Raw genomic sequence first — 99,142 nt, 5'->3', positions numbered from 1 at the left:
TTTGCGAGGCCCTGGAGGATGGGGCCGATGGCGTTCAGGCCGCCGAGGCGTTGGGCGATCTTGTAGCCGATATTGCCCGAGGCGAGATCGGGGAAGACAAAGACGTTGGGGCGGCCGGTCAGGCGGCTGCCGGGGGCCTTTTTCGCGCGGATGGCATCGTCGAGGGCGGCGTCGAACTGCATCTCTCCGTCGATTTCCAGATCCGGCTCCTGATCGCGCACGATCTGCAGCGCCTGATGGATCTTGTCGAGGCTGGGATGTTTCGCCGAGCCCGCGGTCGAGAAGGACAGCAGCGCCACGCGCGGGGTTTCATGCAGGACCTGCCGGCAGGACTGCGCCGCCGAACGGGCGATGGCGGCCAGTTCGGCCGCGTCGGGATCGATGACCAGACCGCAATCGGCAAAGATCATGCCGCCCTTGATCGGGGCATCCGCGCCGCAGGACAGCATCAGGAAAAAGCTGGAGACGATGGCCGCATCGGGCGCGCGGCCGATGATCTGCAGCGCGGCGCGCACGGTCTCGGCAGTGGTGGCGACCGCGCCGCCAAGCGTGCCGTCGGCCTGGCCCTGCCGCACCCGCATCGCCGCCTGGCGGATCGGGTCGCGCATGTCCGACAGCGCCTGTTCGGCGGTCATGCCCTTGGCGGCGCGCATCCGGTGCCATTCCTCTGCCAGCTGCGGCAGGTCGGGGGCACTGTCGGCGCGGATCGCGGTCACGCCGGGCAGGTCGGGACCGTTCATCAGCGTGACCCGGGCCAGGCCCTGGGCGGTCAGCTCGGCGGCGGCTTCGGCCACGCGGGGATCATCGCCCTCGGGCAGGATGATGTGGCGCGGATTGGCGCGTGCGGCCTGGTAAAGACGTTCCAGCGGTTTCATCGCGGCACCTTTCGGCAGGGCCCCGGCACGGGGCATGACGGTTGCGGACAAGGCGCGCGGTCCCGGTTGCGGGACGCGCGCGGCAGGGCGGTTTCGGGATCAGCCCAGGAAGTGCAGCCCGGTGACCACGAAGACGCCCAGGAAGACGGTCTCAGCGACCAGCAGGCCGACGGCGGCGGGACCGACCTCCAGCATCCTGGCCAGCGAGGTCTTGATGCCCACCGCAGCGATCGCGATCAGCAGCGCCCACCGGCTGAGCGCCCCGGCCCAGTCGGCCAGAAACTGCGGGATCACCCCCAGAGAGTTCAGCGCCGCCAGCACCAGAAAGCCCAGCACGAAGCCCGGCAGCAGCGGCGGACGCTTGCCCGTGCCCGGCCCCGACAGGCCCATCTGCCGGATCGTCAGCGAGAAGCACAGCACCACCGGCGCCAGCATCGACACGCGGATCAGCTTGACCAGCGTCGCCGTCTCGCCGGTTTCCGGGCCGATGGAAAAGCCTGCGCCGACCACCTGGGCCACGTCATGGATGGTGCCGCCCAGGAACACCCCGGAATCGCGGGCATCGAAGGCAAAGAGATTGGCCAGCATCGGATAGACCACCATGGCCACCGTCGACAGCACCGTCACCGACAGCACCGTGAACACCAGATCGCGTTCGGATTTTTCATGTTTCGGCAGCACTGCCGCGATCGCCATCGCCGCCGAGGCGCCACAGATCGCGACCGACCCGCCGGTCAGCAGCGCAAAGCGCCAGCCCCGGCCCACAAAGCGCGTCGCCAGCAGCGCGAAACCGATGGTCAGCACCACCCCCGCCACCACCAGCGCGATGGCAGGACCGCCCAGTTCGGCCAGCATGTCCACGCTGATCCGCGCCCCCAGCAGCGCCACGCCCAGCCGCAGCACGCTGCGCGCGGTCACGGAAATGCCCGCCGCGGTGCGGGTGCCGTCCTCGGCCAGAAAGTTCAACGCCAGACCCAGAAGCAACGCCAGCAGCATCGCCGGGGCGCCGTAATGGTCGGACAGGAATTGCGCCGTCGCCGCCACCAGGGCCGAAACGGCAAAGCCCGGAAACAACGCGCGCAGGCGGTCGGGCGCGGGCAGGCGCGCGACAAGCCCGGTCACGGGGCTGGACATGGGCAGGCTCCTTTCGGGAAGGCAAGGGCGGCCCGGCGGAGGAGGTCGCCGGGCCGAAGGTGGTCACGGCCCGGCGGGGAAGGCGGCCGGGCCATGACCGGGATCAGGCAGCGCCTTTCTGCGGGCGCATGTCGGCGGCGTCGACACCGGCGACGACCACCGGTTTCTTCATCGCGTCGCGGCGGAAGGGCTCGCCCAGTTCCTGGTTCAGCAGCACCTCGATGAAGGTGGTCTGCTTGTCCTTCATCTGCCGTTCCACCGCGTCATGCAGCGCCGAGGTCAGTTCCTCCTGGCTGCGGACCTGCACGCCATGGGCGCCACAGGCCTTCGCGATCCCGGCATAAGAGGTGTCGCGATCCAGTTCGGTGCCCACGAAGTTGTTGTCATACCACAGCGTCGTGTTGCGCTTTTCCGCGCCCCACTGATAGTTGCGGAAGATCACCATCGTGATCGCCGGCCAGTCGTCGCGACCGCAGGCCGTCATCTCGTTCATGGAAATCCCGAAGGCGCCGTCGCCGGCAAAGCCGATCACCGGCGTGTCGGGGTTGCCGACCTTCGCGCCAAGGATCGCCGGGAAGCCATAGCCGCAGGGACCGAACAGGCCCGGCGCCAGGTATTTGCGGCCCGCCTCGAAGCTGGGATAGGCGTTGCCGATGGCGCAGTTGTTGCCGATATCGCTGCTGACGATGGCTTCGGCCGGAACCGCCTGCATGATCGCGCGCCAGGCCTGACGCGGGCTCATCAGATCGGCGTCGCGGGTCCGCGCGCCCGAGTTCCATTCGGTGCCGGGATCGTCATCCTCGTGATCCAGGCTCGACAGTTCCTGCGCCCAACGCGACTTGGTCTGCGCGACCAGATCGCGACGTTCGGACCGGCCGGCATCGCCCGCGCTGGCCGACAGCTGACCCAGGATGCCGCGCGCGACCTTGGCCGCATCGCCCTGGATGCCCACGCTGACCTTCTTGGTCAGACCGATCCGGTCGGCATTGATGTCGACCTGGATGATCTTGGCATCCTTCGGCCAGTAATCGATGCCATAGCCCGGCAGGGTCGAGAACGGGTTCAGACGCGTCCCCAGCGCCAGCACGACATCGGCCTTGGCGATGATTTCCATCCCCGCCTTGCTGCCGTTATAGCCCAGGGGGCCCATGGCCAGCGGGTGGCTGCCCGGGAAGCTGTCATTGTGCTGATAATTGCTGCAGACCGGCGCATCCAGACGCTCGGCCAGCTGGACCAGATCGGGGATCGCCCCCGACAGGACCACGCCCGCGCCCGACAGGATCACCGGGAACTTGGCCTCGCTCAGCAGCTTGGCAGCCTCGGACACGGCCTGCTCGCCGCCCGCGGGGCGTTCGAAGGCCACGACCTGCGGCAGATCGACATCGATCACCTGGGTCCACATGTCGCGCGGGATGTTCATCTGCGCCGGCGCGCTGTTGCGCCAGGCCTGCATGATCACCCGGTTCAGAACCTCGGGAATGCGCGAGGCGTCGCGGACCTCTTCCTGGTAACAGACGCTGTCGGCAAACAGGCGCATCTGCTCCATCTCCTGGAAACCGCCCTGCCCGATCGTCTTGTTGGCCGCCTGCGGCGTCACCAGAAGCAGCGGCGTGTGGTTCCAATAGGCCGTCTTGACCGGCGTCACGAAACCCGTCACGCCGGGACCGTTCTGCGCAATCGCCATCGACATCTTGCCCGTCGAGCGCGTGAAACCATCCGCCATGAGACCCGCATTCGTCTCATGCGCACAGTCCCAGAACTTGATCCCGGCCTTCGGAAACAAGTCGCTCACAGGCATCATCGCTGAACCAATGATCCCAAATGCATGCTCAATACCATGCATCTGCAAAACCTTAACAAAGGCTTCCTCTGTCGTCATCTTCATCGGTTTGTCCTCTCTCCCAAAGATATGGACACGGGGCGTTACGCGCCGCGTTTGCGATCCTCGCGCAGCAGATCGGCACATTTTTCACCGATCATGATGGCGGGGGCGTTGGTGTTGCCCGAGACGATCTCGGGCATGATCGAGCAGTCGGCGACCCGCAGGCCGCGAATGCCCTTGACGCGCAGGCGTTCATCCAGAACCGGGCCCATCGCGGCGGTCCCGGTCGGATGGAAGATCGTACCCGCGGAATTGCGCACCCACTCCAGCAGCGCGGCGTCGTCCTGCGCGTCGGGTCCGGGGCGCATTTCGGCGGTGATCTTGCCGGCCAGCGGCCGTTCCTTGGCGATGTTGCGGGCGATCCTGACCCCGGCAACCATGGTCTGCTGATCGGTTTCCGTCGCCAGATAGTTCGGATGAATGGCCGGATAGACCGTGGGGTCCGCCGATTTCAGCCGGATACTGCCGCGGCTTTCGGGCCGCAACTGGCAGACCGACATGGTGAAGGCCGAGAAGGGATGCACCCCCTGCGTCGGGCTGTCGGCGGACCAGGGCTGGACGTGGAACTGGATATCCGGCGTAGCGACACGGTCATTCGTGCGCATGAAGCCGGTCGCCAGACTTGCCGCCATGCTCATCGGGCCTGCACGGAACATCGCGTATTTCAGCGCGATCCGGGCCTGTTGCCACAGCTTGCGCACCTCGTCATTCAGCGTCGGCTCGTTGCAGGTAAAGACCAGCCGCGCCTGAAGGTGATCCTGAAGCCCCTGCCCCACGCCGGGCAGATCGGAATTCACCTGAATGCCGTGTTCGGCCAGATGCGCGGCCTCGCCGATACCCGACAGCATCAGGATCTGCGGGCTGCCGATGGCCCCGGCGGACAGAATCACCTCGCCCTTGACGTCGATGCGCTTCACCGCACCCGAGCGGTCGGTATATTCCACCCCGACGGCGCGACCGTCCTCGATGATGACACGGCGGGTCTGGGCGCGGGTGATGATTCGCAGATTCGGGCGCTTGCGAACCGGGTGGATATAGGCCACCGCCGCCGAACAGCGCCGCCCCTTGCGGGTGGTCAGCTGGAAATAGCCAACGCCTTCCTGCGTCGCACCGTTATAATCGTGGTTGAACGGATAGCCCGCCGCCTGCGCCGCAGCGACCCAGGCATCGCAGATCGGCCGCGACAGGCGCATGTCCGACACGTTCAGCGGGCCACCCGCGCCGTGGAATTCATCGGCGCCGCGCTCCTGATTCTCGGCCCGCTTGAACAGCGGCAGCACATCGTCCCAAGACCAGCCGGAAAAGCCCATCTGCGACCAGCGGTCATAGTCTTCGGGCTGTCCACGTACATAAAGAAGCCCGTTCAGCGAGGACGATCCCCCCATGACCTTGCCACGCGGCCAATCCAGCTGACGCCCGTTCAGGCCGGGATCGGGCTCGGTCCGGTAACACCAGTCGACCGACGGATTGTTCATCGTCTTGAAATAGCCGACCGGGATGTGGATCCACGGGTTCCAGTCCCATGACCCCGCCTCCAACAGGGTGACGGTCACATCTGCGTCCGCAGACAGGCGATTCGCTATGGCGCAGCCCGCAGAGCCCCCGCCTACCACCAGATAATCCGTTTCCAATATCCCCTCCCAAGGCCGTTCTGCAGTGCCGCGACAATTTCGCTTGCATTTGGAACCTAACTGATGCGAAATGATACCACAAGTCTCAAAAATCGCACCTTAGGGAGGAGGAATGTGATGACAAGGGAACCAGACAGCATTCGTGGCGTGTCCCGCCGGGATATTCTGCGTGTCGCAGGCAGATTCGGCATGACGTCGACGGCGATGGCGCTGACGGGGGCCGCGGGCTTTCTTGGCACCGCCGATCTGGCGCGGGCTGCGGAAAGCACCTATGGCAAGCGCTTCTCGAAAACCGCGAAATACACGTTCAAGATGGGCGCATCGGGCTTCAACGCCCGCAACCTGCTGATCGAACGCGCAGGTTTTCTGGAATTCGCCCGCGATCTGGAAGAACGCACCGACGGCGAGATCCGGGTCGAGTTCATCGGCGACAACCAGATCTGCGGTCAGTTGGACTGCGTTGAAAAGACCCAGCTTGGCGTGGTCGATTTCTTTGCCGCCTCGACCCAGAACTCGGCCGGCGTGGCGCCCTATTACAACGTGTTGGACTTTGCCTACATGTTCCCGACGCGGGCGTCGCAGTATCACTTCATGTACAGCCCCGAAAGCCAGCGCATCCTGCGCGATCCGCTGGAAAAACGGCATGGGATCAAGTTCCTGTTCTCGCATTGCGAACTGCGCGGCCTGCAACTTGGACTGAAGTGGAAAGACCGCGAAACCGTCACCAGCATCGACCAGCTGGCCGGCACCAAGAACCGCGTCACCGGCACGCAGCTGGGCCGAATCGCGATGCAGCTGATGAACCTGAACCCCGTGCCCGTGGCATGGGAGGAAACCATCGACGGCCTGAAGCAGGGCCTGATCGACGGGGCCGAAACCTGGGCGTCGGCCGTGGCCTATGCCAACATGACGCCTGTGGTCAGCCAGTCGGTCGACCTGCGCTTCTTCTGCGGCACCGAACATTGCGCGATGTCGTCCAAGGTCTTTGACAGCCTGGAAGCGCCCTTGCAGGATGCGGTGATGGAATCGGCCTATCTGGCCCAGATCCACGCCCAGGCCGCGAACGAGGCCGCGCTGATCAAGACGGTCGGCTTCTCGGATCCGCAGCTGCCCGATACGCTGTTTGCGCAGCATGGCGTGCGCTGTGCCTTCCTGTCGGATGAAGAGCGTCGCAAGGCCGAGGAAATGTGTTCGCCCGAGTTCAATCCCGATCCGTGGAGCGACTGGCGCGAACGCCTGATGAAATGGTCGGGCGGGATCGACACCTATGACGAGATCTATCGCATTGCCCGCGAGATCCCGGCTGACATGAAACCAGAAAACGTCGAGCCGCGCCGCTGGTGGCGTTCGGCCTGACCTGACTGGGCGGCGTCCGGCCTTCGGGCGCCGCAACCCGGGGGGAAATCTAGAATGCAAAACTTATTCGCCGAATTCGGCGCGATCCTGTCTGCCTTGGCGTCACAGGATAGCTGGGAAATCAACGCCGCGCTTGGAACGCCCGCCGGTTGGGTCTTCGGGCTTCTGGTGATGACCGTCGGCGCGGCGCTGATCCTTGCCATTTTCAAGATGGTGCCGCTGCTGGACCAGCACCTGGAACGCACGCTGATGGTCGTGGTCTATCTGGCCATTGCCGGGATCATCTTCGTCGAGGTGATCCGCCGCTTTACCCTGAACCTGCAGGAACCGTGGTCCACGACCCTGCCGCCCTACCTGTTCCTGCTGCTGACCTGGTTTGGCTGCGCCTTCAACGTCAAGCTGCGCGCCCACCTGTCCTTCGCGGAATTTCGCGGGCGTCTGCCTCGTTCAGGGCAGCTGGCCTGCCTGATTCTGGACAATGTGCTGTGGCTGGGTATGGCCTGGATCGCGGTCACCACGACGCTGAAGCTTGCGGCGAACTCGGCCTCGAACTTTCAGATCCTTCTGGGCACCGACCACGTGATGGTCTGGTGGTTCGTGATCCTTGTCCCGGTGTCCTTCACCATCCTCGCCGCCCGCGCGGTCGAGAACATGATCGAGGATCTGCGCCGCTTCCGCGAAGATGCGCCGCTGATCGAGATGACAACATTGGGCGACACCTGAGAGGCCGTCATGACCGACCCCATCTGGATCACTTTGGTTTCACTGGCCGTCACCGGCCTCTTCATGCTGGGCGTGCCGGTATTCCTGGTCATCGCCTACTGGGTTATCGGCTGTTCGATCGTCCTGGGCATGACCTTCGACAATATCGGCGCCGCATTGACCTATGCGTTTTCCAACGGCTTCGCGCTGTTGGCGATGCCGCTGTTCATCCTGACCGGCGACCTGATCAACAAGGCGGGCATCGCGCGCCGCCTGTCCGATTTCGCCTATGCGTGTCTGGGTTGGCTGCGTGGCGGCCTGGCCATGGCCGCCATCGGGGCCTGCGGGCTGTTCGCCGCCATTTCGGGGTCGAACTCGGCCACCACGGCGACGATCGGCTCGATGATGCATCCGGAAATGGTGAAAGGTGGCTATGACACGCGCTTTGCCGCCGCCACCGCCGCCGCCGGCGGAACCGTGGGGATCATCATTCCGCCCTCGATCATCTTCATCGTCTATGGCTTCCTGATGAACCTGCCGATTTCCGACCTGTTCGTGGCGGGGATCATTCCGGGCGTCATGATGGTCGCGGCAATGCAGTTCGTCTGCTGGATCCTGTCGCGCATCAACGGCTGGGGTCACATCATCGCCTTCGACATCAACCGCGTGCTGCGGACCGCCTTTGGCGCCTGGCTGGGATTTTTCGCCATCGGTCTGGTGCTGTGGGGCATCTATACGGGCAAGTTTTCCCCGACCGAGGCCGCCGCCGTCACCGTGGGCTTCTGCGTGATCGTGGGCGTGGTCAGCCGCTGGCTGTATCCGCTGGTGGCGTCCGGCATGGACGATGAAGGCCGCCCGCGCACCTACGGGGCCAGCATTCTGGTCGAGGGTTTTCGCATCCGTGACCTGCCTTCGGTCACGATGCGTTCGGCCCAGATCACCGGCATTCTTGCGCCGCTGATCGGGATCTCGGTGGTGATGCAGCAGATCCTGTCGCTGCTGGGTGCGCAGGAAGCCATCGGCACCTGGGTTTCCGGCCTGGGCGGTTACTGGATCGTTCTGGCGGCGTCGATGGTCATCATCTTCATCGCGGGCATGGTTCTGGAAAGCCTGCCGGTCACGATCATCCTTGCGCCGATCCTGGCGCCTCTGGCCGCGGCCAATGGCATGGACCCGGTGCATTTCGCGGTGATCTTCCTTGTGGGTGCCTCGATCGGCTTCGTGACGCCCCCTTATGGCCTGAACCTGTATGTGGCCTCCAGCGTCACGGGGGTTCCCTATATGCGGCTGCTGCGATATGCGCTTTACTATCTGGCGGCGCTGCTGGCGGTCTGGATCATCGTGGCCCTTGCGCCGCCGCTGACCACGATCCTGCTGCCTGGCAGCTAGGCCACTGACCAATGAGACGGGCGCGGACGGGCGACATGGACGTTGACGAACAAGGTGACGGACAAGGCAAGGCCCCTCAGAACAATCTGCGCCCGCTTTATATCCTGAAGACGGTGGCCGAAGCAGCGGCCCCCGTCACCGCCGCCGAACTGGGCGAGACGCTGGATCTGCCAAAGCCCACGATCCACCGGCTGTTGCAAACCCTGGAAGAGGACGGCTGGGTCATGCGTGATCTGGCCGGTCGCGGTTTCGTGGCGGGTCAGATGATGCGCCGGATGGCGGCGAATACCTTCAGCGGTCCGGGCCTTCGTCGCGAACGCATGGCGATCCTGGGCCGTCTGGCCGAAGCCGTGGGCGAAACCTGCAATATCTCGATGCCGGATGGCGACGCGATGATCTATGTCGACCGCGTCGAAACCCATTGGCCCCTTCGCATCCGCATGCCCATCGGCAGCCGGGTGCCTTTGCATTGCACGGCGGCCGGCAAGGCCTATCTTGCCACGCTGTCGATGCCGCAATTCAACCGCCTTCTGCGGCGGCTGCCGATGACCGCGACAACACCGCATTCGATCACCTCGCCCGATGCGCTGGCCGATGAGGTCGCACTGATCCGCGCGCGCGGTCACAGCGAGGACAATCAGGAAATGGTCGAGGGGATGGTCGCGCTGGCGGTCCCGATCGCGGACGATCTGGGGCGGGTGTTCGGCACGCTGTCCTTCCATGCGCCGGTTCAGCGGCTGACCCTGGAAGATGCGCGCACATATCTGCCATTGCTGAAACAGACGGCGGCCGAGCTTACGGAAACCCTGTAACCCCGCGATGCCTGCGCCGCTCAGGCGTTGCGCAGATACCCTTCCAGAACACGCACGGTGCTTTGCCAGGCGTCGGTGATCTGGCCGGCCGTGACCTGATCATAGCGTTCGCCGGTCTTCAGCCCCTCTTCAACCCGCGCCAATTCGCCACGCAGCAGTTCCGCCCCAAGCAATGCGGCCGAGCCCGCTGCGTGATGCACGTCCTTGCGAATGGTTTCGTCCGTCTCGCCCGCCGCCAGACGTTGCGTGATGGTATCGATCGCAGCGCCGGTTTCACCCAGAAAATCCTCGACCAGTTTCGCGGCCCTTTCGCGGCCCAATGAATTCGACAGCTCATCGAACTGGGCGTGATCAACGATCTTCGGGCCTTCCGGCCGGGGCGTGGTCGCGGCTTTTGCTGCGGGTTTCTGGCCCAGATAGGCCTGCAGAACCTGGCGCAGGCTTTTGCGGGATATCGGCTTGACCAGAATATCGTCCATTCCGGCGGCGCGAAAACGCTCTTTCTCGGCGGGAAGGGCATGGGCGGTCAGCGCGATGATCGGCAGACGCAGCCCGCTGCCCTCGGCCCGACGGATGGCGCGCGTCGCCTCGACCCCGTCAAGGACGGGCATCGAGATGTCCATGAACACCAGATCATAGACGCTGCGCCCGGTCGCTTCGACCCCCAACTGGCCATTGGTGGCTTCGTCGACCTGATGCCCGTCCTGTTCCAGAAGATCGCGCAGGACGATCCGGTTGATGCGGTTGTCTTCCACGATCAGGATCTTGCGCGGTGCGACCGGCTCGGCCTCGGCTGCCGGGCCTGCATGCGTGCTGAAGGGATCGGCGTCATCGGCAATCTGCGGCAAGGGCAGGCGGACCCAGAACAGGCTGCCTTCGCCCGGCGCGCTTTCCAATCCGACCGTTCCTCCCATCGCCTTTGCCAGATGCTTGACGATGGACAGGCCCAGCCCGGTCCCCCCTTCGGCGCGGGTATAGGACACATCCAGCGTGACGAATTCGTCAAAGACCCGTTGCAGATCCTGTGGCTGGATGCCGATGCCGGTATCCTTGACGCGAAATTCGGTCATGTTGCCGTCGTCCAGTCGCACGGCCTCGACCTCGACGGTGCCGTTGCGGGTGAACTTGATCGCGTTGCCCACAAGGTTCAGCAGCACCTGCCGGATCCGCACCGGATCGCCGATGGCATAGTCCTGACCGCGCGTCCGAACGCTGTAGGACAGGTGATTGCCCCGCGTTTCGGCAACGCGTTGCTGACCATCCACCACCTCGCGCACCAGCGACCTGATCGAGAAAGGCTCGTGGGCCAGAACCATCTTCCCGGCCTCGGCACGTGAGACTTCCAGCACATTGTCGACATGATACAAAAGCTGATTGCCCGAAGCACGGATGATATCCAGATAGGCCGCATCCTTGGGGCCCCGCTTTTCCGGGTCGATCAGGTCCAACGTGCCCAGCATCCCGTTCAGGGGTGTGCGCATCTCGTGGCTCATGACGGCGATCAGTTCGGCCTTGGCGCGTTCGCCGGCAACGGCATCGTCACGCGCCTTGATCAGTTCCTGCTTGGCGGCCTCGCGGCGCGAGATGTCGCGCAGGAACGCCACGAAAATCTCGCCATCCTCGGATTCGGCGGTCGAGACCGAGACCTCCAGCGGGAACACCTCGCCATTCTTCCGACGGCCTTCAAGCTGCACCCGTCCCTTGCCGATGACGCCCTTTTCACCGGTTTTCAGATAGGTCTGAAGCGTATCGCGATGGGCGGCCTTCAGATGGTCGGGGACGATCAGATCTTCGACCAGTTCGCCCATCGCCTCGTCGCGGCGATAGCCGAAAATGCCCTCTGCGGCGCCGTTGAAGTCCTTGATCCGCCCGTCGCGGCCAACCACCAGAATGGCATCAAGCGAGGTGGCGATGACCGATGCAAGCCGGGCACGGACCAGGCTTTCTTCCTGTGCCTGCTGCTTGGCCAGCCGCGCCATGTAGAACAACGCCGCCAGCATCAGGATCAGAATGACCAGAAGCGCGGTCGCGACGATGGACACGCGCGACAGCGTATCCGCGATTCCGACCCGCTGTGCATCGGAACTGCGCGACAGCACACCGACGCCTTCCAGCGTCAATTGCCTGGTCCAGGAGCGAACCGATGCCGTGCGCTGCGCAAGCTCGGGCAGTGCGCTGCGCAGATCCTCGTTGCTGCTGTCGATGATGGGCACGGTATCCGACAGGAAGATATCGATCCGCGCCAGCGATTGCGACGCCGCGTCGCTTTCGCGCAAGGCCCGGAACAGCGGGCTGTTCGATACCGTGTTGATACGGCTGTAAAGAATGTCGAAACGCTGGCGGACATCGCGCAGGTTCGATCCGGGATCGGCCTGTGCCTGAAGGATCGCGGCCTGAAGGGCCAGCAATTCGACATCCACCTGCGCCAGCGCCCATTGCGTATTGTCCGAATTCGCAGTCGCCAGGGAATCGATCTGCTGCCGCACGTTTCCGGCCATCTGGACCAGGAACGCGATTCCCGTGATCAGGATCAGAACGGCAAGCGCACCGACGACCCCGCCGCGCCCGAAGGCACCAAGGCCGCCTTTTCGGCGTGACGAACTGCGATTTTCGTTTCTCAGGGCTGAACCTCGATGCGATCAAGCTGCCAGATGCTGCGCGAATAGACCTGTTCGGTCTGGTATTCAGGGGCGGAATCGAACGGATAGACAATCCATAGCGGACCCTTATCACGCACGCTCATGGGTTCGCCATTCAGAAGATAGGCCACGATCGGACCGCCTTCGACGGCATCCTCGACCGGGATCTCGACGGCGTAGTCGTTGATCGCCGATGCCCGCAGCATCGCACCATCGGCGCCCACGGCCTTCAGAAGGGTCGCCAGCGGCACGCCTTCGAAGCTTTGGACCCCATCGGTCCAGATCGTCGACGTCTCGACGGTCACGGGGTCCAGACCTTCCAGCATGGACAGGTCGAATTGCGCCGCACCATCAGCATTGGCTTCGCTGATCTCGCCACTCACGGTCAGCACCACCTCATCGGTTGCGGGTTCCAGCGCATGCGCAATCCCGGCGGATGCGATGAAGGCTGCGGTAAACAGGGTACGTGTGAAAAAGGTCGTCATTGCCTGACTCCAACGGCGGTCCAAGATGTATCGCAGATTTCATCGCATGAATCCTGACTCTCGTCACCGTTGCAGAAGTAGTGCAGACTATACTTTCGGATAGTCATGGCGCGTGGCAACGTCCAGAGGTGATTCACAACAGAGTTGCCGGTTTCGACCGTCGCGTTATAACTATTTGAAGATATTGGGCGGACAACGATGTTCGCAAGCCTGAGAAGAGGACGAGGCAAGTTGATGCGGATCCTGATCGCCGATGACCATGGCCTTGTCCGGGAAGCCATTGCAGCACTGCTGAAGGTTGAAAGCGAAGCCGAGGTTGACACCGTAGGGTCGCTGCCCGAGGCAATCGACCAGGTGAAGGGCACGGGCACCTATGATCTGGTCCTGCTGGATTACAACATGCCCGGCATGAATGGTCTGGACGGCCTGACCGAGATGCGCGACGTCAACGAGGAACGTCCGGTGGCGATCTTGTCGGGCACCACCACCCGCGTGCTGGCCGAAGAGGCGATCGCGGCAGGCGCCTCGGGTTTCGTGCCCAAGACGCTGGCCTCGAAATCCATGGTGGCTGCGGTCCGCTTCATGGTCGAGGGCGAGGTCTATGCCCCCTTCGACTTCATGCAGCAGAAGACCGATCCGGGGTCCTCGCTGCTGACCAATCGCGAACTGGATGTGCTGAACGGCATTTGCCGCGGCCAGTCAAACAAGGAAATCGCCCGCGATTACGGATTGCACGAGGCGACCGTCAAACTGCATGCCAAGACCCTGTGCCGCAAGCTGAACGCCCGCAACCGCACCCATGCCGCGATGATCGCGCGCGACCGCAACCTGGTCTGACGCATGCGATCGGGCAATTCGTGCCCTATCCGTCAGCATAGGTCGTACTCTTCGTTCGGGATGCGCCCTGCCTTGTTGCGCAGGTGACAGGGGCGATTCCACCTGTCTATTCTGATGCAATGTCAGAAAAGAACACCTGCCATGAAACTGAATAAAATTCGGCGTATTTGCCTTCACCTGCGTGAAAACCACCGGCCAACAGGTGGGACCACGCATTGCGATATGCGTCCCGGCATTGAACGCGCGATCTATTGGCCACGACCCTTGACCCAGCAAGACAGAAGTCTTGCGTTTCAACACACTCCATTTAGGGTTGAGTTATTGACCGCTGTATTTCGTGATACTTGATGACCGCACTGGAACCAGGATTAAAGGCGACGCGCAGGCCCTTGGCCCGCAAGGTCATTGTTGCCGATGACGATGCGTTTCAGCGGGCCTATATCTCGGCGCTGGTGCGGCAGTTGGGCTATGAACCGATCGAAGCCGAGGACGGGTTGCGGGCCTATGAGCTTGTCGGTGCCACCGATGCGCAGCTTTTGATCTGCGATCTGGACATGCCGGGCCTTGATGGCAGCCAGCTTGCCCGCAAGCTGCGCGATACCGTCAGCGATCGCTATGTCCATATCCTGATGGTGACCGGTCGCGATCAGCGGGGCGAACGTGAAACCGCGCTGGAATCCGGCGTCGACGATTTCATGGCGAAGCCCTTGGACATGGCCAGCCTGACCGCACGGGTTCGCAGTGTCAGCCGTCTGCTGGAACATGAACAATTGCTGGCAGAACGCAATGCCGCAATTTCCCGCGCCAAGGAACGGATCGAAGATGACATCCGCGCCGCCGCCAGCGCGCAGCGCCGCCTGTTGCCGCAACCTCATGTCACGATGCGCGACTGCGCCTTTCATTCGACCTTCGCGCCCTCGAACATCCTGTCAGGCGACATGTTCGCCTTTTACGAATTGACGGCGGATCTGACGGCCTTCTACGCCATTGATGTGGCCGGGCACGGTGTCCACGCCGCGCTGCTGTCGGTCGCGCTGGGGCATCTTCTGACAGCGGAACATATGCGCAAGCATGTCGTCGGTCTGGATGGCAGCCTGAACCCGGCGCGGCTTGTACAGGCCCTGAACCGTCGTTTCTTCGACCCCGATGGGGATGAATATTTCACCATGTTCTGCGGCGTGCTGGATCGGTCAGATAACCAGCTGCACTATTGCCAGGCGGGATATCCGTCGCCCACGCTGCTGGACGCGGATGGCAATTGCCGCGCCATCGGCGGCGGTGGCTTTCCCGTCGCGCTGGTCGAAGAGATGGAGTTTGCCAACAGCCGGATCGACTTTGGCCCCGGCCAGTCGCTGGTTCTGGTGTCGGACGGCGCGCATGAGGCCGAAAACCCGGCCGGCGAACCCTTCGACGAAGATCGGGTCATCGCCACGATCCGCGATCAGGCCGGTCGTCCGGCGCAGATCCCCGAAAATCTGGCCGCCGCCCTGAAGATCTGGTGCCGCGGCAAGGCCCTTGACGACGACCTCAGCGTTCTCGTCTGCGAAAGGAGAAATCATAAATGATCAAGGCGCTATCGGGACAAGAGGGCGGCATCTGCGTGGTCGAGCCGAACACCGAAAGGCTGACCGCCGCGAATGCGACCGCCTTCCGCGACGAGGTGATCGGGCTGATCACCAAGGGCGAGGATCGGCTGCTGATTGATCTGGAACAGGTCAGCTTTGTCGATTCGTCGGGAATCGGCGCGATGGTCGGGGTGCTGAAGCGGGTCGGCAACCGCGGCGAGGTTGCGATCTGCGGCCTGTCCGGCGGGGTCGAGAAGATGTTCAACATCACGCATATGAGCCGAGTCTTCGCGATCCACAAGAACCGCGCGACGGCACTTGCCGCCATGCAGGACCGCGATTGATGTCGCTGCAACAGGATATGCGCCCCGACCTTGCCGAGGTGGACCGGATCGTCCCGGCAATGCTGGCCACGCTGTCGGATGCCCTGTCCGAGGATCGGCTGAGCACGGTCGAGATCTGTCTGGCCGAGGCGCTGACAAACGCGGTCAATCATGCCCGCGCCTCGCAGACGCAAAGCGCGATCCACATCACGGCGCAGATCCTTGCCGACAGCGTCCGGATAGAAATCATCGACGCGGGCCGCCAAAGCCCTTCGGATCTTTACACCGATGTGACCGATCTGGGTGACATTGACCCGATGGATGAAAATGGCCGTGGGATCCCCTTGATCAGCCAGCTTGCAGATGAGGTGCAGTTCACCCCCGCCGAGGGGCGCAACCGCCTGTGCCTGTCCTTCAATCGCGGGAACGGCGCATGAGCGGCACCGCCTGGTTCCTTGTGCTAGTCGCGGCGGGTCTGGCCGGTGCGATCGCATATTTAGGCCTGCGTCGCAGGGCCGCGCCACCGCCAGCTCAGGCCGATGCGTCGCCCATCGAACCCGCGCGGCTGCACTACCCCGAGGAATTGCACCAACGCATCGCGGAAATGCGCAACGAACTTGGGCCGGACACCCTGCCCGCCCTGTTGCATGCCGCGATTTCGGATCTGGACCGGCATCTGGCGGTATTTGACACCGTCGACGATCCGCAGGACGAAACGCGCCGCCGCGCCTTGCATTCCTTCATCGGCATTCTGGACACGGTCGGCTGCAGCAGCCTGGCCGAGCGGTGCCGCCAGTTGCAGGACCGGCATCACAACGGCGACCCGGCCCCGCAACAGCAGGCCGAGATCCTTGAACAGGTACGGCTGTTAAGGGACGAGATCCTGGATTTGCTTTCCCGTGATTTTCAGGGCGCCGCAGCGCCGCAAAGCGGAGGGACGTGATGACACGCATTGGCACCGCTATTCGGGCAGGCCTGCTTGCAGGGGGGGCGCTGCTGGGCGCGCTTGGCCCGGCCATCGCGCAGGACACTGCAGCGCAGACCCTTGATCCGGCGGAACTGTTTCCCGGCGACACCCCCATCGCGGAACTTCTGCCGCCTGCCCCGGACCCTGCCGCCTTGCAGGCGCGGCGCGAATTTCTGCTGTCCCGCGCAGCGACGCCCGGCAAGTATTTCGGTCGCCACGGCGCACTGACCGACCGCGAAATGGACATGGCCCGCACCGCCTGGAGCTATTTCGAGAAAAGCTATCAGGAAGAAACCGGCCTTGCGAATGCCGTCGGATCCTATCCCTCGACGACGCTGTGGGACACGGCATCATATATCAGCGGCCTGGTCGCAGCCTATGAACTGGGCATCATCGACAAGCGCGAATTCGACCGCCGCGCGACGAAGCTGATCGGCACGCTGCGCAATCTGGATCTGTACCGGGGCGAGGCGCCGAACAAGGTTTACAACACCCAGACCGGGGAAAAGGTGAACTATGCCAACCAACCGGGCGAGGTCGGATTTTCCGTGCTGGACATGGGCCGGATGCTTGTCTGGCTGCGGATCCTGAAGGAGCGCTATCCCTATCTGGCCAATGGCGTCGACAATATCCCGATGCGCTGGAACTATTGCAATATCGTCGCCGAGGATGGGCGGCTGTTCGGCTCGATCGTCAGCGGCAATGGCGAGACGCGCTATGTGCAGGAAGGCCGTCTGGGATACGAGGAATACGCCGCCAAGGGCTTTTCCCTCTGGGGCTTCGACGTCACCGGGGCGCTGGACCCGCATCCGTTGAAATACACCAATATCTATGACGTGGACGTGCCCTATGACGGCCGCGACCCGCGCGTCTTTCACAACCAGAACTACGTGCTGACCGAGAGCTATCTGCTGGACGGGCTGGAAATGGGCTGGGATTTTCCCACCCCCGACCCCGACGGTCCCGATGTCGCCTCGCAGGGCTGGCGGGCGGAATTCGCGCATCGCATCTTTCTGGTGCAGCAACGCCGTTTCGAACAGACCGGCATCATCACCGCGCGGTCGGAACATCAGGTCGAGGGCAAGCCTTACTTCGTCTATGACTCGATCTTCGCGGATGGCTATCCGTGGAACACGCTGGACCCCAGCGATGTCTATCAGCCCGACCGGGCCGCAGTAGCCGCCAAGGCGGCGCTCGGCATGTGGGCCCTGTGGGATGTGCCCTATACCGATCTGCTGTTTGAAACCGTCGCCGATCTGTCCGACCCCGAAGGCGGTTTCTACGAAGGGCTTTATGAAAACGGCAACGGATATATTCCGCTGCAGACCGCGAACAACAACGGCATCATTCTGGCGTCGCTGCTGTACAAAGTGCAGGGGCCGATCATGCGGTTCCAGAATGACAATACCAGTTTCTGGGACATGGCCTATTCCGGCACCGATATCCGGGCCAACAAATGCCTGCCCGAAAAAATGGTGGTCGAGGCGACCTGCTGCGCCTGTGCGGAAACGGTCGAGATCAAACCCACCGTCCCGTGGGAAGAATTCAGGTATTGCCGCCCGCTGGACCGCGATGCGGGCATTGCCGCCACCGATTGCCGCCCCGAAGAACAAAGCTTTGCCAAGCCCGAACCCCGCGTCGTCCTGCCCGCCGCCTGCCGCGCAAGCTGGGCCACGGAATGAGCGCCAAATCATCGCGCATGGTCTGGTTCGATGCCAACCGCGTCTGGGCGGCGGTGGGCGTCGTTCTGATCCACAGCACCACCGATTTTTCAGGCCGCCCCTTCCCTGACGCCACGGTGGGGGAACGCGTCGTTCCGGTCTTTCTGCGCTCGCTTGGCGAGTTCTCGGGATCCGAGATGTTCTTCTTCTTCTCGCTGTTCCTGATGGCGCTGCGGATCGACCGCCGCCGCCCTACCTATCGCGAGGCGATCACCACGCAGGCGGAACGGCTGCTGGTGCCCTTTGCGTTCTGGACGGTGTTCTACGCGCTGTTCCGCCTGATCAAGGCGCAGGCATTCGGCTATGCCCCGCAATATGCCGAGACGCTGACACAGACGGACACATGGGTCGCCTTCTTCCTGCTGGGCAAGTCGCAATATCACATGCATTTCCTGCCCACGCTGTTCGCGATCTTCCTGTTCTATCCCGTGATGCGGCTGGCCATGCGCTATCCTTTGCTGGGGGTCAGCCTGTTTGCCACGCTTGGCGCGATGGATCATGCGCAGGCGTTCCTGTGGTCGCTGGATATCTCGCCCCTGATGCGGGACTATCTGGTGCGCATCACCAAGGTCTGGGGCTATGTCGGATATGGTCTGGCGGCGTTCGCGTTGTATTCGCTGTGGCGCGACGGGCTGCCGCGCGGCGAAAGCAAGCTGATCGGCCGGGGCGCGTTCTATTTCGCCTCGATGGCCTATCTGGCGACGATGCCGTTTTTCGGCAGCGCGTTGCTGACCGGGGAATGGGGCGTGCGCACGGGCTGGGACTATTTCGGGCATTTCCTGATGCCGCTGTTCATGTTCAGCCTGTTCATGGGGCGCCAATATGCCGACTGGTCGCCGCACTGGTCGAAGATGGCGCGCTATACCTTTGGCATCTATCTGGTGCATCCGCTGCTGATCGACCTGTTCGACATCTTTGCCTTCAAGACCGGGCTGTCGGGCGTGATCTCGCCCGCGCTGTTGGTGCTGATGCGCTTTAGCGTGGTGCTACCCGCCGCACTTGGCCTGTCGAAACTGATCGAACGCAGCGATCTGCTGGCATGGACGATCGGCCTTGGCGTCGCGCCCTGGAAGATGCGCGGCGCGACAGCGGCGAAAGGGTGATTGCCGAATGATGGACGACTATTTCCGCGCCTTCGAGGATCGCCGCCCGCCCGAACCCCTGCCCTATTCGCCGATCCGCGAAATGATCTGGCAGTTTCTGGCGGTTCTGACGCTGGTCGTGGGGGCTTGGTATATCAGCTGGCGCTGGACCAGTTCGCTGAACCCCGACGCGATGTGGTTCGCCGTCGCCCTGGTCCTGGCCGAAACCTGCGCCTATCTGGGGCTGGTCCTGTTCGTCTACAACCTGTGGCAGGATCAGCCGGTCACGATCCCCGACCCGCCTGCCACCGTCGACCAGATCGACCCCGACACCCCCGATCCGGGCCGGCCGATCAGTGTCGATGTGCTGTTCGCGACCTATAACGAGGAACCCGAACTGGTCCGTCTGGGCCTCATTGATGCCAAGGCGCTGGACTACCCGTATCCGATCGACATCCGCATCCATGTGCTGGATGACGGCAAGCGCCCCGAGATGCGCGCCGTCGCCGAGGATGAGGGCGTGGGCTATATCACCCGCGACGGCAATGAGGGCTTCAAGGCCGGCAATCTGCGCAACGCGATGGAACATACATCGGGCGATCTGATCGTCATCTGCGATGCCGACACCCGGCCCTTCCCGACGATGCTGGCGCGCACGCTGGGATATTTTCGCGATCCCAAGATGGCCTGGGTCCAGACCCCGCAATGGTTCTATGACCTGCCCGAGGGGCAGCCCCTGCCACAGGTTCTGGCCGCCCGCTTTGGCCGGGTCGGGGCACGGATCGGGCGCGGGCTGCAACGCATCTTCGGCGAACATAGCAGCGGCACCGACCCGTTCGTGAACGACCCGCAGATGTTTTATGACGTGATCCAGCGGCGCCGGAACCGCGTGAATGCCGCCTTTTGTTGCGGCGCGGGCTCGATCCACCGCCGCGAGGCGGTGATGGAAGCCGCGCTGCGCAGCTTTGGCGACGCGGTCGAACGGCGCGTGATCGCCGCCGAAGAGGAAATCACCCTTGAAAGCCGCGAGCGGCGCGTCTCGCCCGAACTGATGGAGGCGATCCGCACCCAGGCGGTCGAGGCCGAGGTGCTGACCCCCTATCGGTTCCACGTCTCCGAGGACATCTTCACCTCGATCGTGCTGCATTCCGACCGCGAGCGTGGCTGGAAAAGCTGGCAGCACCCCTATGTGGAATCAAAGATGCTGTCGCCGCAGGATCTGCTGACCTGGACTATCCAGCGCTACAAATATGCAGGCGGCAGTCTGGACATCATGTTCAACGACAATTCGCTGTTTCGGCCCGGCCTGACCATTCAGCAGCGGATGATGTATGGCGCGACCTTCTATTCCTATCTGGGCGCGATCTGGAACGTGGTGTTCCTGTTTGCGCCCGCGATCTATCTGTTCACCGGGATCGCGCCCGTGTCGGCCTATTCGAACGAATTCTTCGCCCATGTGATCCCCTTCATGATCCTTCTGGAACTCAGCATGATGGTCGGGACATGGGGCATCGCGGGCTATGCCGCCAAAGCCAGCTATCTGGCCTTTTTCCCGGTCGGGCTGCGGGCGATCTGGGCGGTGATGAAGGGGCAGAAAATCTCGTTTCCCGTGACGCCCAAGGACCGGCAATCGGGGAATTTCCTGACCCTTGTGCGACCGCAGATCGCGGTTCTGGGCCTGACCGGGCTTGGCCTTCTATGGGGCCTTGGCGCGCTTGTTGTCGGCGGCACGCCGCACACTCTGACCGGGGTCGTCACCAATGCGCTGTGGGGGCTGAACAACTGCGTCGCCATGGCGGGCATGATCGCCGCCGCGCTGTGGCAACCCCCGACATCTACCGAAGAGGTCCCGGCATGAGCTTTCGTCAGAACCTGTTGCGCGCCCGCAGTCATATCGTGATGATCTGCGCATTGATCGCGGGGCTGTTGCTGGTCCTGTGGCTTGAAACGCTGGGTGAACCGCCCGAGGAACCGGACCGGCAGGCCAGACAGGACCTGATGCAGCCATTCGACGACCTGACGCCGCTGCCACTGGCGATAAGGGGCGAAAGCTCGGATCGCGATCTTGACCATGCGCGGATCGCGTGGACCTATTTCCAGAACAATGTCGATCCGGACACCGGGCTGGCGAATTCGGTGCACGACTATCCTTCGACCACGATGTGGGAAACGGGGTCCTATATCGTCGCGATCCTGTCGGCCGAACGGCTGGGGCTGATCCCGCGCGAACAGGCGGAACAGCGGCTGACGAAGCTGCTGACCAGCCTGCGCAATCTGCGTCTGTTTCAGGATGTTCTGCCCAACAAGGCCTATCACACGCGGACGCTGGAACTGGTCGATTATTCCAACAAGCCGACCGAACTGGGGCTGGGCTGGTCGGCGCTGGATGTCGCACGGATCGTGGCGACATTCGGCCTGATCGAGCGCAACCACCCCGAACTGGCCCCCACGGTCGAGGCGTTGCTGGATCATTGGCAGATGGACCGGATGGTCCAGGGGGGTGAGCTGATCGGCACCAATGTCAGCGCGGGCGAGGTGCGTGAAAATCAGGAAGGCCGCGTCGGGTATGAACAATATGCCGCCAAGGCGATGATGCTGTTCGGCTATGACGTCTATCGCGCCTATGAGGTTCAGGATAACCTGATGGTCAAGCAGGTTCAGGGCCAGCCGATCCCGGTCGACAACCGCCTGCATCGCGGCACAACCCCGGCCTTTGTCGTCAGCGAGCCCTACCTGTTCGACGGGCTGGAATTCGGCTTTGATGATCGCTCGCACCGTTTCGCCACGGCCATCTATCGCGCGCAAGAGGCACGGCATGCGGAAACCGGCATCCTGACCGCCGTGACCGAAAGCCATCTCAGCGAGGATCCCTATTTCTCGTATTCAACGGTCTGGGGCGGCGGTGCCGATTGGGCGGTGATGACCTTCCGCGGCGACCGCATCGACAGCCGCCGCACCATCGCCACCAAAGCGGCCTTCGGCTGGCACGCGTTGTTCGGCACCGATTACACCGCCGAACTGGTCGAGGCCCTGTCCGAATTCGCCGACCCGGTCAAGGGCTGGCCCGAAGGCATCTATGAAGCCAGCGGCGAGCCGAACAGCTCGACCACGGCGAACACCAATGCCGTCGTGCTGGCCGCGCTGGCCTTCAAGGCCACGGGGCCGCTGATGCGGGTGCCGGAATGAAGATGATCGCCGCCCTTGCCGCCGCGCTGCCCGCGATGGCGGGGGCCGAACCCTGTGTCGGCCCGAATTTCGACCGCGACCTGCCCGGCGCGGTCAGCGTCGAACGGCGCAGTTCCGACGTGCCGACCGCGCGCTATCCGGGCATCTGGCAGGAAGGGCGCATCGCCGGTTTCGCCTATCAGATCGCCAGCGATTATTCGGCCGTCCTGTCCGACAGCCATGACGCGCCAAGCTGGCAGATCGCCGTTCTCTGCAGCCCGGACGAAGGCGCCAGTTGCGACCGCACGACCGAGGGGGCGCCCGACCCCGCCGCAGGTGCGATTGCCGACGCCCTGACCCGCTGTCTGATGGGCGAGGCCGTCACCCCCGCCGATTTCACCCGTCCCGACCCCGCCACGATCAGCGGCCTGCCTGCGGAAACGGGTGTGCCCGACCCCGAACGCAATCTGGATTCCGTCGCCGCCATCGCCACTGCCGCCGGTGCCCAACGCGCGGCGGAAATGGCGGCATCGCAGCCAGCGGCGCCGACGTCCTCGGGCGCGGATCAGGACCCGGATCGCCCTGCCGCGATCACCGCCACCCCCGATCAGGCACCGCCTGCCGAGACCGCTGGTCAGAACGACCTTGGCCCCTCGATCCTGCCTGACGCGCCCTGCGGCCTGCAACTGATCGAACCCGGAAATTCGACCGTTCAGACATTGCAGCGCCTGTTGGCCAGGGCCGGACAACAGCCCGGCCCCGATGACGGGGTCATGGGCAACCGCACCCGCAACGCCCTGATCGCCGAACTGGGCCCTCAGGCGGCGGCCCTGTCCACCGAAGATGCGATCCGCGCCCTGAACGAAAGCATGTGTCAGGAGTGATGGCATGGCAGGGCGGGCACATTTCTTGCAAGCCAGCCTTTTGGCGCTGTCGGCCCTGACCCTGCCCGCCCATGCGCAATCGACAGCGCCGCAGGTTTCGACCGTCCCGACGGCCCTGCGCTGGCCCGAAGAACTGCGTCCCGCGATCCGGCCGGCATGGCGACAGCCCGCCCCCGGCCCCGCGATCATCGACACCGCCGATCCGCTGATCCCCGGCGCGCGCGAAGTTCTGACCGATACCCCGAATGTCTTTGCCTGGTCGCGGTATCAGACCGGGCGGATCGACGGTTGGTCCTATCGGCTGTTTCCGGACGGATCGGCGCTGATCGTGGCCGAGGATGGGCGCGTGGCGTCAGAGTACATGCTGCGATGCCAGATCGGAGAAGCCTGTCAGATCTCGAACGATGCCGGGGTGATCCTGAACGTCCCCGCGATTGCCGCGCCGAAACCCAGCCTGCCTGCCGATATCGCGGGATTGTCGCTGGCACGTTATCTGGCCGAATGGGTGTTGGCAGGAACCGGGACACCGCCCCCGCCGCCGCCCGAACCTGCCCCGGTGCCGCAGGTCGAAACGCCCGATCCCGTGGCGGAACAACCGCCAGAACCGCCAGCGCCGATAGATGAAACCCCGCCGCAGAACCTGTTCGTGGCCGACCAAGTCGAATGCGGCGACCCCGATCCGTTCTATCCCGACAGCTGCGTCTATAATGACCCGCCGCCCAGCCCCGTCAGGGCGGAAACGCCGTCCGGTCCGGCCACACCGCCGCAGACCGCTGCGCAGACGGCGCCCCTGCCGGTCCCGGCACCTGATGCGCCCGAACCCGAACAGCCGCTGACCCTGGCCCAGAAATACAAGCTGGCCTGTTCGGTCAGCACCGGTGCAGGGCTGCAGTACACGGACCACATCGACCAAAGCAAAAGCTTTGGCAAATTCCGCGTCAGCCTTGGGTGCAATGTTCAGTTTTCCGACCGCGTGAAGCTGGCTGTATCATTCATCGAATACCCGATTTCGGATCAGCAGGCACCCTGGGACCCGGATTTCACCTATGCGCTGGATATCCGGGTCACTGAAAAACTGAGCCTCAGCTATTCGAATTACTCGGCGCGTTTTTCCGGCGATGATATCGACCTGGTGTCCTCGCTGCTTAAGGGCAGCCTGCGGGCGTCCTACAAGCTGCCCTCTATCCCGTATTTCGGCGATCGGCAGATGAACTGTTCTTTCGGGGTCGGCCTCAGCAATCCCAGCACGGATGCGGTTTCGCTGTTCTGTCACAGCTCGATCACCAGGAAGCTGTGGGCGGGTTTCACGCTTTATGCCTATCCTGCGGATGCGCAGGAACCGTGGAACCCCGATTACTCCTATCTGGCCAGCTATCGGATCAATGACCGGATGTCGCTGAACTATTCGAATTACAGCAGCAATCGTTGGCCCTGGAACCGCGGGTCCGCCCCCGGACCGGGCATTCTGGGCGGGTCGCTAAGCCTGTCCTACAAGATCATTTTCTGAGGGCGGAGACGCGGATGCGACATCTGATTTCAAGGGTTCTCGGTCTGGCGCTTTGCCTTGTCGCACTGACCCAGACCGCCCACGCCGAGGTTCGCTTTGACAATGTGGTCGGCAGTCAGATCATGGGTCGCCCGGTGCATTTCGCGGTCTATCTGCCGCCGGGCTATCGACAGGATACACGCGATTACCCGGTCCTGTATCTGCTGCATGGCGGCGGGACGGGTCAGCCCTCGGACTGGTTCACGCTGGCCGGGCTGGACCAGATATTGGATCGCCTGATCCGCAGCGGGCAGATACGCCCCCTTATCGCGGTGGCCCCCGATGGGCGACGCGACGCGGACAATCGGATCGCGACCTACTTTCTGGACGATGCCGATGGCGCAATGCGGTGGCAGTCGATGTTCTTTCAGGACTTCATGCCCGCGATCGAACAGCGCTATCCTGTGTTGCCGGGGGGTGACAATCGGGCGCTTCTGGGCATCTCGATGGGCGCGGTCGCGGCGATCACCTATCATCTGGATCGCCCCGATGGCTTTGCCGGGGCCAGTGCGATCAGCCCCGCCTTTCGCCGCGATGCGCAATTGCTGGCGCTGTCGCCCCCGGCCTACGAGGCACGCTATGGCGGCGTTCTGGGTATGGGTCTGGACGGACAGGATCGCATCACCGCCGATTGGGACCGCCTGCGCCCCGAAAATCTGGCTGCCGGGGCCGATCAGACGCGCTTTGCCCACATCCCGCGGCTGTTCATCGACCTTGGGGCCGATGATCCCTTCTTCGCCGGCGCGTCCGATCTGCATCTGGCCTTGAAGGATGCCGGCATCCGGCATCGTTTCCGGGTGCAAGAAGGGGGGCATGACTGGCCCTATTGGCGCGCGGCGCTGACCGATGCTTTGCGGCATATCGATGCGGTACTGGGCCGGGGTTATGGCGAATAGGCTGGCCCGTTGTCATTTGGCAGCTTCGACAAATCGGTGACCATGGGTGGTAAAATTTACGCTATGGCGCTAATTTTCGATATTTACGTTGCAGCGTAATGTCGGGTGATTTACGCTAAGCCGCAAAGGAGTCGCGTGATGGAGCTTTCTGCCAGAACCGCCGATCAGATCGGTCAGGCGATCCGCCGCACCCGCAAGGCGCGTGGCTGGACGCAGGGGGATGTCAGTGCGCGGACCAATCTGCGCGTGGCCACGATCTCATCACTGGAAAACGGTGATACCGGGGTCAAGCTGGCAACGCTTTTGTCTGTAATGGCGGCGCTTGGGCTGGAATTTCGGCTGGTTCAGCGCGGCGGGAATGTCGATATCGAGGATATCTTCTGATGGCCCGGCGGGCCCGCAGCGGCGGCACGATGCAGGTTCTGCTGAACGGACGCCTTGTGGGGCATCTGCGCCTTGCGGCCTCTGGCGCGATCAGTTTCGCCTATGATCGCGACTGGCTGGACTGGGATCACGCGATGCCGGTTTCCCTGTCCCTGCCCCTGCGCGACGAACCGCATCGCGGGGCCCCCGTGATCGCCTATCTGGAAAACCTGCTGCCCGACAATCAGACCATCCGCGACCGTGTTGCGGCCCGCGTCCGCGCGGGGGGCACCGATGCCTGGCACATGCTGGAAAAGATCGGGCGCGATTGCGTCGGCGCACTGCAATTCGTGTCGGGCGAGGCGCCAAAAGCCGACGCATTGCAGGGCGAGCCGGTCTCCGAGGCGCAGATCGCCGACATGCTGCGCAACCTTGCCACGGCGCCTTTGGGTCTGGCCGAGGATGATGATTTTCGCATCTCGATCGCGGGGGCGCAGGAAAAGACGGCACTGCTGCGCGACGGTCAGACCTGGATCAGGCCGACCGGCCTGACGCCGACGACCCATATCCTGAAAACGCAGCTTGGCGTACTGCCGAACGGCATCAACCTGTCGGACAGCGTCGAGAACGAATTTCTTTGCATGACCCTGTGCCGCGCCGTGGGCCTTGACACGGCCGAGGTGCAGATCGTCGATTTCCAGAATGTGCGCAGCCTTGTCGTCACCCGGTTCGACCGCGCCTGGACAAGTGACGGCCGCCTGATCCGGCTGCCACAGGAAGATTTCTGTCAGGCACTGTCGGTTCCGCCCAGTCAGAAATACCAGATGGATGGCGGGCCGGGCATCACCGAAGGCATCGCCCTGCTATCGGGCAGCGACGATCCCGCCGCCGATCAGGATGCGTTCTTCCACGCGCAGGTGATGTTCTGGCTTTTGGGCGCAACCGACGGACATGCAAAGAATTTCAGCATCGCTCTGCGCCCCGGCGGGTTTCGGATGACGCCGCTGTATGACGTCCTCAGCGCGGAAAAGGCGGTGCGTGACGGTCAGATTCGGCAGAACCGCATGCGCTTGGCCATGGCGGTTGATGGCCATTACCGGATCAACGAAATCGTCGCGCGCCATTTTGTGACTGCCGCCCGATCCGCCGGATTCGGCGTCATGCTGGCAAGGGATATTCTGGCACGAGCCGCCCTGGTGCCCGCCGCGCTGGACCGGGTTCTGGCCGGCCTGCCCATGGACTTTCCTGCCGCGCTGGCCGACACCGTGGCCGAGGGTGTGCGCGGGCGCCTGTCCGCGCTTCAGATGGCGTTGGAATAATCGGCGCCGCGACCCAAGGGGTCGGCAGAAAGGACAAGCGGCATGAGCGACAGCAACGAGGTCATTCAGGGCGATGCGATCCGGGGCCGACCGGGCGAGGTGTTTGCCGCCTTCCTGAAGCTGGGCCTGACATCCTTTGGCGGTCCGATCGCGCATCTGGGCTATTTCCGGGATGAACTGGTCACCCGGCGCGGCTGGCTAACCGATCGCGCCTATGCCGATCTGGTCGCGCTGTGTCAGTTCCTGCCCGGCCCGGCCTCCAGTCAGGTCGGGTTCGCACTGGGCCTGATGCGGGCCGGGTGGCTGGGTGCATTGGCGGCCTTTACCGCCTTTACGCTGCCCTCGGCGCTGATCCTGTTCGCCTTTGCGATGACCGCCGCGACGGTCGAGGGGCCCCTCGGCACCGGGGCGCTGCATGGGTTGAAGATCGTCGCGGTGGCGATTGTCGCGCAGGCGGTCTGGGGGATGGCCAGAAACCTGTGCCCGGATCGCGAAAGGGCGGCCATCGCGGTCGCCGCCGTCGCCATGCTGGCCTTTGTGCCCGGCGCGTTCGGCATGATCGGTGCAATCGTCGTCGGGGCCGTGGCAGGCCTGCTGCTGGGCCGCGGATCACCGGCACAGACCGGCGGCCATGTCACGATGCCTGTCGGACGGGGGCAGGCCGGGATCTGTCTTGCGGCGTTTCTGGGTTTGCTGACGCTGCTGCCGGTTCTGGCGGGCTGGTCGCAGGCATGGGCCATCGCCGACGGGTTCTATCGCGCGGGCGCACTTGTCTTTGGCGGGGGGCATGTGGTGCTGCCGCTGTTGCAGGCGGAAACGGTCGCTTCGGGCTGGGTGTCGCCGGACAGCTTTCTGGCGGGGTATGGCGCAGCACAGGCCGTGCCCGGTCCGCTGTTCACCTTCGCCGCCTATCTTGGCGCCGCGCTGGGGCCTGAACCCCACGGCATCGCCGGGGCGGTGATCGCCCTGCTGGCCGTTTTCCTGCCGGGTTTTCTGATCCTGTGCGGGGTTCTGCCCTTCTGGGACAGGTTCCGGACGATCACCGCGGCACAATCGCTGATGCAGGGTGCGAATGCCGCCGTGGTCGGCATTCTGGGTGCGGCGCTGTATGCACCGGTATTCACCAGCGCCATCGCGGATATGCGCGACTTCACGCTGGCGCTGCTGTGCTTCGTGCTGCTGATCGCGTGGAAGCTGCCGCCCTGGGCGGTGGTCGTCATTGCCGCGCTTGGCGGGATCGGCCTGTCGCTATCCGCATGAGGGTCAGGGCATCAACGCCTCGGACGCGGTGAATCCCGTCAGCTGAAAGCTGAGCGAGATCTGGCGGCCCTCGCGATCCGTCACGCTGGCCGACATGGCGGTGCCGTCGCGCATGCGTTGCAGCCATTCCGCATCGACATCGCCCATGGCATAGCAGCCCTGCCCGTCGCAGCTGTCATAGGTCAGCGTGCCGACCGTCGCGTCATCGACCGCGATCGTGACCCCTTGCGCCAATGACACCCCGAACGGCACCGTCAGCACCGCCTGCGTCCTGTCCTGCCCTGCCACCCGCTGAAACGAGGCCGTCGCAAGGCGCTGACTGCCCTGCGCCACGATCAGGCTTTGCGAACTTTCGCACAGCAGTTGCGCCGGATCGGCCTGGTTCGAGCAGGAAATCAGCCAAAGCGGCCCCTGATCCGGGGATGCATCCTTGGCCGTGTCGGCCTGCTGAGCGTTGATCTCTGCCCCGCCGATCACGGTCAGGGCCACCGCCAGACCGATTGCACTGTTCCAGATCATCTTGTCCTTTCCATCGCTGCCGTGTCAGAACCGCATGCCAAAGCTAAGCCCGGCTGTATGACCCACCGTCCCATTGCGGCCCCATTCCCCCTGATAGCCCACGCTCATGTAGCTGCTGTCATCTTCGTCGTAGAAGGTCATGCCCGCCAGCAGCCTGCGCGTCCGGTCACTGATTTCGCTGTAATTGCGGAACGTGCCGTCCGCGGCGCTGGCACCATTGAAGGTTGCGTTCACAAAGACCTCATCCGTGTTCGCGAAAGTCATTTCGCCGCGCAGATAGGCCCGCATCCGGGTGCGGTCATCAGTGCCAATATCGGCTCCGATCTCGACCGAGGGGGTGGCCGAAAGCACCCATTGGCTGGTTTTCTTCAGATCCAGCCCATAGCGGTCGCCCCGTTCGCCGGTCGCGGCCGAATGCAGCCATGTCGCATCCAGATCCATCCCCGGACGCAGGTAAAAGCTGCTGTCCGCAGGCTGATAACGATAGCCCGCGCCAAGGCGGATATTGGCCTGGCTGATCGTCTGGCTTGCGGTGGTCGCGCCCGCTGACACCCGCTCTCCATTCGGCAGCACGCCTGAAATGCCGATCCGGCGTGTGGCATCCGCATCCCCCTTGCTGCCCGATATCTGGCCATACAGTTCCCACGGACCGCGCCGACCCGACAGCGAGACGCCCAGATGCGTGCGCTTGCCCTCGGCCGCGAAACGGTCGCCATTGGACAGGCTGTAGTTTTCGAACCCGGCCGCCAGACCCAGATACAGATCATCACCGACCGGCATCCGCATCCCACCCGAAAAGTTCGAGCTTTCCAGCGCATAGGCCTTGGATTCGAAACTGGCGTCGCGGCCAAGATTGCTGGCCTCTGCGGCAATCCAATAGCAGGACCCCTCATCATCTGCGCGCGCGGCCATGTTCGCGTTGCTGCAATTGGCCATCACGCCCGCGAAACGCTGCCCGGCATACATCGCGCCGACCTGCGTGGCGGCATAACCCTCGGATGTCAGGCGATCCAGCGCGTCGATCACCTCGGCGCGGGTCTGCATATTCGCGATCAGCGCGAAAAGCGGCCCGTATTCGGTCGATCCCGCCCCCGCCAGCACGCGGTCGATATGATCGCCCACCGCCCTTTGATTCCGGTTCACCCCGGCAACCGCGAAATTGGCATCGGCCAGCAGGTTCAGGCTGCTGATGCCACCCGCACGCGTGATGCCGATGGAATAGTCGATGACTGCCGTGTCGATAACCTGAGTGCCATTGTCGAAGGCCGCGCCATTGGCCTGTATCAGCGCAAGCGGGCCCGTGCTTTCCAGCAGTTGCAGCACCGGCTGGATCGTGCCCGACAGCGTCGCGTCGCCCGATACGCGGATCAGATCACCCGTGTCGCCCGCTGCCACGTCCGCCCGGAAATAGACATCGGCCGTATAGACCGCGCTGCGCCCGAAACGAAGCGATCCGGTCACTGCCGTCGTCTGGCTGACATTCTGCGTCAGGCGGAACTGCCCCGCACGGGTCGCCGCGCCAAGGCGGGCGGACCCGGCCAGATAGGGTGACCCACCCAGGGCCAGCGCGCCGTCGATGCGCCACAGGCCGTTCGCGCCCAGATCGACCCGATCCAGCGCGGTAAAGCTTGCGCCCTCGGCCACGGTCAGACGGTTCGCGCCGCCGCCCAGATCCACATTGCCGACGGCCCCGCCCGCCAGCGTCACCCGGTCCGCGCCGCTGCCGCCCGACAGGATCTGGTCGTTCAGCGACAGAAGGAAACTGTCGGCAGACAGAGCGATGCTGTTGACGGTGCCGCCATCGACGACGATCGCCGCCGATGAACCCGATCCCCGCGCCGCCAGCCGTCCCGGTGCGGCCAGACCGGTATCTTCGCCCCCCAGGATCACGCCATCAACCGACATCTGGATATCGCCCGCACCGTCGCGGCCAAGCGATTGCGCCAGAACCGCGATGCCGCCATCGCCAAGCGACATGACATTGCCCTGAAGGTCCAGCGTCACATCGCCGCCACTGCCCGCGCCGCCCGCAGTGCCGCGGAACTGTGCATCGACCGCGCCGCCACCGCCGCCAAGGCTTTGGGCCAGAATACCCACTGACTCGCGCCCGCTGGTCAGGACATGGCCGCGATTGCGGAACGCGATGTCACCGCCATCGCCGCCATTATCGGCAGACAGCCGATAGGCCAGATCCGCCGCGCCCAGATCGGTGGTGACCAGACCGCCGCCGCCGCCGATGCTTTGCAGGACATAGCCGTTTGATCCCGCGCCCGCGGTCTGCATGTCTCCGCGATTGATCAGGGTGATCGCGCCGCCATCCCCGGTCGAGCCGTCGCTGGCGCCCAAGGTCGCCGTGGCGCGGTCCAGCCCCGCCAGCATGACCAGACCGCCGCCCGCGCCGATCGATTGCACGATCTGGCCGTGGGATTGATCACCGCGGGTCGCGACCGCCCCGTCAAGGGTCAGCGCGACATCGCCGCCATCGTTGCGGAAAGACGGGTCCGCCCCCAGCGTCGCATCGACCTGACGCAGGCCGGACCCTGCGCGGCCCGCCCCCATGTTCAGCGTCAGACGACCGCCGCCGCCACCGATGCTTTGGGTCAGCCCGCCTGCGGACATGTCCGCGCGGGTTTCGACCGCACCATCGCGGCGGGCCGTGATCGCACCGCCGGACGCATCGTCGGTATCAATCGCCCCCAGCATCGCGGTCAGGTCCAGATCGCCTGACTGTGCTGCCCTGACATTCATCAAGGCATTGCCGCCGCCGCCGCCGATGCTTTGCAGCAGGCTGCCCGTCGACCGGGCCGAAGTCATCAGCATGTCGCCCTGATGCGACTGGCTGATATCGGCACCCGTGCTGCCGCTGACATCGCTGCCGCCAAGGGACAGCGTGCTGGTCACGCTGTTGCCCCGCGCCGGTGCCGCCGCCGCGCGCAGACCCTGGATCGAGACCTGAGGCTCTGGCGCGAAGTCGAGGAATGTCTCGACATTGCCGCCGCCGCCATTGATCGACTGGCTCAGGATCGCCTGACTGTCGGCACCCAGAACAAGAATGTCGCCGCTGCTGTTCACGGTCACCTGACCGGCGGTGCCATCGGTTCCGGTACGCGCGCCCAGCAGGGTCGAAATCACGTAATCCGCCGCCATCACCGCCGGGGTCGAAAGCGACATGGCGGCATTGCCGCCCGATCCGCCGATCGATTGCGCAAGAATGCCATAGGCGTTGTCGCCGCGCACCGTCAGCGACCCGCTGTGATCCACGCGCACATCGCCGCCATCCGCGCCGTCGCCGCCCGCCCCGCCGATGGCCAGCTTGCTATAGCTTTGGCCACGGGCCTGCGCGGCAAGATCGTTCACCGACAGCGCAACGGCCACCCCGCCATTGCCACCACCGCCGCCGACCGACTGGGCCAGCACGCCATAGGCCCGGTCGCCGGCGACGTCGATCTGTCCGCTGTTGGTCACGGTCACATCGCCCGCCGCATTGCCGCTGCCGCCCGCGCCACCGATATTCAGCGCAAGCGTGGGGTCGGATTCGGTGCCTTTCTGCAATGTCGCCGTGCCGGTGATCGAATAGCCGCCATTGCCGCCACCGCCGCCGACCGATTGCGCCAGAATGCCATGTGCCTTGGCGCCGCTTGTGACGATCACACCGTCATTGCGCACAGCGACCGCGCCACCCGCGCCGCCTTTGCCGCCGCTGCCGCCGATGCCCAGTTGCAGCCCCTGCTTGACCGAGGCGCTGCTGCCGGGACGGCTGATCGAAACGGACAGGACGTCGCTGCCATTGCCGCCGCCGCCGCCGACCGATTGCGCGAAGATGCCGTAACTTTCGTCCCCGATGGTGCGAATCCGCGCGCTGGTGTCGTTCAGCACGCTGACCGCGCCGCCTGCCGCACCGGTTCCGCCCTTGCCGCCGATCAGCAGCGCATTGCGCGAACTGTTGTCGGCATCGGGTCCGGCGATGATGTTGCGCACATATTGCGCATCGCCGCCGCCGCCGCCCACCGACATCGCAAAAATGCCCGCCGATTTCGCGCCCAAGGTCGCGATGCTGCCGCGATTGGTGACATCGACGGCGCCCGACACCGCGCCGGTCCCCCCGTCGCCGCCAATCGACAGCGCAGTCGAGGTCGCGATGGTCGAACGCAGGTTGACGATGGTGTTGTCGACCAGACCGCCCAGGCCGCCGCCACCCCCGACCGATTGCGCATAGACACCATGCGCCGAGACGCCGGATGTCGTCAGCACCCCGGCGGTATCGACCGTCACTACGCCCGAGGTCATGCCCTGTCCGCCGCGCCCACCGATATTGACCGAGGCCGAGGTTCCGACCTCGGATCCCTTGATCAGATTCTTGGCGATACTGGTGGCCGAGGTGCCGCTTTTGACATAGCCGCCCGTGCCGCCTGCGCCACCCACGGATTGCGCCAGGATGGCATAGGCGCGCGCGCCTTCGGTCGCAATCCGCGCGGTGCTGGTCACATCGACCGCGCCGGATGTGCCGCCCTGACCGCCATTGCCACCGATATTCAGCGAATAGGACGTGCCCGACCCGGCCGATCCGCCAGCCCCGCCACCCGTGCCGCCGCCGCCGCCGACCGACTGGGCAAAGACCCCGTGGGAATCGTCGCCAAGCGTATACAGCAGACCCGTGGCATCGGCGACCACATCGCCCGCGGAACCGCCCTCGCCGCCTTCCAGACCCACGCTGAGGCTGAAGGTGGTGCCGGATTTGTCGTCCTGCTTGGGCGTCGTCAAAGACACCGAGCTGGAACTTGAATTGCCGCCGCCATTGCCGATGGATTGCGCGAACAGCCCATGCGAACGGACCCCGCGCGTGACCACCTCGCCATCGCTGCTGGCGGTGACATTGCCCGCGCTGCCGCCCAGCCCCCCGGTGCGACCGATCTGGATGGCGACATTGCCGCCATCGCCGCCATTGGTCAGCGAGGTATATCCGGCATTGCCGCCACCGCCGCCGACCGATTGCGCGAAGATGCCATGCGCGTCATCGCCCTCGGTCTCGACATCGCCGGTATTGTCCACGTTGACGTCGCCGCCCTGACCGCCATTGCCGGTCCCCCCGCCCAGGGCCAGGCCAAAGCCCTTGTTCTTGTCGGTATTGCCGGTTTCGAAGATCAGGCCCAGGTTGAAGGCTGCATTGCCGCCCCCGCCACCCAGCGACTGCGCAAAGACCCCGTGGCTGCCATTCTGGCGCGTGGCGATATCGCCGTAATGCAGAACATCGACCTGACCGCCATTTCCGGCATTCCCGGCCGAGCCGCCGATGGCGACCACGGCGGAATTCACCTGTTTGCCGCCGCTGGGGGTGGTGGTGCTGGTCTTGCCCTCAAGCTCGTCCAGAACGGCGTTGAAATTGGTGATCACCGATGCATCGACGCCGGTATTCGTGGGCGTCTTGCGGTCGCCTGCCGTGCCGCCGTTGCTGCCCGATCCGGTGGTCTTGCTGAAACCCAGAACCGCGTTGATCCCGGCATCGCCGCCGCCGCCGCCGATGCTGCTTGCTTCGATGCCATGGGCGCCGATGCCGTCGGTGTCGATCCAGCCCGCCGCGGCAAGGGCGGTGCCACGGGTCACGCTGACATCACCCGCGTGGCCTCCGCTGGCGCCAAAGCCGCCGATCCCGATGGCCACGGGCGAACTGTCCTTGGTGCCGACCGCCGTGATGTTCATCCCGCCGGTGCCCCCGCCGCCGCCAAGCGATTGGGCAAAGATGCCGCGGGCGTGATAGCCCCGCGTCGCGATGGCCCCTTCCGAAATCACCGTGACATCGCCCGCATCGGCCCCAACGCCGCCGTGACCGCCCAACCCGGCCACGACGCTGAGATCGGTCGCACCGCCCGTCCCGTCCGAGCTGCCCCAGTTCAGTTGGCCGCTGACATTCATGCCGCCATTGCCGCCCCCGCCGGCGACGGATTGCGCGAATATCCCGTGCTTCCAGTTGCCCTCGACCCCGATCGACCCGGCATGATCCGCCAGTACATCGCCCGAGATATTCGCCGCACCGCCAAATCCGCCGATCCCGAAGGTGACCGAGGGGATCTTCCCATCCTTGCTAAGCGCCAGCCCGCCCGAGACGTTCAGCCCGCCATTGCCGCCGCCGCCGCCGATGGATTGCGCCAGCAGCCCGGCCGAGCCCTCGGTTTCGGGCAGTTCGTCGCCCTTGAACAGACCAAGATCGACAAACAGGTTCTTCAGCGATTTCGACTCGACCAAGGTTTCGGCCTCATCGACGATGCTGTCGCCCAGAACGTCGCGCAGCTTGGCCTCGAAACTGGTGTCATCGGGTTCGCCGAAATCGTCGGGATCGGTGGTCACCGCAATATCGGCGCGGGCGGTGACGCGCACATCCTCGGCGCGGCCCGCGTTTCCGCCCATGCCGCCGACACCCACGATCAGCGAACTGTCCGAAACGATGCCGCCCGAGACGTTCAGCCCGCCATTGCCGCCGCCGCCACCGACGGATTGCGCCAGAATGCCGGACCGGCCGGTGCCATGCGCCGTGATGCGGCTGCCTGCGGCCACATCGACATCGACGCGGCCCGCATTGCCCCCGGTGCCGCCAAACCCGCCGACACCGACCAGAACGCCATAGGATTTGCTGCCGTCGCTCTGCCCCGCACCGGGCTTGCTGCTGATGGCGATACCTGCGCTCACATTGACGCCGCCGTCACCACCCCCGCCGCCGATCGACTGCGCGACCAGACCGTTCGCACCCTGCGTCTGGTTCAGCGTGACCGAACCGTCGGGGTTCACTGTCCGGGGCAGCGCCGTCAGCGCACCCGAATAGCGCAGGCCGACCGCGCCGGCATCGCCGCCGCCACCGCCGAAACCACCGACGCCCGCGGCGATCGAGAAGACCGTGTCCGAACCCGAAGGTTTCGTCAGCGCAAGGCTGCCCGCGATATTGGTGCCGCCGGTGCCGCCGCCCCCGCCAAGCGATTGTGCCATCACCCCATGCGCGCGATCGCCCATCGTCGCGACGGTGCCGGTGACATCCAGGCTGACATTGCCGCTGTCGCCACCCGCGCCTCCGAAACCGCCCACGCCCAGGGCAACCCCGGCGCCCGATTGTCCCGTCAGGCTGACCGCGCCGCTGACATTCAGCCCGCCTGCGCCGCCACCGCCGCCGACGGATTGCGCCAGAACCGCGATGCTGTCATCTCCTCGCGTCTGAAAGCTGTCATCGGCTGCGCCTGCGGCAACCGTACTGGTCACCGCGCCGCCATTGCCGCCGCCGCCGCCGAAGCCGCCAAGACCGAACGATCCCGCCCCGCCGTTCTGTTGCGTCAGATTGATGCTGCCGGTGACGTTCATGCCGCCATTGCCGCCGCCGCCCCCAAGCGATTGGGTCACGATCCCCGAACTGCGATCACCGAAGGTCAGAACGCCGCCCGTCACCCGCGAGGCCGTCAACGCACCGGCATCCGCGCCGCCGCCGCCGAAGCCGCCGACACCAAGCCCGACCGCCGCGCTGGTCTGGCGCGAGACCGACACCGCCCCGGTCACGTTCAGACCGCCATTGCCACCACCGCCACCAAGACTTTGGCTGAGGATGCCGATGGAATCGTCCCCCGAGGTCTGGACCTGACCCGCAACGCCGTGATCGACCGAACCCGCCGCACCGCCAGCACCGCCAAAGCCGCCCACGCCCAGGCCAAGCGCGCCGGAAAAGCTTGATCCGACCGAAATGCCCGCCGCGACATTCACGCCGCCATTGCCGCCACCGCCGCCAAGCGACTGCGCCACCACACCTGCCGAACGGTCGCCGAAGGTCAGCGCCGTGCCCGCATAATCGCCGGTGACGTCGCCCGCGCTTCCGCCGCCGCCGCCCATGCCGCCGATGCCGATGGCGGCAACGCCACTGCCGTTCCCGGCGATGCTGACCGCGCCGCTGACATTCAGCCCGCCATTGCCGCCCCCGCCGCCAACGGATTGCACCATGACCCCGGCCGAGCTTTCGCCCCGCGTGACGACGTCGCCCGCAACCTCGCCCTCGGCCGTATCGCCAGACCCGCCCGATCCGCCGCCGCCGCCGATGCCAAGCCCCACGGCGCCGCTGGATTGGCTGGAAAGGCTAAGTGCGGCTGCGACATTGATGCCGCCATCACCACCGCCGCCGCCAAGCGACTGCACCAGGACGCCGCCCGCGCGGTCGCCAGCGGTTTCGACATCGCCCGTCAGCTTGCCGGATGCCGCCGCGCCATCGCCCCCGTCCCCGCCAAAGCCGCCGATACCAACGGCGGCGGCACCGCTGCCACTGCTGGCGGCGCTGACAGCGGCCGTCACATTGATTCCGCCATTGCCACCACCGCCGCCGATCGACTGAACGCGATAGCCTGCGGAATCCGCACCGGCTGTCGCGATATCGCCGGTCATCTCACCCGAAGCCGTGCCAGCATCGCCGCCGCCGCCGCCCATGCCGCCGACGCCGACACCGACCGCGCCACCGCCGCTGCCCGACAGGCTGACCGTCCCCGAGACGTTCAGACCGCCATTGCCGCCGCCACCGCCAAGCGACTGAACCGTCATTCCTGCGGCATTCGCGCCCAATGTGGTGATATTGCCGGCCAGACGCCCGGTCGCGGTATCGGCATCACCGCCGCCACCGCCACTGCCCCCCAGTCCCAGTGACGCAGCGCCGCCACCGGATCCGCTGAGATTGACGGCGGCCGACACGCTCAGCCCGCCATTACCGCCACCGCCGCCGGCCGATTGCACCAGCATCCCGGAAGAATTGTCGCCAAAGGTTGTCACGTCGCCGGTGACGCTGCTGTCGGCGGTGCCCGCATTGCCGCCATCGCCACCGCTGCCGCCGATCCCGACCGAGACGCCGCCCGATCCGGTGCCCGATCCGCTGACATTGGCGGAAATCGTCATGCCGCCATTGCCACCGCCACCACCCAGCGATTGCACGGTAATCCCGGTGGAATCGCCGCCAAGTGTCACGACGTCGCCAGTCAGCGTGGATTGCACCGCGCCGGCATCGCCGCCCGCGCCCGCCGCGCCGCCCAGACCGACCGAGGCGCCCCCCGCGCCGGTTCCGGCCACGGCGACGGCTGCGGCGACGCTGAAGCCGCCATTGCCGCCACCACCGCCAAGCGATTGCACGACCAGTCCGCCCGATTGATCGCCAAGCGTGGTCAGGTTCCCGGTCACGGTGCTTGTAACCTGTCCCCCGGTCCCGCCGCCCGCGCCGCGCCCGCCAAGACCCATACCGACGGCACCCGCGCCGGTCCCGGCCCCGGTTCCCGCCGCCGATACGGTAAAGCCGCCATTGCCGCCGCCACCGCCGACCGACTGTGCCACGACGGCCGAGGACTGATCGCCGCGCGTCAGCACATCATTGGCGACGCTCAACCCGACGGTGCCGCCGTTGCCGCCGCCTGCGCCATTGCCGCCCAGCCCGACGGAAATCGCCCCGCTGCCGACGCCCGCGCCCGTCAGTGTCGGCGTGATGCTGAACCCACCATTGCCGCCGCCACCGCCGACCGATTGCGCAAGGATCCCGACCGATGCCTTGCCGCGCGTCTCGACAGAATCGGCGGTCGCGGCGGTGACGCTGCCGCCATTGCCGCCGCCCGCGCCCTGCCCCCCAAGGCCGACGCCGATGCTGCCTGCCCCGGTGCCCGCGAAGGACAGGGCCGCGCTGACGGAAAAGCCGCCATTGCCGCCGCCGCCTCCAATCGACTGGGCGACAAAGCCAGACGAGGCAAAGCCATAGGTCAGAATCGTGCCATTCGCGGTGGCCTGCACGGCACCGGCCTCGCCTCCCCCGGCGCCCGAACCGCCCAGGCCCACGCTGACAGTTCCGGCCCCGACACCCGCGCCTGCCACCGATCCGGCAACGCTGAACCCGCCATTGCCGCCGCCGCCCCCGATCGACTGCGCAACCACGCCCGAGGATCGGTCGCCCTGCGTCCAGACCGCGCCATCGCTTTGCAAGGTCACGGCACCGGCATCCGCCCCCGCGCCGCCCGCACCGCCAAGTCCGACGCTGACCGCGCCACTGCCCGTTCCGCTGCCGGTGATCGTTCCGCTGATGCTGAACCCGCCATTGCCGCCACCGCCCCCGACCGATTGCGCAAGGATCGCTGTCGAATCCGCACCGGTCGTGCTGACATCGCCGGTCACATCCGCATCGACGATACCGCCCGCGCCGCCTGCGCCCGCGCCGCCGCCAAGGCCGACGGTCACCGCGCCGCTGCCGGCCCCGGCGCCGGAGATCGCCCCGGCGACGCTGAACCCGCCATTGCCGCCACCGCCCCCGATCGACTGCGCAACCACCCCGGCTGCACGGTCTTTCAGGGTGGTGACATCACCGCTCACCTGCGCCTCGACGCGGCCGCCCGCACCGCCGGTTCCCCCGGACCCGCCAAGCCCGACCGAAACCGTGCCGGCCCCCGCGCCACCGCCCGATGCGCCGGCTGCGACACTGAATCCGCCATTGCCGCCGCCGCCGCCGACCGATTGCACGACGACTGCACCCGCATCCTCGCCCTCGGTTTCGGCATCGGCCTCGATCCTGGCCGAAACGGCGCCCCCCGCGCCGCCGCCGCCTGCCTTGGCGCCGAAGGACAGGTTCACATTTCCTGCACCGGCCCCGGCGCCATCGCCGCCTGCCGCGACCGCATAGCCCCCATTGCCGCCACCACCGCCGACCGATTGCACCAGAACGCCGGTGGAAAAGCGGCCGCGCGTGCGGATCAGATCGCCGCCCGCGATCAGATCGACCGCGCCCCCGGCCGCGCCGGTCGATCCGCTGCCTGCGATGCCCAGATTGAACCCGGCCGCACCACCCCCGCTGCCATTGACACCCGCGGCGATGCTGCCGCCTCCGTTGCCACCGCCGCCACCGATGGATTGCGCCGTCAGGGCGCTCGAACTGTCGCCGACCGTGCTGATATCGGAATCGGTATAGACGCGGACGCGCCCGCCCGCGCCGCCACCGGACGCCGATCCGCCGACCCCTACCGATACGTTCCCCGAAAAGATCAGCGACCCGCCGCCGGATGCGCTGACCGCAAGGCCGCCATTGCCGCCGCCGCCGCCCACCGACTGGAACAGCATCCCCGCGGATCTGTCGCCGGTGGTGACCACGCTGCCCGAAAAGCCCGGCGCGGTCAGGTTGCCGCCGCCGTCCACGGTGCCCACGCGCACCTCGCCCCCGGCACCGCCGGAACTGCCGTCGCCGCCGACGCCGACCGACAAGGAACCCGATACCGGCCCGGCCGAGGCCGCCGCCGCGACCGAATAGCCGCCATTGCCGCCGCCGCCACCCACGGATTGCAGCAGGATACCTGCGGCGTCATCGCCGCCTGTCTGAACGCTGGCATCACCTTGGCCCGTCAGGACCGCGCTGCCGCCATCCCCGCCCGCGCCGCCCTTGCCGCCGACCGAGATCGAGGCCGCGCCGAACGCGCCCACCGCGACCGAAACCGCGCCACCGCCATTGCCGCCGCCACCGCCGACCGACTGCACGAAAACGCCGGTCGCGCGATCGCCATCGGTGCGGATCCGCGAAGGCTGGCTGGCGTCGGTGTCGGACAAGGTGACATTGGCCGTGCCGCCCGTCCCGCCGCTGCTGCCGCTGCCGCCGACGGCCACGCCCACAAAGGCGCCGACCGCCCCGGCCGAGCCGCCATTGCCGCCGCCGCCGCCGATGGACTGGGCCAGAATGCCCATCGCATCGTCGCCCTGCGTGGTGATCACGCCGTCATTCACGACGCTGACGGTGTTGCCATTACCGCCGCCGGACCCCGATCCGCCAACCGCGACCATGCCCCCGGTCGAGCCGCCATCGCCACCGCCACCGCCGATGGATTGCGCGACGATGCCGCGCGCACCGGTGCCCGAGGTCTCGATCCGGCCCTGATTGGTCACGCTGACGCTGTTGCCGCTGCCGCCATTCGATCCGGTGCCGCCCACTGCGACAAGGCCGAAGGCACTGGCGCCCGTGCCCCCGCTGCCACCGATGGATTGCGCCATGATCCCGTCCGACAGCGCGCCCAGGGTCGTGATCGTGCCGCTGCCCGCATTGGTCACGGCCACGGTGCCGCCCGATCCCCCGTTCGAGCCGACACCGCCAAGCGCAAGGGACACCAATCCGCCCGCGGTGCCGCCCGCGCCACCACCCCCGCCGATGGATTGCGCCATGATGCCCCGTGACAGCGCGCCCTGGGTCTGGATCTGCCCGGCATTGGTGACCGTCACGGCCGAGGCGTTGCCGCCATTATCCGCGCTGCCCACCAGCGACACCAGCAGGTTGCCGCTGATCCCCGCGGACCCGCCCGACCCGCCGATGGATTGCGCCAGGATGCCATGCGCGAAATCGCCGCTGGTCAGGATCGTGCCGCTGGCGGTGGTGGTCACGTCCACGCGCCCGCCATCGCCGCCAAAGCCGCCGCTGCCGGACTGACCGACCAGTCCCCATTGATCGCCGCCATCGCCGCCATTGTTGCTGACGCTTAACGCGTAGATACCGTGGGCGTTGGTGCCGCTTGTCGAAATCTCGCCCGATTGGGTGACGGTCACATGCCCGCCATCCGAACTGTGCCCCCCGGTGCCGCCGCCGGGCGCCGCAAAGCCGCTGCCGCCATTGCCGGCGCGTCCACTGCGGCTGTAGGCGAAGATGCCGTAATTGGTAGATCCGCTGGTCTGAATGGTGCTGGAGGCCGATTGGGTGGCAATCACCCGCCCCCCGGCGCCGCCGTCGCCGCCGTCGCGCCCGCTCCAGAAGCTCAGGTAGGAATCGCCGCCCTGACCGCCACGGCCCCCGACACTGCCGATTTCCCATCCGATATTGGATGTGGCGTTCACGTCGCTGGACAGCGTCTGTTGTTGCAAGGGGCCGTCATCGCCCCGCCCGCCCGAGCTGGGCGGCACGACCAGCGCCCCGTCGCGGCCATTGCTGCCATTGCGCCCATAGACCACCTGACGCACGCCGTTCGGCCCGCTGACATCGACCGGCGGCTGCAGGGTGCCTGCGGACCCGGTGCTGTTGAAACTGCTGTCGAAATCTCTGGTCGTCTGGCGCAACGGGAAATCGGCAAGCCCCGTGGCGTCGGCGCTGGCAATCACCGCATTTGTCCCCGAAATACTGTCGATGGTGAAGGCGACTGGCGGGGTGTCGCTGTTGTAGAAGGTTTCTCCGGCGGCTTTGACCAGAAACGTATATCCGTCCTCGGTCTGAACAAAGGCCGTATCGCCCGCAGTCGGGGTTCCCGCAGGATCGACCAGAAGCGCACTGACCCTGGTTTCCAGCCCGGTTACGGGATTGGTGACCGTATCGCCCACGGCCGACCCGTCCGACGGGTCGGGCGCCGGTGTGGATTGTGCAATCGCCGCATTCGGCGCGGTCCCCACGGACAGGATCAGCGCCCCCGTTGGCAGGACCAGACCAGATATCAGACCGATCCTGACCAGCGATGAGAACATCAACAAGGCGCCCCGCGCCGTCCTGCAGACATGGCTTTCCATGGCACCGTTCCCCACCGCTTAACCTGACCCATTCCTCGACCCGCCTTTATGAGACGGCCGTCAAGCATGTGTTGTCAAACAATTTACTTGCAAATTGTACAAAATCATAAGTTGAAAAATTGGCGATTCTCTGGCAAACTGAACCGCTTAGATCAATTGCATCTTATGCATGTATTGCAGAAGATTGGCCGAACATACGCCGGGTACTGAAACGAACATTGGGCCTACTGTCGATTGAAACCCGGTGGCGACTTTGGCTTATGTCCGGATGAACCGTGCCGGGCTGTTTCCGGTAATTCGGCGAAACATGGCGATGAAGGATGAGGCCGTCGAATAGCCCAGGTCCAGCGCGACGGACTCGACCGTGTACCCGTCCTGCAACAGCGAAATCGCCTGCATCACGCGCAGACGCTGTCGCCACTCGCCAAGCGACATGCCCAGTTCGTCGCTGCAACGTCGCATCAGGGTGCGCTGGCTCAACCCGAAAGCGCGGGCCAGCTCTGCGTTGTTGCGGCCGTCCGCGGGATTGTCGCGCAGCGCCTGCAAAAGGCGTGCCAGCTGCCGATCGTCGCTTTCGGGCACAAAGCTGTCGGCGATTTCGCAAACCGCGACCTGATCGACCATCACCCGCAACAGGCGCGACTGCTGTTCCGATCCGGTAAACACCGCGCCTTCCAGATTGTCCAGGATGGCCCGCAACAGCGGGGACACCAGCAGCGAACAGATCCGGTCAGGCATTCCGGAACACAGTTCCCTGCTGATATAGGCTGAGAAATGCACCGCCGCGCGTCGGTTGAAGCCGACATGCTGCACGCCGGGCGGGATCCAGAAGCCCATATGCGGCGCAGCCAGCAAATGCTGGCCCTCGCTGCGCAATTCGGTGACGCCGCTGAAGGAATAGACAAACTCGCCCCACGGGTGGCGCATGATCGGATAGGTGGCGTTTTCAGGCATGTGTTCCAGCCGGAAGAACACCGGGCCGGGCAGATGATCGTGATAGGGCGGCTGGCGCAGATGCAGAAACGACATGCTTGGCGATCCATCGGTATCGACTGGCGCGTTCGCGCTATATCCAGCTTATCGGCCAGATTAGACAGATGGCAAGTCAACCCGAAAGCCGAAGCCATGAAACGACCGATAGATATGACCGCCATCGCCCTGATGGTCATGCTGTGCATGATCTGGGGGCTGCAACAAACCTCGATGAAATTCGTTGCCGATCAGGTTGATCCGATCCTTCAGATCGGGGTGCGATCCTGCATCGCCGCGCTTCTTGTGTTGATCTTCAGCCGCGTGATCCGGCGCGACCGCTGGCTGTCGGGTCTGTTCCCCGGACCGGCCCTGTTGGCGGGATCGCTGTTCGCGCTGGAATTCCTGCTGGTGGCCGAGGGGCTGCGCTGGACCACCGCGTCGCATATGGCGGTATTCCTGTATACCGCGCCGATCTTTGCCGCGATCGGGCTGCATCTGGCGCAGCCCGATGAACGGATGTCGCCGGTCCAGTGGGTCGGCGTTGCGGTGACCTTTACGGGCGTCGCCTCGGTGTTTCTGCTGCCCGAACTGCGCAGCACCGGGATGACACTGACACCGGGCATGATTATCGGCGATCTGCTGGGGCTGGCGGCAGGGTTCAGCTGGGGCATGACCACGGTTGTGATCCGCACCACCCGCATGGCCGATGCACCGCCCGCGCAGACGCTGTTCTATCAGCTGACGATTGCGGGGGCGGCGGCAACGGCCTTTTGCATCCTGGCTGGCAGAATGACCATCCAGAGCAGCCCGCAGGTCTGGCTAAGCCTGTCCTTCCAGACGGTGATCATCTGTTCGCTAAGCTTCCTGATCTGGTTCCGGATGCTACAGGTCTATCGGTCGTCCCGCCTGGGCGTCCTAAGCTTCATGACACCCTTGTTCGGCGTGGCCGCCGGCGCAGTGCTGCTGGGTGAGACGCTGACCCCAGAGTTCCTGTTCGGCGGCTTTCTGGTGCTGCTGGGCATGGTGATCACCCAGACCCATGAATGGATCAGCGCCCGGCGCACCGCGCGGGCCGGGGCGCAGGTCGCATCCTGACCCATAACAGGGGGCTGGCCCGCCCCGGCGACGGGCCAGCCGTGACTACAGGGTAAAGGCCCGGACAAACGCCGCGACGGCCTGATCGCTGTCGCCTTCGGCAAAAGCCTCCATCGCGACCGGGCCGCGATAGCCCATCCGGTCCAGCGCCCGCGCGATGGCGGGATAGTTGATTTCACCGGTGCCGGGCTCAAAGCGGCCGGGATTGTCCGCCACCTGAACCTCGCCGATCCAGGGCAGGCATTTTTCGCACCAGCGGATCAGATCACCCTCGCCGATCTGGGTGTGATAGAGGTCAAGATTGATCCGCAGTTGCGGCCGATCGATGGCCGACACCAGCGCCAGAACATCCGCAGTCGCCCCGAACGGGCACCCCGGATGATCCAGCAGGTTCAGGTTCTCCAAGGTGAAAACCACGCCCTCGGCCTCGGCCAGATCGCAGATGCGGTGCAGGGTATCGCGCGCCTTCAGCCACATCGCGCCGCTGATCTGTTCATGCTGCCGGATGGGAATGCCGCCATCGCCCAGACCTGTGCCATGCAGGTTCAGCCGCGACACGCCCAGCCGCTTGCCGATCTGCACGGTTTCGCGGGCCGAGGTCAGCAACATATCGGCCCCCTCATCATCGGCCAGCCGCCCCTGAAGATAGCCGTTCATGATGGTATAGGTCGCGCCCACGGCTTCCAGCCTTGCCAGATCGTGGTCGGGCCAGTTCCACAGGCCGACGCCCAGACCCATCTCGGTCAGGCGCGCGGCACGCCATTCGATCGGGCGATCGCGCCACAGCATTTCGGCGCAGGCGGCAAGTTGAAAAGGTTGGGTCATGGGGCAGGCTCCGGGAAACCGCGCGGGGCGGTATTACATCAGGTGTTCGACTTCGGGTGCGGGGACAAAGCGCCAGTTCCGGCGGGGGCCGGCCATGACGTTCAGGTAATACATCTCGAACCCGTAGGGCGCGCCGCAGGGGTGGTGGCCGCGCGGCACGCAGACGACATCGCCGTCATGGACCGCCATGGTTTCGTTCAGCGACAGATCGTCGGTATAGACGCGCTGAATGCCAAAGCCATTGGCCGGGTTCAGACGGTGGTAATAGGTTTCCTCCAGATAGGTGATCCGGGGAAAGTCGTCCTCGTCATGGCGGTGGCTGGGATAGGACGACCAGTTGCCGGCCGGGGTAAAGACCTCGGTCACCAGCAGGCTGTCGCAGTAATCTTCGGCCTCCATGGCGATGTTGTTGATATGGCGTGTGTTGCTGCCCTCGCCGCGCGGGGTCAGGGTGATGCCGTCGGGACCGATGCGGCGGGCCGGGTGGCCGCCCCTGCCCGGCGCCTTGCAGATGGCGATGGTCGCCTCGGTCGTGGTTTCCAGCGACCAGTCCTGGCCGTTAGGCACATAGAGGCAATGCGGCGGGGTCTTTTCAAAGACATTCATCCGCTGGCCCAACTCGCCCCAATCCTGACCGGCGGCGTGGATCCGGGCCTTGCCCTCGACCATGACCAGAATGACTTCGGCCTCGCCCGTGGACTCGGCCCAGCTTTCGCCCGCGCGCAGTCGGATCAGATCGAACCCGACATAGCGCCAGCCCGCGCTTTCGGGCGTGATCTGGTGAACCTTGCCGTGTGTGCCGAAGGGGCGTTTCAGAAGATCGGGCATCGGCGTTCCTTTCAGATCAATCCGGTTTCGCGGGCGATACGCTTCAACGTGTGCAGGCCAAGCGTCTGATACAGCAGTGGATTGCGCTGATCGGGGTCCTGTTCCGCCTCGATCACGATCCAGCCGTCATAGCCATAACCCTTCAGGATCCGCAGCAGCGGTTCGAAATCGACGCCGCCCTCCTGATCGCCCGGCACGGTAAACACGCCCGCGCGCACGCCATCCATGAAGGACAGGCCGTTCGCCTCGACCTGCGCGCGGATTGCGGGCCGGACATTCTTGGCATGGAAATGGCCGACGCGGCTGACATGGCGTGCCAGAATCCCGGCCGGATCGCCGCCGCCGAAATAGCAATGCCCCGCATCGAACAGCAGTTTGGTCGCGGGGCCGGTCGCAGCCATGAAGGCATCGATATCCTCGGGCGACTGCACGACGGTGCCCATGTGGTGATGATAGACCAGCGCGATCCCCTGATCGGCGCAATATTGCGCGATTTCTTCGACCTTTGCGCCGAATTCCTTCATGCTCTGCGCATCCAGGACCGGGCGCGCGCTCAGCGGCAGGTCCCGCCCCTGAATGCTGTTCGAGGTTTCGCAGGCGATGCAGACCTTGCAGCCATTATGCTTCAGCTTGTCCAGATGCGGCTGGATCGCCTGTTTTTCCTGTTCGACCGAATGGGCCAGAACATTCATCGAATGCCAGCCCGACACGAAGGTCAGCCCATAGCCGCCCAGCAGTTCCATCAGCGCCTGCGGATCGTCCTGCGGCCAGCGATGGCCGTTCTCGATCCCGTCAAAGCCGATCAGGCGGCCTGCTTCCTCGAGGATACGCTCGGTCGGGATATCCGCGCCAAGGCTCTGGTCGTCATCATTGGCCCAGGCAATCGGGTTGGTACCAAACTGGATCATCGTCGTCTCTCCGGGGAAGGGATCGGGCGGGGCCGGTCCGCGAAATCAGTTCACAAGGCGCTGATGCGCCAGATTGTTCAGATAGGCGGCATGCGCCTGTTGCAGCTTGTCGCTGCGGCCCACCGCAGGGACGGCCACGTCCCACCAATGGCCGGCATCGCCAAAGCCGGGACCCGGCACCGGCGTCGTGTCGATGACGATCACGGTCGGGATGTCGCGGCCACGCGCGGCGGCGATCTGCGCCTCCAGATCGGCGATGCTGGCCGCCTTGACCGCATGCGCCCCCATGCTGCCGGCATGGGCGACATAGTCGATCTGCGGCTGCGCCTCGACATTGCAATCCTTGTAGAGATTGTTGAATTCCTCGCCGCCACAGCCCTGTTGCAACCGGTTGATACAGCCGTAGCCGCGATTGTCGGTCAGCACGACGGTGAAGGGCACGCGCCGCATCACCGCGGTGGCCAGCTCGCTGTTGGCCATCATGTAACTGCCATCACCGACAAAGCAGATCACCTCGCGATCGGGCCGGGCCAGTTTCAGCCCCATCGCGCCCGCGATTTCATATCCCATGCAGCTGAAACCATATTCCATGTGATAGCCACCCTGGCTGGGCTGCCACAACAGTTTCAGCGCGCCGGGCATCGTACCTGCCGCGCACATGGCGATGGCGTCCCGCCCCGTCGCCCGCTGCACGGCGCCGATGACCTGCGCATCGGTCGGCAGATCATTGACCGCCCCCGGCGCCGCGCAATGGGCATCGACGGCCCGCAGCCATGCGGCCCGCGCCTCGGCATCCGCCGACATTGCCCGATAGCCGCCCAACCGCCCGGTCAGCCACTCCAACGCGACACGCGCATCCGCGACAAGGCTGGTCGCGCCATGCTTGGCCGCGTCATAGGCCTGCACATTGATCGCCACGATCCCTGCGTCCCCGAACAGCGTGCGCGACCCGGTGGTGAAATCCTGCAATCGCGTCCCCACCGCAATGACCAGATCCGCGGCCTCGGCCGCGGCATTGGCCGCCGCCGATCCATCGACACCCGCCGCGCCGAAATTCATCGGATGGGCCTGCGCCAGTGCCGATTTCCCGGCCTGGGTTTCGATGACCGGAATATTGTGACAGGTCGCAAAATCCGCCAGCGCCTGCTCGGCACCGGAATGGATGACCCCGCCCCCCGCGACGATCACGGGCGCCTTGGCCGCGCGGATCAGTTCCGCCACCTCGACCAGTTCCTGCGCATCGGGCTCGGGCCGCCGGATACGCCAGACACGCGGCGCAAAAAAGCTTTCGGGCCAGTCAAAGGCCTCGGCCTGCACATCCTGGCAAAAGGCCAGCGTGACAGGTCCGCAATTCGCCGGATCGGTCATCACCCGCATCGCGCGCGGCAGGGCGCTCAGCAGATGTTCGGGCCGGGTGATGCGGTCGAAATAGCGGCTGACCGGGCGGAAACAGTCATTCGCACTGACCGTGCCATCATCGAAATCCTCGATCTGCTGCAAGACCGGATCCGGGCGGCGATTGGCAAAGACATCGCCGGCAATGATCAACAGGGGCAAACGGTTCACATGCGCCAAGGCCGCCGCCGTCACGACGTTCGTCGCCCCCGGCCCGATCGAGGTGGTGACCGCCTGCGCCCGCCGTCGCGCATGCCCCTTGGCAAAAGCGATGGCGGCATGGGCCATGGTCTGTTCATTCTGCCCGCGCCAGGTCGGCAGCGCATCGCCCATGCCTTGCAACGCCTCGCCAAGACCCGCGACATTGCCGTGCCCGAAGATCGCCCAGACACCATCGATGAAACGGGTGTTCTCCTCGGTCATCTGCACCGACAGCCAGCGCGTCATCGCCTGCGCGGCGGTCAATCGAACTGTCTTATCCATGAACTCTCACTCCCAACCCATCTTCTGTGGGCAAATATCCCGGGGGGAATCGCCGTCAGGCGATGGGGGCTGGCCCCCTTCCGCGTCGCCTAGGCCGCAATCCCTGCTGCGGCACGCGCCGCGTCCCAGATCCGGCACAGCTTTGCATAGCGGCGCGCCATGTCCGATACCGCCTCGTCATCCGAGATGTTTCCCTGCAACCAGCTGCGGGCAACTGCACCAAAGATCGTGCGCCCGACAGCGAAGCCGCGCACAAGGTCGAAACCGGCGGCGACCTCGAAGCTGGCCTGCAATTCGGCCTCCGGCGCATCCAGACCCAGCACCACGATGCCGCGCGTGTGGCGGTCGTGATCCTCGATGGCGGCGATGGCGTTCTGCCAGCCCGCGCGGGTCTTCATCGGCTCCAGCTTCCACCAGTCGGGATAGACGCCCGCGGCATAGAACTGGCGGATCAGCGTGGCGGTGGTGGTGTCGTCCACCGGACCGACCTTCGAGGGGATCACCTCCAGCAGGAATTCCAGCTGGTTGCGGCGACCGGCCTCGAACAGGCGCCTGACCGTGGCCTCTTGCGCGGCGCGGGTCTCGGCATCGTCGTCGGGATGGCAGAAGCACAGGACCTTGATGACGTTCTCGCGCGCCCATTCGACCAGCGTGCCGCAATCGCTGCCCAGTTCGGGTTCCAGCTGCAAGGGACGCGATCCCGGCCATTCGCAGGGGCGCCCGATCCACAGCCCACTGCCGCTGGCACGGTGCAGGGCGCTGCGGCCGATACGGTAGTCGCACAGGATGCCATAGCCCGAACCGCCATCCGCGACGCGCAGCGCCGCATCAAGGCACAGTTCCTTGAACTGCGCACCCTTGGCAAGGTCGTAACCGGGCATCTCTTCCAGCTGCAGGCGGTGGTCGAAGGCAAAGACGCGCATCTCGGACCAGTCGCCGGCGTTGCGGCTGGCGCGGGTCGTGGACCAGTGGATCTGTTCCAGGTCGGGATCGTTGCGCAGATCGGGGCGGACGACACCGCGGTCCAGGAAGAAGTCCAGCTCCGCAAGGCTGGGATAGGCCGGGGTGCAGCCGTGGCGGCTGACGGCGAAGGCCCCGCAGGCATTGGCGTATTTCAGCGCGGTCGGCCAGTCGGCATCCTCCAGCCAGCCCTTCATCAGCCCCGAGAAGAACCCGTCGCCCGCGCCCAGCACGTTGAACACCTCGATCGGGAAGCCGGGACCGGCCTCGCCATCGTCCAGGCTGTCGGGGATGTCGCCGGTAAAGGCCACGGCCCCCTTCGCGCCGCGCTTGCAGACCAGCGTCGCCCTGGACACCGCGCGGACCGCGCGCAGTGCGGCGACCGTGTCGGTGGTGCCGCCCGCGATGTGGAATTCCTCTTCGGTGCCGACGATCAGGTCGAACAGATGCAGCGTGCCCTGCAGCTTGGCGGTGACGGCGGCGCTTTCGACAAAGCGGCTCTCGCCGTCGCCATGACCCGCGACGCCCCACAGGTTCGGGCGATAGTCGATGTCCAGCGCGGTGCGCGCGCCATGCCTGCGCGCCAGTTCCAGCGCCTTCAGCACAGCGGCCTCGGTCTGCGGATGGCTCAGATGGGTGCCGGTCGCCAGAACGCTGCGGGCCCCCGCGATGAAGCCCTCGTCGATATCGTCTGGCGACAGCGCCATGTCGGCGCAGTTCTCGCGGTAGAAGATCAGCGGGAACTGGTCCTCGTCGCGGATGCCCAGCAGGACCAGCGCGGTCAGGCGTTCGGGATCGGTCGCGACGCCCGCGGTCTCGACCCCCTCGCGGGCCAGCTGCTCGCGGATGAAGCGGCCCATATGTTCGTCGCCGACCCGCGTGATCACGGCCGACCGCAGCCCCAGCCGCGCCGTCCCGCAGGCGATGTTCGTCGGGCTGCCGCCGATATATTTCGCGAACGAACCCATATCCTCCAGCCGGCCGCCGACCTGCTGACCGTACAGATCAACCGATGAGCGGCCGATCGTGATCACATCCAGTTTCTTCATATCCTGCGTTCCGCTTGCTGACTGCCGCGCCCATCACCCGGCAAGATTGATGGTCCCGCCCCGCAGGGCCGACCGAAAGGCAGGACGCGCGGCCCTGCCCGTCATTCAGATCGTACCGCCAAGCGAGCCTTCAAGCTGGGCCAGTTCCTGGCCACCGGCCATCAGGTCCTGCAACTCGGCCGAGGTGATTTCCCCCTTCACGGCGGTGCCAAGGGTCTGCCCGCGGTTCAGCACCGTGAAACGGTCGCCCACCGCCATGGCGTGACGGACATTGTGGCTGATGAAGACGACGCCGACACCCTGTTCGCGCACCCGCGCAATGGTCGACAGCACATTCGAGGTCTGGCGCACGCCAAGCGCGCTGGTCGGTTCGTCAAGGATCAGCACCTTCGCGCCGAAATAGACCGCGCGGGCGATGGCGACGGTCTGACGCTCGCCCCCCGACAGCGTGCCCACCGCCTGATCGGGCGCACGCAGATTGATGCCCATCTTGCGCATCTCTTCCATCGTGATCTCGTTGGCGCGGTCGATATCCAGCCGCTTGGTCAGGCCGCGCCCCTTTGTCGGCTCACGCCCCATGAAGAAATTGCGCGTCACCGACATCAGCGGGATCATCGCCAGATCCTGGAACACCGTGGCGATCCCGGCCTCCATCGCCTCGCGCGGGCTGTCGAAGGACAGGGGTTTGCCCTCGAAGAAGATCTCGCCCGCGGTCGGCTTGTGAACGCCCGACATTGTCTTGATGAAGGTGGATTTCCCCGCGCCATTGTCGCCCAGAAGGCAATGGCATTCGCCGGGGGTCACGTCGAAGGTCACACCGTTCAGCGCGATGACATTGCCGAAATGCTTCTTGATGCTTTCCATATGGATGATCGGTCGGGTCATCTTAACGCTCTCCCGTCACGCGCTTGCGGATCACATTGTTGAAGACGACGGCCAGCAGCAGCATCCCGCCCAGGAAGATCTGGAACCAGTCCTGATCGAAATCGGTATAGGTCAGGCCGATGGTGACCATGCCGAAGATGATCGCGCCGAAGAACGCCCCGATGGCCGACCCATAGCCCCCCGTCAGCAGGCATCCCCCGATCACGGCGGTGATGATCGCCTCGAATTCCTTCATGAAGCCACGGCGGGCGTCGGTCGACCCGGCGTCGATGACGGTGATGATCGCCACCAGCGAGGCCGCGCAGGCCGTCAGCATGAACAGCGAGATCTTGACGCCGCGCACCGGCACGCCCGAATTCTTGGCCGCATTGGTATCGCCGCCCGTGGCAAAGACCCAGTTGCCGACCGGCGTGCGGACCAGGATATAGGTCGCCACCAGCGCGATGACCACGAACCACAGGATTTCGACCGGAATGCCGGGCACTTTCGGGGCGCCGGACTTGAAGCTGTCGATCACGCCGATGCTGGCAAGCCAGCCGAACAGCCCGGTGAAGGCATCGCCGGAAAACAGCGGGGCCAGAAAATCCCCCTCGACCGCGTCGCGCACGCCGCGCAGCTGGGTCGATCCGCCGGTGAACAGCTTCAGCCCGACCAGCGAGGCACCGCGCAGGATGAACAGGCCCGCCAGCGTCACGATGAAGGATGGCAACCCGGTGCGCAGCACGATCGCCCCGTTCAGCGCCCCGATCAGGGCCGCAAAGGCCATGGTCAGCGGAATCGCGAAGATCAGCGGCAGGCCCAGATTGACGGTAAAGACACCGAACACCATGCCCGCAAAGGCAACCATCGACCCGATGGACAGATCGAATTCGCCGCCGATCATCAGCATTGCCGCCGCGATGCCAAGGATGCCCAGCTGCGCGGCAGGCGTCATGAAATTCATGATGCCGGACAGGGTGAACATGGCACTGTCGGCGGTGGCCAGAAAGAACAGCGTCACCAACACCACGCCGCCGATCGCCCCCAGTTCCGGCTTCTTCATCAGTTTGGTCGCAAGGGATTCCGCGCGAATACGCTCATCCTGCTGCGAGAGATTCTCTGCAGACATGGTTTCCTCCGGTTTGGGATGGGGCCGCGCAGTGGCGCACGACCCCGCTATGCAGGGATCAGCGGATGCCCTGTGCCGACAGATCGATCACCTGGGCGGCTGCTTCCTGGGTCACCAGATTCGGACCCGAGGGAACATCGCCACCCGGCACCAGGCCGTATTCGGCATTCAGCGCCAGAAAGACGACCGGCAGATAGCCCTGCAGGAACTGCTGCTGGTCGATGGCAAAGGCCGCATCGCCATCCGCGACCGATTGCAGAAAGCCCGCCGACAGATCGAAACTGGCGACCAGCACATCCTCGCGCCCGACCGCCTTCACGGCCTCGACGGCGGGTTCCCCGACAAGCGAGGCGCCCAGACCCAGGACCGTGTCCACATCGGGATCGGATTCCAGCGCGGCGCGCACCTTGGACTGCACTTCGGTCGGATCGTTCATGGTGGGGATGACGGTGACTTCCTGACCGAACCCTTCGGCAAAGCCGTCACAGCGCAGGTCGAGCGAGACGTTGCCGACCTCCTGGTTGACGCAGATGCCCTTGGTGCCGCCCATTTCGGCCAGCTTTTCACCCGCAGCCTTGCCCGCGTCGAATTCCGACTGGCCGACATGCAGCAGCGCGCCCAGTTCCTTGGCAACATCGGACCCCGAATTCATCGAGATGACGGGAATGCCCGCCTCGACCGCGCGCTGGATCGACGGCCCAAGCGCGTCTGCATCCGGGATCGACACGACCAGCCCATCGGGTTCCTGGTTCACGGCGGCGTCGATCAGCTGGCTCATCTGGACCATGTCGAATGTCTCGGGCGAGCGGAACTCGACATTGGCGCCGGTGTCCTCGCCGGCCTTGGTCACGCCGTTCTTCACGACCGACCAGAACGGGTCATTCGCCTGACCGTGGGCCACGACGATGATGTCTGCGGCGGCGACGGGCAGCGCCGTCAGCGTGGCGACGGTCGCAACCGATGCAAGAAGCTTCTTCATTCCAAGTCCTCCCTTTGGGGTGATTGGCAGCGGGCCTGACGAACCCGTCTGCTGTCCGGCCATTCACCGTGCCGGATATCGTCGGACCCGCCCCGCCCTCTCCTCTGGCCGGGCGGGTCCCTGTGCCTTATCCTTTCAGATCCACGGCCTGCCCGGTCCTTGCGGATTCGGTCGCGGCCTCGGCCATGGCCAGCGCGGCGATGCCGTCCTTCAGCGTTACGGGCATCTTCGCCCCGTCCAGCACGGCATCCACGAAGGCCTGCCATTCCGCCGCATAGGCGGGCATGTAGCGTTCAAGGAAGAAATAGGTGGGCTTGCCCGAAACAACGCCATCGACGGTGGACCGCACGACCGTGTTTTCCAGCATGTTGCCCGCCTGCAGCAACCCGTCCGAGCCCAGCAATTCGACCCGCTGGTCATAGCCGTAAACCGCGCGGCGGCTGTTCTTGATGACGGCGATACGACCATCGGCATAGGTCAGCGTCACGACGGCGGTATCGACATCGCCCGCGGCACCGATTTCGGGATCGACGATGCTGCTGCCGACGGCGCGAACCGTCACCGGCGCCTCGCCCATCAGGAAATTCGCCATGTCGAAATCATGGATCATCATGTCGCGGAACAGCCCGCCCGACACCTTGATATAGGACACCGGCGGCGGCGCCGGATCGAACGAGGTCACGGCCAGCAATTCGGCCTTGCCGATCTGCCCCTTCTGCAACGAGACCTTCAGCGCGGCGAAATTCGGATCGAAGCGGCGGTTGAAACCGATCATCACTGGCTTGCCGGTGCCTTCGACGGCTTTCAGACATTGCTGCGCACGTTCCAGCGACAGATCGACCGGCTTTTCGCACAGAACCGCCTTGCCCGCCTTGGCGGCGGCTTCGATCAGGTCGGAATGGGTATCGGTCGAGGTGGCGATCAGCACCGCGTCGATCGCCGGATCCGACAGGATCGCGTCCGAGCTGCGCGCCTCGGCGCCATATTCGGCTGCCAGTTTTTCGGCCGCGGGCTGATGCATGTCCGACACTGCCACCAGCGAGGATCGCGCATTGCCCGCGATGTTCACGGCATGCACCTGACCGATCCTTCCGGCCCCCAGCAACCCAACCTTCAGCATTCATTCCTCCCGAATCTGCGGCGCGTTTCTTGCCGCTGCGTCATTTGAATGACATCGTTTGCACGCGCGTGCAACATTTTTCTGCACGCGCGTGCAAAGAGGGTGCAAAGCCGACGCCCAGCAGTTATGTTGGGGATATGCCGCATCCCGGCAGACCAAGAAGAAACTGGAACAGAACGTGCCGAAAGCCGAAAGCCTGCCCAACATCACCGCCGACGACGTCGCCGCGCAGGCGGGCGTGTCCCGGTGGACGGTCAACCGCGCGTTCAAGAAAGACGCTTCGATTTCACCCAAGACCCGCGAAAAGGTCATGACCGCCGCGCAATCGCTTGGCTATGTGCCCGATCTCAGTGCGGCGGCGCTGGCCTCGACCCGGTCGAACCTCGTGGCACTGCTGATCGACGATTTCGCCAACCCGCACAAACTGGTCATGCTGGAAAAGCTGACCCGCGCATTGCGCAGCCGCGGCTGGGATACGTTGCTGGTCAACACGCTGGATTCCGATGACGCCGCGCCCGCGCTGTTGAATGCCAGCCAACGCCGGGTCGATGCCACGATCCTGATCGGGATCCAGTTCGATGACGAGGTTCTGAACGCCGCCCATGATGCGCGCCGCTTCAAGAAGCTGATCATCTTTGCCCGGACCTCGGAAAATCCGAACACCATCTCGATCGCGGTGGATGACGAGGCGGCGACGCGCGAGATCGCGCAATACGTGATCCGGAAGGGGTATCAGCGCCCGCTTTACATGGCGGGGCCGCGCACCGTGTCGGCGCATCTTCTGCGCAAGGAAACCTTTGCGCGGGAATGGAAGGATCGCTTTGATCGCGAACCGGAATGCATCGCCGCGGACCGCTATGACCCCGACCTGGCCGCCAGCATCGCCCATGACGCGCTGAAGGATCGCACGGCCGCCGAGCTGCCCGATATCATCGTGTGTGAAAATGACGCGCTGGCCCTTGGGGTCATCGACACGATCCGGCATCGTCTGGGCCTACGCGTGCCCCAGGATATCGCCGTGCTGGGATTTGACGATGTGCCGCAGGCGGCGGGCCATAATTACCGCCTGACGACCTATCGCCAGCCGCTGACCGAGATGTCGAACTATCTGGTCGATGTGCTGGAAAGTCAGGACGATACCGTCCATGACCGCAAGTTTCTGGGTCGGCTGGTCCCCCGCGACAGCGCCTGAGCCGTCCGCCCCCCTGCACCCGACCCTGTCTATATCAGGGAAACCATCTCTTGCGCAGGCCGGCCCCGACATGCTTTGTTGTCGCGAATGTGCACCGTCCTTGGAAGATGTCCGGGCCATCCTCATGCGAAGGCCCACGAGTGGTGGCCGCCCCCCGGCGCGCGGCCCTGACCGCCATATCTGACATTCCATCACCGGAGAGACACATGACCACCACCCTTGCCACCGGGGCCGAGGGCCTCGATATCCGTTGGGCCGACGGCACCACCGGAAGCCTTCCCTATATCTGGCTGCGCGACACCGATCCGTCCGGCTTTCACCCCCAGACGGGCGAGCGGACATTCGATCTGACCGCCGTGCCGCTGGATATCGCGCCCGCCCATGCCGAGATCGCGGGCAATGATCTGCTGCTGACATGGCAGGATGCCGACGCGCCCAGCCGCTTTGATCTGGACTGGATCAAGGCGAACCGTCCGGGCATCGCGCGCCACGATCCCGCCGACATTCCGCTGCATCCGTGGCGGGCCGAACTGGGCGCGGGCGGCGTGCCGCGCCACGATGCGGCGGCCATCGCCGGGACCGATCGCGGGTTGGCGGACTGGCTGGCCGACACCAAGCGCTTTGGCCTGTCCATCGTCACCGGGCTGGCCGACACGACCGAGGCCGGGGTCGCGATCGCCCGCCGCGTCGGCCACCTGCGAGAGACGAATTTCGGCCTGACCTTCGAGGTGATGTCGAAGCCAGATCCGAACAATCTGGCCTATACCGCGGATGCGCTGCCACTGCATACCGACCTGACCAATCAGGATCTGCCGCCCGGATACCAGTTCCTGCATTGCCTTGCGAACGAGGCGCAGGGCGGCGGGTCCACATTCTGCGACGGGTTGGCCGTGGCCCGCGACCTGCGCGACCGCGACCCCGAGGCGTTCCGCATCCTGTCGACCGTCACGGTGCCGTTCCGCTTTCACGACCGCGACACCGATATCCGGTCGCGCAAGGCGGTGATCACGCTGGACGACGCGGGCGAGATCTCCGAGGTCTGCTTCAACGCGCATCTCGCGGATATCCTCGACCTCGATCCGGCGGTGATGGGCAGCTTCTATCGCGCCTATCAGCTGTTCATGCGGATGACGCGCGATCCGGCCTATGGCATCGCCCTGCGCCTGTCGGGGGGCGAGATGGTCGTCTTTGACAACCGCCGCGTGATGCATGGCCGCGAGGCGTTCGACCCCTCGACCGGGTTCCGGCACCTGCACGGCTGCTATGTCGATCGCGGGGAATGGGACAGCCGCATCCGCGTTCTGGCGCGCTGATCCGCGCGGGTCGGGGGCGTTCGGTCCCCGACCTCTTCAGACGGAACTGAGCAGGATCGAGGTTTCGCTGTTCGTGATGCCGGGGATGTTGCGGACCTCGCGCAGGACGCGGTCGAAATCGGCAAGGCTCTCGGCGCTGAGCTGGGCTACCAGATCCCAGTTGCCATTGGTCGAATGCAACTGATGCAGCGCCGCGATGCCGCGCAGGCTGCGGATGACCTGCGTGGTGGACTGGCCCGACACCTCGATCATCATGATCGCGCGCACGCCCTGCGGGCCGCTGTCCTCGCGGGCGCGGATGGTAAAGCCAAGCACCGCACCGCTGTCCAGCAGCCGATCCATCCGCGCCTGCACCGTGGCCCGCGACACCCCCAGAAGCTGCGCCAGCTTGGACACCGGCGCGCGCCCATCCTCGCGCAGGATGGCGATCAGGTTCCGGTCAAGTTCATCATAGACATGCATGGCAAAACTTACATCTGGCATTGGCAATATGCGCAATCTTACTTGCCACATTTATCACCATGGCCATGCAATCCGTCAAGGACCGCAGCTATCCTGACAGGAACGTCCCAAAGGAGGCATCCATGCCCCGTTCCTCGCTTCAGGCCCCGGCCTCGGTCGTCATGATCCGGCCGCATCACTTCACCCCCAATGCTGCTACCGCGCAGGACAACCATTTCCAGACCAGCGCCGGCAGCGACCCCACGACCATCGCCCGCATGGCCCATGCCGAGGTGACACGCGCGGCGGCCGCGCTGACGGGTGCAGGCATCCGCGTCCACCTGTTCGAGGACCAAAGCACCGTCACCCCGGATTCGGTCTTTCCCAACAACTGGTTTTCGACCCATTCGGGCGGGCATGTTGCGGTCTACCCGATGTATTCGCAAAATCGCCGCGCCGAACGGCGGCAGGACGTGCTGGACATGCTGAAACGCAGCTACCGGGTGCAGGACATCATCGACTATTCCGGTCTGGAACAGGATGATCTGTTCCTGGAAGGCACCGGCGCGATGGTCATCGACCACCTGGAACGCGTCGCCTATGCCGCCCGGTCGAAACGCACCAGCGAGATCCTGCTGGAACGGTTCTGTACGCATTTCAACTATGAGCCCATCGTCTTTGACGCGGTCGATGCGCAGGGCAAGCCGATCTATCACACCAATGTCCTGATGTGCATCGGCACCGATTTCGCGATGATCGGGCTGGACGCGATCCCCGACGCCCCGCGCCGCCGCGAGGTGGCCGAGCGCCTGCGCCGGGGCGAACGCGACATCGTCGAACTGACCCACGCCCAGATCGCCGATTTCGCGGGCAATGCGATCGAATTGCAGGGCCGCGACGGGCTGGTCCTTGCGCTGTCCTCGCGCGCGCTGCGATCGCTGGATGCCGCGCAGCGCGCGGTTCTGGAACGCCATGTCGCGCTGCTGCCGCTGGACATTCCCACCATCGAACATGCGGGCGGCTCGGTCCGCTGCATGATCGCCGGGCTGCATCTGTCGGCCCGTTCCCCCATTCCCGCATAAGAGGTTCCCATGGCTCCGCTTCCCTCGAAACTCGCCTATGTTCCCTTCGTCTCGGTCGAGAACATGATGCGCCTTGTCCACCATATCGGGATCGAGAAGGTGCTGACCGATCTGGCCGACCAGATCGAGGCCGATTTCCGCCGCTGGCCGCTGTTCGACAAGACCCCCCGCGTCGCCAGCCATTCCGATGTCGGCGTGATCGAGCTGATGCCGACCTCGGACGGCGAGACCTACGGCTTCAAATACGTGAACGGCCACCCCAAGAACATGGCCGAGGGGTTGCAGACCGTGACCGCCTTCGGCCTGCTGGCGGACGTGAACAGCGGCTATCCCAAGCTGCTGAGCGAGATGACCCTGCTGACCGCGTTGCGCACCGCCGCCACCAGCGCGATGGCCGCCCGGCATCTGGCACCCAAGGGCGCGCGGACCATGGCGATGATCGGCAATGGCGCGCAATCCGAATTTCAGTGCCTGGCCTTCAAGGCGGTCTGCGGGATCGACAGCGTGCGGCTGTACGACATCGACCCGGCGGCCACGGAGCGCTGCGCCCGAAACCTCGCCGGCAGCGGTCTGACCGTGGTGAAATGCCGTTCCTCGCAAGAGGCGATCGAGGGGGCGCAGATCATCACCACCTGCACCGCCGACAAGCAATACGCGACCATCCTGACCGACAACATGGTCGGCAGCGGCGTCCATATCAACGCCATCGGCGGCGACTGTCCGGGCAAGACCGAACTGCATCGCGACATCCTGCTGCGGTCGCGGATCTTCGTGGAATACCCGCCCCAGACCCGTATCGAGGGCGAGATCCAGCAGCTTGACCCCGACCATGCCGTGACCGAGCTTTGGCAGGTGATCGCGGGCGATGTTGCGGGGCGTGCGGATGACCGCCAGATCACCCTGTTCGACAGCGTGGGCTTTGCCATCGAGGATTTCAGCGCCCTGCGATATGTCGCGCAGGCGATCGCCGGCACGCCCTTCTTCACGCGGCTGGACATGATCGCGGACCCCGACGACCCGCGCGACCTGTTCGGCATGTTCCAGCGCGCCGCAGACAGCGTCGCCGCCTAGGGCAACCCTTTGCGCTGAAACAATATCTTCTGCTCGTCACGATCTGCGGCAATCCCCGACCGGGTTGCCGCTGTCACCCTGTCGGGGCCGTGACCACGGCGTCCGCGTCGTCGCATCTTGACGCCGCCGGGGATCGGCATAAAGGGCATCGGCGGTCATATCGCGACCGTTTTTTTCCAGAAGCCGAATATGTCGTTTCTTTCGCTTTCCTCGGGCGATCTGATTGCGGATCGCCGTGCCGAATATGCCGAAGCCTTCCTGCCGGACCATCCCGCAACAGCAGCAGAGATCTATCAACAGGCGCTAGAGTTGCGGCCCGATTGGGTCGCGGGCTGGTTCCGCCTGGGCGAGATCCGCATGAAGGCCGATCTTCCCGACGCGGCCGGGGCCTTCCAGACCGCGCTGCGGCTGGACCCTCGGGACAGGCTGGGCGCGGCGCTGTGTCTGGATCTGCTGCGCGGGCGGTCGCTGGCCGACAGCATGCCCTCGGCCTTTGTGGAAACGCTGTTCGACCAATATGCTGCGGGGTTCGAGGACGCGCTTGTCGACCGGCTGGATTACCGCGCACCGCAGCTTTTGGCGGAGGGGCTGGATGGGCGGTTTGGCCGGACGCTGGATCTGGGCTGTGGCACCGGGCTGATGGCCGTCCATCTGCGGGCGCGATGCGACTGGCTGGAAGGCTGGGACATCTCTGCCGAAATGCTGCGCGAGGCTGCGGCAAAGGGCCTGTATGATCGGCTTGAAAAGGCCGATCTGTCAGCCCTGACCCCGCAGGCGGATACGTGGGATCTGATCACCGCGGCCGATGTCTTTGCCTATCTCGGGGCGCTGGAACAGATCGTGGGCTGGGTCGCGGCGGCGCTGCGTCCCGGTGGCCGATTTGCCTTCACGGTCGAGGCGCATGACGGCGACGAAGCCTATGTCCTGCGCCCAAGCCGCCGCTTTGCCCATGCCTCCGCCCATCTGTCGGACTTGCTGGACCGGGCCGGTTTCGACGCCCGGCTGACCCCGGCCATTCTGCGGCAGGATCGCGGGCAGCCGATCCACGGGCTTGTCGTGCAGGCCACGCGGCGCGGTCGGCCCCCCGCAGATGACGGTCAGCGGGGCGACGTGGCACGCGCCGAAGCATAGGCCCGATCAGGCGTCGCGGGTCCGGGCCAGCCTGTTCTGCAGCAGGATCATCGCGTCATAGATCAGCACGGCAATCAGTCCGGTGATGATGCCGCCCTGCAGAACGAAGGCGGTGTTGTTGGTCAGCAAACCCGCGATGATCACCTCGCCCAGGGTCCGGGCCGCAACGGTCGAACCGATGGTCGCGGTCCCCAACGCGATCACCACCGACAGGCGCACCCCGGTCAGGATGACCGGCAAGGCCAATGGCAGCTCGACCGAAATCAGCCGCTGACGGGGTGACATGCCGATGCCCCGCGCAGCCTCGATCGTGACCGGGGGCAATGTGCGCAGGCCCGTCACCGCGTTGTCGAAGATCGGCAGCAGACCATACAGGAACAGCGCCACCAGCGTCGGCCCGGACCCAAAGCCCAGGGCCGGCACCGCCAGCGCCAGCACCGCCACCGGGGGAAAGGTCTGCCCGATATTGGTGACCGTCCGTGACAGCGGCAGGAACGCGGCACCCGCAGGCCGCGTGACGAAGATGGCCAGCCCGACCGCGACGATCGTCGCCGCCAGCGACGCCACCAGCACCAGCCCCAGATGGCCAAGCGTCAGCGACCACAGCGGACTGCGTTCGTACAGGACCGGGCCGCCCGCGGGGGCAAAGGGCGCCAGCAGCGGTGTGAACCAGACGGGCCGCAGCACCATCGCCAGCAACAGCAAAACCAGACCCGCACGCATGAACCGAGCCGCCGTCATGTCGGATGCTCGGCCCGTGCGCGGATCGCGGCCAGCGTGACCCGCCCGCCCTGCGCGACCGGCAGCGCATCGCGGCCTGACCACAGACAGGCCGACAACGCCTCGCGCAGCGATTGCCCGGCCTCGATGGGCGGGCCCTGCGCCTCGCCCGGCTCGACGATCTCGCTGACCGGGATCAGGGACAACAGGCGCAGCGGGCGATCGACCTCGCCCAGCATCTGCGCGACGAAATCATTGGCCGGGGCGGCGATGATCTGCGCGGGCGGCGCATATTGCACCAGCTTGCCCGCATCCAGCACGGCCACACGGTCGCCCAGCCGGATCGCCTCTTCCATGTCATGGGTGACCAGGATGACGGTCGACCCCAGATGACGTTGAATGCGCAGCAGATCATCCTGCGCACGGGCGCGAATGATCGGGTCCAGCGCGCCGAATGGTTCGTCCATCAGCAACAGATCGGGTCGCGAGGCCAAAGCACGTGCCACGCCGACGCGCTGTTGTTGCCCACCCGACAGTTCCGCCGGATAGCGATCGCGAAACTCCCCCGGCGGCATCGAGAACAGGTCCAGCAATTCGTCGACGCGGGCGGCGATCCGGTCCTTGGGCCAGCCCAGAAGCCGCGGCACCGCGCCGATATTGCGGGCCACGCTGTGATGCGGAAACAGGCCGTGGCCCTGAATGGCATAGCCGATGCGCCGCCGCAGCAGATGCGGCGTCATCGCGGTGGTGGACTGGCCGTTGATGCGCACCTCGCCCGAACTGGGTTCTTCCAGCCGGTTGATCATCCGCAGCAGGGTGCTTTTCCCCGACCCCGAGGTGCCGACGATCACCGTGATCGTTCCGGTCTCGACGGTCATGTTCACCGCATCGACGGCGATGGCGTCGCCGTAGCGCCTGGTCAGGTTGTCGATTTCTATCATCTGGCGCTTTCCGGTATGGGGCGGGCAATGTCGACAAGGATGTCCATGACGATGGCCGCGATCAGGGCCATCGCGACGGTCGGCAACGCGCCCAGCAGGATCAGGTCGGTCGCGGTCTGGTTCAGGCCCTGAAAGACGAAACTGCCGAAACCGCCGCCGCCGATCAGCCCGGCGATCACCGCCAGACCGATATTCTGCACCATGACGATACGCACACCCGCCAGCAGCACAGGCAGACCAAGGGGCAATTCGACCTGCCACAGCCGCTGTGCGTTCGACAGGCCCATGCCGCGTGCGGCCTCGGCGGTGGCGGGGGGCACGGCATCCAGCGCCGCGACCGTGTTGCCGACGACCGGCAACAGCGAATACAGGACCAGCGCCACAAAGGCCGGGGCAAAGCCGATGCCTGCGATCCCGGCCTCGCGCGCGCCGGGAACCGTCATGGCGACCCAGGACAGCACCGGGATCATGATCCCGAACATCGCAAGCGACGGAATGGTTTGCAGAAAGCTTAGCAAAGGCAGCGTCAGCCGACGCAGCCCGGGCTGGCGGTGGCACAGGATCCCCAGCGGAAAGGCGATGATGACGGCCACCGCCAGCGACCCAAGCGCCAGTTGCAGATGGCGAAGACAGGCCGTCCAGAAGGGCCGGGCGCGCGATGCATATTCCTGCGCGATGGACAGATCGGCAAGCCAACCCGACCACAGGACACCCGCCAGCCCCGCGACCGCCGCTGCCAGCAAGGCGCCGCGCAGGGCCGGTCCGGGGCGCAACTGAGTCAGTGCATCCGCGATCAGCAGCGCAAAAATCGCCAGCATCCCCCAAAAGCCAAGCGCGGGCGACGTGCGGGCATATTGCCTGGCATCCGCCAGCAGCGCCCCCGCCCCGAAGGACAGCAGCCACAACAGGCAGCCCAGCCCGACCAGCCCCCCCGCCAGCCTTGGCCATGCGTTCCGTGACAGGCCCAGCAGCAGCCCCACGGCCAGACCCGCCGTGGCGGGCCACAGGGCCAGCGCCCAGATCGTGAAGGGCTGCCCGGCGACGATCCGGTTGGCCGCCAATGTCATGAAGGGCGCGGCCAGCAGAGCGGCGCCCAGAATCAGGAACAGAAGTCCCGGCGGGGATACGCCCCGCATCATTCAGTCCAGAACGCCGGTCTGGGTCAGATAGTCGCGGGCGACAGCCTCCGCGGGTTCGCCCCCGACCTGAATGCGGCCGTTCAGCTGTTGCAGCGTTTCAAGGTCAAGCCCGGCAAAGATCGGATTCAGAACCTCGGCGATGGCGGGGTATTCCTCGGCCACCTCGGTGCGGACAATGGGGGTCGGCTCGTAGACGGGCTGCACGCCCTGATCATCGGCCATGACGACCAGCCCGGTCGCCCCCACGCCCCCATCCGTGCCATAGACCATCGCCGCATTCACACCCGATGTGCCGCGCGCCGCCGCCTGAATGGTCGCCGCCGTATCGCCGCCCGACAGGATCACGGTCTGATCGGATGACAATTCGAACCCATAGGTCTGCTGCATGGCGGGCAGCACCGCGGGCGAGGACACGAATTCGGTCGAGGCTGCAAGCTTGATCTCGCCGCCATCGGCGACCCAGGCGCCGAAATCGGACATGGAGGCAAGGCCGTTCTCCTGGGCCACGGGGGCGGTCACGGCGATCGCCCAGGTGTTGTTGGCCGGCGCACGGTCAAGCCAGGTGATGCCCTGTTTCAGATCCAGCTCTGCCGCGCGATCATAGGCGGTGTCGGCATTTTTCCAGACATCCTGATCGGCCTGATTGTGGAAGAAGGCGGCATTGCCCGTATATTCGGGATAGACGTCGATCTGACCGGCAAGGATCGCCTCGCGGACGACCTGCGTGCCGCCCAGTTGCAGGCGCCGTTCCACCGGCAGGCCCGCATCCTCCAGCGCGATGGCGATCATGTTGCCCAGCAGGCCACCCTCGGTGTCAATCTTCGAGGAGACGACGATATCAGCCGAAGCCGCCGTGCCGATGGATGCGGCCAGCGCCGCGGCGATAAGGATGTGGGATGACATGGCCAAGGCTCCTACCGTGTTGTCTGTCGGGGGCCATCGGCCCCGTGGCACAATGCCAATGGTAGGCAGGCGGTTGCGCGTTTCCAACGCTTTGGCAAAATTTTTCGCGATTGATCACGCCGGGCATGCCGCCGCGCAACGGATCAGACGGGCCGAAAGGCCCCGACAGGGGCCCTTCGCGATCTTCATGACCTGACTAGAGGCTGGCAAAGGTGTATTTGCCGTCGGTGCGGACATACAGCATGCAATCTTCGTCGGCTTCGCAGGCCACCGGGTAAGAGCCGCCGCTTTCAGACCCGAAATAGCTGCCCGGCTTCAGCGTCTCTGCCGCGTCGGCATCTGGCAGCGTGACCGAGGCGTCGCCCGCGATGGTGACCGCGCGCATCATCTTGTCGCCCCCTTCCAGCGTGCCGGAGGTTCCTGCCGGGATGCGCAGGAAGGTGCCGTTTTCCCCCTTTGCATCGCCCCACAGATAGGCGATCTGAGCCACGGCATCATCGCCCTCTGCGCCCGGCTGGTCAATCCAGGTCACATCCGAGGTATCCAGCCAGACGATATTCCCCGCCTCGACATTGACGGGATGTTCATGGTTGTCAAAAGCCTCGTCTGTGGGCTGGACAAGATAGGGGCCTTCCAGAATCTCAAGAAAGATGGTCGCGCCCTCATCCCCCGAGGCCGAGGTGATATGCGGCTCGCCGGCGGGCTGGCTCCAGAACGAACCGGGGCCCATCCACATATTGGCGGCGTCGGGGTCGTCATTATGGACCGCGCCCTCGATCACGATGCCGCGATAGGTGATGTTGTGGATATGCGGGGGCGACGAGAAATTGGGCGCGAACTTGATGATCGCGCCGGTCGGCACGTCCTGACGGATATCGCCCCACAGCACACCGGCCTGCGGGCTTGCATCGCCGCGTGCCGGGTTCAGGGGCTGAAAGGTCACATCCGCGCGTCGCACGATCTGGGCGCTGTCCTGGGCGAATGCCCCCGAGGCACCCGCAATCAGGGCAAGGGCGGTGGCAGACAGCAGGGCTGTGGATTTCATTGTGATGTCCTTCTGGATCGGTTGCACATTGGCAGGAAGCCAAGCGCCAGATAATATCCGCCGCTTCAATGATAATTGCCGCCACGGCAAAATGACTATTTGGGTTGAATGCAGAATGCTGAACGATCTGAAACTGCTGGAGCTGTTCGTCCGGGTGGCGCGGCTGGGCGCGATCGGCAAGGCGGGCGCGGAATTCGGCATTTCGCCCACCAGCGCGACCCAGCGGATCCAGTCGCTTGAAACCGCGATCGGGGCACGGTTGCTGCACCGCACCACGCGCAGCGTCTGCCTGACCTCGGAAGGCGAACGGCTATTGCACCATGCCGAGAATATTCTGGAAAGCGTGCAGGACGCGGTTCTGGATGTCCGGCGCGATGATCAGGCCCTGCGCGGCACGCTGCGGGTCGCGGGACCGGCATCCTTCGGACGCAAATTCATTGCGCCCCTGGTGACCCGGTTCCTGTCCTGTCACCCCGACCTGTCGGTGCAGCTGCATCTTAGCGATGCGTTGTTCGACATTGTCGAGAACGGCTTTGATTGCGCGATCCGTCTGGGCGATCCGGCGGCCTCGTCGCTGATGGCGCAGAAGCTTGCGCCCTGCCCGCGCATCCTTGTCGCGGCGCCCGACTATCTTGCCCGGATGGGCAGGCCCGAGACGCCGCAGGATCTGGAAGGCCGCGATTGCGTGATCCGCGGCGCGATGCAGAACTGGCGGTTCCGCGACGGGACCGGCAAGCTGACCGAGGTCAAGGTCGCGGGCCGTTTCGTCACCAATCTGGCCGAGGCGGTGACCGAGGCCGCGATCCAGGGCTTTGGCATCGCCCGCAAATGCGCGTGGGAGGTTCAGGAACATCTGGCCAGCGGCGCGTTGACGCCGATCATGCCGGATTATCAGATCGTGCCGGAATGGAACATCTACCTGATGCGTCCGCCGGGCCGTGCCGAGCCCCCGCGCGTCAAGGCGTTTCGCGCCTTCCTGACCCGCGAGATGGTCGAAATCCCCGGCCTTTCACCCGACCTGCCGCCTGCCGCGCCCTGAGGTCACGGAAAGGGAAACGATCGCTCAGGCGTCCATTTGGGTTTCGTTGTGTGTCGCCCCGCTATGCGGTCCCTGCCGGGACCATCGGCAACACGAAGAACGCAACGGGCGGCATGGAATGAATCGGGTATTGGAATACGGGCTTGCGATCGTGATCGCGGGCGGCGTCGGCTATTGGATGCTGGCCGACAGGATCGGGGCGGATGATGCCATCCCGGTCGCGGAACAATCGGCGGCTGCGGGGCGGCCCGGCCAAGGACAGCAACAAGGCGGCACTCGATCTGCATTGGTGACGCTGGAACAGGCCGTGACCCGACCCTATGCCACCGAATATCAGGCCATCGGCAGCATCGAGGCGGTCGCCCGCGTCGCGGTTCAATCCGATGTCAGCGGCCGCGTGGACCAGATCGCCTTCACCCCAGGAACCGCCGTGAACAAGGGCGATGCGCTGCTGCATCTGGATCAGCGCAGCGAGGAACTGAACCTTGCCAGCGCGCAGGCGCAACTGGCCGAGGTGACAGCCACGCTGGCCCGGCTGGAACGATTGGCGACCTCATCGACCAGCGTTTCGACCGTGCAGCTGGACGAGGCGCACACCGCCGTCGAACTGGCCAGGGTCGAGGCGGATCGCGCCGAATTCGAATTGCAGCGCCGTGTCATCAAGGCGCCGCTGTCGGGACAGGTCGGGCTGACCGATCTGGTCGCCGGGTCCTATGTAAACGCGGGCAGCGATATCGTCACGATCAGCGCATTGGACCGGGTCAAGGTCAGCTTCGCACTGCCGGAAGGCGCGACCGAGGTGCTGGAACCCGGCGCATCGGTCCGGGTCACCCTGCCTTCGCGGCCCGGGCAGGTCCTGTGGGCCGAGGTGTCGGCCATCGCCACCGAAATCGACCCCGGCACCCGGTTGATCGAGGTCGAGGCCCTGATGGACAATGCCGCCGCGGGCCTGACCCACGGCATGATCGCCGAAATCTATCTGCGGGCCGAACGCCCGGCGTTGCCCTCGATCCCGGCGGTGGCGGTCATGTGGGGGCGTGACGGCGCATCGGTCTTTGTCGCCGAAGATGGCATCGCGCGGCGCGTCCCCGTCACCATAGCCTCGCGCGTGGATGACATGGTCTGGGTGCATGCCGATCTGAAGCAGGGCGACAAGATCGTGGTCGAAGGCGCGCACAAGCTGCAAGAGGGCGGTCGCGTGATGACCGCAGACGCCGCCACGCGGGCAGAGGGCGAACCCGGCCAACTGGCCGCCACCACCACATCCGTTCCGGCAGCCTCGGCCCGGCAGGTCGCGGCAACGGCAACGTCAACGGCGGTGGGCCGCGATGATTGATCCCATCGCCAGCAAGGGCTTTTCATCCGTTTTCGTGGCGCGACCGATCCTTGCGGTCGTGTGTAACCTGCTGATCGTCATCGCGGGCATCGCCGCCTATATGGGGCTGGATATCCGCGAAATGCCGCAGGTCGATCAGCCGGTGATCTCGGTCCGCGCCAGCTTTGACAATGCCGCGCCGGATACGGTCGACACCGAAGTCACCGAAATCCTTGAAGACGGGCTTAGCGCGGTCGAAGGCCTGCTGGCCTATTCGTCCCAATCCAGCGCGGGCATGTCGCGGATCACGCTGGAATTTTCGGACGGCGTGGACATCGACACGGCCGCGAATGAAGCCCGCGAAATCATCTCGGGCCTCGCACGCGACCTGCCCGAGGATGTCGATCCGACAGTCAGCAAAAGCGATTCCGATTCCGACCCGATCATGCGGCTTGCCCTGACCGGCGACGCAACGCTTGCCGAACTGACCGATCTGGCCGAGGGTCCGGTTTCGGATCGGCTGGACCTGATCGATGGCATCGCCTCGGTCGAGGTGGCAGGCGATCAGGCGCAGGAATATCTGGTCGAGCTGAACATGGCTGCCATGATCGGGCGCGGCCTGACGGTGTCGGATGTGCAAGCCGCGCTGTCCACGCTGGACCTTGCGCCCGCGCTGGGATCGCTGGAAAGCGCGACGCAGGACATATTGCTGAAACTGTCGGGCAGTGAGGTTCGGGCGCAGGACATCGCGCGCCTGCCGATCGACGATCACACCCGCATCGGCGACGTGGCGCGGGTGCAGCTGACAGCGCAGGAACGCAGCGTGGTCGCGCGGGTCAACGGCGCTCCCTCGGTCGGGGTGAACATCGTGCGACAATCGCAAAGCAATACCTTGGCCATCAGCCGCGATGTCCGCGATGCCGTGGCCGAGTTGCAACAGGATCTGCCCGATGGCATCCGGCTGATCGTGTCCGCCGATGACGGGGTGTTCATCGACCGCGCCCTGAACGAGGTCATGTCCTCGATCATGCTTGCGGTGCTGATCGTGGTTCTGGTGATCTTTGCCTTTCTGCGGGTCTGGCGGGCGACGCTGATCCCCGCGCTGACGATCCCGGTCGCGTTGACCGGCACGCTGGCCGCGATCTGGGCCGCGGGCTTTTCGATCAACACGATCTCGCTTCTGGCGCTGGTTCTGGCGACGGGGATGGTCGTCGATGACGCCATCGTCGTGGTCGAGAATGTCGTTCGCCGCCGACAGGAAGGTCTGGGCCGCCGTGCCGCCGCCGCGCAAGGCGCGAACGAGGTGTTCTTTGCCGTCATCTCGACCACGGCGACGCTTGCGGCGGTGTTCATCCCGATCTCTTTCCTGCCCGGACAAGCGGGGGGCATCTTTGCCGAATTCGGCTTCGTGCTGGCCTTCTGCGTCACCGTGTCGTCGGTGGTGGCCCTGACGCTGGTGCCGATGCTGGCGGCGTTTCTTGATCCCGGACGGATCGCGCCGGGCAGCGATGCGGCATCCGGTCCGGGGCTTCTGGGGCGGGGCTGCCTGTGGCTTGTGGACCGGGCCCTGGGGCACCCGGTTCTTGTCCTTGGTCTGGTGGCCGGATTTGCCGTGATCTCTGCCGGGGTCTACGGGTCGCTGAACTCTGCCCTGACGCCCGCCGAGGATCGCGGCGCAGTGATGATCGCGGGGCGCGCGCCCTCGGGTGTCAGTGTCGCCTTCACCGATGAACAGTTCCGGCAGGTGGAAGAAATCCTTGCCCCTTACGTTGCCACCGGCGAGGTCGCGGTGGTGCAGTCGCTGGTCGGACTGGGCGGGGGCAGTTCCGGTATCCTGATCGTCCGGCTGGCTGACTGGGCGGATCGCGGCCGCAGCCAGCAGCAGTTTCTGGCCGAACTGCAACCGCAGCTGAACCGGATCGCGGGCATGACGGTCTTTGCCCGGTCGCCCAACAGCCTGGGTATCCGGGGTGCGGGCAACGGGCTGACCTTTGCGGTGACCGGCGATGACGGCGACAGCCTGGTATCCAACAGCAAGGCGCTGGTGGCGGCCATGGCGGCACGGCCCGATATCTTCGTGTCGCCGCAACTCAGCGAGGAATCCTATGCCCCCGAAATCCAGGTGACGCTCAACGAGGAACTGGCACAGGAACTTGGGCTTTCGCTGACCGACATCACCGACACGATCGGGGCCATGACCTCGGGGGTCGATGCGGCCGAGGTGTTTCTGAACGGTCAGGAAACCACGGTCGCCATCCTGCCGGGCGGCCGCCCGATCAATGACCCGTCGGATCTGGATCGCGCCTTTGCCCGCACATCGGACGGGGCGTTCCTGCCACTGTCCAGCGTTGCCAGCTTTGACCAGGTGCCCAGCCTGTCCAGCATCGACCGCGAAGGCGGCAGCCGCGCCGTGTCGATCCAGTCGAACCTTGCGGCGGATGTCGATCTGGGTCAGGCGATGCAGACCGTTCAGGGCCTGTCCCGCGAGGTTCTGGGCGGGGATGGCGCAATCGTCTTTACCGGCGAGGCCGCAACACTGCAAAGCAGCGAAAGCGGAACACAGGCGGTCTTTGCCATCGCCTTTCTTGTCGTCCTGCTGGTTCTGGCTGCGCAGTTCGAAAGCCTGATTTCGGCGGTCGTGATCATGCTGACCGTGCCGTTCGGGCTGGGCGCCGCCGTCATCGCCATTGCACTGACCGGCGGCAGCCTGAATTATTACAGCCAGATCGGGCTGGTGATGCTGATCGGCATCATGGCCAAGAACGGCATCCTGATCGTCGAGTTCGCCAATCAGCTGCGTCAGCGGGGTCAGGATATCGACAGCGCGATCCGCGAGGCCATGCGCCTGCGACTGCGTCCCGTGATGATGACGATGGTATCGACCGTGCTGGGCGGCGCGCCACTGGTCCTGTCGCTTGGCGCGGGGGCCGAGGCGCGTCAGGCGGTGGGCTGGGTGGTCGTCGGCGGGCTGGGTTTTGCGACGGTTTTCACCCTGTTCCTGACGCCGGTGCTGTATCGGAGACTTGCACCGCTTGGGGGCGAACCGGGCCATGCGGCCCGTCAGCTCGCCCGCGAAGAGGCCGCGCTGATCGCCTAACCCCGGTATCGGCGCCGGTCGCGACGATTGGGCCGCGACCGGCAGGGATCAGTTCGGCAAGGCGCCGCAGAAGCCCCCTGTCGGCACCGCGCCAGACCCAAGCGCGAAGGCGGGCGGGGCCTTGTAGGGATTGGGCCGCGCGTTCGCGAGGTCGAAACCGATCAGCCCCGCCACGAAAACCAACGCCAGACTTGCGGTGAAGGCGCGGGTCATGACCGCGCCTCCAAGCCCAAAAGCGGCCGCAGCCGGATGCCGAAAAACGCCCCCGCGAAGGCCGCGACGAACCAGACCCAGCCATGCAGGCTGCCCGTCGAGATCCCCGAAAAGAACGCGCCCACATTGCAGCCAAAGGCCAGTCGCGACGAATAGCCCAGCAGAAAGCCCGCGATGATCGTCGCGATCCATGCCCGCGCCGGATAGCCCGGCAGGGCAGCCGCCAGCGCCCCGCGCCGCCATGCCGCGACGCCAAAGGCACCCGCGATGATCCCGATATCAGTCAGCGAGGTGTAATCGGTCAGGATGCTGGACGACAGCCGCTCGGCCGAGCCGGGAGCGCTCCAGAAGGCCGAGGCCGCAAGATCGCCGCCCATCGCGGAATAGGCCTTGGCCGCCCACAGGCCCAGCCCATAGACCACACCCCATGGCTGCCCGGCGATCACCAGATTGCCAAGCGCCAGCGCCGCGATGACCACCGCCGCAATCGCGTGACGACGGTTCAGGCGCGGCACACCGGGCGCCGCGCGCCACAGGATGATTGCCGCCGCCACCGCCAACAGCGCCAGCGTCGCGACCAGGCCGCCAGTCCCTTGCAGGGTCAGGACCGGCAGCGATCCCAGATCGGTCCACCAGATCAGGTGATAGGCCCCCGCAAAGCTGCCCAGGGCAAAGAACGGCAACGCCAGCAGGCTGACGGGATTGCCGCTGCCCGCGTTGACCAGCGTGCCCGACCCGCAGCCCAGCACGATCTGCATGCAGATGCCAAAGACAAAGGCCCCGCCGACCATGGCAAAGCCGATCGGGGCCTGCGCGCCGACCAGCTCGCCCGGATTGCTGGCCAGCAGCGGGATCGCGACGATGGACACCAGCGCGATGGACAGCAATTGCGCCAGAACGCCCGACGGTTCGCGGCGGGTGATCATCGCGCGCCACGGCCCGGCAAAGCCAAAGCGCAACCCCTCCAGCGCGATGCCAAAGCCCAGACCGACCAGCAACAACATCCCGTATCGCGCGCCCGCGAACAGGCCGACAAGCGCGACCAGCACCAACCCCACCAGGATCAGCCCCGACCGACGCAGGCCCATTCCGGGCACGTCATCGATACGGTCGCCGGCGGTGATCGCCTGCGACATCAGTTGGACCCGCCGAACTGGTTCAGCAGGTTCTTGAACAGGCCGGGGGCGTTATCCATGTCCAGACCGGCCTGCGAATATTCGACCATCGAACCGGGATACAGCTTTACATCGCCCAGACCGGCCAGCTCGTTCAGCGCGAACCAGTTGGTCGCGGCCCAGTGCCCGGTATTGCAGAAGGATACCAGCTGCTGCCCTTCTTGCAGGCCCAGTTTGGATTTCAACGCATCGACATCGGCGACGGGGCTGATCGCGGTCGCGCCGGGCTGGAAGAATTCGGTATAGGCGTGGTTCTGCGCCCCCGGCAGCGTGCCCGGCCTGGCGGCGGCGTCATGCGCCTTCTGCCCTTCGAAGAATTCCGCGGGGCGGGCATCCAGCAGGACCGCCTTGCCCTGTTCCTCGGTCAGTTTGGCGACGTCCTCGGTTTCGGCAGTCCAGCGATCGTCCCAGCTGACCGAGATGTCCGTGGGCTGCGGCGTGACCTGTTCGGTCGAAACCGGCAGGCCCGCATTGACCCATGCCTGCGCACCGCCGTTCAGGATCGACAATTCCGAGAAGCCCGAGCTTTTCAGCGTCCAATAGACCCGCGCGGCCGCGCCGAAATCGGTATCGGTGTCACCTTGCGACACGATGACGACCGGTTGATCGGGCTGCAATCCCAGCTCCTCGTAGGTCGCCTCCAGCTTTTCGATGGGCACAAGCTGGCCGGGATTGTCGGCTGGCCCGCGGAACAACCCATAAGGCGCCGAGATCGCGCCCTCGATATGACCCGCTTCATAGCCGCCACCACGGATGTCCAGCACGACCGGCGCCTGTGGCGCCTGCAGCGCGGTTTCCAGTTCGGCAGCCGTCACCAGCGGGCCAAGCCCGGCGGCCAAAGCCGCATTGGTCAAAAGCCCGAAGGCCGAGACAGTTGCAAACGCGTACAGCTTCATCGCAGAACACCTTCATGCTGATTTTGCATCACATGTCGGTCAGATGCCGGCCCGGGACAAGACCCGCGCCGACAAAGGCGCAAATCCGTGCCGGAACAGCGCTTTGCACCCGATTTCAAGCGCTGGACAGCGTGCTGCCGACGGCGCTCAGGTCGGAATGTTTTTCCACGGCGCGCCGGAATTGCGGGCCGTTCTTCTTTTCCGCAACCCGGTTTCGCCATCGCCCGTGGCCGAATGGGAACCGGTTTGCGACGCGATCGACAACGCCCCGCAACCGAAGCCTGATGCTTCGGGCCCACCCGTGACAGGCGGGCCTTGCCCCGGCCTTGATGGCCTTAGCCCCAAGACATCTCGCCCGTCGCGACCTGTGCGCCGATCTGCAAGGCCGGGGCAAGGCCCAGATCCGGAAAGCGGATCGTCATCGCGGCAATCAGCGCGGCGCTGTCCGTGGCCTTGGCCAGCTCCTCCTCGAAGGCCAGCAGATAGCTGCGCGTGAATGTCAGGCTGGCCATGCCGTTATTGGTTCCGCCTGCCGCATGGCCTGCCACCACCACTTTCGGCGACCGCGCGATCAGGGCGTCAAGCTCGGCGATCCAGTTGGCGCGGTCCTTGGGCGTGGGCGTATCGGCGGTCCAGACATGCAGACCGTCAAAGGCATAGACACCACCGAACACGGCTTGCAGATCCGCAACCCACAGATAGCGCCGATCCGTCATGGTCTGCGAGGTCACGATATCGATGCGCGTCCCTTCCAGCATCAGGTGATCGCCCTCGAAGGGCTGCGGAAACACGATCTGATCCAGGGTCTGCGGCCCGTTCTCGCCCAGTTGCGGTGCCCACGCCTCCAGCTTTCCCTGCGCCTTCTTGCGCATCAGGGCAATGGTGTCGGGGGCGGCGATCACGCGCGCCTGCGGAAAGGCGGCCGCAACCTCGGTCAGGCTGAAATAATAATCGGGGTCATTCACAGTGACGAATATGGTCGTCAGACGCTTGCCCGAGGCCCTGATCGCCTCGACCAGGGCGCGCCCCGAGGGGAAGTTGAAACTGCCATCGATCAGGATCGCCTCATCGCTGCCGGTCAGCAGAACCGGGGCGCGAAAGAAATCCCGATCATCGCCGCGATAAGCCTGCCACGCGGGCGGGCTGGCAAAGGCCGCACCGGGCAGGGCGGCAACGACGGGAACGGTCACAAGCGAACGCAGGGCATCGCGGCGGGTCAGGATCATGGCATTTCCTTTCAACGGCTCATGTCGCCAACGGGGCGCTGGCGGGGTCAATTCGGCGCCGGGCCTCTGCGCATGGCGACCCCCCTTGTGGCGGTCTTTCCATGACAGGGCCGGCACCCTGAACAGGTACGGGTTGAAAGCTAGTTCGTCGGGATTGTTATCGAAAGACAGACTGTCTATACACAGCGTCAACCAAAAGATGACGATATGCGCCCCAACCTGAATCGCCTGCTGTATTTCACTGCCATCCTTGACGAAGGGTCGATCACCGCCGCCGCGAACCGGCTGGGCGTCGGCAAGGCCGTCGTCAGCAAGCAGATACAGTTGCTGGAGGCCGAGGTTGGCCAGTCGCTGTTGCTGCGCAACACGCGCAGGCTGTCCCCGACCGAGGCGGGCCGACAGCTGTATGACCAATGCAGCCCCGCCCTGACACAGGTTGCCACGGCCATTGACAGCGTGTCGCAGAAGGACGCGACGCCACGCGGGCGGCTGCGGATCACCGCGCCCGTGGATCTGGGCCTTGACGTGATCGCCCCCATGGCCGCCAGATTCCGCGAGGAACATCCGCAGGTTCAACTGGACCTGTTCCTGACCGACGACCACCTGGACCCCGTCGCCGAACGCCTTGACCTGAGCTTCACGGTCGGCTGGTTGCGCGAAAGCGATCACCTTGCGCGCAAGCTTGCAGATTTCCGCGAGATCGTCGTCGCCTCGCCCGAAACGGCGGCGGCCTTGCGCGTGACCAGCCCCGACACGCTTGCCGCCTTGCCGATGGCCTTGAACAGGAGGGTGGCGAACCGCCCGGTCTGGACATTCACCCGACAGAAGGAACAGCGCGAGGTGGCGCTGTCCCCGGTGATTACCGCCAACATCACCCTTGGCGTGCTGCAGGCGGTCCGGACAGGGCGCTATATCACGATCCTGCCCGATTTTCTTGTAACGGACAGCCTGCGCACGGGCGAGTTGGTGCAACTGCTGCCCGATTGGTCGCTGCGCACCGGCGGCATCTATACCGTCACCCCGGCGGGCCAGATCCGGTCCAACGCGCTGAAGGCGTTTCTTGCGGCGGTTCGCAAGGCGTTCTAGGCCAACCCGACCGGAACCGGGCAGCTGCGGTTGCCGCGCCTGTCACGCGGTCTGACGGGTCGGGCCGACAACCACGTCGCGGATATTCACAGATTGCGGCTGTCCGTACATGAAGGCCGCGATGCGGGCGATATCGTCGGGATGGATGGCGCCGCCGATGCTGTTCTTCCAGTCCTGATAGCCGTCGATGATATCCTGGCTGGTGGTGTGACCCAGCAGCTCTGTCTCGACCGCGCCGGGGCAGATGGTCATCACCCGCACGCCGGTATCGGCCACCTCTTCGCGGACATTTTCGCTGATGGCCGAAACGGCGAATTTCGTGCCGACATAGGCCGCATGGTTCGGAAACGCCTTCTTGCCCGCGATCGAGCTGACATTGATGATCGTGCCGCGCCCGCGGTCCTTCATGTCACCCAGCACGGCCTGCATCCCGTTCAGCAGGGCCACGACATTGACGTCATACATCCTTTGCCATTCCGCCGGATCCTGGGTATCGACCTGCCCCAGCAGCATCAGCCCGGCATTGTTGATCAGGCCATCGACAGGGCCGTATACGCCCTCGGCCTCGGCGATGGCGGCGCGCAGGGCGGCAGCATCGGTCACATCGACCTTGCGACAGATCGTGTCGGGCAGGCCAAGCGCCTGCAGCTTGTCGATGCGGCGCGCAACCAGCAGCAGCGGGTGCCCCGCATCCGAAAACTGGCGCGCCATGGCCGCGCCGATGCCCGAACTGGCCCCGGTGATAACGATAAGCGGCTTGGTCATGCGATCTTCTCCTGATGTCGCGGATGGCGAGGAAGACGCCATCGGTTTGTGTGCTGGACAGCAGGTAGGGCTTTGCATTACGTCGATAAACGGGATTAATCTGAAATCAGCGTTCGGAAAAAATGAACGACATCTCGTGGCGGGGCATTCGCGCATTTCTGCAGGTTGCCGAACATCGCAGCTTTACCGCCGCGGCCGAGGCGGCGGGCGCGTCGAAAAGCAATCTGAGCCAGCTGGTTTCAGAGCTTGAAGCCGCGCTTGGCGTCCAGCTGTTGCATCGCACCACGCGACAATTGCGGCTGACCGAAATCGGCAAGGGCTATTACGACCGGTGCAAGCAGGCGATGATCCTGCTGGATTCCGCGGCGGAATGGGCGGCGGATGCGACCCATGACCTGCGCGGCACGATCCGCATGAATTCCGTCGGCGGCCTGTTCGGAGAAGAGCTGATCGCGCCCCTGGTTCTGCGGTTTCAGCAGCATTATCCCCAGGTCAAGGTCGAGCTGTCCTTTTCCAGCGCCCGCGTCGATATCATCGAGGATCATTACGATCTGGTGCTGCGCATGGGCAAACTGCCCGATTCATCGCTGATCGTGCGGGCGCTGAAATCCATCACCACCCGCTATGTGGCCAGCCCCGCATTTCTGGAACGCTTCGGTCCGCTGAACAGCCCGCAGGATCTGAAAAAGGTGCCGCTGATCTATGGATCGGTGGATCACTGGATCATGACCAACGGACGCGAACAGCAGATCATCCATGTCGACAACGGGTTGAAGGTCGCAAGCGGGCGGATCATGCGCAAGGCGGCCATCAGCGGTCTGGGGGTCACGCGGCTGGCCGATGTGAACTGCCAGTCCGATATCGACAGCGGCAGATTGGTCGAGGTGTTGCCGCAATGGTCGGAACAGACCCCGATCTCGCTTGTCTGCCCGCCGGTCCGGCATCAGCTTGCCCGCGTCCGTGCCCTGATGGCCTGGCTTGCGCGGGATTTCGATGAACAGCACCGCACGCTGTTGCGACTTGGGCCCGAAGGGGGCTGATCCCTTGCCGGGCGCCTAGCCGCGCCGCGCTGCCGGATGCGACAAGGCGGCGATGACGCCACGCAGTTCGGCCAGCCCCTTCAGTCGCCCGATCGAGGGATAGCCCGGCTGCGCCTTGCGGCCCAGATCATCCAGAATATCCTGCCCATGATCCGGCCGGAACGGGATCGAGACATCCCGGCGACCCTGCGCAAGACGGCGCTTTTCCTCGTTCAGGGCGGCGTCGATCAGCGCGACCATATCGGTGTCGCCTTCCAGATGCGCGGCCTCGTAAAAGCTGCACTGCGGATCAGGGCTTTCGCGGGTGACGTTGCGCAGATGCAGGAAATGCACCCGATCACCCAGCCGCCGCATCATCCCGGCAAGATCATTGTCGGGTCGCGCCCCAAGCGAACCCGAGCACAGCGTCACACCATTCGCCATCACGTCGACGGCCCGCAGGATCCGGACATAATCGGCCTCGGTCGACATGATCCGGGGTAAGCCCAAAAGGGGCACCGGCGGATCGTCCGGGTGACAGCACAGGCGCATGCCAAGGCTTTCGGCGACCGGCGCGACCTCGGACAGGAAATCGACAAGATTGCCCCGCAGCCGGTCTTCGTCGATCGCTGCATAGGCGGCCAGCTGATCGCGCAGATCCTGCAACGAAAAGCTTTCGGCGGCACCGGGCAGCCCGCAGACGATATTGCGCGTGATCTGCCGCTTCTGCGCGTCGTCCAGCCGGTCGAACACGGCCCGTGCCGCCTGTACCGTATCGGGCCGATAGCTGTGCGAGGCACCGGCGCGGCCCAGAATATGGATATCGAAAGCGGCGAAAACCGTCAGGTCAAAGCGCATGCAGGTCGCGCCATTGGACAGGGGATGGGCCAGTTCGGTGCGGGTCCAATCCAGCACCGGCATGAAATTGTAGCAGACCGTTTCGATCCCTGCGGCCTTCAGGTTGAACAGCGATTGTTTCCACGCCGACAGATGGTCGCGCCACGCACCACTTTGACGCTTGATGTCTTCGGACACCGGCAGGCTTTCGACGACCTCCCATGACAGGCCCGATCGTCGTCCCGCGCCCGTCATCGCGATCTGGGCCTGCCGGGTTTCGATCTGCTCTCTGGTCCAGATGGCGCCCGTCGGGACATGGTGCAGGGCCGATACCACACCTGCCGCGCCCGCCTGCAACAGCGCATCGATGGTGACCAGATCCCTTGGTCCGAACCAGCGCCATGTCTGTCTCATGCTCCCCCCTTCCGGCGCGCAAGACGCGCCGATCACAAAACTGTTGACTAGTATGGTAGTATGCTTGCACGATCAGGCAAGTGAGGGAAGATGAACCAAGGTCTGACAGATCATCCACCGGCCATCGATCCTGCCCGCCCCGTCGGCCCGCAGTTGTTCGCGCGTCTCAGGACACGCATCGTCAGTTGCGATCTGGCACCGGGCACTCGGCTGTCCGAGGTCGATATCGCCGCGCATTACGCCATCAGCCGCCAGCCGGTCCGCGAGGCGTTCATCAAGCTGTCAGAGGCTGGCCTGATCGACATCCGCCCCCAGCGCGGCAGCTTTGTCAGCCGGATCGACGTCGACGCGGTGCTTGCGGCGCAATTCGTCCGCGAGGCGGTCGAGGCCGATATCGTGCGCGCCGCCTGCCGTCGCGCCGATGATGCGATGCTGGCCATGCTGCGGGGCAACCTGACCGCCCAGCAACGGGCAGTCGATGATCCCGCCCCCCAGACCTTCATGGATCTGGACGAGGCGTTTCACAGGATGATCGCCGATATCGCCGGGCAAAGCGCGGGCTGGGCCTATCTGGACATGTTGCGCACGCAGATGGACCGCGTGCGCCACCTGACCGCCAGCCAGTTGCCGCGACAGATCCTGGTCGAACAGCACCGCCAGATCGCCGATGCGATCGGGGCCGCCAACGCCGATGAGGCCGAACAAAGAATGCGCCGCCATCTGCGCCGCGTGTTGACCGACATTCCGCTCGTCGCCGCCGCGAAGCCCGCCTTCTTCACCGAGGCCGGGCGCCGATGACCCCGTGCCTGTCCCCCGCCGACCCGGCGGGACAGGTCCGGACCGACACACACGGATCTTGCCCGGAGGAGGCCGGGCTTTCGTTCTGACGCGGACTGCAAGGATGCGCAGAACCACCAAAGGGGAGGAAGACATGACACAAGGCAAGAAAAGGGTCGCCCGTCGGCAGTTGCTGCAACTGGGGGCGGCCGCATTGGCGACGCCCGCGCTGATGCGATCGGCCTGGGCGCAGGACAAGTTCGTCTGCAAGATCGCCCATTCCGAGGCGATCGGCTCGCCCTTCACCAACGCATTCGACAAATGGGTGGTAATGCTGAACGAACGCAGCGAAGGGCGCATCGAGGCCCAGCATTTCCCCGCCAGCCAGCTTGGCGGTCTGGCCCAGCTTCTGGAAATGAGCCGCATCGGCACCATTCAGGTGACCGCCGCCGGCCCCGACAGCGAAGAGGCCATCGCCCCCGAAATCGCGGCAACCGCCGGGGCGCCGGGCTTCATCTACAAGAACGAGGCCCATGTCGACGCCGTGTTGCAGGGGGATATCGGTCAGGAAATCAGCCAGATCGCGCGCGACAAGACCGGCGTTGAATTCATCGCCTATGGCGAGGTGGGCTTTCGCCACCTGCTGACCAAGGACCCGGTCACCGATCTGGACAGCCTGCAGGGCGTCAAGCTGCGCGTCCCCGAGGTTCGCATCTGGGTCGATTTCTGGAAGACCCTTGGTGCCAACCCCACGCCCCTGCCCTATTCCGAACAGTATTCCGCGCTGTCGACCGGGGTGATCGACGGGCTGGATTCCGATTATTTTTCCGTGCTGGGCTTCAAGTGGCACGAACAGGCCCGGAATGTCCTGCCGACCTATCATTGGTTTTTGCCCAAGGCGATCCGCATGAATGCCGCATGGCTGGATGGCCTGCCCGCCGATCTGCAGGATCTGTGCCGCAGTTCCGCCCGCGAAGTCTTTGCCGAACAGCGCAGCATCAACCGCGCCGGGGCCGATCAGGCGCTGGAGGATCTGAAGGCAGCGGGCTGCGTCGTTCATCCGTTCCCCGAAGACGAAAAGGCTAAGTGGGAAGAAAAATCCGCGGCCCTGTTCGACCAGTTCGGCGCGACCAGCCCCGAAACCGCCCAGATGATCGCCAAGATCCGCGCCCTGGGCTGATCGCTGTGCTGCCTGCCCCGCATGTCTGACGCGGGGCAGAGACAGGGAGGGACGAAATTGGATGACGTGACACCGATGCCGGGGGTGACAGCCCTGCCCTATCGCCTTGTGGTCAAGGCATTGGAAACCATCGCCGTTTTCTTGATGCTGTGTGCGACGGGGGTGGTCGTTCTTCAGGTCTTTTGCCGCTATGTCCTGAACGCGTCGCTGCCCTGGCCCGAAGAGGTCGCGCAGTTCTGTTTCGTCTGGGCGGTGTTTCTGGGCATGGCGGTCCTGACCTTTCGCGACCGCCATATCGCCATATCGCTGTTCGTCCAAAGGCTGCCCGCCAGAACCCAGACCGCGCATCACGTCTTTCTGCGGGTGATGACGGTGATCTGCTGCGTGATCCTGTTGGTGCACGGGGTCGATTTCATGAACCGCACGATGCAGGTGATGCCCGCCATCAGGGTGCCGCTGCGCTATCTGTTCATGGCGGTCCCGGCGGGCAGCGCGATCACCCTGCTGCTGTTGACCAGTCCGATCCGCGGGCTTGGCGGCCAAAGCGGGGTCGCTACGCTGGCCGCGGGCATCGCGGGCTATTTCCTTCTGCGTCAGGCGGGCGGATTGCTGCCGGGCGACGCCAGCAGCACGGCCATCCTGATGATCGTTTCGATGCTGCTGATCTTTGCGGAACTGCCCATCGTCTTTGCCCTGATCCTGGGGTCCTTTGCCGGGCTGACGCCACTGCCCGACCTGATGATGGTGACGATCACCCAGACCATGTCGGGGGCGCTGAATTCATTCACGCTTCTGGCCATTCCCTTCTTCATTCTTGCGGCGGCGGTGATGAATGCGGGCGGCATCACCGGACGTATCGTGGATCTGGCCTATCATCTGGTCGGGCATTTTCGCGGCGGTCTGGCACAGGCCAATATCGTGACCAGCGTGATGCTGGCCGGGGTGTCGGGTTCGTCCACCGCCGACGCATCGGCCACCGCCAAGCTGATGGTCCCCGAGATGGAGAAATACGGCTACAGCCGGTCCTTCAGCTGTGCCCTGACCGCCGCCTCGTCGACCCTGGCGAACATGATCCCGCCGGGGCTGGGCCTGATCATCTATGCCGCGCTGGCCTCGGTTTCGGTCGGGGCGCTGTTTGTCGGCACCATCGTGCCGGGCATCCTGACCGCGCTGGCCCTGTCGGTCGTGGTCTGGATCATCTCGGTCCGCAAGGGCTATGGCGCGAATGCGCGACGCGCGGACCGGTCGGCGCGGTTGCGGTCCTTCCTGTTGGCGACCCCGGCGCTGTGCCTGCCGGTGATGATCGTCGGCGGTGTCCGTTTCGGGGTGTTCACCGCGACCGAGGCCGGGGCCATGGCCTTTGTCTTTTCGCTGCTTTGCGGCGCCTTCGTCTATCGCGGATTGACCGCGACCAACCTGTCCGAGGCGTTCCGCGACGCGGTCGAGGATACCGTCGCCGTCGCGGTGATCATCGCCGCCGCCTCGCCCTTTGCGTGGATCCTGACCTTTGAACAGACCCCCCAGAAGATCGCCGAATGGCTGGCGGCACTGACCGGAAACCGGATCTATCTTCTGTTGCTGATCAATCTGTTCCTCGTCTTCGTCGGCCTGTTCATCGAAATGATCGCCGCCATGGTGATCCTTGTGCCGATCCTTGTGCCGGTGGTGATTGCGGCAGGGGTGGATCCGCTGCAATTCGGGATCATCATCGTGATGAACCTTGTCATCGGGGCCCTGACGCCGCCGCTTGGCGTGTTGGTCTTTACGGCGGCGCGGGTCGGCGGCGCCCCGTCGACGGCGGTGTTCCGCGCCATCCTGCCCTTCATCCTGGCCCAGGTCGCCATTCTTCTGCTGGTGACCATGATCCCGCAAATCACGCTGTTGCCGATCCGGATGTTCGGCCCCTAGGGAAAGCAAGAAATGTCTGACGCACCAATCGCGACGCTTGCCGTCATCGGCCTTGGCATGGCCACCAAACCCCATCTGGAGGCGCTTGAGGAATTGCGCGGCAAGGTGAATGTCTCGGGCGTGTTCAACCGCACCCGCGCCAAGGCCGAGGCGGTCCGCGATACGTTCGGCTTTCCGGTTTTCGACAGCCTTCAGGCCATCGCCGACGATCCCGCGACCGATGGCGTCATCATCGCGACGCCACCCAACCAGCGCGCACGGATCGTGGCGGTCATGGCCGCGGCGGGCAAGCATATCCTGATGGAAAAACCGATCGAACGGACGCTGGTCGCCGCCGGCGATCTTGTCAAGGAATGCGCGGATCGGCAGGTCACGCTTGGCATCGTGTTTCAGCACCGGATGCGACAGGGGGCGCGGCGGCTGCGGCAGCTGGTCGATGGCGGTCAACTGGGCGAACTGGCCCTGATCCGGGCCGAAATCCCGTGGTGGCGCGATCAGGCCTATTATGACGTGCCGGGGCGGGGCAGCTATGATCGTGACGGCGGTGGGGTCCTGATCTCGCAGGCGATCCATGTGCTGGACCTGATGCTAAGCCTGACCGGCCCCGCCAGATCGGTGCAGGCCCTGGCCGCCACCACCCGTATGCACCGACTGGAGGCCGAGGATTTCGCCACCGCGGGCGTCACCTTCGACAATGGCGCGGTGGGGTCGATCGTCGCCACCACCGCCACCTTTCCCGGCGAACAGGAACGCCTGGTCATCGACGGCACCTTTGGCACAGCCGTCCTGACCGGCGGCAGGCTGGACGTGCACTGGCGCGACGGTCGCAGTGAAACGGTCGGCGATGTTTCGGGCACGGGCGGCGGGTCCGATCCGATGGCCTTTCCCTGCGACTGGCACCGCGACCTGATCCATGATTTCGCGCAATCCATCCGCGACCGCCGCCCGCCCTGCATCACTGGCCACGAGGGCCTGCGCGTCCACCGCCTGATCGACGCCATGACCCGCTCGGCCGCGACGGGCTGCATCGTCAATGTCGAGGAGACACCATGACCCCCCTGCGCTTTGCCGCCCTTGGGCTGGATCACCGACACATCTATGGCATGTCGCAAGGCATGATCGACGCGGGCGCGGAACTGGCCGCCTGGTGGACCGAGGGCGACCCCCAGCCCGTCGCGGGCTTTACCAGGCGCTTTCCCGATGTCCCGCGCGTGACGCAGCTTGACCAGATCCTGAACGATCCCGCTATCGCGCTGGTGCTGATCGCCTGCCCCCCCGACCAACGCGCCGATCTGGCGATCCAGGCCATGCAGGCGGGCAAGGACGTGATGGTCGACAAGCCCGGCTGCATCACGCTGGACGAGCTGTGCCGCCTGCGTGACGCGGTGGCCCGGACGGGCCGCATCTGGTCGGTCAATTTCTCGGAACGGTTCGAGGTTCCTGCCGTCACCGCCGCGACCGAACTGGTCAGGGCGGGCGCCATCGGCACGGTCATCCACACCACCGGCCTTGGACCGCACCGCCTGAATGCGCATACGCGCCCCGACTGGTTCTTCGATGCGGCGCGCTATGGCGGCATCCTGACCGATATCGCGTCGCATCAGATCGATCAGTTCCTGCATTTCACCGGGCAGGACGATGCCGAGATCACCTTGGCCACCGTCGGCAATCACGCGAATCCGGCCCATCCGGGTTTTCAGGATTACGGCACGCTGGCCCTGCGCGCGGGTCCGGCGCAGGGGTTCATTCGCGTGGATTGGTACACCGCCGACGCGCTGCCCACATGGGGCGATGGCAGGTTGTTCATCTGCGGCACCGAAGGCACCATCGAGCTGCGCAAATATGTCGATGTCGCAGGGCGGCCGGGCACGGACCACCTGTATCTGACCAATCGCGACGAGTGCAGGCATATCGACTGCTCGGGCTATCCGCTGCCCTATTTCGGAAATCTTCTGGCCGATATCGTCAGCCGCACAGAAAGCGCCTGCGCCCAATCGCGGACCTTCCGCGTCTGCGAACTGGCGATTCAGGCGCAGATGATCGCAGTTGCGGCAGGAGGATCACATCCGTCCGGGGCCGAAACCGCGCCGGAACAGCCAGATCGGCACCGACCAAAATGCGCCAAACAGGCACCCGGATGATCGCCTGACTATACGAAAGATTAGTATCATCCGGGGCCGTCAGCGGGTACCTTCATCTTAAGGTTGTTGAAGGTAATTCCAATGAGCATTTCATCGAATAACGCCCCTTTTCGGATCTACGTCACCGCCGAAGACTGCAAACTGATCGAAGCGGCGCTGGCAGCATATTCGCATAACGCCGCCTATCGCGATCTTCAGGAACGACTGGATCAGCAGCGCCCCGTCGCGACCATCGCTCAACCCAAGCCTCTTCGCCAGCGCGCAGACGCTTATAGTTGAGTGCTGCCCTTGGGCAGTACCGGCCGGCCCATCTTTCCGGTTGATGACCAGTTCCGGCGCCGCGCCACCTGTATCGAAGGATAGGCGACGCAGCTGCCACCCCCTTCGTTCAGAAAGCCAAGGGCACCATCGGCGGTCCCGTCAGTGCCGATGACCGACTGCACCAGATCAGCCAGATCCCCGGTCTGATAGCTGTCGTCTTGTGCCCAGGCCTCAGTCATCCACAAGAATTCATTGGCCAGATAGCTGCGGCGGCCGCGGGACCGGCCTGGCGTTGTAGCGCACATCCACCGATCGGCAGGGTTCACCGCGATACGGCAGGCTCAAGTTCAGTGTCGCCTTCCACTACCTGCCTTGCGAAAAGGCGCGGCTGAAGAAATCGTCCTGACCGAAATTTCCTGACTTCAATGCAAGTGCAAGCCTGTCGCGATCAAATGTTTCGGTCCAAGGGACGCCGGGGGCGATTTCGGGACCGATACGCAGCGCCTTTATCCCCAGCGCCGAGACGACCGCGCCCGAGGTTTCGCCGCCCGCGACGACAAACCGCCGGAACCCCTGCCTGCGCAATGCCACGGCCAGATCGCCCAAGGTTCTTTCGACCATCTCGCCAGCGGCGGCCTTGCCATGGCGGCGCTGGGTCTGGCGCACCTCTTTGGGGTCGGCGGACCCATGGATCAGAACCGGAAGATGCGCGGGTTGCGCCGTTACCCAGTCGCGGGTTTCCGCGACCACATCATGGCCCGCGGCGATGCGATCCACATCAAGCTTGCGGATAGGCCAGATCTGGGCGGCAAAGGCGATCTGGCGCCGTGTCGCCTCGGAACAGCTGCCGGCCAGCACGACGGCGCGGCCGGTCGCCTGTGTGGCGACTGGCGGCTGCGCCGGACCCAGCAGGCCCGCCTTGCGGAAATTGTCGGGCAGGCCCATCGCGATGCCCGACCCGCCCGTAATCAACCGATGATCCGCAATGGCCGCGCCAAGCGCGCGCAGGTCGTCGTCGGAAATCGCATCTGCGACACCGAACCCCACACCCGCGGCGCGCAACGCCTCGATCCGTTGCGCGATGCCCTCGGCACCCGCGCGGACGACCTCATGCGGGATCAAGCCGACCTTGGCGTGCGACTGGGCCTGCATCAGGCGCGGCAGGCTGGCATCGCGCATCGGTGTCAAAGGATGGTCCTTCATCGGACTGTCGGACAACAATTGCTGACCGACGAACAGATGCCCCTGATAGATCGTGCGCCCGTTGGCCGGAAAGGCCGGGCAGATCAGCGCGAAATCACTGTCGATCCGCGCCCGCAGCGCATCCGCGACGGGACCGATATTGCCCTTGGACGTCGAATCGAAGGTCGAGCAATATTTGAACAGGATCTGCCGTGCCCCGCGCTCCTGCAACCATTCCAGTGCCGAAAGCGATTGCGACACCGCCTGCGCGACCGGGGCGGTGCGCGATTTCAGGGCGATCACCACGGCATCGGCCTGACCGATCCGGGTCTGCGCGTCGGGCACACCAATGACCTGAGCCACACGCATCCCGTTCTGAACCAGCGTATTCGCCAGATCGGTCGCGCCGGTGAAGTCATCGGCAATCGCCCCCAGAAGCACCGCCATCAGCTGTCCTTTCCCGAATGCCGCCGGATCATTGCGTATCCTGCGCGGCTGTCACCGGCATCGCCGCCAGCACGGCCTGTGTCACCGCCCAGGTGCCCATGTCGCCGCCAAATTCCATCGGGCGCAGCCGATTGGCGGCAAAACCCGCCTCGACCGCATCCTCGATCGCAAGCGCGGCGCGGGCATAGGTGGCGGTGCCGGTCTTTTCGGCCAGATAATCCAGCATCAGCGCCGCACTGAGGATCGCCGCCAGCGGGTTCGCCTTGTCCTGCCCCATGATGTCGGGGGCGCTGCCATGGGCGGGCTGGAACAGGCCGGTCGTGTCGCCGATCTCGGCGCAGGCGGCCATGCCCATGCCGCCGACCAGCCCGCCCGCGAGGTCCGAAAGGATATCGCCGAACATGTTCTCCATCACCAGGATGTCGAATTCCCACGGTCTGCGCACCAGATCCAGCGCCTGCGCATCGACATAATTATAGCCGATCTGCGTCTGGGGATGATCCGCCGCCACCTCGTCAAAGATCTTGCGAAAGAACGCCATCGAGGTGAACACATTGGCCTTGTCCACACAGGTCAGCCGCGCCCGCTTGCCCCGCTGGCGCCGTTTTTCGGCCAGCCGAAAGGCGAAACGATGCAGCTTCTCGGTCGTGGCCCGCGTGATCCGCAGGGTTTCGCGCACCTCGTCATCACCGATGACCTGCGCACGCCCATGCGCGGCGGCGGAATAGAACAGGCCCTCGGTGCTTTCGCGCAGGATGATCAGGTCCAGCCCCGCGGCACGGGGATCGGCCAGACGCTGCGGCGCGTTGGGATAGGCGCGCACGGGCCTGATCCCTGCATAAAGCCCGTATCGGTCGCGCAGGCGCAGATGCGGCGAGATTTCGGTCCCGTCGGCATGGCGGATGGCGGGCAGGCCGATCGCGCCCAGAAAGATCGCATCCGCGCGCCCGGCACGTTCCTCGCCGCCCGGTTCGATATCCTGTCCGGTGCGTTCGAAATATCCGGCACCGGCCTGGATTTCATCCAGTTCCAGCGCGGGCGCACCGACGTGACGACAGGCGGTCCGGGCCGCTTCCATCGCAGCCTCGGCCACGTCGATGCCGATCCCGTCGCCCTTGATCAGCGCAATGCGTGCAGCAGAAGTCATCCGCGCGTCCTTTTCCTTACCACTCGATGTCGAATTTCCTGACCAGGGCGTCGATCTGCGCCGTCGTCAGCCCGATTGCCCCTGCCCCGCGTGTCAGCAGTGTCAGCCGGGCGGTTTCTTCCAGCTCTTCGATGGCAAAGCTGGCCGCCCACAGATCCTTGCCCGCAACGACAGGGCCGTGATTGGCCAGAACCACCGCGGACCGTCGCCCCGCCAGCCCCCGTACCGCATCGCCCATCGCCGGATCCCCCGGCAGAAAGAAGGGCAGCCGCTGCACCTTGCCCAGCCGCATCACCGCATAGGGGGTCAGGCTGGGCAGCATGTTGTCGTCGTCGGTATCGGGCAGCATGGACAGCGCGACCGAATGCGTCGAATGCAGATGCACCACGGCCCCGGTTGCCGCGCGGGTGTCATAGAAGGCGCTGTGCAGCGGAATTTCCTTGGTCGGCGGGTCGCCCGACAGATGCCGCATCCCGGCATCCAGATGGCTGATCCGCGCCGGGTCCAGAAACCCCATCGAGCTGCCGGTGGGCGTCATCAGCACCGTGCCATCCGACAGCCGCGCCGAAATGTTCCCCGAGGCCCCGCAGGTCAGCCCACGGTCGAACATGGATTTCGCGATGCGACAGATATCCTCGCGCAGTCTGGCCTGTTCGCTCATCCCGGCACCTTGCGGATCGGGCCGGTGTCCAGCCGGGTAATGTGATCGGCGACACCGGTCTGAAAACACTGGCGCACCAGCGGGTCGTGACCCGGAATGATCAGCTCGGGTCGGTCGGCCAGATGCAGCAGGCGGTCGAAGCCGTCCAGCATGTCCTGAAGATCGACGACGATGGGAAAGGGTTTCCGCGCAAGGACGTTTTCATAGTAATGCGCGGCGTCCGAGGCCAGGACCATCCATCCCGCGCCGGTCAGCACCCGCACCGCCTGAAGGCCCCGGCTGTGACCGCCGATGCGGTGCAGGCTGACGCCCGGCGCCAGTTCCGCGTCGCCCTCGTGAAAGACCACCTGCCCGGAATAGAGCCTGCGCACGGCCTCGCAGACATGGCCGGCGGTGAAGGGCGCGCGCATGTGGTCGTGGCACATGCAGGGCCCGGTCGCGAAGGCCATTTCCGCCGCCTGCATGTGCAGGGTCGCATTCGGGAACAGGTGCAGCCCGCCCGCGTGATCGTAATGAAGATGCGTGACGACGACATCGCGCACAGCCTCGGGGATGATCCCCAGGGGCGCAAGCGCGGTGCGCGGGTCCATGCGAATCGGGCGACCACGGGCGGCGGCCTCGGCATCGTCATAGCCGGTATCGACCAGGATCACCCGATCGCCCTGCCGCAGCACCCAGATGAAATAATCCATCGCATGGGGCGCATCGTGGTTGTCGTCAAAGACGAAGCTGTCGCGCCGGGTCCGCGCGTTGCGGTCGGCATATTTGACGGCGTGAACCTCCCACGGCTGCATCAGCGGACCTCGGCCCAGCAGCGGACGGCCTTGTCCGCGATCATGTCCGCGACCTGCGCATCGAAGCTGCGGAAGTGATCCGATTGCAGATGCGCGTCGAAGGCCGCCCGGTCGTCATAGATCTCGTACAGGAACAGCTGATCCGGCAGGTCCGGATCGGTGCAGACGTCGAATTGGCGGCAGCCCGGCTCGTCCGCCAGCGAGGTTTCGGCATTCGCCAGCATCAGCGGCAGGAAATCCTGCATCCGGTCCGGCGCGATGGTGAAGGTGACGGTCACGGCATACATGTCACGCGATCCTTTGACGCATGCGCCCGAAGGCGCGTTTCACGGGTGGCAGTTGACTGGCGATCAGCGCGACATTCAGCGCCAGAAGGATCGCCGCACCGGGGCGCGAGGCAAAGACCGACAGATCCCCGTCCGACAGCAGAAGCGAGCGGCGGAACATCTCGTCGAACATGCCGCCCAGGATGACCCCGATGACCAGCGGCGCGATGGGAAAGGCCAGCATGTTCATGAAATAGGCGACGACCCCGACGCCCAGCATCAGGTACAGGTCGTTGATCCCGCCGCCCACGCTGAACGACCCGATGGTGGTCAGGATCAGCACGACCGGCAGGAACACCGTCTGCGGGATGCGCAGGATGCGGATGAAGACCCGCGCCGTGAACAGCCCCATCAGGAACATCGTGAAGGACGCAAGCACCAGAATCGCGACCACGCGCAGGATGATCGAGGGGTCCAGCGTGGGACCGGGAATGACGTTGTTGATCATGAACGCGCCCATCAGCGCGGCGGCGGGCGGCGATCCGGGGATGCCCAGCACCAGAAGCGGGATCAGCGCGCCGCCGATGCAGGCATTGTTCGCGGTCTCCGAGGACAGCAGCCCCTCGACCGAGCCCTTGCCGAACTTCTCTCCCTCCTTGGAAACGGTCTTGCCGACGCCATAGCTGACCCAGCCGGCCACATCCTCGCCCACGCCGGGCAGCGCACCGACGCCGGTGCCGATGACCCCCGACCGCGTGATCGTCGGCAGGTAACGGCGGATGGCGGCAAAGCTGGGCAGGATACGGTCGTTCAGCTGCGTCAGCGTGCCCGCCTGCGTCCGCCGCATTCCGGCGATGATCTGCGGGATGGCAAAGGCCCCCATCAGCACCGGAACCACCTGGAACCCCGACAGCATGTAGGACCAGCCGAAGGTGAAGCGCGGCTCGGACAGCAGGGGGTCCATGCCGACCATCGCCATGGCCAGCCCAATCAGCCCCGCGATCCAGCCCTTGACGACCAGATCCTCGCTCATCAGGGCGCCGGACAGAAGGATGCCGAACAGGGCCAGCAGGGCCTTTTCGGGGCTGGCGATGTTCTTCGATATCAGCAGCAGCGCCCAGACGAAGATCAGCAGCGCGAAGGTCCCGATCAGCGTGCCGATGAAGCTGGCGGTGGTGGTCAGGCCCAAGGCCTCGCCGCCGCGACCCGATTTCGCCAGCGGGTGCCCGTCCAGCGCGGTCGCGGCGCTGGCCGCCGTGCCCGGAATGTTCAGTAGGATCGAGGGGTAGGACCCGCCATAGATCGCCCCGACATAGGCCCCCAGAAGCGCGATCAGCGAATAATCCAGCGGGATCTTGTTGCCGAAGAACCCGGTCAGGATGGTCACGGCCAGCGTCGCGGTCAGTCCCGGCAATGCGCCGAAGGCGATGCCCAGGAACACCGATCCCAGCAGATAGACATAGGTCAGCGGGTCCGCGACCAGCGCCCCGAAGGCATGGCCGAAACCTGCCAGTTGCGAAAGGACGAACTCCATCAATCCCTCCACAGCGGGCGCAGCGTGACGTAGAAATGGTACTCGATCTGCTTGAAGATCAGCCCGCCGCGATTGGGCACGTTCTGCCGGAAGGTGAAAGCCATCGCGCAGATCAGCACCAGCGGCGCAGCGATGGCGATCAGTGGCGTGATGCGGGCCACGCGTTCGCCGCGCGCCACGATCAGCATCCAGGCGACCAGCCCCGCCCAGATCGCCAGCGCGATCCAGTCGTCACCATGCGCGTTCCATTCGGCCTGCGGGAAATGCAGCAGCAGCGCCGCCAGGCCCGCAACGACGACCGCCGCCGTCGCCAGCAGCATCCGCCCCCGGTCGCCCGTGTGATAGCCGAAGATCAGCGCGGTGATCAGCAACCCGGATGAGATGACGAAATCGACGCGCGGGACCAGCGCGACGACATAGAAGACGAAAATCGCCATCAGCGTGGCAAAGCGCATCGCCTCGGGGCCGTTCCAGCCCAGTCCCGCCGCGTCCAGCGCGCGGGCGGCGCCCCCTTCGCGGATGCTGCGCACCAGCAGGGATACCGACAGCAGCAGCATCGCGCAGAAGATGCCAAGCGGCACGATGGCGGCGGAATTGAACCACTCGACGCCCTTCACGCCGCCCTGCGTGCCGCCGCTCAGCGGAATGTCCAGCGTGCGCCAGATGAAGAACAGCGACAGCAGGATCAGGGCGATGGACGCCCAGAAATCCCGTGCCCGCATGATCAGCCTTTCTTCGTCCATGATAATCGGCGCCCTCCCTTCGGCGCGGCGGGGGCGCGGACGCCCCCGGCATGACGTTGCGGGATCAGGGCTTCTCGATGCCCAGTGTCGCCGGATCGACCGTCGCCACGCCCAGTTCCTGCAGCGTATAGGCGAAGTTGCTTTCCAGGTTCGCGAACAGGGCCTGCGCCTCGGGGCCGGACTGGCCGCCGATGTCGTAATGGTTCGTCGCCGCCCATTCGGCCACGGCATCGCCCGCCATCGCGGCATCGAAGGCTTCGGTCAGGGTCGCCTTGACCTCGTCCGGGGCCGAGGCATGCACCGCAAAGCCGATCGCCTGTTTCAGCGGCAGATAGGCATCCAGCCCGTCATACAGATCGAAGGCCGAGGGCACCGTCATGCCCGCGATCTCGGCGCTTTCGGGGGTCAGCATGGCAAGGGGCTTCAGCTCGCCCCCCTCGATCAGCGCCGCCTGTTCCGCCAGCGAGGTGACGACCAGCGCGACCTCGCCCGCCATCGCGGCCTCTTGCCCGGCGGCCGATCCCTGATAGGGCACGAACTTGAATTCCGCGCCCGCGCCCTTCTCGATCGCCAGCAGGTTAAGGTGATGGATCGACCCCGCCCCCGACGCCGCCGCCGGGATGCTGCCCGGATCGTCCTTCGCGGCCTGTACCAGATCCTGCAGACTGCCATAAGGGCTGTCCGCGGGGACCGAGATCAGGTCCGGCGATCCGCCGACGACGAAGGGATACCAGAAGTCGAACTTCTTGTCCCAACCGCCCTGAACCGCCGCCGTGACATTCGATTCCGAAATCCCGGCCAGCGTATAGCCGTCATCGGGCTGGTTCATCACATAGACCATGCCGTTCGATCCGGCGACGCCGCCCGTCTGGTTGATCACGTTGATCGAGACGGGCAGATGCGCCTCCATCTCGGCCATGATCATGCGATTGATCGAATCCGTGCCCCCTCCGGCACCCCAGACGACCGCATTCGTGATATCGCGATAGGGATATTCCTGCGCCATGACGGATGAACCCGCCCCCGCGACAAGGACCGCGGCCCCCGCAAGCAAGATCTTCATCAACCCCTCCTCCCAGCAGTTGTGTATCGTGTTGCATTTGATTGCGTATACGTTAATCTATGCATTGTCAACGCCGATGCGCGACGGGTATTGGTGCAAGGATTGCGGAGGATCGGATGACACAGGGCAAGACATTGCGCGTGGCCTGCATCGGGGCGGGCTATTTCAGCCAGTTCCACTATGACAGCTGGGCGCGGATGGATCGCGTCGAACCCGTCGGGGCCTGCGACACCGATCTTGCCAGGGCGCAGGCGACCGGGCTTGCGGCCTTTGACGACCTGTCCGCGATGCTGAAGGCCACCGCGCCCGATCTTCTGGACATCATCTTGCCGCCCGCCGCCCATGCGCAGGCGATCCGCACCGCGCTGGCCGCAGGCATCCGCGCGATCATCTGCCAGAAGCCCTTCTGCACCGACCTGGCCCAGGCCGAAGCCGTCCTGGCCGAGGCCGAGCGCGTGGGCGCGACCATCGTTATCCACGAAAATTTCCGCTTTCAGCCCTGGTATCGCTGTATTCGCGCGGCACTGGACCGGGGCGATATCGGGCAGGTCCTGCAACTGACCTTCCGGCTGCGTCCCGGCGACGGTCAGGGGCCGCGTGCCTATCTGGACCGCCAGCCCTATTTCCAGCAGATGCCGCGCTTCCTGATCCGCGAGACCGGCGTGCACTGGATCGACACGTTCCGCTTTCTGCTGGGGCCGCCGCTGTCGGTCTATGCCGATCTGCGGCGCATCAACCCGGTGATCGCGGGCGAGGATGCGGGCCATGTCATCTTCGAACACCCGGACGGGGTGCGCGCGCTTCTGGATGGGAACCGCTGCCTCGACCATGCCGCCGACAACCACCGCCGCACCATGGGCGAGGCGCTGGTCGAGGGAACGGCAGGCACGATCACGCTGACCGGCGACGGTGCCGTCGCGCTGCGCCGCTTCGGTGAACGCGCGACCACGGTGCTGCTGCCGCCCGACACCCATCAGGGTTTTGGCGGCGATTGCGTCCACCATCTGCAATCGCATGTCGTCGCGGGGTTGCTGGACGGTGCGCCGCTGGAAAACCTTGCGCGGGATTATCTGCAGGTGATGCGGATCGAGGCCGCGACATACCGATCCGCCGAAACCGGCAGCAGGCAGGCATTGGGGTGATGTGATGGGACAGGAAGACAAGGCGATCTCGAACACCGACCGCGCCATCGCGGAACTGCGGCGGCTGGTCTTTTCGGGCGAGCTGGCTGCGGGGTCGGATCATCTGGAAAGCGAGTTGGCCGAGCGGCTGGGCATGTCCCGCACCCCGGTCCGAGAGGCCGCGCGGACGCTGGAAAGCCAGGGCCTGCTGGAATTGCGGGCGCGCAAGGGCGTGCGGATCCTGTCCGTGTCGCCCACCGACATGCGCGAGATCTATGACGTGCTGACCGAACTGGAAAGCCTGGCGGCCGAACGCGCGGCCGAACGGTGCCATGATGCCGACCATCTGGCCGCGCTGGCGCAGGCGATCGCCGACATGGACCGCAGCCTCGAGGCACGGGATCTGGAGGCATGGGCGCAGGCCGACGACCGCTTCCACGCCGAACTGGTGCGGCTGGGCGGCAATTCGCGGGTCATCGCGATCGTCGCGATGCTGGGCGATCAGGTGCGCCGGGCGCGGGCCGTCACGCTGTTCATGCGACCGCTGCCGGTGCAGTCGAACCGCGACCATCAGGGCGTCTACGAGGCGATCCTGCGCGGCGACGCGACGGCGGCACGCGATCTGCACCGCGCCCATCGGCAACAGGCGCGGGACATGATCCTGGAGCTGCTGGAACGCCACCGCCTGCGGCAATTGTAAGGGGGCATCCATGCTGACCACCATCGACGGCACGCCGATCTCGCGCTTCTGCTTTGGGGCGATGCAATTCGGCCGCGGGGCCGACCAAGACGCCGCCCGCGCGATGTACGACCGCTGCCGATTCGCGGGGATCAACATCTTCGACACGGCGCATGGCTATAATGACGGTCTGTCCGAGGAATGGCTGGGCCAGATGGTCCGCCCCGAACGCGAGGGCCTGTTCTTCGCGACCAAACTGGCCGCGACGGGCGGATCGGGGCGCGACAACATCCTGAAACAGTTCCGCATCAGCCAGCAACGCCACGGGTTGGACTGTGTCGATCTGCTGTATCTGCACCGCTGGGACCCTGACACCCCGTTGGAGGACAGCTTCGAAACGCTGGCCGAATTGCATGCCGGCGGCAAGATCCGCAATATCGGCCTGTCGAATTTCGCGGCGTGGCAGGTGATGAAGGCCGCCCATGTCGCTGCGGGCTTCGGGCTGCGCATCGCGGCGATCCAGCCGATGTACAGCCTTGTCAAACGGCAGGTCGAGGCCGAGATCCTGCCGATGGCGCGCGATCAGAAGATCGCCGTGCTGCCCTATTCCCCGCTGGGGGGCGGGCTGCTGACCGGGAAATACCGCGATGGCGCGGCAGGCCGCCTGACCCGGGACAAGACCTACGCGGCCCGCTATCGGGCCGCGTGGATGCATGACACCGCCGCCGGGCTGGCCGATCTGGCGGATCAGCTGGACCAATCCCCCGCGACGCTGGCGGTCGCATGGGTGGCGCATCATCCCGACATCACCGCCCCGATCATCAGCGCCCGTTCCGCCGAACAGCTGGAGCCGTCCTTGCGGGCGCTGGATTACCGGTTGCCGGACCAGATCCGTGACAGCATCACCGCGCTGTCACAGCCCCCCGAACCGGCCACCGACCGTTCGGAAGAGGTTACCTGAAGGCTGCGTGCCGGGTCACAGCACCATTGCCGCAATCCAGCCTGCCACCAGCAAGGGCAGGTTGAAATGCAGGAAGGTCGGCACGACCGTATCCCAGATGTGATCGTGCTGGCCATCCGCGTTCAGACCCGCCGTCGGCCCCAATGTCGAATCCGACGCGGGCGATCCGGCATCGCCCAACGCGCCCGCCGTTCCGATCAGCGCGATGGTCGCCATGGGCGAGAAGCCAAAGCTGATGCACAGCGGCACATAAATCAGCGCGATGACCGGCACCGTCGAAAAGGACGACCCGATCCCCATCGTGATCAGCAGTCCCACGGCCAACAGCACGAAGGCCGCCAACCCCTTGCTGTCGCCGATCAGCGCGGCCGAGCTTTCGACCAGCGCGGGCACGGCGCCGGTGGCCTGCATTACCGCCGCAAAGCCCTGCGCGGTGACCATGATGAACCCGATCAGCGCCATCATCCGCAGCCCCAGAACAAAGACGTCATCGACCTCTTTCCACTGAAAGAACCCACCAAGGCTAAGCAACCCGAAACCGACCAGCCCGCCCAGCAGCATCGAGCCGCTGAACAGCTGCACCCCCAGCGCGACCGCGATCGAGGCCAGGCTGAGCCCAAGTTGCAGGCGGGTCATGCCATCCCCGGCGGCGGCGGTCTCGCCCGCGCCTGCGCCGATTTCGGCCAGGGCATAATCGCGCGGCTTGCGGTAGGAAAACACCACCGCGACCAGCAGGCCCAGTATCATTCCCAGCGACGGGATCAGCATCGCCATCGGCACGCTGGAGGCGGTGATCGCAAAGCCCTGCTCGGCCCCGGCAAGGTTGATGTTCTTGGTCAGGATCTTGTCCTGATAGATCGACCCGAAGCCCACCGGCAGCAGCATATAGGCAAAGATCAGCCCGCAGGTCAGCGCACAGGCCGCCGCGCGGCGGTCGATCCGCAGCCGGTTCATGACCGCCAGAAGCGGCGGCACCAGAATGGGGATGAAGGCGATATGCACCGGCACCAGCGTCTCGGCCAGGGTCGCGGTCAGCAGGAAGGCGGCATAGATCACCATTGCCGCATACATCCCGTTGGTCGCGGAACTGCGGGCCCCCACCAGCCCCACGATGCGGTTCGCCAGCAGATGCGTCAGCCCCGACCGCGACAGCGCAACCGCAAAGGCCCCCAGCATCGCATAGGAGAGCGCGATATTCGCACCTTCGCCAAGCCCGGACTCGAACGCGGTGACGATATCCCCGATCGGCATCCCGGCCACCAGCCCGCCGACCAATGTGGCCACGATCAGCGCCACGATCACGGGCACGCGGATCAGGCTTAGCACCATCATCGTGACGACGGCGACTACGACAGCATTCATTTTGCCTCCTTCAAGACCCCCTCTGGCCGGCATGACGGGCCAGGGATGCGGTGGGACACGGGCCCCGGTGACGATGCGTGAAAACGCCCGCCGGTCGATGCGAACCCTGTCCGGGTGTCAGCGCACAGCCGGCATCCGCCCCCCAATGCAGGGGCGATACCGCTGGCGGATGGCCGCTAACACAGCGAGGGGGGCTGCGGAAGGCTTTGATGAAGGGATCGCGGGACAAAGGGGCAGAAGGATCGGGAACGCCCGCGCAGGGGCCTTGCGGGCGTCCCCTGCGCCTAGCAACTGTGTTCAGCTATCGGGCTGGGGTTGCCAGGGGATGCCGGTTTTGAGGATGGCGTTTGCGATTGTAACCAGCCTTCGAGCGATGGCGACGATGACCAGCTTGTGGGGTTTCCCGTGTATTTTGAGGGCCTGTGCGACTGGCTTCAGAACGGGGTTGTGAGAGGCTGCAGCCAGTGCGGCCTGGAACAGGACATGTCTCAATGCGCGCCGTCCTCCGGCGATTGCCCTCTTGCCCCGCATTGCGCCACTGTCGTGCGGGATGGGAGCAAGGCCGGTCATCGCCGCAGCTTCACCGGATGTCATCCGCCCGAGTTCCGGCATTTCCGCGATCAGCATGGCCGCAGAGACGGGGCCAATCCCGGGGATGGACAGCAGAAGCCTTGCCTTTGCCGCCGACGCTGCCTCCTGCTCGATGACGCCTTTGATCCGCTGCTCAAGGTCACCGATCTGAGCGTCCAGCATTGCCATGAGGCTGGCATCCATGCCCTTGAGATCGGCGGGGACTTGTTGCTTTCTGCGCGCCGCGATCTGTGCAGAAAGCCGTTTGCGCATTTCTACCACCTGCGCCCTGCGTGTTGTTAGTGCCCTGAGAACACGCAGGTTCTCTCCCGGCAGTTTCCGCCCGGCTTCAGGCCTGAATGGCATGAACCTCGCGATGAACTCGGCATCGATCCGGTCGGTCTTTGCCCGTGTGCCCCGCGGGAAAGGGCAAAGGCTTTGATCTGTGCCGGTGGTAGTTGCACAGCCTCCACCCCGGCCGCGACAAGCGTGGACCGGAGCACCCATTCCTGACCGACCGTTGCCTTAAATCCGACCCGCACTGGCTGGGACAAATCGTGGAGCTGCGTGAGAAGTTCCGCATGGCCGGCCGCGGTGTTGGGCAGGCGGAGCCGTCGCCCACTCGACGCACAAAAGCCGTCGAGCCAATCGCGGGAAACATCTATGCCGATCACGGCTGCTGCTGGCATCATATCACTCTCTCTTCCTTATGCTTCGCGGTCCCGCAAAACGGGCCGCCGTCGACTGTTCGAGACGGTGAAGAGAGGCGGGATCAGCCTGCTAGCGATCGCGGTCAGGCCACAAGGTGTTCAGCGCTGTATCC

The 99,142-nt window shown here is 65.2% G+C and carries 80 protein-coding genes; 39 read left to right on the top strand and 41 right to left on the bottom strand.

What is annotated here, in order from left to right; all coding sequences use genetic code 11:
- From BMX67_RS15210 to BMX67_RS15195, 4 genes are all read right to left on the bottom strand, one after another.
- Positions 1-875 (bottom strand): phosphate acetyltransferase (locus tag BMX67_RS15210; RefSeq protein ID WP_090736856.1); only part of this gene is annotated, 875 nt, incomplete at its 3' end.
- 99 nt (positions 876-974) lie between these two features.
- Positions 975-2,009, bottom strand: coding sequence for a YeiH family protein (locus tag BMX67_RS15205; RefSeq protein WP_090736104.1), 1,035 nt, complete (start codon positions 2,007-2,009; stop codon positions 975-977).
- A gap of 103 nt (positions 2,010-2,112) precedes the next feature.
- The gene (gene xsc / locus BMX67_RS15200) at positions 2,113-3,894 is read right to left on the bottom strand and encodes a sulfoacetaldehyde acetyltransferase (RefSeq protein WP_090736108.1); all 1,782 of its coding nucleotides are present in this window, start codon (positions 3,892-3,894) and stop codon (positions 2,113-2,115) included.
- Positions 3,895-3,932: 38 nt separating this feature from the next.
- Complete coding sequence (locus tag BMX67_RS15195) at positions 3,933-5,522, bottom strand: GMC family oxidoreductase (RefSeq protein ID WP_090736854.1); 1,590 nt, start codon at positions 5,520-5,522, stop codon at positions 3,933-3,935.
- Positions 5,523-5,639: 117 nt separating this feature from the next.
- On the opposite strand from BMX67_RS15195, the gene BMX67_RS15190 reads away from it, so the two are divergent.
- Genes BMX67_RS15190 through BMX67_RS15175 form a run of 4 tightly spaced genes read left to right on the top strand, consistent with a single transcriptional unit; the run spans position 5,640 to position 9,781 of the window.
- On the top strand, positions 5,640-6,878 hold the full coding sequence (locus BMX67_RS15190) for a TRAP transporter substrate-binding protein (RefSeq protein WP_090736852.1): 1,239 nt from the start codon (positions 5,640-5,642) through the stop codon (positions 6,876-6,878).
- Between the two features lie 54 nt (positions 6,879-6,932).
- On the top strand, positions 6,933-7,601 hold the full coding sequence (locus BMX67_RS15185) for a TRAP transporter small permease (RefSeq protein WP_090736849.1): 669 nt from the start codon (positions 6,933-6,935) through the stop codon (positions 7,599-7,601).
- A gap of 9 nt (positions 7,602-7,610) precedes the next feature.
- Positions 7,611-8,969: a TRAP transporter large permease gene (locus BMX67_RS15180; RefSeq protein ID WP_090736847.1), complete on the top strand. Its 1,359-nt coding sequence runs from the start codon at positions 7,611-7,613 to the stop codon at positions 8,967-8,969.
- Positions 8,970-9,004: 35 nt separating this feature from the next.
- Positions 9,005-9,781 (top strand): IclR family transcriptional regulator, encoded by a 777-nt coding sequence (locus BMX67_RS15175; RefSeq protein WP_175479935.1) that lies wholly within the window; start codon positions 9,005-9,007, stop codon positions 9,779-9,781.
- Positions 9,782-9,801: 20 nt separating this feature from the next.
- On the opposite strand, the gene BMX67_RS15170 is transcribed toward BMX67_RS15175, so the two are convergent.
- Both BMX67_RS15170 and BMX67_RS15165 read right to left on the bottom strand, forming a co-directional pair.
- On the bottom strand, positions 9,802-12,279 hold the full coding sequence (locus tag BMX67_RS15170; RefSeq protein WP_090736844.1) for a hybrid sensor histidine kinase/response regulator: 2,478 nt from the start codon (positions 12,277-12,279) through the stop codon (positions 9,802-9,804).
- A 119-nt stretch (positions 12,280-12,398) separates the two neighbouring features.
- Positions 12,399-12,905: a putative pterin-binding protein gene (locus BMX67_RS15165; RefSeq protein ID WP_090736841.1), complete on the bottom strand. Its 507-nt coding sequence runs from the start codon at positions 12,903-12,905 to the stop codon at positions 12,399-12,401.
- A 234-nt stretch (positions 12,906-13,139) separates the two neighbouring features.
- On the opposite strand from BMX67_RS15165, the gene BMX67_RS15160 reads away from it, so the two are divergent.
- The 15 genes from BMX67_RS15160 to chrA all read left to right on the top strand — a co-directional run bounded on the left by BMX67_RS15160 (position 13,140) and on the right by chrA (position 28,833).
- A complete protein-coding gene (locus tag BMX67_RS15160) occupies positions 13,140-13,742 on the top strand; it encodes a response regulator transcription factor (RefSeq protein WP_090736838.1) in 603 nt (200 codons plus the stop codon).
- 347 nt (positions 13,743-14,089) lie between these two features.
- Entirely contained in the window at positions 14,090-15,307 is a 1,218-nt protein-coding gene (locus tag BMX67_RS15155; RefSeq protein ID WP_090736835.1) for a PP2C family protein-serine/threonine phosphatase, read from the top strand.
- Positions 15,304-15,651, top strand: a complete 348-nt coding sequence (locus BMX67_RS15150) for an STAS domain-containing protein (RefSeq protein WP_090736833.1) — start codon at positions 15,304-15,306, stop codon at positions 15,649-15,651. The genes BMX67_RS15155 and BMX67_RS15150 overlap by 4 nt, the downstream gene beginning before the upstream one ends.
- Positions 15,651-16,067 (top strand): ATP-binding protein, encoded by a 417-nt coding sequence (locus BMX67_RS15145; RefSeq protein WP_090736829.1) that lies wholly within the window; start codon positions 15,651-15,653, stop codon positions 16,065-16,067. The genes BMX67_RS15150 and BMX67_RS15145 overlap by 1 nt, the downstream gene beginning before the upstream one ends.
- The gene (locus BMX67_RS15140; protein ID WP_090736826.1) at positions 16,064-16,573 is read left to right on the top strand and encodes an Hpt domain-containing protein; all 510 of its coding nucleotides are present in this window, start codon (positions 16,064-16,066) and stop codon (positions 16,571-16,573) included. Before BMX67_RS15145 ends, BMX67_RS15140 begins: the two co-directional genes overlap by 4 nt.
- A complete protein-coding gene (locus BMX67_RS15135) occupies positions 16,573-18,279 on the top strand; it encodes a DUF3131 domain-containing protein (protein ID WP_090736824.1) in 1,707 nt (568 codons plus the stop codon). The genes BMX67_RS15140 and BMX67_RS15135 overlap by 1 nt, the downstream gene beginning before the upstream one ends.
- A complete protein-coding gene (locus tag BMX67_RS15130) occupies positions 18,276-19,421 on the top strand; it encodes an acyltransferase (protein WP_090736821.1) in 1,146 nt (381 codons plus the stop codon). The genes BMX67_RS15135 and BMX67_RS15130 overlap by 4 nt, the downstream gene beginning before the upstream one ends.
- A gap of 7 nt (positions 19,422-19,428) precedes the next feature.
- Positions 19,429-21,258 (top strand): glycosyltransferase, encoded by a 1,830-nt coding sequence (locus BMX67_RS15125; RefSeq protein WP_245739480.1) that lies wholly within the window; start codon positions 19,429-19,431, stop codon positions 21,256-21,258.
- Complete coding sequence (locus BMX67_RS15120; RefSeq protein ID WP_090736819.1) at positions 21,255-22,586, top strand: DUF3131 domain-containing protein; 1,332 nt, start codon at positions 21,255-21,257, stop codon at positions 22,584-22,586. The genes BMX67_RS15125 and BMX67_RS15120 overlap by 4 nt, the downstream gene beginning before the upstream one ends.
- Positions 22,583-23,449: a peptidoglycan-binding domain-containing protein gene (locus tag BMX67_RS15115; protein ID WP_139206548.1), complete on the top strand. Its 867-nt coding sequence runs from the start codon at positions 22,583-22,585 to the stop codon at positions 23,447-23,449. Before BMX67_RS15120 ends, BMX67_RS15115 begins: the two co-directional genes overlap by 4 nt.
- Before the next feature lie 4 nt (positions 23,450-23,453).
- A complete protein-coding gene (locus BMX67_RS15110) occupies positions 23,454-24,956 on the top strand; it encodes a hypothetical protein (RefSeq protein ID WP_090736813.1) in 1,503 nt (500 codons plus the stop codon).
- Positions 24,957-24,970: 14 nt separating this feature from the next.
- Positions 24,971-25,891 (top strand): alpha/beta hydrolase, encoded by a 921-nt coding sequence (locus tag BMX67_RS15105; protein ID WP_090736811.1) that lies wholly within the window; start codon positions 24,971-24,973, stop codon positions 25,889-25,891.
- Positions 25,892-26,029: 138 nt separating this feature from the next.
- Positions 26,030-26,275 (top strand): helix-turn-helix domain-containing protein, encoded by a 246-nt coding sequence (locus BMX67_RS15100; protein WP_090736807.1) that lies wholly within the window; start codon positions 26,030-26,032, stop codon positions 26,273-26,275.
- On the top strand, positions 26,275-27,573 hold the full coding sequence (locus BMX67_RS15095) for a type II toxin-antitoxin system HipA family toxin (protein WP_090736804.1): 1,299 nt from the start codon (positions 26,275-26,277) through the stop codon (positions 27,571-27,573). The genes BMX67_RS15100 and BMX67_RS15095 overlap by 1 nt, the downstream gene beginning before the upstream one ends.
- A 42-nt stretch (positions 27,574-27,615) precedes the next feature.
- Positions 27,616-28,833, top strand: coding sequence for a chromate efflux transporter (gene chrA, locus BMX67_RS15090; protein ID WP_090736801.1), 1,218 nt, complete (start codon positions 27,616-27,618; stop codon positions 28,831-28,833).
- Positions 28,834-28,836: 3 nt separating this feature from the next.
- Here the strand turns inward: chrA and BMX67_RS15085 are convergent, their stop codons facing one another.
- The 3 genes from BMX67_RS15085 to BMX67_RS15075 all read right to left on the bottom strand — a co-directional run bounded on the left by BMX67_RS15085 (position 28,837) and on the right by BMX67_RS15075 (position 43,884).
- Positions 28,837-29,352, bottom strand: coding sequence for an invasion associated locus B family protein (locus BMX67_RS15085; protein WP_090736798.1), 516 nt, complete (start codon positions 29,350-29,352; stop codon positions 28,837-28,839).
- Between the two features lie 24 nt (positions 29,353-29,376).
- Positions 29,377-42,813: an autotransporter outer membrane beta-barrel domain-containing protein gene (locus BMX67_RS15080; protein ID WP_139206547.1), complete on the bottom strand. Its 13,437-nt coding sequence runs from the start codon at positions 42,811-42,813 to the stop codon at positions 29,377-29,379.
- A gap of 300 nt (positions 42,814-43,113) precedes the next feature.
- Complete coding sequence (locus BMX67_RS15075; RefSeq protein WP_090736792.1) at positions 43,114-43,884, bottom strand: AraC family transcriptional regulator; 771 nt, start codon at positions 43,882-43,884, stop codon at positions 43,114-43,116.
- A gap of 96 nt (positions 43,885-43,980) precedes the next feature.
- Here BMX67_RS15075 and BMX67_RS15070 point away from each other — a divergent pair, with 96 nt between their 5' ends.
- The gene (locus BMX67_RS15070) at positions 43,981-44,922 is read left to right on the top strand and encodes a DMT family transporter (protein WP_090736787.1); all 942 of its coding nucleotides are present in this window, start codon (positions 43,981-43,983) and stop codon (positions 44,920-44,922) included.
- Between the two features lie 45 nt (positions 44,923-44,967).
- On the opposite strand, the gene BMX67_RS15065 is transcribed toward BMX67_RS15070, so the two are convergent.
- The 9 genes from BMX67_RS15065 to iolG form a co-directional block, all read right to left on the bottom strand.
- Positions 44,968-45,747, bottom strand: coding sequence for a TIM barrel protein (locus BMX67_RS15065; protein ID WP_090736784.1), 780 nt, complete (start codon positions 45,745-45,747; stop codon positions 44,968-44,970).
- Positions 45,748-45,780: 33 nt separating this feature from the next.
- A complete protein-coding gene (gene iolB / locus BMX67_RS15060) occupies positions 45,781-46,575 on the bottom strand; it encodes a 5-deoxy-glucuronate isomerase (protein WP_090736782.1) in 795 nt (264 codons plus the stop codon).
- A gap of 11 nt (positions 46,576-46,586) precedes the next feature.
- On the bottom strand, positions 46,587-47,483 hold the full coding sequence (iolE, locus tag BMX67_RS15055) for a myo-inosose-2 dehydratase (protein WP_090736779.1): 897 nt from the start codon (positions 47,481-47,483) through the stop codon (positions 46,587-46,589).
- A 45-nt stretch (positions 47,484-47,528) separates the two neighbouring features.
- Complete coding sequence (gene iolD / locus BMX67_RS15050; RefSeq protein WP_090736775.1) at positions 47,529-49,361, bottom strand: 3D-(3,5/4)-trihydroxycyclohexane-1,2-dione acylhydrolase (decyclizing); 1,833 nt, start codon at positions 49,359-49,361, stop codon at positions 47,529-47,531.
- Positions 49,362-49,450: 89 nt separating this feature from the next.
- Positions 49,451-51,370: a bifunctional 5-dehydro-2-deoxygluconokinase/5-dehydro-2-deoxyphosphogluconate aldolase gene (locus BMX67_RS15045; protein WP_090736773.1), complete on the bottom strand. Its 1,920-nt coding sequence runs from the start codon at positions 51,368-51,370 to the stop codon at positions 49,451-49,453.
- 105 nt (positions 51,371-51,475) lie between these two features.
- Positions 51,476-52,255, bottom strand: coding sequence for an ATP-binding cassette domain-containing protein (locus BMX67_RS15040; protein ID WP_090736771.1), 780 nt, complete (start codon positions 52,253-52,255; stop codon positions 51,476-51,478).
- A 1-nt stretch (position 52,256) separates the two neighbouring features.
- Positions 52,257-53,363 (bottom strand): ABC transporter permease, encoded by a 1,107-nt coding sequence (locus BMX67_RS15035; protein ID WP_090736768.1) that lies wholly within the window; start codon positions 53,361-53,363, stop codon positions 52,257-52,259.
- A 58-nt stretch (positions 53,364-53,421) separates the two neighbouring features.
- On the bottom strand, positions 53,422-54,342 hold the full coding sequence (locus BMX67_RS15030) for a sugar ABC transporter substrate-binding protein (RefSeq protein ID WP_090736765.1): 921 nt from the start codon (positions 54,340-54,342) through the stop codon (positions 53,422-53,424).
- Between the two features lie 127 nt (positions 54,343-54,469).
- Complete coding sequence (gene iolG / locus BMX67_RS15025; RefSeq protein ID WP_090736762.1) at positions 54,470-55,462, bottom strand: inositol 2-dehydrogenase; 993 nt, start codon at positions 55,460-55,462, stop codon at positions 54,470-54,472.
- Between the two features lie 178 nt (positions 55,463-55,640).
- Between iolG and BMX67_RS15020 the strand changes: the two genes are divergently transcribed.
- Both BMX67_RS15020 and BMX67_RS15015 read left to right on the top strand, forming a co-directional pair.
- Positions 55,641-56,654, top strand: a complete 1,014-nt coding sequence (locus BMX67_RS15020) for a LacI family DNA-binding transcriptional regulator (RefSeq protein ID WP_090736759.1) — start codon at positions 55,641-55,643, stop codon at positions 56,652-56,654.
- A 206-nt stretch (positions 56,655-56,860) separates the two neighbouring features.
- The gene (locus BMX67_RS15015; protein ID WP_090736756.1) at positions 56,861-57,967 is read left to right on the top strand and encodes a TauD/TfdA family dioxygenase; all 1,107 of its coding nucleotides are present in this window, start codon (positions 56,861-56,863) and stop codon (positions 57,965-57,967) included.
- 36 nt (positions 57,968-58,003) lie between these two features.
- On the opposite strand, the gene BMX67_RS15010 is transcribed toward BMX67_RS15015, so the two are convergent.
- Complete coding sequence (locus BMX67_RS15010) at positions 58,004-58,429, bottom strand: Lrp/AsnC family transcriptional regulator (protein WP_090736754.1); 426 nt, start codon at positions 58,427-58,429, stop codon at positions 58,004-58,006.
- Between the two features lie 122 nt (positions 58,430-58,551).
- On the opposite strand from BMX67_RS15010, the gene ctlX reads away from it, so the two are divergent.
- From ctlX to BMX67_RS14995, 3 genes are all read left to right on the top strand, one after another.
- The gene (gene ctlX, locus BMX67_RS15005; protein ID WP_090736751.1) at positions 58,552-59,490 is read left to right on the top strand and encodes a citrulline utilization hydrolase CtlX; all 939 of its coding nucleotides are present in this window, start codon (positions 58,552-58,554) and stop codon (positions 59,488-59,490) included.
- Between the two features lie 9 nt (positions 59,491-59,499).
- Positions 59,500-60,561, top strand: coding sequence for an ornithine cyclodeaminase (locus BMX67_RS15000; RefSeq protein ID WP_090736749.1), 1,062 nt, complete (start codon positions 59,500-59,502; stop codon positions 60,559-60,561).
- A gap of 189 nt (positions 60,562-60,750) precedes the next feature.
- Positions 60,751-61,692, top strand: a complete 942-nt coding sequence (locus tag BMX67_RS14995) for a class I SAM-dependent DNA methyltransferase (protein WP_090736862.1) — start codon at positions 60,751-60,753, stop codon at positions 61,690-61,692.
- A 6-nt stretch (positions 61,693-61,698) separates the two neighbouring features.
- Here the strand turns inward: BMX67_RS14995 and BMX67_RS14990 are convergent, their stop codons facing one another.
- The 5 genes from BMX67_RS14990 to BMX67_RS14965 all read right to left on the bottom strand — a co-directional run bounded on the left by BMX67_RS14990 (position 61,699) and on the right by BMX67_RS14965 (position 66,440).
- On the bottom strand, positions 61,699-62,433 hold the full coding sequence (locus BMX67_RS14990; protein WP_090736747.1) for an ABC transporter permease: 735 nt from the start codon (positions 62,431-62,433) through the stop codon (positions 61,699-61,701).
- Entirely contained in the window at positions 62,430-63,353 is a 924-nt protein-coding gene (locus BMX67_RS14985; protein WP_090736744.1) for an ABC transporter ATP-binding protein, read from the bottom strand. Before BMX67_RS14985 ends, BMX67_RS14990 begins: the two co-directional genes overlap by 4 nt.
- On the bottom strand, positions 63,350-64,489 hold the full coding sequence (locus BMX67_RS14980) for an ABC transporter permease (RefSeq protein ID WP_245739479.1): 1,140 nt from the start codon (positions 64,487-64,489) through the stop codon (positions 63,350-63,352). The genes BMX67_RS14985 and BMX67_RS14980 overlap by 4 nt, the downstream gene beginning before the upstream one ends.
- Positions 64,490-64,492: 3 nt before the next feature.
- On the bottom strand, positions 64,493-65,395 hold the full coding sequence (gene osmF / locus BMX67_RS14975) for a glycine betaine ABC transporter substrate-binding protein OsmF (RefSeq protein WP_090736741.1): 903 nt from the start codon (positions 65,393-65,395) through the stop codon (positions 64,493-64,495).
- A gap of 196 nt (positions 65,396-65,591) precedes the next feature.
- Entirely contained in the window at positions 65,592-66,440 is an 849-nt protein-coding gene (locus BMX67_RS14965) for a DUF4437 domain-containing protein (RefSeq protein WP_090736737.1), read from the bottom strand.
- A 91-nt stretch (positions 66,441-66,531) separates the two neighbouring features.
- Between BMX67_RS14965 and BMX67_RS14960 the strand changes: the two genes are divergently transcribed.
- From BMX67_RS14960 to BMX67_RS14950, 3 genes are all read left to right on the top strand, one after another.
- Complete coding sequence (locus BMX67_RS14960; protein ID WP_245739478.1) at positions 66,532-67,479, top strand: LysR family transcriptional regulator; 948 nt, start codon at positions 66,532-66,534, stop codon at positions 67,477-67,479.
- A gap of 118 nt (positions 67,480-67,597) precedes the next feature.
- Positions 67,598-68,815: an efflux RND transporter periplasmic adaptor subunit gene (locus tag BMX67_RS14955; RefSeq protein ID WP_090736731.1), complete on the top strand. Its 1,218-nt coding sequence runs from the start codon at positions 67,598-67,600 to the stop codon at positions 68,813-68,815.
- The gene (locus BMX67_RS14950) at positions 68,808-71,891 is read left to right on the top strand and encodes an efflux RND transporter permease subunit (protein ID WP_090736729.1); all 3,084 of its coding nucleotides are present in this window, start codon (positions 68,808-68,810) and stop codon (positions 71,889-71,891) included. The genes BMX67_RS14955 and BMX67_RS14950 overlap by 8 nt, the downstream gene beginning before the upstream one ends.
- A 48-nt stretch (positions 71,892-71,939) precedes the next feature.
- Here the strand turns inward: BMX67_RS14950 and BMX67_RS19640 are convergent, their stop codons facing one another.
- From BMX67_RS19640 to BMX67_RS14935, 4 genes are all read right to left on the bottom strand, one after another.
- Positions 71,940-72,104: a hypothetical protein gene (locus tag BMX67_RS19640; protein ID WP_175479934.1), complete on the bottom strand. Its 165-nt coding sequence runs from the start codon at positions 72,102-72,104 to the stop codon at positions 71,940-71,942.
- Positions 72,101-73,240, bottom strand: a complete 1,140-nt coding sequence (locus BMX67_RS14945; protein ID WP_090736726.1) for a YeeE/YedE thiosulfate transporter family protein — start codon at positions 73,238-73,240, stop codon at positions 72,101-72,103. Before BMX67_RS14945 ends, BMX67_RS19640 begins: the two co-directional genes overlap by 4 nt.
- Positions 73,240-74,175 (bottom strand): sulfurtransferase, encoded by a 936-nt coding sequence (locus BMX67_RS14940; protein ID WP_090736723.1) that lies wholly within the window; start codon positions 74,173-74,175, stop codon positions 73,240-73,242. The genes BMX67_RS14945 and BMX67_RS14940 overlap by 1 nt, the downstream gene beginning before the upstream one ends.
- Before the next feature lie 335 nt (positions 74,176-74,510).
- The gene (locus tag BMX67_RS14935) at positions 74,511-75,401 is read right to left on the bottom strand and encodes an MBL fold metallo-hydrolase (RefSeq protein WP_217645874.1); all 891 of its coding nucleotides are present in this window, start codon (positions 75,399-75,401) and stop codon (positions 74,511-74,513) included.
- 207 nt (positions 75,402-75,608) lie between these two features.
- Here BMX67_RS14935 and BMX67_RS14930 point away from each other — a divergent pair, with 207 nt between their 5' ends.
- Entirely contained in the window at positions 75,609-76,487 is an 879-nt protein-coding gene (locus BMX67_RS14930) for a LysR family transcriptional regulator (RefSeq protein ID WP_090736721.1), read from the top strand.
- 42 nt (positions 76,488-76,529) lie between these two features.
- Here BMX67_RS14930 and BMX67_RS14925 read toward each other — a convergent pair whose 3' ends face one another.
- The gene (locus tag BMX67_RS14925; RefSeq protein WP_090736718.1) at positions 76,530-77,252 is read right to left on the bottom strand and encodes an SDR family oxidoreductase; all 723 of its coding nucleotides are present in this window, start codon (positions 77,250-77,252) and stop codon (positions 76,530-76,532) included.
- Between the two features lie 122 nt (positions 77,253-77,374).
- On the opposite strand from BMX67_RS14925, the gene BMX67_RS14920 reads away from it, so the two are divergent.
- A complete protein-coding gene (locus BMX67_RS14920) occupies positions 77,375-78,292 on the top strand; it encodes a LysR family transcriptional regulator (protein WP_090736716.1) in 918 nt (305 codons plus the stop codon).
- Between the two features lie 15 nt (positions 78,293-78,307).
- Here the strand turns inward: BMX67_RS14920 and uxuA are convergent, their stop codons facing one another.
- The gene (gene uxuA / locus BMX67_RS14915) at positions 78,308-79,522 is read right to left on the bottom strand and encodes a mannonate dehydratase (RefSeq protein WP_090736713.1); all 1,215 of its coding nucleotides are present in this window, start codon (positions 79,520-79,522) and stop codon (positions 78,308-78,310) included.
- 90 nt (positions 79,523-79,612) lie between these two features.
- Between uxuA and BMX67_RS14910 the strand changes: the two genes are divergently transcribed.
- From BMX67_RS14910 to BMX67_RS14885, 6 genes are all read left to right on the top strand, one after another.
- Positions 79,613-80,320: a GntR family transcriptional regulator gene (locus BMX67_RS14910; RefSeq protein WP_090736712.1), complete on the top strand. Its 708-nt coding sequence runs from the start codon at positions 79,613-79,615 to the stop codon at positions 80,318-80,320.
- Positions 80,321-80,453: 133 nt separating this feature from the next.
- The gene (locus tag BMX67_RS14905; protein WP_090736709.1) at positions 80,454-81,479 is read left to right on the top strand and encodes a TRAP transporter substrate-binding protein; all 1,026 of its coding nucleotides are present in this window, start codon (positions 80,454-80,456) and stop codon (positions 81,477-81,479) included.
- A 66-nt stretch (positions 81,480-81,545) separates the two neighbouring features.
- Positions 81,546-83,387, top strand: a complete 1,842-nt coding sequence (locus BMX67_RS14900; RefSeq protein WP_245739481.1) for a TRAP transporter large permease — start codon at positions 81,546-81,548, stop codon at positions 83,385-83,387.
- 12 nt (positions 83,388-83,399) lie between these two features.
- On the top strand, positions 83,400-84,440 hold the full coding sequence (locus BMX67_RS14895) for a Gfo/Idh/MocA family protein (protein ID WP_090736704.1): 1,041 nt from the start codon (positions 83,400-83,402) through the stop codon (positions 84,438-84,440).
- The gene (locus BMX67_RS14890; protein ID WP_090736701.1) at positions 84,437-85,528 is read left to right on the top strand and encodes a Gfo/Idh/MocA family protein; all 1,092 of its coding nucleotides are present in this window, start codon (positions 84,437-84,439) and stop codon (positions 85,526-85,528) included. Before BMX67_RS14895 ends, BMX67_RS14890 begins: the two co-directional genes overlap by 4 nt.
- Before the next feature lie 81 nt (positions 85,529-85,609).
- Positions 85,610-85,807 carry a hypothetical protein gene (locus BMX67_RS14885; RefSeq protein ID WP_090736698.1) on the top strand — a complete coding sequence of 66 codons (198 nt, stop codon included), beginning with the start codon at positions 85,610-85,612 and terminating at the stop codon, positions 85,805-85,807.
- Here BMX67_RS14885 and BMX67_RS14880 read toward each other — a convergent pair.
- The 9 genes from BMX67_RS14880 to BMX67_RS14840 all read right to left on the bottom strand — a co-directional run bounded on the left by BMX67_RS14880 (position 85,798) and on the right by BMX67_RS14840 (position 93,626).
- Entirely contained in the window at positions 85,798-86,028 is a 231-nt protein-coding gene (locus BMX67_RS14880; protein ID WP_090736697.1) for a hypothetical protein, read from the bottom strand. The genes BMX67_RS14885 and BMX67_RS14880 overlap by 10 nt on opposite strands.
- Positions 86,029-86,152: 124 nt before the next feature.
- Positions 86,153-87,418, bottom strand: coding sequence for a 3-oxo-tetronate kinase (otnK, locus tag BMX67_RS14875; protein ID WP_090736695.1), 1,266 nt, complete (start codon positions 87,416-87,418; stop codon positions 86,153-86,155).
- A gap of 28 nt (positions 87,419-87,446) precedes the next feature.
- Positions 87,447-88,565 (bottom strand): isocitrate/isopropylmalate dehydrogenase family protein, encoded by a 1,119-nt coding sequence (locus tag BMX67_RS14870; protein WP_090736694.1) that lies wholly within the window; start codon positions 88,563-88,565, stop codon positions 87,447-87,449.
- A gap of 16 nt (positions 88,566-88,581) precedes the next feature.
- Complete coding sequence (otnC, locus tag BMX67_RS14865; RefSeq protein ID WP_090736692.1) at positions 88,582-89,226, bottom strand: 3-oxo-tetronate 4-phosphate decarboxylase; 645 nt, start codon at positions 89,224-89,226, stop codon at positions 88,582-88,584.
- The gene (locus BMX67_RS14860; RefSeq protein ID WP_090736691.1) at positions 89,223-90,020 is read right to left on the bottom strand and encodes an N-acyl homoserine lactonase family protein; all 798 of its coding nucleotides are present in this window, start codon (positions 90,018-90,020) and stop codon (positions 89,223-89,225) included. The genes otnC and BMX67_RS14860 overlap by 4 nt, the downstream gene beginning before the upstream one ends.
- A complete protein-coding gene (locus BMX67_RS14855; protein ID WP_090736689.1) occupies positions 90,020-90,307 on the bottom strand; it encodes a putative quinol monooxygenase in 288 nt (95 codons plus the stop codon). Before BMX67_RS14855 ends, BMX67_RS14860 begins: the two co-directional genes overlap by 1 nt.
- Position 90,308: 1 nt before the next feature.
- A complete protein-coding gene (locus BMX67_RS14850) occupies positions 90,309-91,820 on the bottom strand; it encodes a tripartite tricarboxylate transporter permease (RefSeq protein WP_090736688.1) in 1,512 nt (503 codons plus the stop codon).
- Positions 91,820-92,563: a tripartite tricarboxylate transporter TctB family protein gene (locus BMX67_RS14845; RefSeq protein WP_090736686.1), complete on the bottom strand. Its 744-nt coding sequence runs from the start codon at positions 92,561-92,563 to the stop codon at positions 91,820-91,822. Before BMX67_RS14845 ends, BMX67_RS14850 begins: the two co-directional genes overlap by 1 nt.
- Positions 92,564-92,627: 64 nt before the next feature.
- A complete protein-coding gene (locus BMX67_RS14840) occupies positions 92,628-93,626 on the bottom strand; it encodes a Bug family tripartite tricarboxylate transporter substrate binding protein (protein ID WP_090736685.1) in 999 nt (332 codons plus the stop codon).
- A gap of 116 nt (positions 93,627-93,742) precedes the next feature.
- Between BMX67_RS14840 and BMX67_RS14835 the strand changes: the two genes are divergently transcribed.
- From BMX67_RS14835 to BMX67_RS14825, 3 genes are read left to right on the top strand one after another with little or no spacing between them, the layout of a single operon-like run.
- Entirely contained in the window at positions 93,743-94,768 is a 1,026-nt protein-coding gene (locus tag BMX67_RS14835; RefSeq protein WP_090736683.1) for a Gfo/Idh/MocA family protein, read from the top strand.
- 4 nt (positions 94,769-94,772) lie between these two features.
- Positions 94,773-95,447 (top strand): GntR family transcriptional regulator, encoded by a 675-nt coding sequence (locus BMX67_RS14830; protein ID WP_090736682.1) that lies wholly within the window; start codon positions 94,773-94,775, stop codon positions 95,445-95,447.
- Between the two features lie 10 nt (positions 95,448-95,457).
- On the top strand, positions 95,458-96,387 hold the full coding sequence (locus tag BMX67_RS14825) for an aldo/keto reductase (protein WP_090736680.1): 930 nt from the start codon (positions 95,458-95,460) through the stop codon (positions 96,385-96,387).
- A 15-nt stretch (positions 96,388-96,402) separates the two neighbouring features.
- Here BMX67_RS14825 and BMX67_RS14820 read toward each other — a convergent pair whose 3' ends face one another.
- Together BMX67_RS14820 and BMX67_RS14815 are read right to left on the bottom strand one after the other, a co-directional pair.
- The gene (locus BMX67_RS14820) at positions 96,403-97,749 is read right to left on the bottom strand and encodes a Na+/H+ antiporter family protein (RefSeq protein WP_090736679.1); all 1,347 of its coding nucleotides are present in this window, start codon (positions 97,747-97,749) and stop codon (positions 96,403-96,405) included.
- Between the two features lie 297 nt (positions 97,750-98,046).
- Positions 98,047-98,826, bottom strand: a complete 780-nt coding sequence (locus tag BMX67_RS14815; protein ID WP_217645870.1) for an IS110 family RNA-guided transposase — start codon at positions 98,824-98,826, stop codon at positions 98,047-98,049.
- Positions 98,827-99,142: the final 316 nt, after the last annotated feature.

Origin of the sequence: Paracoccus homiensis, assembly GCF_900111675.1 — a bacterium.
In the GTDB taxonomy this organism is placed as follows: Bacteria; Pseudomonadota; Alphaproteobacteria; order Rhodobacterales; family Rhodobacteraceae; genus Paracoccus; species Paracoccus homiensis.
Note: the sequence above shows the minus strand (reverse complement) of the source record. Positions and strands in the feature narration are given on the sequence as shown.

Excerpts from the sequence above, each read along its gene's own strand:
- BMX67_RS14880 (WP_090736697.1), bottom strand. The coding sequence starts at position 86,028 with ATGACTGAGGCCTGGGCACAAGACGACAGCTATCAGACCGGGGATCTG.
- BMX67_RS14845 (WP_090736686.1), bottom strand. The coding sequence starts at position 92,563 with ATGGACGAAGAAAGGCTGATCATGCGGGCACGGGATTTCTGGGCGTCC.
- iolG (WP_090736762.1), bottom strand. The coding sequence starts at position 55,462 with ATGCTGAAGGTTGGGTTGCTGGGGGCCGGAAGGATCGGTCAGGTGCAT.
- chrA (WP_090736801.1), top strand. The coding sequence starts at position 27,616 with ATGAGCGACAGCAACGAGGTCATTCAGGGCGATGCGATCCGGGGCCGA.
- BMX67_RS14960 (WP_245739478.1), top strand. The coding sequence starts at position 66,532 with ATGACTATTTGGGTTGAATGCAGAATGCTGAACGATCTGAAACTGCTG.
- iolD (WP_090736775.1), bottom strand. The coding sequence starts at position 49,361 with ATGGATAAGACAGTTCGATTGACCGCCGCGCAGGCGATGACGCGCTGG.
- BMX67_RS14860 (WP_090736691.1), bottom strand. The coding sequence starts at position 90,020 with ATGCAGCCGTGGGAGGTTCACGCCGTCAAATATGCCGACCGCAACGCG.
- BMX67_RS14890 (WP_090736701.1), top strand. The coding sequence starts at position 84,437 with ATGACCCCCCTGCGCTTTGCCGCCCTTGGGCTGGATCACCGACACATC.
- BMX67_RS14840 (WP_090736685.1), bottom strand. The coding sequence starts at position 93,626 with ATGAAGATCTTGCTTGCGGGGGCCGCGGTCCTTGTCGCGGGGGCGGGT.
- osmF (WP_090736741.1), bottom strand. The coding sequence starts at position 65,395 with ATGTCATCCCACATCCTTATCGCCGCGGCGCTGGCCGCATCCATCGGC.
- BMX67_RS19640 (WP_175479934.1), bottom strand. The coding sequence starts at position 72,104 with ATGACCCGCGCCTTCACCGCAAGTCTGGCGTTGGTTTTCGTGGCGGGG.
- BMX67_RS15205 (WP_090736104.1), bottom strand. The coding sequence starts at position 2,009 with ATGTCCAGCCCCGTGACCGGGCTTGTCGCGCGCCTGCCCGCGCCCGAC.
- uxuA (WP_090736713.1), bottom strand. The coding sequence starts at position 79,522 with ATGAGACAGACATGGCGCTGGTTCGGACCAAGGGATCTGGTCACCATC.
- BMX67_RS15040 (WP_090736771.1), bottom strand. The coding sequence starts at position 52,255 with ATGACCCGACCGATCATCCATATGGAAAGCATCAAGAAGCATTTCGGC.
- BMX67_RS15150 (WP_090736833.1), top strand. The coding sequence starts at position 15,304 with ATGATCAAGGCGCTATCGGGACAAGAGGGCGGCATCTGCGTGGTCGAG.
- BMX67_RS15110 (WP_090736813.1), top strand. The coding sequence starts at position 23,454 with ATGGCAGGGCGGGCACATTTCTTGCAAGCCAGCCTTTTGGCGCTGTCG.
- BMX67_RS15095 (WP_090736804.1), top strand. The coding sequence starts at position 26,275 with ATGGCCCGGCGGGCCCGCAGCGGCGGCACGATGCAGGTTCTGCTGAAC.
- BMX67_RS14820 (WP_090736679.1), bottom strand. The coding sequence starts at position 97,749 with ATGAATGCTGTCGTAGTCGCCGTCGTCACGATGATGGTGCTAAGCCTG.
- BMX67_RS14905 (WP_090736709.1), top strand. The coding sequence starts at position 80,454 with ATGACACAAGGCAAGAAAAGGGTCGCCCGTCGGCAGTTGCTGCAACTG.
- BMX67_RS15105 (WP_090736811.1), top strand. The coding sequence starts at position 24,971 with ATGCGACATCTGATTTCAAGGGTTCTCGGTCTGGCGCTTTGCCTTGTC.
- BMX67_RS14825 (WP_090736680.1), top strand. The coding sequence starts at position 95,458 with ATGCTGACCACCATCGACGGCACGCCGATCTCGCGCTTCTGCTTTGGG.
- BMX67_RS15180 (WP_090736847.1), top strand. The coding sequence starts at position 7,611 with ATGACCGACCCCATCTGGATCACTTTGGTTTCACTGGCCGTCACCGGC.
- BMX67_RS15070 (WP_090736787.1), top strand. The coding sequence starts at position 43,981 with ATGAAACGACCGATAGATATGACCGCCATCGCCCTGATGGTCATGCTG.
- BMX67_RS15015 (WP_090736756.1), top strand. The coding sequence starts at position 56,861 with ATGACCACCACCCTTGCCACCGGGGCCGAGGGCCTCGATATCCGTTGG.
- BMX67_RS15185 (WP_090736849.1), top strand. The coding sequence starts at position 6,933 with ATGCAAAACTTATTCGCCGAATTCGGCGCGATCCTGTCTGCCTTGGCG.
- BMX67_RS15190 (WP_090736852.1), top strand. The coding sequence starts at position 5,640 with ATGACAAGGGAACCAGACAGCATTCGTGGCGTGTCCCGCCGGGATATT.
- BMX67_RS14830 (WP_090736682.1), top strand. The coding sequence starts at position 94,773 with ATGGGACAGGAAGACAAGGCGATCTCGAACACCGACCGCGCCATCGCG.
- BMX67_RS15135 (WP_090736824.1), top strand. The coding sequence starts at position 16,573 with ATGACACGCATTGGCACCGCTATTCGGGCAGGCCTGCTTGCAGGGGGG.
- BMX67_RS15075 (WP_090736792.1), bottom strand. The coding sequence starts at position 43,884 with ATGTCGTTTCTGCATCTGCGCCAGCCGCCCTATCACGATCATCTGCCC.
- BMX67_RS14855 (WP_090736689.1), bottom strand. The coding sequence starts at position 90,307 with ATGTATGCCGTGACCGTCACCTTCACCATCGCGCCGGACCGGATGCAG.
- BMX67_RS15000 (WP_090736749.1), top strand. The coding sequence starts at position 59,500 with ATGGCTCCGCTTCCCTCGAAACTCGCCTATGTTCCCTTCGTCTCGGTC.
- BMX67_RS14955 (WP_090736731.1), top strand. The coding sequence starts at position 67,598 with ATGAATCGGGTATTGGAATACGGGCTTGCGATCGTGATCGCGGGCGGC.
- BMX67_RS15145 (WP_090736829.1), top strand. The coding sequence starts at position 15,651 with ATGTCGCTGCAACAGGATATGCGCCCCGACCTTGCCGAGGTGGACCGG.
- BMX67_RS14870 (WP_090736694.1), bottom strand. The coding sequence starts at position 88,565 with ATGACTTCTGCTGCACGCATTGCGCTGATCAAGGGCGACGGGATCGGC.
- xsc (WP_090736108.1), bottom strand. The coding sequence starts at position 3,894 with ATGAAGATGACGACAGAGGAAGCCTTTGTTAAGGTTTTGCAGATGCAT.
- iolB (WP_090736782.1), bottom strand. The coding sequence starts at position 46,575 with ATGCCCGATCTTCTGAAACGCCCCTTCGGCACACACGGCAAGGTTCAC.
- BMX67_RS15085 (WP_090736798.1), bottom strand. The coding sequence starts at position 29,352 with ATGATCTGGAACAGTGCAATCGGTCTGGCGGTGGCCCTGACCGTGATC.
- BMX67_RS14815 (WP_217645870.1), bottom strand. The coding sequence starts at position 98,826 with ATGGGTGCTCCGGTCCACGCTTGTCGCGGCCGGGGTGGAGGCTGTGCA.
- BMX67_RS14835 (WP_090736683.1), top strand. The coding sequence starts at position 93,743 with ATGACACAGGGCAAGACATTGCGCGTGGCCTGCATCGGGGCGGGCTAT.
- BMX67_RS15045 (WP_090736773.1), bottom strand. The coding sequence starts at position 51,370 with ATGAAGAAACTGGATGTGATCACGATCGGCCGCTCATCGGTTGATCTG.
- BMX67_RS15065 (WP_090736784.1), bottom strand. The coding sequence starts at position 45,747 with ATGACCCAACCTTTTCAACTTGCCGCCTGCGCCGAAATGCTGTGGCGC.
- BMX67_RS14910 (WP_090736712.1), top strand. The coding sequence starts at position 79,613 with ATGAACCAAGGTCTGACAGATCATCCACCGGCCATCGATCCTGCCCGC.
- BMX67_RS14920 (WP_090736716.1), top strand. The coding sequence starts at position 77,375 with ATGAACGACATCTCGTGGCGGGGCATTCGCGCATTTCTGCAGGTTGCC.
- BMX67_RS14995 (WP_090736862.1), top strand. The coding sequence starts at position 60,751 with ATGTCGTTTCTTTCGCTTTCCTCGGGCGATCTGATTGCGGATCGCCGT.
- BMX67_RS14990 (WP_090736747.1), bottom strand. The coding sequence starts at position 62,433 with ATGACGGCGGCTCGGTTCATGCGTGCGGGTCTGGTTTTGCTGTTGCTG.
- BMX67_RS14895 (WP_090736704.1), top strand. The coding sequence starts at position 83,400 with ATGTCTGACGCACCAATCGCGACGCTTGCCGTCATCGGCCTTGGCATG.
- BMX67_RS15165 (WP_090736841.1), bottom strand. The coding sequence starts at position 12,905 with ATGACGACCTTTTTCACACGTACCCTGTTTACCGCAGCCTTCATCGCA.
- BMX67_RS14850 (WP_090736688.1), bottom strand. The coding sequence starts at position 91,820 with ATGGAGTTCGTCCTTTCGCAACTGGCAGGTTTCGGCCATGCCTTCGGG.
- BMX67_RS15120 (WP_090736819.1), top strand. The coding sequence starts at position 21,255 with ATGAGCTTTCGTCAGAACCTGTTGCGCGCCCGCAGTCATATCGTGATG.
- BMX67_RS15125 (WP_245739480.1), top strand. The coding sequence starts at position 19,429 with ATGATGGACGACTATTTCCGCGCCTTCGAGGATCGCCGCCCGCCCGAA.
- BMX67_RS14965 (WP_090736737.1), bottom strand. The coding sequence starts at position 66,440 with ATGAAATCCACAGCCCTGCTGTCTGCCACCGCCCTTGCCCTGATTGCG.
- BMX67_RS15115 (WP_139206548.1), top strand. The coding sequence starts at position 22,583 with ATGAAGATGATCGCCGCCCTTGCCGCCGCGCTGCCCGCGATGGCGGGG.
- BMX67_RS14925 (WP_090736718.1), bottom strand. The coding sequence starts at position 77,252 with ATGACCAAGCCGCTTATCGTTATCACCGGGGCCAGTTCGGGCATCGGC.
- BMX67_RS15010 (WP_090736754.1), bottom strand. The coding sequence starts at position 58,429 with ATGCATGTCTATGATGAACTTGACCGGAACCTGATCGCCATCCTGCGC.
- BMX67_RS15030 (WP_090736765.1), bottom strand. The coding sequence starts at position 54,342 with ATGAAGAAGCTTCTTGCATCGGTTGCGACCGTCGCCACGCTGACGGCG.
- BMX67_RS15155 (WP_090736835.1), top strand. The coding sequence starts at position 14,090 with ATGACCGCACTGGAACCAGGATTAAAGGCGACGCGCAGGCCCTTGGCC.
- BMX67_RS14950 (WP_090736729.1), top strand. The coding sequence starts at position 68,808 with ATGATTGATCCCATCGCCAGCAAGGGCTTTTCATCCGTTTTCGTGGCG.
- BMX67_RS15170 (WP_090736844.1), bottom strand. The coding sequence starts at position 12,279 with ATGGCCGGAAACGTGCGGCAGCAGATCGATTCCCTGGCGACTGCGAAT.
- BMX67_RS14980 (WP_245739479.1), bottom strand. The coding sequence starts at position 64,489 with ATGCGGGGCGTATCCCCGCCGGGACTTCTGTTCCTGATTCTGGGCGCC.
- BMX67_RS15140 (WP_090736826.1), top strand. The coding sequence starts at position 16,064 with ATGAGCGGCACCGCCTGGTTCCTTGTGCTAGTCGCGGCGGGTCTGGCC.
- BMX67_RS15035 (WP_090736768.1), bottom strand. The coding sequence starts at position 53,363 with ATGTCTGCAGAGAATCTCTCGCAGCAGGATGAGCGTATTCGCGCGGAA.
- BMX67_RS14945 (WP_090736726.1), bottom strand. The coding sequence starts at position 73,240 with ATGTCGCAGGCGATCACCGCCGGCGACCGTATCGATGACGTGCCCGGA.
- BMX67_RS15160 (WP_090736838.1), top strand. The coding sequence starts at position 13,140 with ATGCGGATCCTGATCGCCGATGACCATGGCCTTGTCCGGGAAGCCATT.
- BMX67_RS14930 (WP_090736721.1), top strand. The coding sequence starts at position 75,609 with ATGCGCCCCAACCTGAATCGCCTGCTGTATTTCACTGCCATCCTTGAC.
- BMX67_RS15100 (WP_090736807.1), top strand. The coding sequence starts at position 26,030 with ATGGAGCTTTCTGCCAGAACCGCCGATCAGATCGGTCAGGCGATCCGC.
- BMX67_RS14885 (WP_090736698.1), top strand. The coding sequence starts at position 85,610 with ATGAGCATTTCATCGAATAACGCCCCTTTTCGGATCTACGTCACCGCC.
- BMX67_RS15080 (WP_139206547.1), bottom strand. The coding sequence starts at position 42,813 with ATGTTCTCATCGCTGGTCAGGATCGGTCTGATATCTGGTCTGGTCCTG.
- iolE (WP_090736779.1), bottom strand. The coding sequence starts at position 47,483 with ATGATCCAGTTTGGTACCAACCCGATTGCCTGGGCCAATGATGACGAC.
- BMX67_RS15130 (WP_090736821.1), top strand. The coding sequence starts at position 18,276 with ATGAGCGCCAAATCATCGCGCATGGTCTGGTTCGATGCCAACCGCGTC.
- ctlX (WP_090736751.1), top strand. The coding sequence starts at position 58,552 with ATGCCCCGTTCCTCGCTTCAGGCCCCGGCCTCGGTCGTCATGATCCGG.
- BMX67_RS14985 (WP_090736744.1), bottom strand. The coding sequence starts at position 63,353 with ATGATAGAAATCGACAACCTGACCAGGCGCTACGGCGACGCCATCGCC.
- otnC (WP_090736692.1), bottom strand. The coding sequence starts at position 89,226 with ATGAGCGAACAGGCCAGACTGCGCGAGGATATCTGTCGCATCGCGAAA.
- otnK (WP_090736695.1), bottom strand. The coding sequence starts at position 87,418 with ATGGCGGTGCTTCTGGGGGCGATTGCCGATGACTTCACCGGCGCGACC.
- BMX67_RS14935 (WP_217645874.1), bottom strand. The coding sequence starts at position 75,401 with ATGATCCTGACCCGCCGCGATGCCCTGCGTTCGCTTGTGACCGTTCCC.
- BMX67_RS14940 (WP_090736723.1), bottom strand. The coding sequence starts at position 74,175 with ATGAAGCTGTACGCGTTTGCAACTGTCTCGGCCTTCGGGCTTTTGACC.
- BMX67_RS15175 (WP_175479935.1), top strand. The coding sequence starts at position 9,005 with ATGGACGTTGACGAACAAGGTGACGGACAAGGCAAGGCCCCTCAGAAC.